At 37.0% G+C, this 115,343-nt stretch carries 104 protein-coding genes and 1 pseudogene (2 of these 105 cut by a window edge); 66 read left to right on the forward strand and 39 right to left on the reverse strand.

All coding sequences use genetic code 11. The annotated features are described in order from the left end of the window. Both H599_RS0103640 and H599_RS0103645 read right to left on the reverse strand, forming a co-directional pair. Positions 1–277, reverse strand: the 5' portion of a protein-coding gene (locus H599_RS0103640; RefSeq protein WP_245600481.1) for a c-type cytochrome. It extends 146 nt beyond the left edge of the window; the window shows 277 of its 423 coding nt (coding positions 1–277); its start codon is at positions 275–277; its stop codon lies beyond the left edge, outside the window. Between the two features lie 200 nt (positions 278–477). Further along, entirely contained in the window at positions 478–1,602 is a 1,125-nt protein-coding gene (locus tag H599_RS0103645) for a PQQ-dependent sugar dehydrogenase (RefSeq protein ID WP_026712880.1), read from the reverse strand. A gap of 166 nt (positions 1,603–1,768) precedes the next feature. On the opposite strand from H599_RS0103645, the gene H599_RS0103650 reads away from it, so the two are divergent. Then, the gene (locus tag H599_RS0103650; protein WP_026712881.1) at positions 1,769–2,155 is read left to right on the forward strand and encodes a (deoxy)nucleoside triphosphate pyrophosphohydrolase; all 387 of its coding nucleotides are present in this window, start codon (positions 1,769–1,771) and stop codon (positions 2,153–2,155) included. Continuing rightward, positions 2,152–5,304, forward strand: a complete 3,153-nt coding sequence (locus H599_RS0103655) for a DEAD/DEAH box helicase (protein WP_026712882.1) — start codon at positions 2,152–2,154, stop codon at positions 5,302–5,304. The genes H599_RS0103650 and H599_RS0103655 overlap by 4 nt, the downstream gene beginning before the upstream one ends. Positions 5,305–5,593: 289 nt before the next feature. Here the strand turns inward: H599_RS0103655 and H599_RS20235 are convergent, their stop codons facing one another. After that, entirely contained in the window at positions 5,594–7,162 is a 1,569-nt protein-coding gene (locus H599_RS20235) for an ArnT family glycosyltransferase (RefSeq protein WP_026712883.1), read from the reverse strand. Next, the gene (locus H599_RS0103665; RefSeq protein WP_026712884.1) at positions 7,159–7,833 is read right to left on the reverse strand and encodes a phosphatase PAP2 family protein; all 675 of its coding nucleotides are present in this window, start codon (positions 7,831–7,833) and stop codon (positions 7,159–7,161) included. Before H599_RS0103665 ends, H599_RS20235 begins: the two co-directional genes overlap by 4 nt. 321 nt (positions 7,834–8,154) lie before the next feature. Between H599_RS0103665 and H599_RS0103670 the strand changes: the two genes are divergently transcribed. Together H599_RS0103670 and H599_RS0103675 are read left to right on the forward strand one after the other, a co-directional pair. After that, entirely contained in the window at positions 8,155–9,723 is a 1,569-nt protein-coding gene (locus tag H599_RS0103670) for a sodium:solute symporter (protein WP_026712885.1), read from the forward strand. Positions 9,724–9,803: 80 nt separating this feature from the next. Continuing rightward, positions 9,804–10,724, forward strand: coding sequence for a dihydrodipicolinate synthase family protein (locus H599_RS0103675; RefSeq protein ID WP_026712886.1), 921 nt, complete (start codon positions 9,804–9,806; stop codon positions 10,722–10,724). A gap of 827 nt (positions 10,725–11,551) precedes the next feature. On the opposite strand, the gene H599_RS0103680 is transcribed toward H599_RS0103675, so the two are convergent. Next, positions 11,552–12,421, reverse strand: a complete 870-nt coding sequence (locus H599_RS0103680) for an AraC family transcriptional regulator (protein ID WP_026712887.1) — start codon at positions 12,419–12,421, stop codon at positions 11,552–11,554. Positions 12,422–12,682: 261 nt separating this feature from the next. Here H599_RS0103680 and H599_RS0103685 point away from each other — a divergent pair, with 261 nt between their 5' ends. The 8 genes from H599_RS0103685 (at position 12,683) to fucP (ending at position 22,438) form a co-directional block, all read left to right on the forward strand. Next, the gene (locus tag H599_RS0103685) at positions 12,683–14,281 is read left to right on the forward strand and encodes a fucose isomerase (protein ID WP_026712888.1); all 1,599 of its coding nucleotides are present in this window, start codon (positions 12,683–12,685) and stop codon (positions 14,279–14,281) included. A gap of 455 nt (positions 14,282–14,736) precedes the next feature. Further along, the gene (locus H599_RS0103690) at positions 14,737–15,879 is read left to right on the forward strand and encodes an ABC transporter substrate-binding protein (RefSeq protein WP_035141138.1); all 1,143 of its coding nucleotides are present in this window, start codon (positions 14,737–14,739) and stop codon (positions 15,877–15,879) included. 2 nt (positions 15,880–15,881) lie between these two features. Then, the gene (locus H599_RS0103695) at positions 15,882–17,018 is read left to right on the forward strand and encodes a CaiB/BaiF CoA transferase family protein (protein ID WP_026712890.1); all 1,137 of its coding nucleotides are present in this window, start codon (positions 15,882–15,884) and stop codon (positions 17,016–17,018) included. 130 nt (positions 17,019–17,148) lie between these two features. Then, the gene (locus H599_RS0103700) at positions 17,149–18,288 is read left to right on the forward strand and encodes a CaiB/BaiF CoA transferase family protein (protein WP_026712891.1); all 1,140 of its coding nucleotides are present in this window, start codon (positions 17,149–17,151) and stop codon (positions 18,286–18,288) included. Further along, the gene (locus H599_RS0103705) at positions 18,288–19,517 is read left to right on the forward strand and encodes an extracellular solute-binding protein (RefSeq protein WP_026712892.1); all 1,230 of its coding nucleotides are present in this window, start codon (positions 18,288–18,290) and stop codon (positions 19,515–19,517) included. Before H599_RS0103700 ends, H599_RS0103705 begins: the two co-directional genes overlap by 1 nt. Further along, positions 19,517–20,587, forward strand: coding sequence for a Gfo/Idh/MocA family protein (locus H599_RS0103710; protein WP_245600482.1), 1,071 nt, complete (start codon positions 19,517–19,519; stop codon positions 20,585–20,587). Before H599_RS0103705 ends, H599_RS0103710 begins: the two co-directional genes overlap by 1 nt. 84 nt (positions 20,588–20,671) lie before the next feature. Further along, positions 20,672–21,115, forward strand: coding sequence for a MaoC/PaaZ C-terminal domain-containing protein (locus H599_RS0103715; protein WP_026712894.1), 444 nt, complete (start codon positions 20,672–20,674; stop codon positions 21,113–21,115). A 21-nt stretch (positions 21,116–21,136) separates the two neighbouring features. Beyond that, positions 21,137–22,438: an L-fucose:H+ symporter permease gene (gene fucP, locus H599_RS0103720; RefSeq protein ID WP_026712895.1), complete on the forward strand. Its 1,302-nt coding sequence runs from the start codon at positions 21,137–21,139 to the stop codon at positions 22,436–22,438. 57 nt (positions 22,439–22,495) lie between these two features. On the opposite strand, the gene H599_RS0103725 is transcribed toward fucP, so the two are convergent. After that, complete coding sequence (locus H599_RS0103725; RefSeq protein ID WP_026712896.1) at positions 22,496–23,044, reverse strand: hypothetical protein; 549 nt, start codon at positions 23,042–23,044, stop codon at positions 22,496–22,498. 169 nt (positions 23,045–23,213) lie between these two features. On the opposite strand from H599_RS0103725, the gene H599_RS0103730 reads away from it, so the two are divergent. The 15 genes from H599_RS0103730 (at position 23,214) to H599_RS0103810 (ending at position 46,082) form a co-directional block, all read left to right on the forward strand. Further along, positions 23,214–24,896, forward strand: coding sequence for a glycoside hydrolase family 28 protein (locus H599_RS0103730; protein ID WP_026712897.1), 1,683 nt, complete (start codon positions 23,214–23,216; stop codon positions 24,894–24,896). A 122-nt stretch (positions 24,897–25,018) separates the two neighbouring features. Next, the gene (gene pelA, locus H599_RS0103735; protein WP_245600483.1) at positions 25,019–26,209 is read left to right on the forward strand and encodes a pectate lyase; all 1,191 of its coding nucleotides are present in this window, start codon (positions 25,019–25,021) and stop codon (positions 26,207–26,209) included. 150 nt (positions 26,210–26,359) lie between these two features. Continuing rightward, on the forward strand, positions 26,360–28,336 hold the full coding sequence (locus tag H599_RS0103740; RefSeq protein ID WP_081810500.1) for a glycoside hydrolase family 97 protein: 1,977 nt from the start codon (positions 26,360–26,362) through the stop codon (positions 28,334–28,336). Between the two features lie 209 nt (positions 28,337–28,545). After that, the gene (locus H599_RS21150; RefSeq protein ID WP_026712900.1) at positions 28,546–28,779 is read left to right on the forward strand and encodes a cupin domain-containing protein; all 234 of its coding nucleotides are present in this window, start codon (positions 28,546–28,548) and stop codon (positions 28,777–28,779) included. A gap of 195 nt (positions 28,780–28,974) precedes the next feature. After that, entirely contained in the window at positions 28,975–29,148 is a 174-nt protein-coding gene (locus tag H599_RS20715; RefSeq protein ID WP_155960736.1) for a hypothetical protein, read from the forward strand. 341 nt (positions 29,149–29,489) lie between these two features. Next, entirely contained in the window at positions 29,490–31,118 is a 1,629-nt protein-coding gene (locus tag H599_RS0103760) for a S8 family peptidase (protein WP_026712901.1), read from the forward strand. Positions 31,119–31,180: 62 nt separating this feature from the next. Continuing rightward, the gene (locus tag H599_RS0103765) at positions 31,181–33,055 is read left to right on the forward strand and encodes a M1 family metallopeptidase (RefSeq protein WP_026712902.1); all 1,875 of its coding nucleotides are present in this window, start codon (positions 31,181–31,183) and stop codon (positions 33,053–33,055) included. A 734-nt stretch (positions 33,056–33,789) separates the two neighbouring features. After that, entirely contained in the window at positions 33,790–34,635 is an 846-nt protein-coding gene (locus tag H599_RS0103770) for an RteC domain-containing protein (RefSeq protein WP_026712903.1), read from the forward strand. 249 nt (positions 34,636–34,884) lie between these two features. Beyond that, a complete protein-coding gene (locus H599_RS0103780) occupies positions 34,885–35,238 on the forward strand; it encodes a helix-turn-helix domain-containing protein (RefSeq protein ID WP_026712904.1) in 354 nt (117 codons plus the stop codon). A 12-nt stretch (positions 35,239–35,250) separates the two neighbouring features. Beyond that, entirely contained in the window at positions 35,251–35,559 is a 309-nt protein-coding gene (locus tag H599_RS20500; RefSeq protein WP_002978404.1) for a helix-turn-helix domain-containing protein, read from the forward strand. 85 nt (positions 35,560–35,644) lie between these two features. Continuing rightward, positions 35,645–37,105 carry a DUF3945 domain-containing protein gene (locus tag H599_RS0103790; RefSeq protein WP_026712905.1) on the forward strand — a complete coding sequence of 487 codons (1,461 nt, stop codon included), beginning with the start codon at positions 35,645–35,647 and terminating at the stop codon, positions 37,103–37,105. Positions 37,106–37,111: 6 nt separating this feature from the next. Next, positions 37,112–39,205: a type IA DNA topoisomerase gene (locus H599_RS0103795; RefSeq protein ID WP_026712906.1), complete on the forward strand. Its 2,094-nt coding sequence runs from the start codon at positions 37,112–37,114 to the stop codon at positions 39,203–39,205. Next, complete coding sequence (locus H599_RS0103800) at positions 39,195–40,076, forward strand: ORF6N domain-containing protein (RefSeq protein ID WP_026712907.1); 882 nt, start codon at positions 39,195–39,197, stop codon at positions 40,074–40,076. Before H599_RS0103795 ends, H599_RS0103800 begins: the two co-directional genes overlap by 11 nt. A gap of 146 nt (positions 40,077–40,222) precedes the next feature. Further along, complete coding sequence (locus H599_RS0103805; RefSeq protein WP_026712908.1) at positions 40,223–40,660, forward strand: DUF1896 domain-containing protein; 438 nt, start codon at positions 40,223–40,225, stop codon at positions 40,658–40,660. Beyond that, complete coding sequence (locus tag H599_RS0103810; RefSeq protein WP_026712909.1) at positions 40,647–46,082, forward strand: N-6 DNA methylase; 5,436 nt, start codon at positions 40,647–40,649, stop codon at positions 46,080–46,082. Before H599_RS0103805 ends, H599_RS0103810 begins: the two co-directional genes overlap by 14 nt. Positions 46,083–46,088: 6 nt before the next feature. On the opposite strand, the gene H599_RS0103815 is transcribed toward H599_RS0103810, so the two are convergent. From H599_RS0103815 to mobA, 9 genes are all read right to left on the reverse strand, one after another. Beyond that, positions 46,089–46,910, reverse strand: a complete 822-nt coding sequence (locus H599_RS0103815) for an RteC domain-containing protein (protein ID WP_026712910.1) — start codon at positions 46,908–46,910, stop codon at positions 46,089–46,091. Positions 46,911–47,077: 167 nt separating this feature from the next. Then, positions 47,078–47,581, reverse strand: coding sequence for a hypothetical protein (locus H599_RS0103820; RefSeq protein WP_026712911.1), 504 nt, complete (start codon positions 47,579–47,581; stop codon positions 47,078–47,080). Positions 47,582–47,591: 10 nt separating this feature from the next. Then, on the reverse strand, positions 47,592–48,059 hold the full coding sequence (locus H599_RS0103825) for a MarR family winged helix-turn-helix transcriptional regulator (RefSeq protein ID WP_026712912.1): 468 nt from the start codon (positions 48,057–48,059) through the stop codon (positions 47,592–47,594). Between the two features lie 67 nt (positions 48,060–48,126). After that, positions 48,127–50,127: a conjugal transfer protein MobC gene (gene mobC / locus H599_RS0103830; protein WP_026712913.1), complete on the reverse strand. Its 2,001-nt coding sequence runs from the start codon at positions 50,125–50,127 to the stop codon at positions 48,127–48,129. Positions 50,128–50,552: 425 nt separating this feature from the next. Continuing rightward, positions 50,553–51,416 carry a nuclear transport factor 2 family protein gene (locus tag H599_RS0103835; protein WP_245600484.1) on the reverse strand — a complete coding sequence of 288 codons (864 nt, stop codon included), beginning with the start codon at positions 51,414–51,416 and terminating at the stop codon, positions 50,553–50,555. 83 nt (positions 51,417–51,499) lie between these two features. Next, positions 51,500–52,372, reverse strand: a complete 873-nt coding sequence (locus tag H599_RS0103840; RefSeq protein ID WP_035141140.1) for a helix-turn-helix domain-containing protein — start codon at positions 52,370–52,372, stop codon at positions 51,500–51,502. Between the two features lie 113 nt (positions 52,373–52,485). Beyond that, the gene (locus H599_RS0103845) at positions 52,486–53,028 is read right to left on the reverse strand and encodes a sugar O-acetyltransferase (RefSeq protein ID WP_026712916.1); all 543 of its coding nucleotides are present in this window, start codon (positions 53,026–53,028) and stop codon (positions 52,486–52,488) included. Positions 53,029–53,075: 47 nt separating this feature from the next. Next, positions 53,076–54,356: a conjugal transfer protein MobB gene (mobB, locus tag H599_RS0103850; RefSeq protein ID WP_026712917.1), complete on the reverse strand. Its 1,281-nt coding sequence runs from the start codon at positions 54,354–54,356 to the stop codon at positions 53,076–53,078. Between the two features lie 8 nt (positions 54,357–54,364). Further along, entirely contained in the window at positions 54,365–54,796 is a 432-nt protein-coding gene (mobA, locus tag H599_RS0103855; protein ID WP_026712918.1) for a conjugal transfer protein MobA, read from the reverse strand. 711 nt (positions 54,797–55,507) lie between these two features. Between mobA and H599_RS0103860 the strand changes: the two genes are divergently transcribed. From H599_RS0103860 to H599_RS0104000, 27 genes are all read left to right on the forward strand, one after another. Beyond that, the gene (locus H599_RS0103860; RefSeq protein ID WP_026712919.1) at positions 55,508–56,275 is read left to right on the forward strand and encodes a ParA family protein; all 768 of its coding nucleotides are present in this window, start codon (positions 55,508–55,510) and stop codon (positions 56,273–56,275) included. Positions 56,276–56,279: 4 nt separating this feature from the next. After that, positions 56,280–56,720 (forward strand): DUF3408 domain-containing protein, encoded by a 441-nt coding sequence (locus H599_RS0103865; protein WP_026712920.1) that lies wholly within the window; start codon positions 56,280–56,282, stop codon positions 56,718–56,720. Positions 56,721–56,723: 3 nt separating this feature from the next. Beyond that, positions 56,724–57,359, forward strand: coding sequence for a hypothetical protein (locus H599_RS0103870; RefSeq protein ID WP_026712921.1), 636 nt, complete (start codon positions 56,724–56,726; stop codon positions 57,357–57,359). A gap of 30 nt (positions 57,360–57,389) precedes the next feature. After that, entirely contained in the window at positions 57,390–58,742 is a 1,353-nt protein-coding gene (locus H599_RS20240) for a hypothetical protein (protein WP_051590632.1), read from the forward strand. A gap of 211 nt (positions 58,743–58,953) precedes the next feature. Continuing rightward, positions 58,954–59,154: a helix-turn-helix transcriptional regulator gene (locus H599_RS0103880; protein WP_026712923.1), complete on the forward strand. Its 201-nt coding sequence runs from the start codon at positions 58,954–58,956 to the stop codon at positions 59,152–59,154. Positions 59,155–59,158: 4 nt separating this feature from the next. Beyond that, positions 59,159–61,774, forward strand: a complete 2,616-nt coding sequence (locus tag H599_RS0103885) for an ATP-binding protein (protein ID WP_026712924.1) — start codon at positions 59,159–59,161, stop codon at positions 61,772–61,774. A 3-nt stretch (positions 61,775–61,777) separates the two neighbouring features. After that, positions 61,778–62,446, forward strand: coding sequence for a response regulator (locus H599_RS0103890; protein ID WP_026712925.1), 669 nt, complete (start codon positions 61,778–61,780; stop codon positions 62,444–62,446). Beyond that, positions 62,436–63,002, forward strand: coding sequence for an HNH endonuclease family protein (locus H599_RS0103895; RefSeq protein WP_155960737.1), 567 nt, complete (start codon positions 62,436–62,438; stop codon positions 63,000–63,002). The genes H599_RS0103890 and H599_RS0103895 overlap by 11 nt, the downstream gene beginning before the upstream one ends. A gap of 2 nt (positions 63,003–63,004) precedes the next feature. After that, positions 63,005–64,846, forward strand: coding sequence for an Eco57I restriction-modification methylase domain-containing protein (locus H599_RS0103900; RefSeq protein WP_026712927.1), 1,842 nt, complete (start codon positions 63,005–63,007; stop codon positions 64,844–64,846). Between the two features lie 222 nt (positions 64,847–65,068). After that, a complete protein-coding gene (locus H599_RS0103905; RefSeq protein ID WP_026712928.1) occupies positions 65,069–65,374 on the forward strand; it encodes a DUF4134 domain-containing protein in 306 nt (101 codons plus the stop codon). 11 nt (positions 65,375–65,385) lie between these two features. Next, positions 65,386–65,718, forward strand: coding sequence for a DUF4133 domain-containing protein (locus H599_RS0103910; protein ID WP_026712929.1), 333 nt, complete (start codon positions 65,386–65,388; stop codon positions 65,716–65,718). Then, positions 65,715–68,219 carry a TraG family conjugative transposon ATPase gene (locus H599_RS0103915; protein ID WP_026712930.1) on the forward strand — a complete coding sequence of 835 codons (2,505 nt, stop codon included), beginning with the start codon at positions 65,715–65,717 and terminating at the stop codon, positions 68,217–68,219. The genes H599_RS0103910 and H599_RS0103915 overlap by 4 nt, the downstream gene beginning before the upstream one ends. 26 nt (positions 68,220–68,245) lie before the next feature. Then, positions 68,246–68,878, forward strand: coding sequence for a DUF4141 domain-containing protein (locus tag H599_RS0103920; protein WP_026712931.1), 633 nt, complete (start codon positions 68,246–68,248; stop codon positions 68,876–68,878). 3 nt (positions 68,879–68,881) lie between these two features. Then, on the forward strand, positions 68,882–69,877 hold the full coding sequence (traJ, locus tag H599_RS0103925) for a conjugative transposon protein TraJ (RefSeq protein WP_026712932.1): 996 nt from the start codon (positions 68,882–68,884) through the stop codon (positions 69,875–69,877). A gap of 20 nt (positions 69,878–69,897) precedes the next feature. After that, positions 69,898–70,521, forward strand: a complete 624-nt coding sequence (gene traK, locus H599_RS0103930) for a conjugative transposon protein TraK (RefSeq protein ID WP_026712933.1) — start codon at positions 69,898–69,900, stop codon at positions 70,519–70,521. 10 nt (positions 70,522–70,531) lie between these two features. Further along, a complete protein-coding gene (locus H599_RS0103935) occupies positions 70,532–70,960 on the forward strand; it encodes a hypothetical protein (RefSeq protein ID WP_026712934.1) in 429 nt (142 codons plus the stop codon). A gap of 18 nt (positions 70,961–70,978) precedes the next feature. Beyond that, positions 70,979–71,266: a hypothetical protein gene (locus H599_RS0103940; protein WP_026712935.1), complete on the forward strand. Its 288-nt coding sequence runs from the start codon at positions 70,979–70,981 to the stop codon at positions 71,264–71,266. Beyond that, complete coding sequence (traM, locus tag H599_RS0103945; protein WP_026712936.1) at positions 71,253–72,587, forward strand: conjugative transposon protein TraM; 1,335 nt, start codon at positions 71,253–71,255, stop codon at positions 72,585–72,587. Before H599_RS0103940 ends, traM begins: the two co-directional genes overlap by 14 nt. 24 nt (positions 72,588–72,611) lie before the next feature. Beyond that, the gene (gene traN / locus H599_RS0103950; protein ID WP_026712937.1) at positions 72,612–73,511 is read left to right on the forward strand and encodes a conjugative transposon protein TraN; all 900 of its coding nucleotides are present in this window, start codon (positions 72,612–72,614) and stop codon (positions 73,509–73,511) included. A gap of 24 nt (positions 73,512–73,535) precedes the next feature. Continuing rightward, positions 73,536–74,096, forward strand: a complete 561-nt coding sequence (locus H599_RS0103955; protein WP_026712938.1) for a conjugal transfer protein TraO — start codon at positions 73,536–73,538, stop codon at positions 74,094–74,096. Between the two features lie 12 nt (positions 74,097–74,108). After that, positions 74,109–74,558 carry a DUF3872 domain-containing protein gene (locus tag H599_RS0103960; RefSeq protein WP_026712939.1) on the forward strand — a complete coding sequence of 150 codons (450 nt, stop codon included), beginning with the start codon at positions 74,109–74,111 and terminating at the stop codon, positions 74,556–74,558. Between the two features lie 563 nt (positions 74,559–75,121). Continuing rightward, entirely contained in the window at positions 75,122–75,589 is a 468-nt protein-coding gene (locus H599_RS0103970) for a MarR family winged helix-turn-helix transcriptional regulator (protein WP_026712941.1), read from the forward strand. Positions 75,590–75,599: 10 nt separating this feature from the next. Next, complete coding sequence (locus tag H599_RS0103975; RefSeq protein ID WP_035141169.1) at positions 75,600–76,103, forward strand: hypothetical protein; 504 nt, start codon at positions 75,600–75,602, stop codon at positions 76,101–76,103. Positions 76,104–76,365: 262 nt separating this feature from the next. Then, positions 76,366–76,890, forward strand: coding sequence for a GNAT family N-acetyltransferase (locus H599_RS0103985; RefSeq protein ID WP_026712944.1), 525 nt, complete (start codon positions 76,366–76,368; stop codon positions 76,888–76,890). A gap of 31 nt (positions 76,891–76,921) precedes the next feature. Continuing rightward, positions 76,922–77,296: a VOC family protein gene (locus tag H599_RS0103990; protein WP_026712945.1), complete on the forward strand. Its 375-nt coding sequence runs from the start codon at positions 76,922–76,924 to the stop codon at positions 77,294–77,296. 209 nt (positions 77,297–77,505) lie between these two features. Further along, entirely contained in the window at positions 77,506–77,817 is a 312-nt protein-coding gene (locus H599_RS0103995; RefSeq protein ID WP_026712946.1) for a helix-turn-helix domain-containing protein, read from the forward strand. Then, on the forward strand, positions 77,798–78,103 hold the full coding sequence (locus H599_RS0104000) for a helix-turn-helix domain-containing protein (protein ID WP_035141143.1): 306 nt from the start codon (positions 77,798–77,800) through the stop codon (positions 78,101–78,103). Before H599_RS0103995 ends, H599_RS0104000 begins: the two co-directional genes overlap by 20 nt. Here the strand turns inward: H599_RS0104000 and H599_RS0104005 are convergent. Next, a complete protein-coding gene (locus tag H599_RS0104005; RefSeq protein ID WP_026712948.1) occupies positions 78,087–78,824 on the reverse strand; it encodes a YoaK family protein in 738 nt (245 codons plus the stop codon). The genes H599_RS0104000 and H599_RS0104005 overlap by 17 nt on opposite strands. 434 nt (positions 78,825–79,258) lie before the next feature. On the opposite strand from H599_RS0104005, the gene H599_RS0104010 reads away from it, so the two are divergent. Both H599_RS0104010 and H599_RS0104015 read left to right on the forward strand, forming a co-directional pair. Further along, complete coding sequence (locus H599_RS0104010; protein WP_026712949.1) at positions 79,259–79,510, forward strand: hypothetical protein; 252 nt, start codon at positions 79,259–79,261, stop codon at positions 79,508–79,510. Positions 79,511–79,534: 24 nt separating this feature from the next. Next, complete coding sequence (locus H599_RS0104015) at positions 79,535–79,978, forward strand: response regulator (RefSeq protein WP_026712950.1); 444 nt, start codon at positions 79,535–79,537, stop codon at positions 79,976–79,978. A gap of 102 nt (positions 79,979–80,080) precedes the next feature. On the opposite strand, the gene rsgA is transcribed toward H599_RS0104015, so the two are convergent. The 10 genes from rsgA to H599_RS0104065 all read right to left on the reverse strand — a co-directional run bounded on the left by rsgA (position 80,081) and on the right by H599_RS0104065 (position 89,315). Then, positions 80,081–81,133 (reverse strand): ribosome small subunit-dependent GTPase A, encoded by a 1,053-nt coding sequence (gene rsgA / locus H599_RS0104020; RefSeq protein ID WP_026712951.1) that lies wholly within the window; start codon positions 81,131–81,133, stop codon positions 80,081–80,083. Positions 81,134–81,597: 464 nt separating this feature from the next. Further along, entirely contained in the window at positions 81,598–81,975 is a 378-nt protein-coding gene (locus H599_RS0104025; protein ID WP_155960738.1) for a hypothetical protein, read from the reverse strand. A 301-nt stretch (positions 81,976–82,276) separates the two neighbouring features. Further along, a complete protein-coding gene (locus H599_RS0104030; protein ID WP_026712953.1) occupies positions 82,277–83,074 on the reverse strand; it encodes a PRTRC system ThiF family protein in 798 nt (265 codons plus the stop codon). Continuing rightward, positions 83,074–83,799 (reverse strand): PRTRC system protein B, encoded by a 726-nt coding sequence (locus H599_RS0104035; protein ID WP_026712954.1) that lies wholly within the window; start codon positions 83,797–83,799, stop codon positions 83,074–83,076. Before H599_RS0104035 ends, H599_RS0104030 begins: the two co-directional genes overlap by 1 nt. A gap of 11 nt (positions 83,800–83,810) precedes the next feature. After that, a complete protein-coding gene (locus H599_RS0104040; RefSeq protein ID WP_026712955.1) occupies positions 83,811–84,965 on the reverse strand; it encodes a hypothetical protein in 1,155 nt (384 codons plus the stop codon). 17 nt (positions 84,966–84,982) lie between these two features. Then, on the reverse strand, positions 84,983–85,201 hold the full coding sequence (locus H599_RS0104045) for a PRTRC system protein C (protein WP_026712956.1): 219 nt from the start codon (positions 85,199–85,201) through the stop codon (positions 84,983–84,985). A gap of 18 nt (positions 85,202–85,219) precedes the next feature. Continuing rightward, on the reverse strand, positions 85,220–85,831 hold the full coding sequence (locus H599_RS0104050) for a PRTRC system protein E (protein WP_026712957.1): 612 nt from the start codon (positions 85,829–85,831) through the stop codon (positions 85,220–85,222). Positions 85,832–85,885: 54 nt separating this feature from the next. After that, positions 85,886–86,959, reverse strand: a complete 1,074-nt coding sequence (locus tag H599_RS0104055) for a DUF932 domain-containing protein (RefSeq protein ID WP_026712958.1) — start codon at positions 86,957–86,959, stop codon at positions 85,886–85,888. Positions 86,960–87,002: 43 nt separating this feature from the next. After that, positions 87,003–87,380: a single-stranded DNA-binding protein gene (locus H599_RS0104060; protein ID WP_026712959.1), complete on the reverse strand. Its 378-nt coding sequence runs from the start codon at positions 87,378–87,380 to the stop codon at positions 87,003–87,005. A gap of 669 nt (positions 87,381–88,049) precedes the next feature. Then, on the reverse strand, positions 88,050–89,315 hold the full coding sequence (locus tag H599_RS0104065) for a site-specific integrase (RefSeq protein ID WP_026712960.1): 1,266 nt from the start codon (positions 89,313–89,315) through the stop codon (positions 88,050–88,052). Between the two features lie 390 nt (positions 89,316–89,705). On the opposite strand from H599_RS0104065, the gene H599_RS19165 reads away from it, so the two are divergent. Together H599_RS19165 and mfd are read left to right on the forward strand one after the other, a co-directional pair. Beyond that, positions 89,706–90,359: a hypothetical protein gene (locus tag H599_RS19165; protein WP_051590642.1), complete on the forward strand. Its 654-nt coding sequence runs from the start codon at positions 89,706–89,708 to the stop codon at positions 90,357–90,359. After that, complete coding sequence (mfd, locus tag H599_RS0104075; protein WP_026712961.1) at positions 90,352–93,735, forward strand: transcription-repair coupling factor; 3,384 nt, start codon at positions 90,352–90,354, stop codon at positions 93,733–93,735. The genes H599_RS19165 and mfd overlap by 8 nt, the downstream gene beginning before the upstream one ends. Here mfd and H599_RS19170 read toward each other — a convergent pair. From H599_RS19170 to H599_RS19175, 5 genes are all read right to left on the reverse strand, one after another. After that, positions 93,732–94,160, reverse strand: coding sequence for a hypothetical protein (locus H599_RS19170; protein WP_051590633.1), 429 nt, complete (start codon positions 94,158–94,160; stop codon positions 93,732–93,734). The two genes, mfd and H599_RS19170, sit on opposite strands and share 4 nt — an antisense overlap. A gap of 128 nt (positions 94,161–94,288) precedes the next feature. Beyond that, positions 94,289–96,475, reverse strand: coding sequence for a peptidase domain-containing ABC transporter (locus H599_RS0104085; protein WP_035141145.1), 2,187 nt, complete (start codon positions 96,473–96,475; stop codon positions 94,289–94,291). Between the two features lie 29 nt (positions 96,476–96,504). Beyond that, positions 96,505–97,737: a radical SAM protein gene (locus tag H599_RS0104090; protein WP_081810502.1), complete on the reverse strand. Its 1,233-nt coding sequence runs from the start codon at positions 97,735–97,737 to the stop codon at positions 96,505–96,507. A 59-nt stretch (positions 97,738–97,796) separates the two neighbouring features. Then, on the reverse strand, positions 97,797–97,973 hold the full coding sequence (locus H599_RS20720) for a hypothetical protein (protein ID WP_155960739.1): 177 nt from the start codon (positions 97,971–97,973) through the stop codon (positions 97,797–97,799). A 135-nt stretch (positions 97,974–98,108) separates the two neighbouring features. Beyond that, complete coding sequence (locus tag H599_RS19175; protein WP_051590634.1) at positions 98,109–100,493, reverse strand: TonB-dependent receptor; 2,385 nt, start codon at positions 100,491–100,493, stop codon at positions 98,109–98,111. Between the two features lie 161 nt (positions 100,494–100,654). On the opposite strand from H599_RS19175, the gene H599_RS0104105 reads away from it, so the two are divergent. From H599_RS0104105 to H599_RS0104120, 3 genes are all read left to right on the forward strand, one after another. Continuing rightward, positions 100,655–100,996 carry a helix-turn-helix domain-containing protein gene (locus H599_RS0104105; protein WP_026712964.1) on the forward strand — a complete coding sequence of 114 codons (342 nt, stop codon included), beginning with the start codon at positions 100,655–100,657 and terminating at the stop codon, positions 100,994–100,996. A gap of 246 nt (positions 100,997–101,242) precedes the next feature. After that, positions 101,243–103,327 carry an ATP-binding protein gene (locus H599_RS20245; RefSeq protein ID WP_051590635.1) on the forward strand — a complete coding sequence of 695 codons (2,085 nt, stop codon included), beginning with the start codon at positions 101,243–101,245 and terminating at the stop codon, positions 103,325–103,327. A 5-nt stretch (positions 103,328–103,332) separates the two neighbouring features. Next, positions 103,333–104,175 (forward strand): TorF family putative porin, encoded by an 843-nt coding sequence (locus H599_RS0104120; protein WP_026712965.1) that lies wholly within the window; start codon positions 103,333–103,335, stop codon positions 104,173–104,175. Positions 104,176–104,265: 90 nt separating this feature from the next. On the opposite strand, the gene H599_RS0104125 is transcribed toward H599_RS0104120, so the two are convergent. From H599_RS0104125 to H599_RS0104135, 3 genes are all read right to left on the reverse strand, one after another. Continuing rightward, positions 104,266–104,922, reverse strand: a complete 657-nt coding sequence (locus tag H599_RS0104125; RefSeq protein WP_026712966.1) for an aspartate kinase — start codon at positions 104,920–104,922, stop codon at positions 104,266–104,268. Between the two features lie 118 nt (positions 104,923–105,040). Continuing rightward, positions 105,041–105,400 carry a YraN family protein gene (locus H599_RS0104130; protein WP_026712967.1) on the reverse strand — a complete coding sequence of 120 codons (360 nt, stop codon included), beginning with the start codon at positions 105,398–105,400 and terminating at the stop codon, positions 105,041–105,043. A gap of 64 nt (positions 105,401–105,464) precedes the next feature. Further along, positions 105,465–106,364, reverse strand: coding sequence for a S66 peptidase family protein (locus H599_RS0104135; RefSeq protein ID WP_081810503.1), 900 nt, complete (start codon positions 106,362–106,364; stop codon positions 105,465–105,467). 237 nt (positions 106,365–106,601) lie between these two features. Here H599_RS0104135 and H599_RS19185 point away from each other — a divergent pair. The 3 genes and pseudogenes from H599_RS19185 to amaB all read left to right on the forward strand — a co-directional run bounded on the left by H599_RS19185 (position 106,602) and on the right by amaB (position 109,959). Then, positions 106,602–107,692: pseudogene (locus tag H599_RS19185) on the forward strand (endonuclease/exonuclease/phosphatase family protein). A gap of 35 nt (positions 107,693–107,727) precedes the next feature. Further along, on the forward strand, positions 107,728–108,267 hold the full coding sequence (locus tag H599_RS0104145) for a 3-hydroxyanthranilate 3,4-dioxygenase (protein WP_026712969.1): 540 nt from the start codon (positions 107,728–107,730) through the stop codon (positions 108,265–108,267). Between the two features lie 135 nt (positions 108,268–108,402). Next, on the forward strand, positions 108,403–109,959 hold the full coding sequence (gene amaB / locus H599_RS0104150; protein WP_026712970.1) for an L-piperidine-6-carboxylate dehydrogenase: 1,557 nt from the start codon (positions 108,403–108,405) through the stop codon (positions 109,957–109,959). A 181-nt stretch (positions 109,960–110,140) separates the two neighbouring features. Here amaB and H599_RS0104155 read toward each other — a convergent pair whose 3' ends face one another. From H599_RS0104155 to H599_RS0104170, 4 genes are all read right to left on the reverse strand, one after another. Beyond that, entirely contained in the window at positions 110,141–110,659 is a 519-nt protein-coding gene (locus H599_RS0104155; protein WP_026712971.1) for a hypothetical protein, read from the reverse strand. A gap of 85 nt (positions 110,660–110,744) precedes the next feature. Beyond that, positions 110,745–111,242, reverse strand: a complete 498-nt coding sequence (locus tag H599_RS0104160) for a DUF6646 family protein (RefSeq protein ID WP_026712972.1) — start codon at positions 111,240–111,242, stop codon at positions 110,745–110,747. 27 nt (positions 111,243–111,269) lie between these two features. Further along, complete coding sequence (locus tag H599_RS0104165) at positions 111,270–111,995, reverse strand: metallophosphoesterase (RefSeq protein WP_026712973.1); 726 nt, start codon at positions 111,993–111,995, stop codon at positions 111,270–111,272. Between the two features lie 101 nt (positions 111,996–112,096). Further along, positions 112,097–113,236, reverse strand: a complete 1,140-nt coding sequence (locus H599_RS0104170; protein WP_026712974.1) for an ATP-binding protein — start codon at positions 113,234–113,236, stop codon at positions 112,097–112,099. A 110-nt stretch (positions 113,237–113,346) separates the two neighbouring features. Here H599_RS0104170 and H599_RS0104175 point away from each other — a divergent pair, with 110 nt between their 5' ends. Further along, entirely contained in the window at positions 113,347–114,159 is an 813-nt protein-coding gene (locus tag H599_RS0104175; RefSeq protein WP_026712975.1) for a DUF4382 domain-containing protein, read from the forward strand. A 51-nt stretch (positions 114,160–114,210) separates the two neighbouring features. On the opposite strand, the gene H599_RS0104180 is transcribed toward H599_RS0104175, so the two are convergent. Next, entirely contained in the window at positions 114,211–114,966 is a 756-nt protein-coding gene (locus tag H599_RS0104180; RefSeq protein ID WP_026712976.1) for an SDR family NAD(P)-dependent oxidoreductase, read from the reverse strand. A 358-nt stretch (positions 114,967–115,324) separates the two neighbouring features. On the opposite strand from H599_RS0104180, the gene H599_RS0104185 reads away from it, so the two are divergent. Continuing rightward, positions 115,325–115,343: the beginning of an AAA family ATPase gene (locus tag H599_RS0104185; protein WP_026712977.1), read on the forward strand. Its footprint extends 986 nt past the window's final position; 19 of the gene's 1,005 nt are visible here — the first part of the coding sequence; the start codon lies at positions 115,325–115,327; the stop codon falls past the right edge of the window.

Below are 115,343 nucleotides of genomic sequence, written 5' to 3' on the forward strand. Positions count from 1 at the left end.
TAACCACAATTTCTCCTTTCTGTCCGTATTTAACCGCATGAATACTCTCGGTTCTTTTCTTTTTCAGCCAGTCGGAACCGTCCAAAGGCGGAAAAGTCGTTCCGTTTCCTTTTCCGTTGGCCATGTGGCATTGAATGCACAATTCGGTATACAGTTCTTTTCCGTTGGCGATGCTTTTTTGTAAAGGCGTTGGCTGTTGCGGTTCGGTTATAGCAATGTAATTTGTTTTTGTATTTGAAGTGATAGTTGTTGAGTTTGAAAAGTAGTAACTACTCAAAAGGATTAGGCTTAGACCAATATTTATTTTAGTAAATAGCATTTTAATTTGATTAGGTTTAATTTATTGAAGCGCTGTTTTCTTTTTTTACCGCAGATTGCTATGCCTGTTCGCTTACGCTCGAGTCACAGATTTTTTATACTAATCTGCGAATCTGCGGTTATTTTTTAAATAGCTGGTAAACGCTAAGCTACGGTAATTTAGTTGGGTATAATTTTTAAAATTCCTTTGCCTTCCACACCAATGTAAATATAGCCATCAGGCCCCTGAACCACATTGCGCAAACGCCCCATTCCGGAGGCTAATTTTTGTCTTTCAGTGACTTTATTTCCGTCCAGTTTTACCAATTCTAAATACTGAAATTTGAGTGAACCTACCAATAAATCGCCTTTCCAATCCGGATATTTGTCACTGCTTACAAAAGCCATTCCGCTGGGAGCAATAGAAGGCGCCCAGTAATAAACCGGTTGTTCCATGCCCGGACGCTGCGTTTCATTGGTAATGATACTGTTGTCATAATTGATGCCGTAAGTGATGATGGGCCAGCCGTAATTAGCGCCTTTTTTAATAATGTTAATTTCGTCACCACCCTGAGGCCCGTGTTCGTGTTCCCAAATAGCTCCTGTAAATGGGTTTTTAATCAGTCCCTGCGGATTGCGGTGTCCGTAGCTGTATACCGCTTCTTTGGCATTAGCCTGACCCACAAACGGATTGTCTTTTGGCACCGTTCCGTCATCATTCAGGCGGTAAATCTTACCTCCGTCACGACTAAGATCCTGCGGATTTTCATCTTCAAAACCGCGACTGCCAATAGAGAAAAATAAATAGCCCTCCTTGTCAAAAGTAATTCGGGAACCAAAATGGATGGATCTTTTCGAGTTAGGTGTCGCTTTGTAAATCTTTTCAATGTGCGTTAAGCTTTCCTTTTCCAGTTTGGCTCTTATAATTTCGGTGTTGGCACCGCCGGCTTCTCCTTCGCCTTCCAGTGAAGCATAGGAAATATAAATCCAGCCGTTTTTAGCATAATCCGGATGCAGTTGAATATCCATCAAACCAGCCTGACCACGGGTATAAACTGCCGGAACATTTTGCACTTCGGTTTTTACACCATTGCTAACATGATATAAAATCCCTGATTTCTCTGTAACCAGCATCGAACCATCGGTTAAAAAAGTCATACCCCAGGGATTGTTAATCCCATCGACAACGGTTTCTAAAGTATAGTTTTTGGCATCCTCCTGAAGTGGAATCGCATCATTAGGTTTCAATTGCGCCTGACAACTCAGGATAATTAAAGAGAATAAGAATAACAAATAGCTTTTCATAATCAAATAATTAAACTTTTTTAAAGGTAGGGAAAAAGTTTGAGAAGTGTGTCGTTAAGATTATGAAGCCTTTTTATGACGAAAATTAAAAAAGCTTAAAATTTATTTTTAACAAGTAATCGTTTATTTTAAAATTAAATTTTAAGTTTATAGAAAAAATGAATTTATGATTAATGTTACTTGTGCTATAATTTTTATAGAAGAAAAAATCCTAGTAACTCAAAGAAGTGAAGATATGAAATTGCCTTTAAAATGGGAATTTCCAGGAGGAAAAGTTGAGGGAAATGAAAATGAAATAAAATGTATTAAAAGAGAAATAAAAGAAGAAATAAATATTGAAATTGATGTTTTTAAAAGACTTTCAAATAGTATTTATGACTATGGAACTTTAAAAATAAATTTAATTCCCTTTTTAGCAAATTATATTTCAGGAGACATAGTTTTATCAGAACACAAAGATTTTAAGTTATTAGATAAATCGGAATTATTGAATTTAGATTGGGCAGAGGCTGATTTACCAATTGTTGAAGAATTTTTAAAACTTGAATTATGAATCAAGGACTGTATGAAGAATTAGTAACTAAGCTAATCAATTATAAAATAAATGAACTTGATAAGGATACATTTCAAATTAAGAAAACTACAATTGATAAAGCGGAAGCATCTCAATTATTGTCTCAGCATATTGGTAAAGTAATTAAATATGCTTTAGAGAATTTGCCAAAAGGAAAAGAAATTGATCTTATAGATAATCAAATAAAAGTTTCAAATAAAATTATTCAATTTTTAAAAGATGAACTGAATAATGAAGATTTTGAAGATGATTTAATTGATTCAGAAGGGAGAATCTTAAAAGCTGTTTTTACAAAAATTGACTCACATTTTAACGATTTAGATTTACACTTAAAAGAGATTACGCCTTATACAAGATTAATTCATAGTGAACTTTTTACAGGTGGAAACTCAGGTACAACTTTAGAAAGTGAATTACGAAAAGAAATATTGTCATCAGATAAAATTGATTTATTGGTTTCTTTCATAAAATGGAAAGGAATTAGAATTCTTGAACGCGAATTGAGAGAATTCACAGAAAGAGGAGGGAAATTAAGAGTAATTACGACTACATATATTGGTGCAACAGATTCAAAAGCAGTTGAGTTTTTAGCTTCTTTAAAAAACACCGAAGTAAAAGTTTCGTATAATACTGGTAATGAAAGATTGCATGCAAAAGCTTATTTATTTCAAAGAAATACTGGTTTTCATACAGGTTATATTGGCTCTTCTAATTTTTCTCGTTCAGCATTAACAGATGGATTAGAGTGGAATTTAAAAATAACAACTAAAGAAGTTGGACATATTATTGATAAATTCAAGAAAACATTTGAATCGTATTGGCAAAATCCAGAGTTTGAATTATATGATAGAAATATTCATTCTGTTAAATTGGTAGATGCCCTTAAACAAGGAAAATTTTCAAAAGAATATATTTTTATAACATCTTATTTTGATATAAAACCTTTTCATTATCAAAGTGAAATACTTGAAAAATTAGAAGTTGAAAGATCAGTTCACGATAGATTTAAAAACCTTTTAGTTGCCGCTACAGGAACAGGAAAAACAGTTATTTCAGCATTTGATTATAAAAACTTTAAGAACAATAATCCATCTTCTAAGTTGCTTTTTGTATCTCATAGAAAAGAAATTTTAGAACAAGCAAGAGCAACTTTTCGAGGTATTTTAAAAGATAATAACTTTGGGGATTTATGGGTTGATGGTATTGAACCAAATTCTAATGAATATGTTTTTGCTTCGGTTCAAACTTTAAATAATAGACTTAAAGGAATTAAACTTTCTTCTGAATATTATGACTTTATTATTATTGATGAAGTGCATCATATTGAAGCTAAAACTTATAGACCAATCATAGATTATTTCAATCCTAAAATATTATTAGGATTAACTGCCACGCCAGAAAGAATGGACGGTGCTGATATATTAAAAGATTTTTGTAATCGTATTGCTGCTGAAATTAGGCTCCCAGAGGCATTAAACAAGAAATTATTAAGTCCTTTTCAGTATTTTGGAATAACAGATAGCATTGATTTAACCAATGTAAAATGGGAGAAAGGTAAATATGTGGCAAGTGAATTGACAAGTTTGTATACCAAAAATAATATTCGTGTAGGACAAATAATCGACAATCTTAAAAAGTACACAAATGATATAAACGATGTTCAAGCTATTGGTTTTTGTGTGACTGTTGAACATGCTGTTTTTATGACTGAAAAATTCAATTTAGCTGGTTTAAAAGCAGAATATTTAACTGCAAAAAATTCTAGTGAACGAAATAGAATTAGAGAGCAATTCAAGAAAAAATCATTCAATTATTTATTTGTAGTTGATATTTTTAATGAAGGAGTAGATATTCCAGAAATTGATACAGTTTTGTTTTTGAGACCAACAGAAAGTTTAACAGTTTTTCTTCAACAATTAGGGCGCGGCCTGCGTTTGGCTGAAGGAAAAGATTGCTTAACAGTTTTGGATTTTGTTGCAAATGCAAGGCCTGAATATGATTTTGAAAATAAGTTTAGAGCTTTAATTGGAAAAACAACTACTTCAGTTCGAAAAGAAATCGAAGATGATTTTCCTCATTTACCATTAGGCTGTTCTATTGTTTTAGAGAAAAAAGCAAAAGAAACCATACTTGAAAACATCAAAAAAGCTACATCGTTAAATGTGAATCAGTTAATTAACAAGATTAGAAATTTTCAACATCAAACTACATTATCATTAAGCTTAGAAAATTTTATGGCGCTAAATCATATTTCAATTGAAATGATTTATTCAAAAAAAGAAACTTGGTCAAGATTGTGTCAAAAAGCAGGAGTGATAGGAGATTTTGATAATACTAACGAAAAACAAATTTACTCTGCAATAAGTAATAAATGGTTATCTACCAATTCTACCAGTTATTTTCAATTCATTTTAAAGATTGCAAAACAAGGTTTCAATATAAGCATTAATGATTTTAACGAAAATCAAAAAACTATGTTGCTGATGTTGCATTATGATGTATGGCAAAACGCAGGTGGATTTGAAAATTTAGAAGAAAGTATTAGACAATTAGGTAAAAACAAAGTTCTTGTTAATGAGATTATTGAGGTTTTGGAAATATTAATTGATAAAATTGACTTCAAAGAAATAGAAATAGAATTGCCATATAATCAGCCTTTAAAGTTGCATGCTAGATATACAAGAGACCAAATCTTATCAGCTTTTAGATTAAGTACATTTGATAGAAAGTCACCAAGTAGAGAAGGTGTTGCAGAGAATATAGATTTAAATACAGAATTGCTTTTTATCAATTTGATTAAATCAGAAGAAAATTTTTCTCCAACTACAATGTATGATGATTATGCAATTAGCGAAACTTTATTCCATTGGCAAAGTCAAAATTCATCAAGACCAAATATTGGCAAAGGATTATCTTATGTTAAACATCAAGAAAATAACAAGAAGATTTTGCTTTTTATCAGAGAAAAAGCAAAAGATGAAAATGGAAATACAATGGGTTATGTTTTTATTGGAGAAGGAAATTTTAAAGAAAATGAAGGTGAAAAACCAATGAACATTAAATGGGAACTAAATGAGCCACTGCCAAATTATCTTTGGAAAGAATCTGCAAAAATGTCAATAGATTAAAGAAAATAAAATTTCATTTTTTAGTTATAGCCCTGACCGCAGTGGAACTCCTGATGCGGCAGGCTTGTCATTTTTTCCTGTGCCAAAAGAGCGACTGCAATAAGCTCCTTTTTGGCGCATTGGAAAAAAACAAGACTACAAATCAGAGTGTAGCGAAGGATGGGAAGAGCTTCTTATAGAAATAGTTCTCGATACTCCCGAAGCTTCGGGATCAGAAAAAGCTATTTGCATTTTCTAAAAATTCACTCGAACTGACGTTTTTAAAAATTACAGCAAATGGATTGCAGTTTTATTTTCTTTTATACACCTTCGTAACATGATACTCAAAAGGCGATTTTTTCTGTAAAACCAATTGGAGTGTTGTTACGCTGTCGAGTTCTTTGGGATTTCGGATGTTAGACAGCACATAAGAATCGGGGTGTTTTTTGAGGTAGGCGTTGAGTTCGGCAAGGTTTTGTACCACCGGGAAAATGCGTTGAAAATTGAAAGGAAAAGCCGAATCCATGCGTTTGTAAACCACGATTTCGGCCTCTTTTCCAATCTGCTTACTTACCGTATTTACCGGATTAATTTCGTTTAAGGAAGGATAAATTTTGCCAAACAAAACCAAAGCCAGCAATAGAAAACTCGCTCCGGTGAAGCGAAACCAATAGACAAATTTTCCTTTGAACAATAAAATTCCGCCAATCAGGCTGCCGATGGTGCTAGGAATCAACCAGAGTCCCAGCTTGTTTTGAGATGCCAGATTCGGGTCTAAGGGCAATCCGAAATAAGCACCAAAAGGAAGCAAAACAGCCAGAATTACGATGCCAAAAACACTGATTTTGTTGGCACCTTTGGTCAATGTAAACCAATTGTTTTCGAGATAATGTGCCAGCAAAATAGCCAAAAACGGATAGCAGGGCATGGTGTAATTGGGCAATTTGGTTGCCGAAAGACTGAAAAACAAAATGAAAACCGCTCCAATTATCAGCGAAAACAGCAATAACGGATTTTCTTTTTGCTTAAAAGCGTTTTTTAGCGCCTGAGGCAGAAAAAAGGAAAACGGAAAAAGTCCCAAAAGCACATAGCCCCAGGTGATAATAAAAGGCCCGCCGTGTCCCTGCATGGCTCCGGAAAAGCGCTCCAGATTGTTGACTACAAAAAAACCTTCGGTCCAGGCACCATTGGTGAGTTCGTGAACGCACCAATACCAAGGCCCGGCAACTACCAGAATTCCTAATAAACCGAGTAGGGGATAATAAGAGAAAACGTTTTTGAGTTCTTTGTTGAAAATTAAAAACAAACCGATGCTTAATCCCGGCAGGGCAATGGCAACCGGACCTTTGGTCAACACGCCTAAGCCGAGTAAAAAATAGCAATATAAGAGTTGTCGCGGATTTCTTTTTACATAAAAGCGGTAAAAAGCAAACAGGGCTGCCGAGCAAAAAAAGATGAGATAAGGATCAGGAACGGCGAGTTGGAATTGTTGTAAAAAGAAAAACGAACTAATCAGGATGAACAGCGTTTTTCCGGCGATGCGGCTGCCTGAAAATTCTTTTACAAATAAGTAGGTGCTCATTACTGTGAGTACGCCAAAAATTCCGGAAAAGAATCGGGCGCCAAATTCGTTAACTCCAAATAAATAAAATCCTAAAATGCTGAAATAGTTTTGCAAAGGCGGCTTATCGACAAACAATTCGCCATTGAAATAAGGTACCCAGAAGTTTTTGGAAACAAACATTTCGCGGGAGGCTTCGGTAAATTTGGCTTCGTCCAAAATATAAATAGGCGAGGCATTTAAAAAAGCGATAAACGGAATAAAAAGTAAAATAGTCAGCCAAAGGCTGTGGTGTTTTTTTGAAAAAAGCAGTTTCATAATGAATTGTTGAGAACCAGAACAGTTTTTGGATTTTTTCTTTTGTTTAAAATTAAAGCGGTGATTTTATCGGCAGTAACAACCGAAAAGAGTCCGATGTACAAACCGATGAAAACGTCTAAGGCAAAATGCTGGAAGAGAAACATTCGGGAAAAACCCACAAACAGGATTCCGATGAAAAGCAGCCGGAGGTAAAAGGTTTTTTTGATAAAACGCATCAGGAAAAAGCCGATGCAGGCAAAAGTTGCGGTGTGTCCGGACGGAAAGGAATGTAAGCGGTTAAAATGAATGTTAAATTGTGTGGTGTCCCAATGGGCGTTTTGAAGCGAAAGACAGGCTATCGGGCGGAGTTCGTTATGAAAAATAATGTTTTTCAACAGGCAGACTGTCAAACTCATTAGCGCTGCAGCAAAAATGAAGGAATAGAGTTCTTTGAGTTTTTTTCGGTTGGTGTAAAAATGCAAACGCACCAGAATAAATACCAGTACTGCCAGCAACATCCATCCGTCACCTAAAAGTGTGCTGTATCGGAATAGGCTGAAAAGTTCCGGATATTCAAAAAGATTGTATCTGGTTTCGATAAATCCTTTGGGTAAAAGTGTCAGAGGAGCCAGAAAAAGCAGGGCTATTGCAAAATGTTGGTAGCGTTTGTTTCGTTTTTTGGAATTCATGAATCAACGTTTTTTACTTCTTTTTTAAAAAGAAATCTTTGTTTTTTACTTTTCTTTTCAAAAAAACTAAAGTAGTCCCGATTTCAGGAATGCCTATTATTGGAATCTTAAGTTATTGCTATTTAATTATTAAGGGTTTTTGGAGTTTGTTAGCTTAAAATGGGTTTGCAAACTTCATCTGTGATAATATCCTATAATAGTTAGAGAAAATATTATATGAAATCGTTGTAGTTTTCGGATAATTTTGTGAAATCATCAATATGTTGTACGATATGATTATTTGATGAGCGAAAATTCAGTTAAAAATCCCATCTTTAATAAATGAAAAATTTACCTTTATTAGATATTGCCATTATTGTGATCTACTTGGTCGCTATGGTGGGTGTTGGGATTTATTTCTCCAGAAAAAACAAGAGTTCAGAACAATATACAAAAGCTTCGGGAGCTATTCCGGGCTGGGCAATTGGTTTGTCGTTGTACGCTACTTTCTTAAGTAGTAATACTTTTATAGGAGTTCCGGGAAAAGCCTTTGGAAGCAATTGGAATTCTTTTGTGTTTAGTTTATCGATGCCGTTTGCGGCGATTGTGGCTTACAAATTGTTTATTCCGTTTTACCGTAGTGTACAGGAAGTTTCGGCTTATTCGCATTTGGAAAAACGTTTCGGATTGTGGGCGAGAACCTATGCCGTGGTTTGTTTTATTTTAACCCAACTCGCCAGAATGGGTTCAATATTTTTTGGAATTGCACTGAGTTTACAAGCACTTACAGGTTACGATATGCAATCGATTATGCTTGTAGTGGGGATTTGTATTGTGATTTATACGGTTTTAGGCGGAATCGAAGCGGTAATCTGGACCGAGGTGATTCAGGCCATTTTGCTGACTTTTGGAGCCTTGCTTATTTTGTTTACGATTATTGGTAAAGTGCCGGGCGGCGTGAGCGAAATTGTACAGATAGGTCAGGATAACGGCAAATTTAGTTTGGGATCTTTCTCTTTAGATTTTACATCAGCTACTTTCTGGGTGATTTTGTTGTACGGATTTTTTATTAATCTGAACAACTTTGGTATTGATCAAAATTATGTACAACGTTACCATGCGGCAGCCACTCCTCAGGCGGCGGCTAAGTCGTTATGGATTTGCGTGTTGATGTATGTGCCAATTTCCTTGCTGTTTTTTGTAATAGGTTCCTGCTTGTTTGCCTATTATCATTTGCATCCGGAGTTAATTGAAGGTGTGAAATTGAAAGCAGCTGCCGAAGGGCTTCCGCTAAGAAGCACCGCAGCGCAAATAAAACTGGCGGCTCAAAATTTAAAACCGTCGGATTATGGCGATAAAGTGATGCCAATGTTTATGGTAAAAGAAATTCCAACCGGTTTGGTAGGTTTGATTATTTCGGCCATCATGTCGGCGGCGATGAGTACCATCAGTTCGGGAATGAACGCTACGGCAACGGTTTTTTGCATTGATATTTACAAAAGATATTTCAATCCAAATTTAGGAGAAAAACAATTTTTGAAAATGCTTTATATCGCAACTGCCATTTTTGGTATTGCCGGAATGGGTGTGGGAATTATGCTGATAGGAACGAAGAGTGTGTTAGACATTTGGTGGGAACTTAGCGGAATTTTCTCCGGAGGAATGCTGGGCTTATTCCTGTTGGGTATTTTGAGCAAACAGTCTAAAAATCTGGAAGCGATGATTGCTACCACCATCGGGATTGTGATTATTTTATGGATGTCACTTTCTGATAAAATTGCCGCGACTTATCCGCATTTAAAAAGTCCGTTTGACAGTAATATGATTATTGTAATTGGTACACTGAGTATCTTTTTGACAGGGGTTATTATTACTAGAATTAGAGGGAAAAAGTTGGAAAGCAGTATTTGAGAAGTTAGAAGAAAGAATAAAGAGGTAGTTTGACTAATTATTTTATTAGTCATTAATCTCTAAAGATTAAAGAAAGAACGATGAATAAGTTAAAAAAGGGATTTATTCCAGTGATGCTGACACCATTTCATAATGATGGAAGTATTGATTATAAAACATTGACGGCTTTAACGGAAATGTATTTAAAATCGGGTGTTACGGGATTATTTGCCAATTGTTTGTCCAGCGAAATGTTCGAATTGTCGGATGCCGAGCGCATTCAGTTAACGAAACATGTGGTGGATATTGTGGACGGACAGGTGCCTATTGTGGCCACCGGAACTTTTGAAGGAACGATTGCAGAGCAGGCTGATTTTAGTAAAAAAATCTACGGAACCGGGATTGATGCCGTGATTTTAATTTCGGGATTGTTAGCGAAAGAAAATGATTCGGATGCGGTATTTGAAAGCAATGTGCATCAGTTTTTAGATTTAACACCAGGAATCCCAACGGGTTTTTACGAATGTCCCGTACCTTATAAAAGAGTGCTTTCGGCGGCTCAGTTAGAAGATTTTGTCAATACCGGAAGAGTGATTTATCACAAAGATACCTGTTTGGATATCAATCAGATTAAAGCCAAACTGAGTGTGATTAAAAACCCTGATTTTGGTTTGTATGATGCTTATATGGTGCATGCTATCGAATCTTTGAAAGCCGGTTCGGCAGGATTGTCCTGTATTCAGGGGAATTTCTTTCCGGAACTGATTGTTTGGATTTGTGATAATTACAATGACCCGACAAAAGCTGATGAATTAGCCGCGGTACAACAATTTTTAGAGTCGAATATGGGAGTGATGCACGAGGTGTACCCTATTGTGGCTAAATATACTTTGCAAAAAAGAGGCTTGCCTATTTCAAATTTCACACGTAGAGAGGTAGGTGATTTTACTCCAATTGTAAAAAATGCAGTGGACAAACTGCAACAGGATTATGATATTCTCCAGAATGAATTGTCATTCTAGTTTATATATTTTTGGTTAGTGTTAGTGATTATTAAGTCGTCTGTTCGATTGTTTTTATAGAATGACCCTCCTCCCAATTTTTGGTCGTCGTATAAAAATGTAGAGTGCCTTTTTTGACCATAATTTTGGTGCTCCGTACGATTTCCGATGGAAGTTTTTTAAACAGACGGCTTGATAATTTTTTCTACCCCTTTGCCACGAATGCACTAATTATTTTTAAAATCTTTGTGTTTAAATTTTTGCCACAGATTTAATAGATTTTCATTTATGAAAATAAACTTATCTGAACTTCTTTATCGCTTTAGAAAGACAACAAAACTTATATAACTTATAGGATTAAAAATTTTTTAGCCACAGATTAACACAGATTAAACAGATTTCTATATAAATCTTTGCGAAAGCCTTCTTTACTTTGCGGATAATTATTGACCACAAATTGCTCTGCCAGTTCGCTATCGCTTGGGTCGCGGATTGTTTTTTAAAAATCTTTGTGTTTAAATTTTTGCCACAGATTTAATAGATTTTCATTTATGAAAATAAACTTATCTAAACTTCTTTATCGCTTTAGAAAGACAACAAAACTTATATAACTTATAGGGTTAAAATTTTTTAGCCACAGATTAACACAGATTGAACAGATTTCTATATAAATCTTTGCGAAAGCCTTCTTTACTTTGCGGATAATTATTGACCACAAATTGCTCTGCCAGTTCGCTATCGCTCGGGTCGCGGATTGTTTTTTAAAAATCTTTGAAGTGAATTGAGTGCAGATAAAATCTATTTTCTTTATTCTTTTCTCTTGCCTCTTTCTTCTTGCCACTTTTCTCTCAATTCGATAAATACCTTTTCTTATATTCCATAGGCGTAATTCCGGCAACTTTTTTAAAATGGCGGTAAAAATTGGAAACATTATTAAAACCACATTCAAAACAAATCATTTCAGTAGGAATCTTATTCTCAATCAGTAATCTGCAGGCGTGACTGATACGGATTTCGATTAAAAAATCATAATAGGTTTTCTTGGTCATCAGCTTAAAATAGCGACAAAAAGAGGTCACACTCAGATTGCTAAAGGCAGCAATTTCGGTTAAAGTAATTTCTTTTTTATAATTCGAAAGCGTGTAACTGCATATTTTGTTCAAACGAATGGAATCGGATTCGTTAGACTGGTAAAAAGCGTGCGAAGCGGTAATTTCGGTATATTCTTCTGTTTCCGATAGATGTTTTAAGATATTTAATAAAATAATCAGTTTGTCAATATGATTGGCATTTGGGGCTTTCAACATTTGTTCCATGACTTTTTCGCGGGTTTCCCCATGGATAATCATGCCTTTTTTAGCCTTTTCAAAGAGTTTCGGAATCAGGAAAGATTCGGGTAAGTGTATGAAATCTTTTCCTAAACAATCCGGTAAAAACTGAATCACGATGGCTTCTACGTCTAAATCCTTATTATTTTGGTAATATTCTTCGTGACAACGCCAGGTGTGTGGCAAATTTTCTCCTAATAAAATCAACTCTCCTGAGCTGAAATTACTGATGTTATCGCCAATAAAGCGCACACCTTCGCCTTTGATAACATAATGCAATTCCAGTTCCGGATGGTAATGCCAAATCTTCCCAAAATTAGGTTCCCTGTTGTGTCGTACTTCAAACGAACTTTGGATGCTGGTAGGTACTTTGTGAAATAAAGGCTTCATAAACAATAAGTTTGGTTTGGTTTGCTAAATTAGTGTAAATTTTACAATTACAACATTTTTTATGATAATATCCTATAAAAACATGCAAATAAATAACAAGGGGCTGAGCTTATTTTTTAGCAAATTTGAAAAGAGACCAAGCCTGTAAAGAATTTATGTTTTCTTAGGTGGTTTTTAAAAATAATCATCAATAGCAATCACAAAAACGATTTGGAAAAACAAATGGTCTTTGTGTTATATTGCGTATAAATAATTTAAAAAATGGACATTTATTTAGTAGCAAGCGGCGATTTGCGTTTATCGGCCAATCAGGTATGTTGGGAAGCACAAGCCCAAATGGAGCAATTATTAACTGCAGCTGTTGCCGAGGCAGGCGGAAAAATCATCAGAGCGCACGCTTATGATGCTGAAAAAAAGCACGGTTTTATTGATAGCCAAAAAATGGGAATGCAGGTTTTTAAAAGTATTGACCCAACAGCCCCACTAATTGTTGCCGAAAGTGTATGGCAATATTCGCACCATGTTTTGGCGGGTTTGATTACGCATCAGGGACCTATTTTAACGGTAGCCAACTGGAGTGGCGAATGGCCTGGACTGGTAGGGATGCTGAATTTGAATGGTTCATTAACTAAGGCAGGTGTAGAATACAGCACGTTGTGGAGTGTGGATTTTAGTGATGATTTTTTCAAAACGAATCTGAAAAACTGGATGCAAACGGCTACAATTCAACCGGATTTAAGTCATGTAAAAGCTTTTGATAAGGCGCTTATTCCTGCAGAAGAATTGGCTAAAGGAGTCGCTTTTGCGAAAGCTTTCCGAAAAGAAAAAGCCATTATGGGGGTTTTTGACGAAGGCTGTATGGGAATGTTTAATGCTATCGTGCCGGATCATTTGTTGCATCCTACCGGAATTTACAAAGAAAGATTGTCGCAGTCTTCGCTATACGCTAAAATGCTGACGGTGAAAGACGAAGAAGCCGAAGCCGTTTTACAATGGTTATTAAATAAAGGAATGCAATTTGACTGGGGAACGGATGAAGCAACTGAATTAACCAGAAACCAAACGTTGTTACAATGCAAAATGTACATTGCTGCAGTACGCATTGCAGCTGAATTTGGTTGTGATACCATCGGAATTCAATACCAGCAAGGTTTGAAGGATTTAGTTCCTGCCAGTGATTTGGTTGAAGGTTTGTTAAACAATCAAAACCGTCCTCCGGTTTATGACGAAGCCGGAAAGGAATTGTTTGCCGGGGAAGCCTTACCTCATTTTAACGAAGTGGATGAATGTGCCGGAATTGACGCTTTGGTGACCTACAATTTATGGCGTTCTATGGGATTGAAAGGCGAAAATACCCTGCATGATTTGCGTTATGGTGAATATTTTAAAAATGAAACTATTGATGGATTTGTTTGGGTATTCTTAATCAGTGGAGCCGCTCCTCCGGAACATTTTGTAGGCGGTTATGAGGGAACTTCCAGCCAGAGACAGCCGGAAATGTATTTCAGATTAGGTGGTGGAAGTGTCAAAGGGGTGAGTAAACCGGGATCTATTGTCTGGAGTCGTATTTATGTGATGGATGATGCTTTGCATTGCGATTTAGGAATTGGAGAATCGGTGGATTTACCAAAAGAAGAACTTGATCGCCGATGGAACATGACCACACCGCAATGGCCAATTATGAATGCGGTTTTAAAAGGGGTAAATCGCGACCAAATGATGGGACGTCATAAAGCCAATCACATTCATGTGGTTTATGCCGAAAATGAGGCCGAAGCTAACAAATTGTGCCGAATCAAAGCGGCTGCTTTGCAGGAATTAGGAATTCAGGTGCATTTTTGTGGTGATGTAGCGTTTTAAAAAGAACGATTTGTCGCGCGTCAGTTCGAGTGAATTTTCAGAAAATGCGAACAGCTTTTTCTTAAAATTTTTATCGAGAACACTTATCTAAACAAAACTTCCCGTCCCGATAGCTATCGGGACGTTTTTGGCTAATTTATAATTGTTTTCCATTCAACTTTCCATAGCCAAAAACACTCGAAGTGACGAATTAAGAATTTTGAAATTAAAAAAAGATATTTCACAAAAACGTCTGATTTAGAAACAGGCGTTTTTTGGTTTTAGATATTCAAAATATTGATAAATAGGAGAATGAACTAGCAACATATACTCAATTGAAGTGTTAAATTTACAATTCTTATCGTTTTGTAAATGAAAAAAATAGATTGAACATAGATAAAAACGAATTAATTAGTTTTCTTAATTTTAAAGCTTGGAAATTTATGTTCTAAATAAAAAAATTGAAAATTCGAAAAATGAAGAAATTGAAAGGGATTACATGGAATCATACAAGAGGGCTTTTGCCGATGGTTGCCACTGCTCAACGATTCACGGAGCTGTATCCGGATGTAGAAATTAGTTGGGAAAAAAGAAGTTTGCAGGAATTTGCAGATGCTTCGATTGAAGATTTGGCCAAAAGATTTGATTTGTTGGTAATCGATCATCCGTGGACCGGTTTTGGTGCGGCCACCAATACGATTGTGCCATTGTCGGATCATTTTTCAGAAGAATATATTAAAGATCAGGAAGTAAATACAGTAGGGAAATCATACGAAAGTTATGTTTTTCACAATAAACTTTGGGCTTTGCCTATCGATGCGGCAACTCCGGTAGCAGCTGCCCGATTGGATATTTTGGAAAAAAATGGCTTGAAAGTACCGGAAACCTACGAAGATTTATTGGCTTTGGCCAAAAAAGGATTGGTGGCTTTTGCCGGAATTCCGGTAGATTCTTTGATGACTTTCTATTCGTATTGCTGTAGTTTGGGTGAAGCTCCTTTTCAGTCACAGGAAAAAGTAATTTCCGAAGAAATTGGTATTAAAGCTTTGCAAATGCACCGCGAACTGGCGCAATTGATGGATCCGGCTAATTTTAACCGAAATCCAATTCAGGTGTATGAAGCTATGGTTAATACCGACGAAATTGCTTATTGCCCGTTTGCCTATGGCTATTCTAATTATTCCAGAATTGGTTACAGCAAACATTTATTACACTTTTATGATTTGGTAAAATTGAATGACCAACCGATGATTAGTTCCTTAGGAGGTACCGGATTAGCGGTTTCTTCTTTTAGTGAAAACCTTCCGGAGGCCTTGAGATATGCTGAATTTACAGGTTCTTCTCAGGTACAACAAAATGTTTTTGCCGATAATGGCGGCCAACCGGGACATTTACAAGCCTGGAAAAGTGAGCGAATTAACGGAATTACCCACGATTATTTCAAGAATACTTTGCCGGCTTTAGAAAGAGCTTTCCTGCGTCCAAGATATGCCGGACACATGTATTTCCAGGATCATGCAGGTGATGTAGTGCGTGATTATTTAATGAACGGCGGAGACGAAAAAGCTGTTTTGGCAGCGATGGACACTTTGTATATCAAATCATTAAAAAACGAATAGCTATGAGACCTTTAGAAGGTATAGTGGTATTGGAGTTTTGCCAATTTTTGGCGGGACCTTCGGCAGGATTAAAACTGGCCGATTTAGGGGCTCGCGTCATTAAAATTGAAAGACCGGTAAAAGGAGAAGCCTGTCGTCAGCTGAGTATTAAAGATTTATTTGTGGACGAAAGCAGTTTGTTGTTTCATACCATTAATCGAAATAAAGATTCTTTTGCAGCGGACTTAAAAAATCCTGACGATTTAGAGCTGGTCAAACGTTTGATCACTAAGGCTGATGTGATGACGCATAATTTCCGACCGGGGGTGATGGATAAAATTGGTTTGGCTTTCGCCGATGCCATTGCCATCAATCCGAAAATTATTTACGGCGTGGTTTCAGGCTATGGAGAAGAAGGACCCTGGGCTAAAAAACCCGGACAGGATTTATTGGTGCAGTCTTTATCGGGCTTAGCCTGGTTAAGCGGACGCGAAAGTCAGGGTCCCGTTCCTTTTGGATTATCCACAGCCGACATTATGTGCGGCAATCATTTGACTCAGGGAATTTTAGCGGCTTTGTTAAAAAGAGCGAAAACGAATAAAGGTGTTTTGGTTGAAGTTTCTTTGATGGAATCAATCTTGGATGTACAATTTGAAGCGATAACTTCTTATTTGAATGACGGTGGAAAATTGCAGGAAAGAGGCGATGTGGCCGGAAGTGCCCATGCTTTTCTAAGTGCACCTTACGGTGTGTACAAAACTCAGGATGGCTATCTTTCATTGGCTATGGGCGATCTGATGTATATTAGCGAATTGCTTGAAGTGAATTTGGAAAAATACCGTGAAAAACATTTGTGGTTTGAATTCCGTGATGAAATCAGAACGTTTTTAAGCGAAAGAATCATTCAGGAGAAAACGGATCATTGGTTACAAATTTTACAGGAAAAAGGCATATGGTGCGGAAAAGTAATGAATTATCAGGAATTGGACGCGATTGATTTTGGAATGCCAATGAAACAAACCATTGAAAATGCCGAGCATAGAAAGATAGTCACTACCCGAAGCCCGATTCAGTTAGATGGCCAAATTTTGACCAGTCGAAAAGCAGCTCCAAAAGTAGGAGAGCATAATGTGGATATACAAAAAGAGTTTATTCGCTAGATTGTTAAATCGTTTATTTGTTGAATCGTTTAATGTATTAAAATGTTTAACAAATAATCACGCTTCAACAGTTAGGGATGAAACAATAAACGATTCAACGAATAAACTATAAAAACGGTTAAACAAAAAAATGAAACCTTTAGAAGATTATTTAATAATAGATTTCAGTCAGTTTCTTTCGGGACCTTCTGCCAGTTTGCGTCTGGCCGATTTGGGTGCCCGTGTGATTAAAATTGAAAAACCCGGAACGGGTGATATTTGCCGAACCTTATATACTTCGGATTTAATTATGAACGGAGAATCCTCGGTTTTTCATACCATCAACCGAAACAAAGAATCCTTTGCCATCGATTTCAAACAGCCGGAGGAATTAGCCAAACTGAAGAAATTATTGGCCAAAACCGATGTAGTGATGCATAATTTCAGACCGGGAGTCATGGAACGCATCGGGCTAAGTTATGAAGAAGTACAAAAGATAAATCCAAATGTGGTTTATGCTTCGATAAGTGGTTATGGCTCAAAAGGGCCTTTTAAAGATTTACCGGGACAGGATTTGTTATTGCAATCCTTAACGGCGTTGACCTGGTTAACCGGAAATGAAGGCGATGGTCCGGTTCCAATGGGATTGTCTATTGTGGATATGTTGGCAGGAGCGCATTTGGCTCAGGGAATTTTGGCTGCGTTGTATCGAAAAGTGACTCAAAATGTGGGTGCTTTGGTGGAAGTAAGTATGCTGGAATCGGCATTTGACTTTCAGTTTGAAACCATTACGACCTTCTTTAACGATGGTGGCGAATTACCGGGAAGAACCAAAACTAATAATGCCAATGCGTATTTAGGAGCCCCTTACGGAATTTATCAAACAAAAAATGGTTACATAAGTCTGGCAATGGGATCAATTCCGGTGCTGGCAGAACTTTTGTCTTGTGAAGCATTGAAACAATTTCCGGAAAACAAATTCATTTTGAGAGACGAAATCAAATCGATTTTGGCAGAACATTTACGTACGCAGGATTCGGAATATTGGTTAAATATTTTAGAGCCGGCTGATATTTGGTGTGCCAATGTGTTAAACTACGAACAACTTTTTGCTCAGGAAGGTTTTCAGGTTTTGGATTTTGTTCAGGAAGTTGAAATGACCGATGGGTATCGCTATAAAACTACGCGATGTCCTATTCGTATTGACGGAGAATTATTTACATTTGGTAAAGCCTCTCCGAAATTAGGTCAGGATAACGAAAAAATTATTAAAGAATTTAATCTTTGCTAATGGAAAATTCAACATTTAGAATTGCAGTTCGAAAATTTGGGCCTTTTGAAACGGCCATGCAAAAACTATGGGATGCCTTTTGTCTAAAAAACGATATTAGTATCGCGGTAGAAATGGTGCCTATGGAATTACATGATTTGTATGAACAAACCATCAGTGAAAATGGTTTGAAAAAAGGCGATTGGGATATTGCTCACATCAATACCGACTGGATTTTTGATGCCACTCATGCAAGAGCTGTTGAGGATTTAACACCTTATATAGCTCAAAAAGCGCCTCAGGATTTCCCTCAGGGGTGGCATAATTCGTTGTTGCATTTACAGGAAATTGACGGTGGAATTTATGGATTGCCTTTTCACGATGGTCCTGAATGTTTGATTTATCGAAAAGATTTATTCGAAAATTCAATTGAAAAAGAAAATTTCAAAAAGCAATTTGGTTACGAATTAGCACCGCCTAAAACCTGGTTGGAATTTGAACAAATAGCGACTTTCTTTAACCGTCCAGGTGAAAATTTATACGGTTGCGTTTTTGCCAATTATCCTGACGGACACAATATGGTTTTTGATTTTTGTCTGCATTTATGGACGCGCGGCGGTTCGTTATTAAATAGTAAAAAAAATGTAAACGTTAACACTCAGGCTGCAATTGATACATTGGATTATTACCGTTATATCGTTAAGAAAACCGATGCAGTTCATCCGGGTTCTATTGATTTTGGTTCTGTAGAAGCCGGAATGGCTTTCGCCAATGCAGAAGCTGCGATGACCATCAACTGGTTTGGATTTGCTTCGATGTCCGAGGTAATTGCCGAATCTAAAGTGAAAGGAAAAGTAGATGTTACGACTTTACCTTTTGCCGAAGGTGGAAAAACAGCTTCGCTAAATGTGTATTGGTTGTACACCATTGGAACCGGAAGCAAAAACAAACAACTGGCTTACGATTTTCTACGCTTTGCCACCACTGCCGAAAGTGATAAATTATTAACCAATGAAGGAGGAATTGGCTGTAGAAAATCGACCTGGAAAGATCCGGAAATCAACGCTACAATTCCTTATTATCATAAATTGGAAAGTTTGCACGAAAATGCACATACTTTACCTCAAATAGCGGTTTGGCCGGATATCGCCATTTTGATTGACCAAATGGTTTTGACCGCTTTAAAAACAGAGATCCCTTCTGCGGATTTATTAAAAAACACACAAATTGAAATTGAAAAAATACTATAATGATGCATATTCCCTATAAACCTGAATTACCCAAAACCAAACAACCCATAGTAATTATTGGTGCCAGCGGAATTGTAAAAGATGCCCATTTACCAGCCTATAAAATGGCAGGATTTGAGGTTTTTGGAATTACAAACCGAACTTTTTCCAAAGCACAGGCTATGGCAGAAGAATTTGGTATTTCGCATGCTTTTGAAACGGTTGCAGATGCTGTTAAAAATGCGCCTTTAAATGCTGTTTATGACATTACGGTGATGCCGGAACAATACATCGAAATTTTAGAACAATTGCCTGATGGTGCTGCTGTTTTGATTCAAAAACCAATGGGGAATGATTTGGCTGAGGCCAAAGAAATCCTTGCTGTTTGTGAAAGAAAAAAATTAGTTGGAGCCATTAATTTCCAATTGCGTTTTGCGCCATTTGTAGCCGCTGCACGTCATTTAATCAATGAAGGAATCATTGGTGAATTGTATGACTTGGAATTCAAAGTAACGGTAAATACGCCTTGGGAAATGTTTCCTGTGGTTAAGGTGCACCCACGATTGGAAATTTTATTCCACAGTGTGCATTATATTGATTGCATTCGCTCTTTTATTGGCGACCCAAAAACTGTTTTGGCTAAAACCTGGAAGCATCCGTTGAAGGATTTGTCTTCATCACGTTCCACCATTATTCTGGATTATGGCGATACAATGCGTGCCGTAATTAATACGAATCACGATCATCATTTTGGGCCACAGCATGAAGAAAGTTACATTAAATGGGAAGGAACCAAAGGCGCTGTCAAAGCTAAAATGGGCTTGTTGATGAATTATCCTGCGGGACTGGAAGATGTTTTTGAATATGCGGTGCAAAATGAAAATGGAAATTATGAATGGACTAAAGTTCAGTTGGAAGGTTCCTGGTTTCCGGAAGCTTTTGTGGGTACTATGGCCAATTTGATGCGTTTCAAAGAAGGTTCGGATACCGAATTGCATGCCAGTGTAGAAAATGTACTGGGAACTATGAAAGTGGTGGAAGCCTGCTATATCAGTAATAAAAATGGTGGAATTCCACTAAACGAATTATAAAACAAAATATAGTTCTTAGTCCTTAGTTTTTGATGATATACAAATTACTAAGGACTAATTACTAGGTACTAAAAAACTAAAAATATGTATTTCAAATCAACTTTTTTTGAAGATTATCAGTTAAATGAAAAGCGTGTGACACTGGGAAGAACCATTACCGAAACGGATTTTGTGGTTCACGCCGGACATACAGGCGACTTTTTTCCGCATCATATGGATGAAGAATGGTGTAAAACACAACCTTTCGGGCAGCGAATTGCTCATGGAACGATGGTTTTTGCTATCGGTATTGGATTGACAGCATCCGAGATTAATCCGGAAGCTTTTTCTAAAGGTTATGACCGCATGCGTTTTGTAAAACCGGTTCACATTGGCGACACCATCCACTCGGAAATTACGATTTCGGAAAAAGGAGAAGCCAAAAGACCGGAAATGGGAACGGTAACCGAACACGTGGAAATCATTAACCAAAAAGGTGAAGTGGTGATGGTATGTGATCATTTGTTACTGGTAAAAAAGAAAAATTAACCAAACCTATAATTCTAAATTATGCAAATAACAAATCAGATGGGTGACCAGCACAATGTGCCGACTGAGGGCGGAAAAGGCCCTAATTATGTGTTGCCTTTTATTTTAATTACGAGTTTGTTTTTCCTTTGGGGAATGGCTCATAATTTGGATTCAATTTTGATTCCGCATCTTAAAAAAGCCTGTCAGCTGAATAACCGACAATCAACATTAATTGATACTTCAGTGTTTTTGGCTTATTTTTTAATGGCAATTCCTGCGGGAATGATTATTAAAAAAGTAGGTTATAAAAACAGTATTATCATTGGTCTTTTGGTATTTGCATCAGGGGCATTTTTGTTTGTTCCGGCAGCAAATACAAGAGCTTATGAATTGTTTCTGTTAGCCTTATTTATCATTGGTTGCGGACTGACTATTTTGGAAACCAGTGCCAATCCTTATGCAGCCATTTTAGGACCTCCTGAATCTTCTTCCAAACGATTGAATCTGGCCGCTTCTTTTAACGGTTTAGCGGCCATGGTTGCTCCAATAATAGGATCAATGTTTATTCTTTCCGGTAAAAGTTTTACTCCGGAACAAATGGCGGCGATGCCTGAAGCGGAAAGATTATCCTATTTAGCGGGTGAAGCTGCTGCTGTAAAAATGCCTTATATTGTTTTAGGAACAATTTTAGTTTTGGTAGCTATTTTATTTTATTTCATGCACCTGCCATCAATGAAACCAGCACATACAGAGGTGGAAGTAAAACCCGGTTTTTTCTCGGTTTTAAAACACCGTCATTTAAGCTGGGCAGTTGTAGCACAATTTTTCTATGTGGGTGCTCAGGTTTGTGTGACCAGTTTCTTTATCCGAATGGCAGAGCAGGGTGCAAATATGGATGAAAAAACAGCAGCTTATTATTTAGGACTTTACGGAGTACTGTTTATGGGCGGTCGTTTTATTGGAACTTTATTTTTAAGATATGTAAAAGATTATGTATTGCTTTCTATTTATGCTGTTTTGAGTGCGATTCTTTGTGCAGTGGCTATTTATGGTAGTGGTATTGTAGTAATTTATGCTTTAGGAGCTATTGGATTTTTCATGTCTATTATGTTCCCAACGATTTTCTCTTTAGGACTAGTAGGCTTAAAAAGCAATACCGAAACGGGTTCTTCCTGGTTGGTCATGTCTATCGTAGGAGGAGCGATTTTGCCATACGGAATGGGAACTTTGATTGATATGAATCACGATGATATTCAGTCGGGTTATATCATTCCTTTAGTATGTTTCTTGATCATTCTCTACTTTGGTGTTTTTGGACACAAAGTGAAAAAAGCGGCTTAATTTTTCTTTAAATAAATCGAAATCCCCTCTTTTCAGATTATTGGAAGGAGGGGATTTTTATTGTTTTTTTATTGACAATGGCGGCGGTGGTGGAAGTACATATTTTGCTGTAAGGAAAAATAATTTTTTATTTGTTTCTATTAATTTCGCCTTTGATTTAAATTGATACAACCAAGCAGCTAAACTATCTAATTCATGAGGTACATTATTATGGCTATGGACTTTAATTAATTTTTTGATTGAATCTTTATCTATAAATATGGAATATGTTCTCCCATCAACATAATTTTCATAATAAATGGAATCACATTTTCTTAGTTGAATTTTCGAAATTAAGGCGTCCAGTTCTTTTCGCTGTTTTTGATTAATTATTATTACATAATTTGTTTTTTCTTTCGGTGAAGTAGTACTATCCCAAATAGTTTTTCCGTTCCAGTGTTCTCTAATATAAATACTATCATTAGGTTTAAATTTTAAAGAAAAACACGTTTCAAAAGTATTGTCATATGAAAATTCAAAATACTTATAAGTGGTTTTTTCTTCTTTTTTACAACCAAAACAAAAAAGAGAAAATGCAATGAGTGACAACAATTTTATATTTTTCATTTTAATACTTTTAATTCAAATCTAAAATAAGAATTTTCTTTTATGTTTTTGAATTGAAACAATTATAATTGTTTTTCAAATTAATTAAAGACTTTAATAAAATTTTAAATAAATTTACAGGACAATCGATTACATTTGTAATTATGACCTAAAAACCAATACAATAAAAATGAAAAAAAAACCATTTTATCCTCTGTTTGTGGCCTTGACTTTTTTGATGGCAAGTCACACAACTACTATGGAAGCTCAAAGTGCGATGGCAACGAAAGATTTGTCGGAAATTAGTGCGTTGAAAAACCTTCAGATTAAAGAACCGGTGATTCCTAATCATTCCGTTAAACTGACTGACTTTGGAGCCGTGAGCGGCGGTCAGGTTTTGAATACCAAAGCCTTTGCCGATGCGATTGAGGCGCTGACTCAAAAAGGAGGAGGAAAGTTAATTATTCCGGCGGGAATTTGGCTAACGGGACCTATTATCCTGAAAAGTAATTTGGAACTGCATGCCGAAACCGGAGCTTTGATTAAGTTTTCGACTGATAAGGATTTGTATCCGATTATCAAAACCGATTTTGAAGGTTTGAATACCTACCGTTGTATTTCGCCTGTTTATGGAAAAAATTTAGAGAATGTGGCTTTTACCGGAAAAGGAGTCTGGGACGGTTCGGGAGAAGTTTGGCGATTGGTAAAAAAGAGTAAATTGACCGAAGGACAGTGGAAAGATTTAGTGGCTTCAGGAGGAATTTTAAATGAAAAGAAAGACGTTTGGTATCCTTCTGAACAATATAAGATGGCAACGGAAAGTGCCGATCAAAATGTGCGTTCAGATTTAAAAACAAAAGAAGATTTCCAATCCATTCGTGATTTTTTGCGTCCGGTGATGGTAAGTATTCAAAATTCTAAAAATGTTCTTTTTGACGGACCGGTGTTTCAAAATTCGCCAGCCTGGAACATTCATCCTTTGTTGATTGAGAATTTGATTGTTCGAAATGTTACGGTTCGCAATCCTTGGTTTTCTCAAAATGGCGACGGACTGGACGTGGAATCCTGTAAAAATGTATTGGTAGAAAATTCCAGTTTTGACGTAGGTGATGATGCCATTTGTATCAAATCAGGAAAGGACAAAGACGGTCGCGATCGTGGTATTCCTTGTGAAAATGTTATTGTAAGAAATAATGTGGTTTATCACGGTCACGGAGGAGTTACAGTAGGTAGCGAAATGTCCGGCGGAGTGAAAAACCTGTATGTTACTAATTGTACGTTTATGGGAACCGATGTGGGATTGCGTTTTAAAAGTACGCGTGGTCGCGGAGGTGTGGTAGAAAACATCTACATTTCGGATATTAATATGATCGATATTCCTTCGCAGGCTATTTCTTTCGATTTGTATTACGGAGGAAAATCTATTGCTGAAACTTTGGCCGAAGGCGGAAATACAATTAGTAGCAAAGCGATGCCGGTTAACGAAGAAACGCCGCAGTTCAAAAATATCGTGATGAAAAACATCACGATTGCCGGAGCTGCTCAGGCAGTATTTTTACAGGGATTGCCGGAAATGAATCTTGAAAACATTTCTATTTCTAATTTACTGGTAAAAGCGGATAAAGGGGTTACAATCATTGACGGAAACGGAATCAAAATCAGCGATGCAAAATTTGATATTAAAGAAAGTAATGTATTTACGATTTATAATGTTAAAAACAGCGCTTTGAAAAATGTTGAGATCAATTCGACTTCTCCTAAAGCAATAACGATTGATGGAGCAGCCTGCCAAAATATTGATTTAACTTCTTCCAATTTATCTAAGAAAACATTCATTGGGGAAACAGTTCCTAAAAAAGCAGTGAAATTTTAAATAAGTTCAATCTCCGGTTTCCAGTTGCGATTCCGGAGATTTTTTTTCAAAATCAAAAGCGAGTTTTAAACTAAATTCCTTTTTGCTATTCTAAACCAAAAACCAACCCTGAAAAATTATAAATGATGACCCTCAAAAACAAAAAAAATTATCTTTTCCTGACCGCACTTCTTTGTTCGGGCGTTTTTGTAAACGCACAATCAGATAAGAAAGAAGATAGGATTACAACTAAGCCTTTTGGCGACAGCGAAAGACATTGGTACGGTATTAAAGACGAAACGAATTTAGTTAATCCGGTAGCCAATCAGCCTCGATATGAAGAATCCGATTATACCAAAATTGCCGATAATATGATTCTTTTTCAGCGTGCCAATGGCGGCTGGCCAAAGAATTACGATATGCGTGCAATTTTAACTCCGGAACAGCTGGAAAAAGTAGCTTCGACCAAAAGTATTTTGCATACCACTTTTGACAACGAGACCACTTATACACATATTTATTATCTGGCGCAGGTTTATACCGCTACCAAAATTGAAAAATATAAAGAGGCCTGCATCAAAGGATTTCAGTTTGTTTTGGATGCCCAATATGCCAATGGTGGCTGGCCACAGTATTTCCCATTAGAGAAAAAATACAGTCGTCACATTACTTTTAATGATGGCGCTTACATGGGAATTATGAATTTGTTGGACAATATGATTAACGGAAATGCTAATTTTTCTTTTTTGAATGAAAATTTGAAAGCCAAAGCCAAAACAGCTTATGATAAGGGTTTGGATTGTGTTTTAAAGATGCAAATTAAAGACAACGGACAGTTGACCGCCTGGTGTCAGCAACATGACGAAGAAACTCTGGCGCCGGCCTGGGCACGTAAATTTGAACCGCCAAGTATTTGCAATGGCGAAAGTGTGGATATTGTTTTGTTTTTAATGAAAATAAAAAATCCCGACGAACGTATTATTCAATCCATTCAGAGTGCCGTAAAATGGTTTGCCGATTCCAAAATTCTCAACACCAGAGTGGAATCTTTTGCAATTGAACCAACAGAATCCAAGTATAAAAAAATCAAACGCGATGTTCGTGTGGTGGTCGATTCGGCTGCGGCACCTATCTGGACTCGTTATTACGAGTTAGGAACCCACCGACCGTTGTTTTGCGACCGCAACAGTGAGTTTTTATACTCCTTGGCCGAGGTGAGTTTAGAACGCCGCAGCGGTTATGCCTGGTACACCGGAAGTCCGCAAAAAGTGTTGGATAAATATCCGGCCTGGCAAAAGAAATATGTACCGGCTAATGATGTTTTGAAATCTTAAATAATATAATTTTTGGAATATTTAGAAGGACAGTGAAAGCTGTCTTTTTTTATGCGGTAATTTTTTAGTGTTAAAATAACACTTGATAATTCGTTTTTTGTATTTATTCGGTATTTTTGAGAGCTACTAACTAAAAAAATAAAAAATTAAATGATTTTTCAAAATCCAAAACAACTTCGTTTTCTGAGTATTAAAGTGACTTTGTGCTGTTTTTTTCTTTATTCATTTGCCGTAAAAGCACAATCCATTGTAACAAGTCCGGATGGAAAACTACTGGTAAAAATTGCTGAAAATAATGGTAAACCAACTTATAATGTAAGCTATAATGGGAAGCTTTTTTTAGAATCGTCACCTTTAGGATTAAAAACCAATGTGGGTGATTTTAGTTCAGGATTAGTATTAGGCAATAAAGTAATCCAAAATAAAATTGATGAAACCTATGAATTGGCCAATATTAAACAAAGTAAGGTGCATTATGTGGCTAATGAGGCTGTATTTTCATTGACTAAAGACAATAATGTAGCAATTGATATTATTTTTAGAGTAAGTAACCATGATGTTGCTTTTAAATACATGGTGTATCCGCAAAAAGAAGCGCTTACCACTGTTGTAAAAGAGGAAGCTTCCGGGTTTTTATTTCCTGAAGGAACCACCAGTTTTCTATCGGCTCAAAGCAAAGCTATGGCAGGTTGGAAAAGAACGATGCCTAGTTATGAAATTCCCTATGTTGTTGATGCTGCTTTAGGTAAAAATGGTGATGGAGAAGGTTATACTTTTCCTTGTCTTTTCAAAGTTAAAAATGATGGCTGGGTTTTAATTTCAGAAACCGGGGTGGACAGTCAGTATTGTGCCAGCAGATTAATTGGTCATGATAAAGGTTTATACACAATTGGTTTTCCAATGGAAGGCGAAAATAATGGCAACGGAACATCCGCTCCGGCAATTGCACTTCCTGGTGAAACACCGTGGCGTACCATTACATTAGGAGCAACTTTGGCTCCCATTGTAGAAACGACTGTTCCTTTTGATTTAGTAAAACCAAAATATGAGGCTTCTCAAAAATACCAATATACTAAGGGAACCTGGAGTTGGATCATTGGTATGGAAAAAAGTATGAACTACGATGAGCAAAAAAGATATATTGACTTTAGTAACGATTTGGGTTATAAAACGCTTTTAGTTGATGCGCTTTGGGATACTCAGGTGGGGCGTGATAAAATTGAAGAACTGGCTAAATATGCTGCTAAAAAAGGAGTTAGTTTCTACTTGTGGTATAATTCTAATGGACACTGGAATGATGCACCGCAAACTCCAAGAGGAATTATGAATAATTCTATTCTTCGTCGTAAAGAAATGGCCTGGATGAAAAGCATTGGTATTACAGGAGTTAAAGTCGATTTCTTTGGTGGAGACAAACAGGAAACCATGAAGTTGTATGAAGATATTTTATTTGATGCCAATGATTACGGAATTGCAGTTATTTTCCATGGAACGACCTTGCCTCGTGGTTGGGAAAGAATGTATCCTAATTATGTTTCCAGCGAAGCAGTGTTAGCGAGTGAGAATCTTTATTTTGGTCAAAAATATTGTGATGCAGAAGCTTTTAGCGCTACTTTACACACTTTTATCCGAAATACGGTGGGAAGTATGGATTTTGGCGGAAGTGCTTTGAATAAATTTTATAATGAAAACAATACGCCAAACAAAGGTTCAAAACGTATGACTTCTGACGTTTATGCTTTGGCAACAGCCGTTTTGTTTCAAAGTGGCGTACAGCATTTTGCTTTGGCACCAAATAATTTAACCGATGCGCCAAAATGGGCTATCGATTTTATGAAAGAAGTGCCTACTACCTGGGATGAGGTTCGTTTTATTGATGGCTATCCGGGTAAATACGCTGTATTAGCCCGTCGTCATGGAGATAAATGGTATGTAGCCGGAATAAATGCTCAAAAAGAAACACTGAAAATTAAAGTAAAACTCCCAATGATTAAGGCTGGAACTGAATTGAAACAATACAGTGATGATGCACAATTGAACGGAAAAGTAACAACCATAAAATTGAAAAAGAATCAGGAAATGGAAGTGACAATTCCTTGTAACGGAGCTTTTTTATTAGTGAATTAATCGAAAAACATAAAACATTAAGCCGTTTCAGAACTAAATTTGAAACGGCTTTTTTGTGAGTATTAATTGGAATGATTGCTTTAGAATTGGAAAACTTTGTTGAAATTTGCAAGAGCACTTTTCGCAATTCCTATGGAACCCTCAGCGCATAAAGTCGATAAATATTATATTATCAATGTAGAGAGAGTATCTATTGCCATCACGATTTGATGGGCGAATTATTTATCCCTACACACAAACATCAAAAAGCGCAATTGCTTTATGCCGAAGGCGATGTGGTTTTTGTGACCACCGAAACCAAGACTTATTTTTTACCGGCACGTCATTTTATTTGGATTCCTTATATTTTTCAGGGTATCGGGGTAGGGCTTTTGTTTGTGCCTTTAATTTTGTTTACTACTTCATCCGTTCCTGTAAAATGGCGGTTTCTTCGGGAATTGTAGGTGTAGCCGGAAGGTTTTGGGCAAGTACGGTTGGTTTTTTGTGTGATGCAAAATGCGTGGTTTTTTTTGCAGAAAAAACACTTCTTAAAGTTCAGTCAGTTTGTAATGGCCAATAGTCCCTAAGCTCAGGAAACAATCGGTAATTATACTCAAAGTTTTGTTTCCAAAGGTTACTCGGCGGATAATGCCCACAGTTTGGCTTTAAAAAAGGTTTTAAGTTCTGTTTCTAAAGAAGCTACATTGTTGACCAATATGGGAATTTATACCACTGTGGGTTATGGTTTGTTGGTTTTGATTGCTTTTATTGGTTTCAATCAGCATTTAAAACAGTGTTTTAATTTGTTTAAAAGCAAACTTTGGATTAGTTGATTAAAATAATTTACTAGAACAGGTTTTTTAATGATTGAATTGGAATTGATGCTCAAGCAAAGCAATTAATTAAGGACAAATACCTGAATTAATTTAGAAAGATTTAGGTCTTTGTTTTTTTATTTTTTTGAGGAAGGCTGTTTCATTTTAGAGACAGTCTTTTTTTGTTGGGGTTAATTTTGATTTTTTTAGTATATTCATAATTCGCCAATGAGAAGATTGAAATAGATGAAATTTTCAAATGCGAAGAATTCATAATTTAATGTTAACCGAAAGTTATTTGGTTAACAAAAAAACATACTTTTGGTATATTTGTAAAATATATAATAATAGAGTAATCAATGAATAATATAAAAATTAGTGGTCTTTCACTTATTTCTGCGTTGGTATTGGCAGGATGTGGTGCACAAAAAAATCTGCCCAATTATAGCGCTTTCAATGCAATAACAGCTCCTGTAGATGTTACTAAAAATAAGGAATTAACAGAAACGCAATTAAAACGTTGGAGTCATTTAGATATCGTAAAAGATACCATTCCCGGAATGAGTGTTGACAGAGCTTATACTGAATTGTTGAAAAACAGAAAAGGACAAAAAGTTATTGTTGGAATTGTTGATTCGGGAGTAGATATTGAGCATGAAGATTTGAAATCAGTGGTATGGTCTAATCCAAAAGAAATTCCAAACAATGGTATTGATGATGATAAAAACGGTTTTGTAGATGATGTTCACGGATGGAATTTTCTGGGTGATATCGTTAAAGAGCATTTGGAATACGAAAGAATTCTAAAAGACAAAAGTTTAGTTGATGAGGTGACTTATCAGGAGGCTAAAAAAGTATACGATAAAAAAATATCAGATGCCGAAAATCAACAAAAATATTATTCTAAATTGATTGTTAGTCTTGATAACGCAGATAATGTAATTAAAAAGCAGTTAGGGAAAGATGTTTATTCAGCAGAAGAAATGAAAGCACTGGAATCGAAAGATACTTTGGTCCAAAAAAGTAAAACTATTTTACAAAGAATGTTTTCATACGGAATACCAATTGCCGATTTGAAAGCAGAAATTCAAAAACAAATCGATGCTCAAAACGAATTGTTGAATGACAAAGAGAGTCTTGATATTGATTACAGAAAGATTCTGGGTGATAAACCAAATGATATTACGGATACGCATTATGGAAACAATAACGTGATGGGTCCTGATAAAGAAGAAGCACTTCATGGAACTCACGTAGCCGGAATTGTTGCTCAAATGAGAAATAACAACATTGGTGGTGACGGAATTGCTGATAATGTTGCAATTCTTACCGTTCGTGCCGTGCCTGATGGCGATGAGTATGATAAAGATATCGCTTTAGCTATTCGATATGCGGTAGACAATGGAGCTAAAGTTATTAATGGAAGTTTTGGGAAAGCATTTTCTCCACATAAAAACTGGGTTTTTGATGCTATTAAATACGCTGCTAAAAAAGATGTTTTAATTGTACATGCAGCAGGGAATGATGCTAAAAATATAGATTTTTATGATAATTTTCCTAATGATTCCGAAGATAAAAAAACGGAGATTTCAGATAATCTAATTACAGTTGGAGCATTAAATTTTGAATACGATGAAAATCTTCCGGCTCGTTTTTCAAATATTGGAAAAATCAACGTGGACGTATTTGCTCCTGGTGTGAAAATTTATGCTACGGTTCCAAATAATAAATATAGATTTTTACAGGGAACTTCGATGGCAGCGCCGAATGTGGCCGGAGTTGCTGCTTTAATCCGTTCGTATTATCCAAAACTGACAGCTTCCCAGGTAAAACATATTTTGATGGATTCCGGAGTTGCTATAAACAAAGATGTGGTTGTAGGAGGGAATCCAAATGATGTTCGTCCGTTTAAAGAATTGTCAAAAACAGGAAGAATAGTAAATGCTTACAATGCGATTTTAATGGCTAATGAAATGTCAAAAAAATAACGCTATAATATAGTAACCAAATGGAAGGACACATCATCCTTCCATTTTTTATTTATAATCAAATGAAACAAATCTTTTTTTTAGCACTACTTTTTTCGAATGCATTTGCTGTAATGGGGCAAAACACTCCTTACTGGCAACAGGCTGTTGATTATAAGATGGAAGTAGCCATGGATGCAGAACATTTTCAATACAAAGGAAAACAGGAATTGGTATATACCAATAATTCCTCAGATACTTTAAAAAAAGTGTATTATCATTTGTATCCCAATGCTTTTCAGCCGGGAAGTGAAATGGCCGAAAGAGCCGATTACATTCCAGATCCCGATGCCCGAATGGTCAGAAAAACCAAAGTAGATGGAGTTGAAATTAAAGAAAACCGCATTCAGCAATTAAAACCTAATGAAATTGGGTATTTGAAAATAGCTAATTTCAAACAAGATGGCGTTGCTGCAATAACCAAAACGGTAGGGACTATTTTGGAAGTGATTTTGGCAAAACCCATTTTACCTCATACCCAAACTACTTTTACGCTGAATTTTGACGGACAGGTTCCGGTGCAAATTCGTCGTTCGGGTAGAAATAATGCCGAAGGAATTGCATTTTCCATGTCGCAATGGTATCCTAAAATTGCCGAATTTGATTTTGAAGGATGGCATGCTGATCCCTATATCGCAAGAGAATTTCATGGCGTTTGGGGAAATTTTGATGTGAAAATTACCATTGATAAAGATTATGTTTTAGGAGGTTCCGGCTATTTGCAAAATCCAAACGAAATAGGTCATGGCTATCAGGATGCCGGTGTTGAGGTGAAATACCCAAAGAAAACCAAAAAACTGACCTGGCATTTCGTTGCACCAATGGTACATGATTTTACCTGGGCTGCCGATAAAGAATACCTGCACGATGTGGTAAAAGGACCAAATAATGTGGACTTGCATTTCTTGTACAAAAACAATCCTAAAATCATCGACAACTGGAAAAATTTACAGCCTTTAATGGTTAAGGTGATGGATTTTTACAATAAAACGATAGGTGATTATCCTTACAAACAATACTCTTTTATTCAGGGAGGCGATGGCGGAATGGAATACGCTATGTGTACTTTGATTTTAGGAAATGGGACTTTGGAAGGTATTTTTGGAACCGCTACTCATGAATTAGGGCATAATTGGTTCCAACATGTTTTGGCTTCTAATGAATCCAAACATCCCTGGATGGACGAAGGTTTTACGACTTATGTAGAAGATTTGGCGGTAAATGAAATCACCGGAAAAAAAGTAGCAAACCCATTTGAAGGGAATTATAAAGTGTATTATTCACTGGTAAATTCCGGTAAAGAACAGCCGCTAACCACGCATGGTGACCGTTATGATTTTAACCGTTCTTATAGTATTGCTTCTTATGTCAAAGGAAGTATATTTTTGTCGCAATTAGGTTATTTAATTGGTCAGGACAAACTGGCTGAAACCATTAAAAGATATTACCATGATTTCAAATTCAAGCATCCCACTCCCAATGATATCAAACGCACCGCCGAACGGGTTTCGGGAGCGGAACTCGATTGGTATCTGACCGATTGGACACAAACCACAAACACCATTGATTACGGAATTAGTGCTGTTACTGAAAATGGATCAAATACAACAGTAAGTTTAGAGCGAATGGGTCGCATGCCAATGCCTGTCGATTTGCAGGTGGAATATACTGATGGGACTGTTGAGAGTTTTTATATTCCGTTGCGAATGCTATTTTTTGAAAAAGTCAATCCTAATCCGGCTATTAAAAGAACAGTCTTGAATGACTGGCCTTGGGCGAATCCAAAATACGAATTGACTATTTCAAAACCTAAAAGCATCATCAAAAAAATTACCATTGACCCAAGCGGTTTAATGGCGGATGTAAAAGCACAAAATAATGTTTATGAACTGAAGTAATTTTACTTCTTCTCTTAATTACAAAACCCGACAGCTTTTTGAAAGTTGTCGGGTTTTGTTTTTTTATTTATGATGTCATAAAAATAAAATCAATAATTTAAATATGATATAACTTAAGCCACCAATAAAACCAAATGTGAGTATGAAAATAGTATTCCTTTTTTTATTATTTTTTATGAATTCTTCAGTATATTTTTCCCTGTCTCGTCCTAAAAAAAGTTTACATATTTATACTTAATCCTAAAATAGATTTACAGCTCATTTTTAGTCCTGTTATTGGTTTACAATAATAGGACTTTTTACATAATAATTCTTCCATAATTTTTCTACTTTTATATTGTTTTGTCAGTTCGCTTTGGTAGGGATTGCAGTAGAAATCCTTTTATTTTTTTAAAGAAAAAAGATTAATATAGCCCAAAGTAGCTAATAAAGAGTAGTTTACAAGAACCGAAAGTGCTATCGGTAACGATTTAGTAATGGTGCTTACTGCACTCGCTTTCATCTGATTACCTTGTAAATCATTACTGCAAATTTAATAAAAAAAGGGTTAAGTCGTAGCGTACTTAACCCTTTTTCTGTTTTTTCTAATCCTTTCAGAAACAGTAATTAAAAATAAATCTTTCCCAATATGGGGGCAACCTGTGATATTGGTTCCAAGATTATTTCCAAGTTTTGACAAATCAACAAAGATGTAATTCCGAAACAAGTAGTGCTAATCTCTAAACGTCTAAGCTATGGAAATCGTGTTGAACAAAATATTATCGGAAATTCAGCATAAGGAAGACAAGTTATCTTCTCAAATGATGCAAACTGCGGATGAGGCTTACCAAATGACCTTATTCCTGAAGGAAATGCTGTTTACTATAAAGATGAAAGTCTTACAGACAGGATTTAAGGATGAACAGCAGGAAATCAATTTTTTCAAGAACATTAAACCACAGATTTTAGGAAAACTCATTTATTACAATAAAGTATTCCGTATTGAAACCACCTGCCCTGTAAGTACCGGGAAAATACACCAAAGTTACTTTGAAAACCAACTTAAAATCCTAAAATGCGAATATAAGGAAAGCATATCCAATGAAGATTTTTACAGGTACTACCGTGCAGGAAGAACTGACCGTGACCATAGTTATTTCAGGCTCGGAAAAATCAATTACCACGATGGTTTAAAAAGTGGTGTATTTGAAATTGACCTTAGCTTTTCTACTTATTACGATAACAAAGTTGCCCATATTATAGCCAATGAATTACTTTATACTTTTTTGCTTACCAAAATAAATCCCGAAAAAAATCCCGATACCATTTTAATAAACGGAGATACACACAAAGACATTTCGTGGACTAATTCACAAAATGCACTTATTGAATTGATTTACGCCCTGTATGCTTCCAACTCTATTGCATACGGCAAATTAGGCATCAGAAAATTAGCATTGATTTTTCAAATCTTATTCCAAACGCCCTTAAACGACATACATCATTCTTTCCATCGAATGAAAACAAGAGCAGGCTCCCGGACAGCGTTTTTAGACCAACTCAAAATTTCCCTCGAAGAATATATGGATAAAGACCTTTAGCCGTAGCAGCAAAGATGTTTCAAAGCAGTACATTTTGTGTACTGCTTTTTCTTTGCCAACATTTGCCAATTGGCAAATGTTGGCAAAAGGTTACAACCAAATAACCTAAAACTACTAAAACCCTTATTCAATAAGGGTTTTTCTCATTGCAAAAATTTTCAAAAAAGTGCCAAACCAATGGGTAAGCATTGGCAGACAAATACTGCCACACTTCTGAATTTTGCCCTGTGAACATTAAACAACAGTGCAATGAATATTATAACAGTTGACGAAGAAGTGTGGAAGCACCTCAATGAACGGTTGAAAGCCATTAGCGAATATATCCTTAAACTGGAAGATACAAGCTACGATAGTTTGTGGCTCAACAATCACGAAGTCTGTCAGTATCTCCACATCAGCGAAAAAACATTGTGGCGTATGCGCACTAACGGGCAGATTGCTTTTTCAAAAATATACGGGCAGTATTTCTATACGATTGGTGCTATCAAGGAAATGCTCAACGCTAACGCCGTGCAGACCACCGATGAATATGTGGAGCAGCTTATGACGAAAGGCAAAAGCTATATCGAAAAAGGCAGAAAGCTGAAATCAGGTAATCATTAAAAGCGTACCCGTATGAATATCGACAAAATGGAATTTGTGGCGTGGATGGAACGCATAATGGACAGGCTTGACATTCTCGGCAACCACATAGACGATTTACAAAAGAAGCGCAACAGCATAGACGGTGAAGAATTACTCGACAATCAGGATTTATTGCAAATGCTGAAAATCAGTAACCGTTCCCTGCAACGCTATCGCTCCATAGGTAAGCTCCCTTATTATACCATTAGCGGAAAATTGTATTACAAGCTGTCCGATGTGCATCAGTTCATCAGGGAAAGTTTTAACCCGCCCTTGCCCAAACTGGATGCCAATAAGTGACAAACACTGCCTTTGAGTACCACATAGTGCAAATCAGTGAAGGCTTCCTTTACATTCGACCGTGAAATTTTAAAATTTTCAGACTATGAGCGAAGAAACAATAAATAAACAGGAAATGCCCGAACAGCTTTCGGACATATTACTCGTACTGGATAAAGAGAAAATGAAAATCCAGGCGGTAAAGAGTATTGACGAAAACGGGAAAATGGAAACCGTTGACCCCACCAAGAAGAACCAAAACCAGTTTATGCGTGTGGACAAAAGCGGCGATTTCTTTTCCAACTTCTTTTCCAATTTTTTCAGTCAGTTAAAGAACCCTACAAACTTTACTTTCTTCAAAGTGCCTGCCCCGGTTGCTGCTGAAAAAGCGCAGGAACTCCAAAAGCACGTAGATAAGCCCACTCCACAAGGCGAAAAGGTGCTGAAAGAACACGAAGTGAAAGCAGAACCCCAACCGGATAAAAAACAAGAAAATCAAAATAATATGGCAACAGCACAAACAACAACGGAAGCAAGCGAATACCGCTACAAACCGGAGCAGATTGATTGGGACACAATGAAAAACCTCGGATTAAGCAAGGAATATCTTGAAAAAAGAAACCTGCTTGACCCTTTGTTACGAGGTTACAAAACCAATGAACTTTTACCGATAGGCATTAACCTCGGTGGTTCTATCCTCCGCACGGATGCCCGCCTGTCTTTACAGCAAGCGGAAGATGGCAATGTTATCGTGGCAATACACGGTATCAAAAGAGAACCTAACCTGCACTTTGAGTTTTTCGGTCACAAGTTTACGGACGAAGACAAGAAAAACCTGCTCGAAACGGGCAATATGGGGCGTGTGGTCAATCTCGTAAATTCCAAAACAGGCGAACTGATGCCGTCCATTATCAGCATTGACAGGCTGACCAATGATGTGATTGCACTGCGCACGGAGTTTGTCAAAATCCCCGATGAAATTAAGGGCGTAAAGCTGAATGAGGAACAAAAGCAAACTTTAATGGAGGGAAAACCACTCTATTTAGAGGGTATGATTTCCACGAAAGGAACGGAGTTTTCGGCAACGGTACAATTCAATGCGGACAAACGATACGTTGAGTTCCTGTTTGACAGAAGCAACAACAATCAGCAGGCGCAAACGAACCAACAGAACACCCAACAAAACAATCAGCAAAGCCAACCGCAGGAAGCTCCAAGAACTTTCAGGGGCAAAGAACTGGATGATGAGCAGTACAATAAGTTCAAAGCCGGACAAACCATATACGTTGAACTGAAAGATAAAAAAGACCAACCATATAAAGGTTACATCACTTTTGACAAAGATACCGGAAAGACCAATTTTGAGTTTCCCGGTCAATATAAAACACGAGTAGAACCTGCCGAAACTCATAAAACGCAGACTGCCGTCAATTCGGAGGGTAAAACCAATGAAGCGACCAAGAACGTCCAAGAGCCTTTGAAATCCGGGCAGCAAAGTCCAAAAAACGAGAAACAGCAGGAGCAACAGGACAACAAGCCTGCAAAATCAAAAGGCAGAAAAATGTAGTATAATATGAAAACAATTATTGCAGAAAAACCAAGCGTAGCAAGGGAAATAGCCGGACTTGTGGGAGCATCCGATAAAAAGGACGGCTACCTGACAGGTAACGGCTATTTTGTTACGTGGGCATTCGGTCATTTAATAGGACTGGGAATGCCCGAAGATTATGGCATTTCGGGATTTGATAAAGCATCCCTGCCGATATTGCCCAACCCGTTTTTATTGACCGTCCGCAAGGTCAAAAAAGATAAAGGGTACACCGCCGATACTGGCGCATTAAAGCAACTGAAAGTCATTGAGCAGCTTTTTACGAAAAGCAACAACATCATCGTTGCTACCGATGCAGGTCGTGAGGGCGAACTCATTTTCAGGTACATCTATGAATACCTGAAATGCAATAAGCCTTTTGAACGCCTTTGGATAAGTTCACTTACCGAAAAGGCAATAAAGCAAGGCTTTGACAACCTGAAAGACGGGGCAGCATTTGACGGACTGTATCAGGCAGCACAAGGCAGAAGCCGTGCCGATTGGCTTGTAGGCATCAATGCTACGCAGGCATTGAGCATTGCCGCAGGTAACGGTATCTATTCGCTCGGAAGAGTACAAACGCCCACACTGGCTTTGATATGCAAACGCTACCTCGACAATAAGAATTTCACGGTAAAGAAATACTGGCAGATACAATTAACGCACCATAAAGCCCAGGTTGATTTCAAAAGTATTTCCGCAACCAAATGGGACGAAAAGCATCTTGCTGATGATACCCTTAAAGCCATTCAGCGTGGCGCAACGGCAACCGTTACATCAGCAGAAACCAAAAGTGTTACCGAACAACCGCCCTTGCTTTTCGACCTGACAGGCTTACAAAAGGAAGCCAACAAACGGCTGAAATTATCTGCTGAAGCAACCCTTAATATCGCACAAAGCCTGTACGAAAAGAAGTTTATCACTTACCCACGTACTGGAAGCAAATACATCCCTGAAGATATGTGGGCAGAAATTCCAAACCTTGTGCGGGCTTTGCAGAACCGGGAAGATTGCAAGCAAGCCCTTACCAAAATCAAATGGGGACGGTTCAACAAACGTATCGTGAATGACCTCCGTGTAACGGACCATCACGGTTTGTTGATTACGGATAAAGTGCCGTCGGTACTCAATGCAGACGAAAACAAGATTTACAATATGATTGCGCTTCGGTTGCTCGAAGCCATATCACAAGCCTGTGTCAAAGAAATAACCGATGTATCATTACAGGTATTGCATTACGACTTTACGGCAAAAGGCTGTAAAATTCAGGAAGCAGGTTGGCGTTCTATTAAAGGGAGTTTTACAGATGATGGCGAAGAGCCAGTGCAGGAACTACCCGAACTGAATAAAGGTGAGGAACTCAAAATAAAGGAAGCCACCGTTTTGGAAAAGCAGACCAAACCTCCAGTGCTTTATACCGAAGCCGGGCTTTTGTCCGCTATGGAAACCGCAGGGAAAGAAATCGAGAATGAGGAAGAGCGCAAAGCTCTCAAAAATATCGGTATCGGTACTCCGGCTACAAGAGCCGCTATTATCGAAACCCTGTTTACCCGCAATTATATCCAAAGGGATAAACGTTCTTTAATCCCTACGGAAAAAGGATTGCAGGTGTACGGACTTGTCAAAGACCGAAAAATTGCGGATGTAGCAATGACCGCCGAATGGGAATTGGCATTGCAGAAAATCGAGAACAATGAAGCGAATGCAGGAACATTCCAAAAGGAAATGGAAACCTATGCCAAATCCATTACCGATGAATTGCTACAAACCTCTATTGCAAGCACCAATCAGCCGAAACTGACCTGTCCGAAATGCAAAAGTCAGCAACTCATTATCCGTGACAAAATTGTGAAATGCCCTGATGAGGCTTGTAACTGGGTGCAGTTCCGTATCGTCTGCGGTGTGCAAATCAGTATCGAAAATGTAACAAGCCTTGTCAATAAAGGCAAAACCTCTTTAATTAAAGGGATGACAAGCAAAGCCGGAAAGAAATTCGATGCTTACATCATTCTGAAAGAAAACGCTGAAAGTTCCTTTGAGTTTGAAAAAAACAAAAGCAGTAAACGCAATGGAAAATAAACCGTCAATCGTACCCAAAGAAATTAGAAACCTGATTTATACTATCCGGGGCAAACAGGTAATGTTGGATAGCGACCTCGCTGCCTTATATCAGGTAGAAACAAAGAACCTGAACAAAGCCGTTAAAAGAAACATTGAGCGTTTTCCTGTATCATTCTGCTTTCAACTGACCGAAGAGGAAGTTGAAAACTTGAGGTTCCAATTTGGAACCTCAAGTTTAAACTACGGCGGCAGACGTTATTTGCCCTATGTTTTTACCGAACAAGGCGTTGCAATGGCATCTGCGATACTCCGTTCGGATATAGCCGTTAAAATGAGTGTGGAAATAATGGAAGCCTTTGTAGAAATGCGGCGTATGCTTATCAGCAATGCTTCTTTGTTTCATCGTTTGGATAATATCGAGTTAAAGCAACTGGAAGCAGACCAAAAATTTGAAGAGATTTTTAAGGCTTTGGAAAGCGACAAGCTCCACAGCGAAAAAGGCATTTTCTACAACGGGCAGATTTTTGATGCCTACGCCTTTGTTTCCGATATTATCCGAAGTGCCAAAAGCTCTATTATCCTGCTTGATAATTATGTGGATGATACGGTGCTTACTTTGTTGGGTAAGCGTAAGGTTAATGTAACCGCTACAATCCTTACCAAAAGTATCAGCAATCAGCTACGGTTAGATTTGCAACGTTACAATAGCCAATATCCTCCAATAGACATTGAATTGTTTTCCGATGCCCACGACCGTTTTTTGATTATTGATTATACAGAACTCTACCACATTGGGGCATCGCTCAAAGACCTGGGCAAAAAATGGTTTGCCTTTTCGAGAATGGATATAGAAGTCGGCAGGATGCTTCAAATCTTGAACAAGCCATAAAAAATGAACCTCTGAATTATCGGAGGTTTTTTGTTGCCATATTACGCCAAATCCTGCCTTTCAAAGCCAAACCCTACAACATTATCAGAGGCATTTGCTCCTGCTTATAATTTTAGGATTTAAGTAAAATTCTAAACAAAATAAGTATGGATGTACAGCAAAAAGACCTGTCGTATTTCAGATTACGACTGCAAGAATTATTAAACAGTAGCTTTCCCGAAAAGGCACACGACCAAAAATTTATTGACCAACGGTCTTCGTGGGCTGCCAATGCTTATGAGGGTGCTTTCCGTTCGGGAAACGCCATTGAGCAATGCAACGAAATAGCCAACTACATACTTTTTGAGGGCTTGCACTTCTCCAAGTTCGACACGGTTTTCAAAGTGGTATGCAATGAATTTGATACCATAATGGCAGACGAGGAACTGCGACCGTTCGCCCTTAAAATGTTCCCCGTCTGTGAGCCTGTTTTCGCAGGATATGAATTAACTGATGATTTCGCCAACGGAAACGAGTTTGATTTACTCTATACCGAACTGACCGGAACCATCGAAATATGGATTGAGGAAAATGGGCTTCAGTAAGCGGTTCCATCTCCAACAGAATATTGATGCCCTGCGAATTGTTTTTAAACTGGAAAAGGAGAAACGGCAAGCCACCGTAGGCGAAAGACTGCTAATGATGCGATACAGCGGATTTGGCGGTCTTAAATTCGTTCTCAACCCCGTAGAAAACGAAATAGACATCAATCATTGGAGAAAAACAGAACACGACCTTTTTCCACTCACGCAGGAACTCCACCAACTACTCAAAGAAAATTCCCAAGACGATAAGCAATACCGCAGGTATGTGGACAGTATGAAAAGTTCCGTACTGACGGCTTTTTATACCCCGCCAAAGGTTATAGATGCCATTTCATCCGCCTTGAGGGATAATGGTCTGCAAATTGATAAATTCCTTGAACCCTCCGCAGGTATTGGTTCATTCATTCAATCCTTTTCGGAACATCAGAAAGCCAGTGTTACCGCTTATGAAAAAGACTTACTAACAGGCAAGATTTTAAAGCAGCTTTACCCCGAAAGCAATATCCGTATAAACGGCTTTGAAGAAATCCCCGAAAGGGAACAAAACAGCTATGATGTAATCGCCAGTAACATACCGTTCGGCGATACCTCCGTATTTGACCTTTCTTATTCCCGCAGCAGGGACGATGCCAAAGTACAGGCTGCCCGAAGCATACACAATTATTTTTTTCTGAAAGGTGCTGAAATGCTCCGTGAGGGCGGTTTGTTGGCTTATATTACTTCACAGGGTATTCTGAACAGCCCTAAGAACGAAGCCATACGCAGGGCGTTAATGCAGGATAATAATTTGGTTTCGGTTGTAAGATTGCCTAACAACCTGTTTAGCCAATATGCAGGTACGGAAGTAGGCAGCGACCTGATTATCCTGCAAAAAAATACGGCAAAAGAAAATCTGACCGACAGGGAAGATCTGTTTTGCCAAAGCAAGCCAACCGAATACAATACGCCGGGCAATGCGCTCTTTCAGGACAGTACAAGAATTATCCATACCGACCAAAAATTAGATACCGACCCATACGGTCAACCTGCCTTAATCTATACGCATAAAGACGGTGTTGAAGGGATTGCCAAAGATTTAAAACAAATGCTTTCCGAAGATTTTGGAAACCATCTGAATTTGAATTTATACAGAGGCGAACGCAACGATGAGCCTTTTATACAAATTCCTATTGAACCAAAGGTTACACCTCCGGTTATCAAGCCTGTAATCATTCATCAAAAACCGCAACCTGTAGCCACTCCGGTAGTACGTCAGGAAAGTCCGCAGGAATTAAAGCAACTAAGCATTTTTGACCTGTTTGAAAGTGCGGGCGAACCTGTAATGGTTCTTGCTCCGCCTAAAAGAATTCCCCAAACTAAAAGGCAAAGCACTAATAAAAGAAGGGATACATTAAGTCATCAGCCCGACCTATTTAGCAGTGCAAGACAACCTTATACGTCGTCAAAATCCAATAGTGCTACTAATGGAACCAACCCAATAAATGGCAAAAAACAGGAAGCTATCGGCGACCTGTTTTTACAAATAAATGGGAATGGCCAATCTGATAAGACAGCCGTTCCCGTCATCAATATTACTACCATTCCTGAACCTGCTCCGTACACTGGCGAACTGCAATCATTCCACCGTAACGATTGCCTTGTGGTAGATAATGGTTGGGTAGGTTATCTGCAAGAGGTAGAAAAGGAAGACAAAAAAGCAATCTTTCATCCATTGCAATTGCCGTTGGCACAGAAAGCAAGAGCCGAAGCCTATATTGCCGTAAGAGACAGTTATATCAATCTATACGAAAAAGAAGCTGAAAAGCAGACCGAACACCAAGAAGAACGGGAAACGCTGAACCTCCTGTACGATGGCTTTGTCAAAAAATATGGCAATCTCAATGTTGCCGAAAATGCCAAGCTAATAAAGACGGACAGCGCAGGTAAAGAAATTCCTTATCTGGAGCGTATCATTGGGGGCATAATCCACAAAGCGGATATTTTCAGCCGTCCCGTTAGCTTTTCTACCACCACGTTAGCAACCGATAATCCCGAAGAGGCTTTAGCCGCCTCACTGAACAAATACGGAAATGTGGATTTGGACTTTATGTCCGAAATCAGCAGCCTGCCTGCCGATACCCTGAAAGAAGCCCTGCACGGGCGGTTGTTCTATAATCCATTACAACAGGAATACGAAATAGCCGAACGTTGGATTGCAGGCAACGTGGTTGATAAAGCCGATGAAGTAAGAGCCTATCTCGAAAACAATCCTGATGATACCGAAGCGAAAGAAAGCCTTACCGCTTTAGAGGAAGCACGACCAAAACGTATTGAATTTGAGGAACTGGATTTTAACCTCGGCGAACGGTGGATACCTACCGGGATTTATGCCCGTTTCGCTTCGCACTTGTTCGATGCGGATGTACTGGTACATTATTCCGAAAGCTCCGACGACTTTTCCGTAAAGTGTCATCAGGGCAATATGCACATTTGGGAAAAATATGCCGTCAAAGCGGAAAGCCGCACGTTTGACGGTATTGCCCTGCTCAAACACGCCCTTGTCAATACCACGCCTGATATTACCAAAAAGGTAATGGTTGGCGACCAAGAGGTCAAAGTACGGGATATGGAAGCCATACAAATGGCGAACACCAAGATTGATGAAATCCGTACCGCCTTTACCGACTGGCTACACGCACAGAACGATGAGTTTAAAAATCGCCTAACAGACCAGTACAACGATACCTTTAACTGTTTCGTTCGCCCGAACTATGACGGAAGCCATCAGGAATTTCCGGGATTAGACCGCAAGGGTGCAGGCATTGAAGACCTGTATTCAAGCCAAAAGGACACCGTTTGGATGATAAAGCTGAACAACGGTGCTATCTGCGACCACGAAGTAGGTGCAGGAAAAACGCTCATAATGTGTACCGCAGCGCAGGAAATGAAGCGTTTGGGATTAGCTCATAAACCGATGATAATCGGGCTGAAAGCGAATATACCTGCCATTGCAGAAGATTACCGTAAAGCCTATCCACACGCTAAAATACTTTATCCAGGTATTGATGATTTTACGCCGCAAAAACGCCTGCGCATTTTCGGGGATATTAAAAATAATGATTGGGATTGTGTGATACTCACACACGACCAGTTCGGAATGATACCGCAATCGCCCGAAATACAAAAGGAAATTCTCGAAATAGAATTAGACAGCGTTGAACGTAACCTCGATGCGCTGAAATCGCAAGGTAAGGAAGTTACAAGGGGAATGCTTGCCGGGGTAATCAAGCGGAAAGAAAATCTTGAAGTAAAGCTTAAAACGCTGCAACACGATATTGAAAACCGCAAAGATGATATTGTGGACTTTAAGATGATGGGCATAGACCATTTGTTTGTGGACGAAAGCCACCAGTTCAAAAACCTGATGTTCAACACCCGTCATACATGGGTTGCCGGACTGGGTAACGTGGACGGCAGCCAAAAGGCACTGAACCTGCTTTTTGCCATTCGCACCATTCAGGAGCGTACCAATGCGGATATGGGCGCAACCTTTCTTTCGGGTACAACTATCAGCAATTCATTAACGGAGCTGTACCTGCTGTTCAAATACCTGCGCCCCCGTGCATTGGAAAAGCAAGGCATTCATTCTTTTGATGCGTGGGCAGCTATCTATGCAAGGAAAACGACCGATTATGAATTTTCGGTAGCCAACAATATTGTAGCAAAAGAGCGTTTCCGCTACTTTATCAAAGTGCCGGAACTGGCGCAATTCTATTCTGAAATCACGGATTACAGAACGGCAAAGGATATTGGTATTGACCGCCCAAACAAAAACGAAATTCTTTACAATATACCACCAACGCCTGACCAAGAAGCCTTTATACAAAGTCTGATGCAGTTTGCCAAAACGGGCGATGCTACTTTGCTCGGAAGAGAACCTTTGTCGCAAAGGGAAGAAAAAGCAAAGATGCTTATTGCTACGGACTACGCCCGTAAGATGTCGCTCGATATGCGTATGGTAAGCGGTATCTACGACGACCACCCGGACAACAAGGCTTCGCATTGTGCCGCAAACATTGCCAAGTATTACAACCAGTTCAACGCACAGAAAGGAACGCAGTTCGTTTTCTCGGATTTGGGAACCTACAAGCTGGGCGAATGGAATGTGTACTCCGAAATAAAACGCAAGCTCGTGGAAGACCACGGCATACCTGCCCACGAAGTAAGGTTTATTCAGGAAGCCAAAAATGATAAGCAACGTAAGGAACTTATCAACGGAATGAACGAGGGCAAAATCCGTGTGTTGTTCGGTTCTACGAGTATGCTCGGAACTGGTGTAAACGCACAGAAAAAAGCCATTGCCGTTCATCATTTAGATACGCCTTGGCGACCGTCAGACCTTGCCCAAAGGGACGGGCGGGCAATCCGTAAAGGCAATGAGATTGCCAAATTCTTTGCCGATAATAAAGTGGCTGTGATTATCTATGCCGTTGAAAAATCTTTGGATAGTTACAAATTCAACCTGCTGTACAATAAGCAACTTTTCATCGACCAGTTAAAGACCAACAACCTTACTAAAAGAACGATTGACGAGGGAAGTATGGACGAAAAATCGGGAATGAACTTTTCGGAATATGTGGCAATCCTGTCAGGAAATACAGACCTGTTGGATAAAGCCAAACTGGAAAAACAGATTGCCGGACTGGAAAGCGAAAAGCAGGCGTTCAACCGTTCTAAATCCGGTGCTAAATTTAAGGTACAGGATTATACGGAAATGCTGCAAAGCACTCAATCACGTTTGAACCGGATGAGTACAGACTGGGAAAACTTACAGCGACGCCTGCAAAAGCGTTCCGACGATACAATCGAAAACCCTGTGCTGTTGGATGGCTTGCCGTCCAATGCAAATCCGAAACAAATCGGTGCGAAGCTGAACGAGATTGCGGATAAAGCCCGCACCACAGGTCAGTATGAAGAGATAGGCAGCTTGTATGGTTTTACACTGTTGGTCAAAACCGAAATGTCCGAAAAAGAGGGCGTAGATATTCGTGTAAACCGATTTTTAGTGCAGGGCGAAGGCAATATCAAATACACCTACAATAACGGTCTGATGGCAAAAGACCCCGAAACTGCTGCAATGAATTTTTTGAGGGCTTTGGAAAAACTGCCGGGCTTTGTGAAGCAGGAACAGGAGAAAATTGCTGAAATACAAAAAGACCTGCCTATACTTCAGGAAGTGGTTAACGGTACTTGGTCTAAGGAAAGCCGATTGAGTGAGCTTAAAACGGAACTGGCTGCCGTAGAAAGAAAGATACAGCTATCCATTACACCCGAAACCAAACAAGATGTTCCAGAGCAGGCAGAAAGGCAGAATGAAGCTCCAAAGGTTCAGGAAAGCATTATACGAACAAAAGGCGTTCATTTGCCTCGTGGGGTATTGTAAGGGTTGTTACTTTTCGTCTTGTTCGTCCATTTTTTTAATCAGTGCTTCACATAGATTGTCAAGGAATTTCGTTCGGTTCATCTTACGGGCTTTCAGTTCCATAAACGTGTGGTAAAAGTCGCCTAATTCAATATTAAAGGCATCTTCAAAAGTTTTAGCAATCAATTTTATGTCTGTATTCCCATTGTTAAATACACCGTGGGAGTACAGTGCATAAATGAGTTCCGTGAGTGCAGTTTTGCTTGCTGTCCATTTCAACGAATTGTCTGAAACCTTTTTAATATTGACGTTGTTTAACCTGTCTTCCAAATATACTTGTATCAGGTCATTGGCAATTATCTTGGCAACCTTGTAATCGTGCGAAGTAGAAAAGCGATGGTCTGCCTCGAAATAAAAAGTGTCTAACCATAGTCTTATATCGTGCTTCCCACGTACAAAAAACTTCTCGTCAACGAAAGAATTATTGCTCCGGTAATATTTGTAAAAATCAAGGTTATTGTCAAAGAACCTTTTTAGTTTTTTCAGTTCTTTAGTAAAATATTTCCTGATGCGTTTGTTTCCATACGGTCTTCTCGTTTCGATTTTATATATGGTATTGTAGTAGATGAGCTTTGAAACAATAACAGGTTTCTGATACTTGAAAAAATGGATTTCTTCTTCCACATTCTTAAAGTCGTTTTTCAGTACAAACTCCTTTAAGTCGGCAAGGCTTTGAATGATAAGCTGTATAACCGCTTCTATTCTTTTTATGGGGCAGTCGGTTTCAATCTCCAGTTCCTGGATTGCGGTTTCCAATTTAAGATATGTTTCATTGTAAAATTTATCCATTCGCTTCATTTTGAAATTCCTGATTTGGGGTTATGCTAAAAGTGCCTAAATCTGCGTATTTAGGCACTCCTTAGCACATCATTTACTTAATTCTATTTTTTTATCATACACCTAATTTTTATAAACCATCAATTTATTGAATAGAGAATATAAAGTTTTTCATTGTATTAATGACGAAGGCTAAACAACCTTATACATAGCGGTATAAGCCCAAGGGACACAACTATGAAAATGGCTACTCTTATATAGTTTAGGGTCTGCCATATCGAGGTTCGATTTATCAGGTCTTTTGCCAATGATGGCGTTTCAGCCATTTTTTGAAAGTCAATAATGTTTGGTGCAAAAAATGAAAGTGTCCAAACCCTTACGGCAAAATGGACGGCAAATAAAATCAGTAACCAATTTCTCACTGGGTCTATTTTCCAACAAAAAACAATGGCAAGAATGAAAGTAATTTCGTGTATGGAGTGGAAGACAATCCAAAAGTTTTTAAGGCTTGCTCCTTTTCCGTCCAGTAAAAGGTTGAAATTGTCAGGTGGCGAAGCTGTCCATTTAGGAACAAATACAAGTGTTTCAAAAATTTGCGCTCCATTCATTAAGAAATAAATGAGCGTAGTAATGCAAAGCCATAGTTCGGCTCTCATTAAGTAGGATGCTGTTATATTTTCCATTTTAACCATTTTATTTACTATTTAGATTGTTAGTTGTTTCATTCATTATTATAGCTGCTTCATTAAAATATCGCTCGATAACTTTAATTTCCCTTTCAGAAAATGTAGCCAGTAGGTCAGTTGTTTTTTGTTGTAGCCCACTAAAAATAGGCTGTAATAGTTTCATACTATTTTCCATATTCGGAACGATGATTACTTTCCGTCTGTCATCTTTAGAAGACTGTCTTTTTAGAAGTTTCTTTTTTCCCAAACGGTCAATTAAACCTGTGACAGCCCCTCCTGTCAATCCTGTAAGTTTTGAAATGTCGCCTGCCGTGAGTTGCTCGTGTTGCAGGATAAGCCCCAAATATTTATGGTCTGAACCTGTAAGCCCTGCTTTACGGGCAATTGCTTCGTGCATAAAAATCGAGGCATCCGAATACTTTCGGCTTGCCATCCTAAATTGCTGAATGATATTATCAGATTTATTATTGTTCATTGACTAAATATTTCAGTGGCTAAAGTATATAATTTATCTATACAATCCAAATAATCATCTTCGCTTTCTATTCCTGCTGCACCAAATGTTGCAAGTTCGGGTCATTCTTAATGCGCTCCAATTCTGTTTCGATAATATGTACAATATCCTGTTTTATCTGACGGTAATTGCTTTCAATTTCCTGTTTCATTTTATCCTCGCCCTGCTCATTTACAAAAGATAAAATTTGCGGTATTTGCTGATAGGCTTTAGTTTCGGCGGCTACCTTTTCATTATCCACTACTATTTCAGCGTGAAATATTTTTTGCTCAATACGTTCATCGAAATTATCTGATACAGAGCCGACAAACATACCCTGTGTAAGTGTTGAAATTTTGGAAGCCGGAATAAGGCTGTCTAACTGTGTGGAGATAGAGGTTGATTTATCGTTGCGGTTAATGGTCATACTCTGGCGTTTCTGTAATACTTTACCGAAACGTTCCGAAAGGCTTTTTGCTGTTTCGCCAACCACCTGACCACTGAATATATTACCGACAGTATTCTGTATTACCTTGCTTTCCTTGTCGCCGTAATCCCTTGTTAATTGCGAAAAATCCTGAAAGCCCAAACATACCGCTACCTTATTACTTCTCGCCGTTGCGATAAGATTGTCCAGTCCCCTGAAATAAATTGTGGGCAACTCATCTATGATAACGGAACTCTTTAGCTGTCCCTTTTTATTTATCAGCTTTACAATCCTCGAATTGTATAAACCCAAAGCTGCGGAATAAATATTTTGACGGTCGGGATTGTTACCCACGCACAAAATTTTAGGTTCTTTCGGGTTGTTGATGTCAAGCGTAAAATCATCGCCCGTCATTACCCAGTAAAGTTGTGGGCTAATCATCCTTGATAGAGGAATTTTTGCAGATGCAATCTGTCCCTGTAATTGATCTTGTGCGCCTCCCTGCCATGCATCCATAAAAGGCGACAAATAGTTTTCTAAATCGGGATATGAGGTTAAAATGGTAAATACGTCAGAATATTTTTTATTCAGGAGTTCAATAGCGTGTGGGAATGTACAATACTTACCGTCATCATAGATTTTCAGATACCATATTATAGCTGCCAAAAGGATTATCGGGCTCTCGACGAAGAAATCGCCTTGCTTCTGTATCCACGACCTGTTGAGGTTCAGCATTATGGTATATGCCGCTTCGTAAGCATCTGATATGTCCGTCATAAAGTCGGGATTGAGTGGGTTGCAACGGTGGCTCTTGCGTGGGTCGTCGAAATTTATCACGTAAAACTTCGGCTGTACCTTGTACTTATCTCTGTGCTTCACCAAATGATTGTAGGCAATTGTCGATAGGTCGTCAAACTTGAAATCGTAGATGTACATACTAAAGCCTTTCTCTATCTGCTGCTTGATGTAGTTGTTTACGATGGCATAAGATTTACCGGAACCCGGAGTACCCAACACGATTGATGCCCTGAAAGGATTGACAATGTTTATCCAACCGTTGTTCCATTTGCCTTTGTAGTAAAATTTGGTGGGTAGATTGACGGAATACTCGTTTTCCATCAGCTTAGTTTCCTGCTGAAAGCTCTCGTTCTCGTTATTGAAAACATCGTCCATAAGATTGGTACGGAGCAAGCGGCTCATCCATACACCCGCCATCAGCAAAGCGATATAGCCTAAAGAAATAGTAAGGACATACAGGAATGTGCCCGTTGCCGGAGATAGCTTTAGCAATGGCGTGTTCAGAAAGAACAGAGCAAAACCAACGCACAAAGCCACGTAGATTTTAGACCAGGTTATCTTCTCATTCTTTACGCCCTTTGTGCCTAAGCAGCTTAAAGCCAGTAAAACCAAAGCGAATGCTTTGGTGTAAAGGGTATGTGAGAACAAACCTGCCGTCCGGTCGAAATTGCCTAATATCTTGTTGATTAGTTCCAACGTCCAGCCACGTTCTAAAAAGAAACCGTAGCAGAACCAATAAAGGTGCATCAGTACCAAAAGAATACTGACTGCTCGCATAAAAGCCATTATCTTGGCAAGCCCTCTTAAATCGTCTTCTCCCTGCATTATTTTTTAGTTTTAATGTTCGGGCGTGAATTTAAAGGCTGTACTTAGTGGCTATAAGAATGTGGTAGTCATTGGCGGTGGATGGCAGTGTTTGGCTGAATATTACTACTGACCTCTTTTCTTCTTCTTATTACAAAGTCCTGTTCCTCGTAATCCTCGACCTTGCTTCAGGCAATAAGCCACTCTATGCTTCAATCAAACAGGACTCGTATTTTTCGGTATTGAAAAAGTTAATTTAATGATGTCCTTCTTTCCTCAAACAAGCACACTTCATTAATATAGATATCATCAGTCATTGTTCGACAGCCCTTTGTTCTCCGGCTTGATGTGTTGCTCCTGGGGTGTATTTTTCGCTGGGATTAGGTTGCATAAAAAAGCTGATGCAAAAGCATCAGCCTACAAAAATGTTATAGCACAGAAGGTACTTAGAATTTCCCGTTGCTGTTTTTCCAGTTTTCTTTCGGGGTAATCGGTTCAATTACATCCCAATGTTCTGCTATTTTTCCATTCTCTACTCTAAATAAATCGTAAAAAGAATTGTGGTCTTTTCCGAAATGTCCCTCACTTACGACAAGGACAAAGTTGCCTTCCCCTAATACTTTATGGATTTTGTCATATTTCATAAAGACACCTTGCTTGGCTAGTGCTTCAAGTGTTGCTCCTAAACCTGAAAGCTGGTCTGGAATATTTGGATTGTGTTGAATGTAGTTGTCACCATCAAAATAATCCGCTAATTTTTCCATTTTACCGTTTACTAAAATATCTTCAACAAAATTTCTTACAAGCTTTTTGTTGGTTTCCGTTTTGTCAATGTCCTTGATTTCTATAGCACCATCAATCATTGTGTGTCCGCTGGGGTTTGGTTTTGAGGGGGTTTCTTGCAGATTGTCCCAATGCTCTACAATTTTACCATCCTCAAACCTAAAAATATCAAACCCGATTTTGGGGCCGAAGAAATTGTATTCTGTATGTGCAAATACAAAATCACCATCCTGAAAAGCACGTACCGTATTCACTTTCGCTGAATTAGGAGGCAAGGTTTGTAATACTGCTCCAAACCCCGCAAGCCCGTCGGCAATACCCAGATTGTGTTGAATGTATTGGTTTGGATTAATGTACCCAACAGGTTCCGTAGCCCCTGTTTCAATCGCCTTTAATAAGCTTACTACTTTTTGTTTGTTTTCCATTTTTACTGATTTTTTTGTTTTAACAGTCATTTTATTCTGGGCGTTAGAGATGGATAATCCAAGTCCTAAAAATATCATCGCCCCTAAAATTATTTTGTTCATTTTATTGTATTTATTATTACAATACAAAAGTGCGACGAACAGTAAAAATGGAAAAGGTAGGAATGTGCCTTTGAATGATACTTTTACGCCATTGTGTTCTTTTCCCTGAACTCAATTGGCGTAACTGCCAAGTGTTTTTTGAAATATTTGATAAAATTAGTGGGTTCTTCAAATCCTAAATAGTAGGCAATTTCTTTAACACTTTCGGTGGTATGGGCTAATATTCTTTTGGCTTCTAAAAGTATGCGTTCGTCGATAAGTTCTTTGGGCGATTTGCCCAAAACTTTTGTAGTGGCTATGTTCAAACGCTTTTCAGTGATAATGATTTGCCTTGCGTAATAATTGACTTGCTTTTGGTCTTTGTACTCTACTTCTAAGAGGTCTTTAAATAATAGCACATAATCAAGGTTGGCATCTTTTTTTATCTCTGAGAAGTTTTGTTTGCGTCTTTCTCTTTCAGCATGAAGCAAGAAGTTATGAAGCAAATTCTGTAGTATGTCTGTTTGGGAATTGTCTTTTGTGTTTTGTAGCTCGTCCGTCATTTGCTGTAATATATTAGCAAATAAATCCAGATACTTCGTTATCTCAATTCGAGAAATAGAAAACAAATCATTAAACAAAATACTATTGCGCAAAAACTTAGTATCGGCTTCCGTCTGACAGAAAAAACTATCAGTAAATAAAATAGCCTTTCCACTAAATTTTGTTGTTTTGTCAAACTGCTGAACTGTGTCCTTGTTCAAAAAAAGTAAAGTATTAGGCTTTATCTCAATAGGGTTGAAGTCTACTAAATGTAACGGGCATCCGTGTTGGAACCAAATGATATGATAAAATCCTGTTCTATGTGTGGTCGTTAAAGTGTCTTTAAATTCTTTGTAGAGTTCCTCCAAATCCACTATCTCAAATTCTTGAGGCAGACCATTTTTAAAACCGTAGTAAATAATGTCTTTACGCATTATCGCTGTGTATTTCTTATAATTATCATCTACAAATCAATAATTGATTGCAACAATTCAATATAGCTAAATTCAGTAAAACAAGATAACATTGAGCAAGATGATTTGACAATTTAATAATTATCAATGTCCTTTATTTTTCTCGCCGGATTTCCTCCAAAAATACAGTTGGCAGGTATATCTTTATTAACCATAGAAGCGGCAGCTACAATAGAATTATCACCAATTGTTACCCCTGCCAATATAACCGAGTGACCTCCAATCCAAACGTTATTTCCAATAGTTATAGGATAAGCATAACCTGATTTGTGTCTGTCAGCAGGATTAATATTGTGTCCTGCGGTATAAATTCCGACATTGGGTGCAATAAGGCAATTGTCTCCAATCCTTACTTCAGCCATATCTAAAATAGTACAGTTATACCCAGCATAAAAATTTCTACCAACGTGAATATTATATCCTAAATCACAATGAAAATTATGTTCTATGAAAATTCCTTCACCGCTCGAACCTAACAATTCTATTAGTATATCTCTTTTAAGCAGGTCATCGCTATAATCTGCCTGATTAAATTTTTGAACCAACATACCCGCTCTTTCAAAATCATGTAATAAAGCTTTATCACCTCTAATATAATTAACTTTTTCCTTGCTCATTTACTCTAAAATTATTTTACAAATGTAAAAAATGTAATCTTCAACAACTATTTTTGTGTGCGCTTTTTCTTTTTTCTCATCTTATTGGCAAAGTCCTGTTCTTCGTAATCTTCGCCCTGGGCTTCGGGTGATAAACCTCCTAATGCTTCAATCAAACCGTCTTCGTGTTTTTCCGTAGTTAAGAAGTCGAACAAATGGTGTGGTTCTTCCGCAGGAAGATCTGCATCATTTGATGTGGATAGTTTGGGTTCTAAAACGGCAGGTTCTTTAATATCCGGTTTGATATTATTGTTCCAATAGTCACTAAAGGTGTTGGCAGAAAGTTCTGTTGCTAAACGTGAACCATTCCAAACAGCTTTGGAATTGTGGTCAATAAATGTGATACCATAAATACGACCTGTATCATTCCGACGCACGACTACGTTAATGCCCTGTTCTGCTAACTGCTTTTTAAATTCCTGTTCATCGCTCGTGGCTTTCAGGGCTATGGTAACGGCAGATTTTAGGGTCTGTTTGCTCGGGCTGTCTTTCAAAGCGGTTTTGCATTTCGCAAAATGCAATTCCAAAGCCGGAAGCCCTGCGCTCTTTCCGAACAACGAAGCCTTGAACGGATGCCCGGCTCTTTCGCCTTTTTCATTTAACGGAATATATAATAAGCCCTGCTTCATTTTTCCCTGCAATTCGCCCTCGATTTTCTCGGCGGTAATATTGAATAGGGAAAGCAAAGCATTGTATTCGCCTAAAGTTTGGTACTGGTAGTAGTTCGGCAGGTGACGAACTACCGAAGCGATTTGGCTCTTTACATCGCCTGCCCGATAATCTACCGGACGGAAAACCTTATCAGTCTGGTTGCGCTCTTTGTCTGTTGCGGGTATCAACCCGTGTTTTCTTTCCAGTTCACGGCACACATTCATAGACCGCATTTTCTCAAATTTATCGGAAATCTTTACGCCCTGTTCGTCCACGCAAACCGATACAATGTGTATATGGCGGCGGTCAATATCCGTGTGTTTGAACACGACAAAAGGTTGTTCGCCGTAACCCATTTCCCGCATATACTGTTCTGCCATTTCCCTAAACTTATCATCGCTAACATTATCTTTGGGGTCGGGATTAAGTGAAATATGCAACGTATGTTTCTCGGTATTGCGGTTGGCGATGAGGTAAGGAGCAAAAGATTGGGCTAATTGTGCAACGGAATAATGACCGTTGGCGGTTTCAATTATCTTATTGGCGAACAAAATCTTTCCGTTTTCATTCTCAACTTTAAGCTGATTGTACGCCAATGCCCCATATAAATTTGCGCTTCTTCCAATTTTTGCTATCATTTCTACCGTTATTTTTTCAGGTATTTGGCTTCAAATTCCTCACTTATTTGGATGATTTTCTGACACAGCATTGCCATTTCAGCCGTCTGTTTTTCCAGTTTGTACAGGAACGTTGCGGCTTTTTTCTCGGAAAAATTCTTGTACAGCAGCTTTACAATTTGATTATAGTTTACACCTATGGAACGGAACTGGCTGTGAAAAGAGGTCAGTCGCATATAAAAATCAACCGTTCCTTTGTCAATCTGAATGGTCTTTATGGTCTTGTCAAAGATGCAGGACGTTATGAAATGTGCCTTTACCTGCATACCTGATTTATCAAAAAGGGCAAGAAAACGGGCGTGTTCCTGCTCGTTAAAGGAAATGGTGTACCGTATTGTCGCCGGGTCTTCTTTGGGGCGGCGTCCGGTTTTTTTCAATTGCTTTTTGTCGTTATCGTTCATCACTAATCCATTTTAAAATCCATACAAAACCCTGACTTCGGAAGGTGTTTTCTGCCCCCTGCAAAGGGCAAGTTGTTTTGAGCATCGGAAATCATTCCGAGATGCTCAAAACACAACTTGCCGTGTTCTGATGAACACAAAAATCCGCCCTGCGGGACGGATTAAATGTAACAGGGAAAAATGGCTGGATGCCGTTCCCGTTACCCTCTGATTTGTCAAAAGTCTTTTGCATAAATCGGTTAATAAAAATCATTTTACAAAGTAAAGCCCTGCCCGTAAGAGTATTGCAATGCAATACCCGGACAAACGCTGCCTTTGAACGCCAAACACTGCCACGGTAATAGATGCACCTATATATCTACATTTCTTTGTGCCTACAAACAGATAGATATAGGGGCATAGATAAGTATGCAGGTAACAACATAAGTACTCAATCAGCTATGTAAAAAAGTACCTATTGAGATACGTGATTGTGTAGTTAGGTACTGACATATTCAGGTACATAAATAAACAGGTCTGCTGGTACTAACATACTTGCCTGCATACAGCTATAAGCATGTATTCAAGTACATAGCTTGGTGCATCATTACCTGCATAACTACATAAGTATGCACACAGCGACAAGCCTATATACAGTGGTACAGAGGTAGGTAATTGCGGATATATGGATATAGGTAAATGGATATATAAATAATTAAAAACAGCAGCAATATGAATGCAAAACACAAAACAGTATTTATCGCCTTTTCATCTCAAAAAGGCGGTGTAGGCAAAAGCACCTTTACAACGCTTGTTGCAAGTACGATGCACTATCGATTGGGTTACAACGTCGCCGTATTTGATGCGGATTTTCCACAGCACAGTCTTATGAAAATGAAGACGAGAGACTTAGCAATGGTAATGGAAAATGAGGTTTTGAAAAAGCTGGCATACAAACAATTTACGACCATCAACAAAAAAGCCTATCCCATTATGCAGTACAAAGCGGATAGCGTATTGGAAGCGGCTCACGAATTTGTAAACACTTCTACCGTTCCGGTTGATGTGGTATTCTTTGATCTACCTGGAACTGTGAATACGCCCGGCATTTTGAAAGCATTGGCAGGAATGCACCACATTTTTACGCCCATCACGGCAGACCGTGTGGTAATGGAAAGTACGCTCATCTTCACACAGCTTTTACAAGACGTGATTATGAAAAAAGGGGAAACGTCAATAGAAACCATTAACCTGTTTTGGAACCAGGTTGATGGCAGGGAAAGCACACCCTTATATAGTGTGTATAACCAGCTTATTGCGCAATTAGGGTTAAGCCTGATGCAAAGCCAAATCAAGAACAGCACCCGCTTCCGCAAAGAAAGCGAAACGGACAGCAAAACCGTTTTCCGTTCTACCGTAATGCCTCCCGATGAACGTTTGATGAAAGCCAGTCAGTTAGACCTGTTCATAGACGAATTTTTAAAAATCATTCAATTATAGCCGTATGGAGAAAGATAATAAAAAGAAAGTCACGCCTGATATTAACGAGGAACTTATGATGAACCTGATGGTAGATGGCGTAAAAAAAGAGGGCTTGCAGCTTCCACCTGAATCGACTGCTCAAGAACTCGAAAAAGAAGAGATTAAGCCTAAAGAACTGGCACAGGAAAAACCTACGGTTAAAGAAAAGAGCAAAACCAAAAGGACAAACGAAGCAGACTACGAAAGTATCTTTTTCAAAAAACCTGATACCAATGCCCGTGACGGGAAAACAGTTTATATCCGACCGGATTTTCACGAAAAGATGTCACGCATTGTACAGGTTATAGGCGAAGACAAGATCACCATATACGGCTATTTGGACAATTTGCTGGATTACCATTTTCAGGAATTTGGCGAGCAGATTACGAAGAGTTTCAATGATAAGTACAAACCTATTTTATAAGCTATGGAAACAATAATTGTGATATGCCTGCTGATAGTCATTGCCCTTCTTTTACAGGACAAGATTGTCATTAAAAAAAGTTCGGAACAAAAACCAAAACAGGAAAAAGTCAATCCGAACCTGCCCGATATTATGGGACAGCCGAAGCCAGTAAGAAGCCACTCCCTGCCAAACACTGCCAATGAAAGCCAAATTGAGGAACAGGAGATAAACCCTGATAATTTAGACATAGAATACGACGAGAATGAAAACGTCGGAATTCAAATTCCGCAGGAAGAACTGGACGAAGTTTTCATAAATATACCTGATTTGGAGGAAGAGGAAGAAGAATGGAAAAGGTACGGAATATCCGGTGGCGATAACAGTCTTGCCCAGGGGGTTACCTTTGAAGAACTAAGCTCCGTCGGTGCATTGCTCCAAAAAGAGAATTTGGAACAATCACAAAAGGAAACAGCGGTAGATATAGTTCAAAGATTACAGGGAACTGAATTATTCAGCCTGCTGGAAAATTCCATTGAGGGTGCATCCCGAAAAATTGCCGAGCTTTTGGATAGCACACTCTCATCTGAAACGGAAACCGGTTCTTCCACTTTGCGGAAAAGTGATTTAAGTGATTTTGACATTGGGGAGTTTGTATAGACTTCCCTTTGTCTTTTAAAATAAGAAAATATGGAAAATGGATTGCCTAATACCAATATAGAACCGGGCAGTTTGCTTGATCTGCGTTTGAATAAAGGCATGCTACCAACTCTGGATATTGCAGGTCATACATTCTATGTGGATTTACGAATGGACAAACTACGGCCAAAGGACGACTTTATATCCAAAGGCATAAACTTTACTGAAATAAAAGACTACTACGACCGTGACAGAAGGGCATTTGTTATTCCCTATAATCCAACAAAACGCGAATTTCAACAGGACGATGTTTCTAAAATGACCGAACTGCCTACGGATATTATAATAGTGCAGTTTCCAAATCAGTATGAATTGGATATAGTGGGATGGAATAGAAAGCATGGCAATAGCATTACTGATCAAGATGTGAAGCAAATGCACTTTGAAGCCCGTACCCTACCGTGGGTAGATACCAATGTGATTGAGCATATAAAACGTAATGTTGCCGAACAACTACAGCCAAAAGAAGAATATATTGTTAGCGAGCCAAAGGACAATCTGTACAGGATACCCACAGATACCCAAAGGGCACTTCCGACATATAAAGTATTCGGAACAGAATTTATAGTGGATGTAAATCAATTGGAACTCCGTGAAAAAGCCAATCCGAAAAATGTAATTTCTCTATCCGATATGGAAGAAAAAGCAGTACAGGGCTACAGATTTTGGTACAGCCCAAGCACAAAGGGCTTGACGACATACGCCGAACCAGGAGCAAAATTAGCAGAGATACCCGATTTCGTAAAACTCGACCCAACCGGTATGTCAAAGAAACATAACATTTCAGAAGATATTATGGCGGGAATGGACGATTTCAAGCTGATGGTTGATCAGGATGCGTTCGATAAAATTGCTTACAAAGGTATTATCCCAACGATAGATATTGCAGGGCACACTTTCTATATTGACTTATTTAATGACAAATTGCATCCTAAAGATGATATCTGGTCACGGGGCATCATCTTTTCCGAACTCAAACATTATTATTCGCACAAAGACGACACCTATACCATTCCTTACAATCAAAAGACGCATACCTTTCAGGAAGTGAGCCTAAATGTTAAGGAGATTCCCAAAGACCTCATTGTTGTACAAATTCCTGGAAAGCGTACCCTTGACCCAATTGGCCAAAACAAAGCAGGTGACTTGAATAGTTCGGACTATCTAAAAAAACATGGAGTGCAACTGCATTTTGAAGCCAAAGTAATACCGTGGCATCAGACACGTTTCGCGGAAACCGTGAAGCGTAACAATGGACAAGAGATGAAGGCATTGCAAAAAACATCCATTAGTCCTAAGCCAGAGGAAAGTGCTGTAAGTAAAAGAAAAGGTCGCAGAATGTAAATCCGCTATATAAAAGAACAACTAAACTATTCCCAATAGATTTTCCACAAAAGCTAGAGATAGATTTTCCACTTTGCGAATAAGTGATTTGAGAGATTTTTATATTAGTGACTTTGTGTGAGCAAACTCACTTTTTTCTGTGTTGAAATAAAATTTGATGTATGTTAGAAAGACTAAAAAAATCAATATCTTTACACAATATGCAATTTTTATGAGCAAAAAAGCAATTAATAGGTTGAAAGTTGTGCTTGCAGAGAAGAATGTAAGTAGTAAATGGTTAGCAGAAAAATTAGGTAAAAATGAAGCAACTATTTCAAGATGGTGTACTAATGAAGTGCAACCACCTATTAAAACTTTTGTCAAAATAGCAGATAGCTTAGACGTTAAACTAACCAACCTTTTCAATGATTAAATAAATGGGAGAAGAAAACAATAATAATATTATCCCATTTAAAGTATCTGCAAGAACAGCAAGATTAATCGGACGGGAGAATGTAGCAAGCTCTAAAGGAGCTATCATCGAACTTGTAAAAAACGCTTATGATGCGGATAGTAAAGTCTGTATTGTTTACTTTGATAATAAATTTTCAACTCTGCTACCTGAAATAGACGAAACACATTTCAGTGGTTTACTTAAACTAGGATTATCGACAGAATCTTTAAATGAAATCTATTTAAAAAATGAAGATGTATATACAATAAAAGCAGAATTATCAGAAGAAAAAAAATCTTCTTTCAGAAATTCTATTTCAAAATTGTCAGCACTTTATATTATTGATTTTGGCGAAGGAATGACTCAAAATATCATTCGTGATCACTGGATGACAATTGGTACAGATAATAAAGCAAATGAAGTCTTTACAAAAAATGGAAGAGTAAAATCAGGTGCAAAAGGAATTGGAAGATTTGCATTAGATAAATTAGGTAGTAAATGTGAAATGACTACTATATTTAATCCAGCACCTGAAATTCATAAACCAGATACTGATATTGATGGTAAGGTAACTAATAACAAAGGATATAACTGGGTTGTAAATTGGGAAGACTTCGAAGGTGATTTTAAAACCATCGATAAAGTTGGTGCAATATTAACAGGCTTAGAAACGGATTCAATTAAAGAGGAAGTTTTAAAAAAGATTCCTGAAACTGATTTAAATAAAATAGAATCTGAAAAAGATTTTAAATATGGTACAATTTTAAAGATTACAGAATTACGTGATAACTGGGAAGATTTTTTTGTAGAACAAGTTTTTTCTGACTTAGAAGTATTAGTTCCGCCAAAAGAAGCAGGCGGTTTTGAAATTTTTGTTTTCAGTTCTTTAACACCTCACAAATATGGAGAAGTTTTAGGTTCAGTTTGTGATGATTTTGATTATAAACTTGTCGCTACAGCTGATGAAAATCAAAATGTAAAGATTAAAATTTTTAGAAATGAATATAACGTTGAGTTAATTCCTAATGCATTCTTTGAGAGAGAAGCTATGCAAAAGCAAAACTACAAAAGGGCTGATTTTCTAAGAGGTTATTGGGAAAAGGAAACTTCATTTAACCAGTTGCTTAAGGGTTTTGGAGCAGTGGATGAGGACAATATTTTTGAGAGTATTGGCATATTTAATTTTACGTTCTACTTTTTAAAAAGACAATCTAATTCAATTGATGCTAAAAAGTTTTTCAACAAGAACTTTATGTCAAACAGTAGAAAAGACTGGCTTAATAAATTTGGAGGTATTAAGTTAGTTAGAGATAATTTTAGAGTTAGACCATATGGAGAAGTAAAAAACGTTGCTTTTGATTGGCTTGGTCTAGGTAGTCGAAAAACCCAAAGTCCTGCAAGTGTTGCAAAAAAAGAAGGAGGATACAGAGTAGAACCTGATAATGTTGCAGGAGCTATAAATATATCAAGATTGACCAATCTCAATTTTGAAGATAAATCTAGCCGTGAAGGACTACAGGAAAACAAAATATTTCAGATATTCTCACTGTTAATAACAGAGATAATCGCAGAATTTGAAAAAGATCGAGCTTACATTGCTAGGGAAATGTCAGAGTATGACGATTTTATTTATGGCCCAGAAAGAGACCGTCAAAAAGCTGAAAAATTAAAAAATGATATCTTAGCAAAGAGCAGAGCAAAAAAAGAACAAAAGACCAATGATTCTAATAATGCAAACCCTCAAGGAGAACAAGCACAGGAAGAAGAATCCGAATCCGACAAAGAAAAAGAAATTTTAGCTGGTGAGTTAGACAGAAAAGATGAAGAAATTGAAAAGCTGAAAGAAGAACAGAAGATGTTACGAGCTCTAGCAAGTAGTGGGATTGTCCTAGCATCCTTCAGCCATGACTTAAGCAAGTTAAATGATGTTTTAGCTTCAAGAACAGATAAGCTGAAAGACTTGATGCTTGAAAAAATAACAGAAGAAGAATATGCGAATTTAAGAGATAGTAAAAATCCCTTCAAACAATTGGAGCGGATAAAAAAACAAGATACTAAACTTCAAAATTGGCTAAATTTTTCGTTAGGTGCTACTAGAAAAGATAAAAGAAAAAGAAAACAATTATTCTTAAAACCCTACTTTGAAAATCTAAAAAATGACTGGAGTACAGTTTTTGATGATAGAGGAATACTGTTAGATACTTCTGAAATTGAAGAATTAGACATGAGGGTATTTGAGATAGATATCGATAGCATTTTTAACAATATATTAGTTAATTCTATTGATGCTTTTATTATTTCAAAAGATGAAAGAGAAAGAAATATTAAAATAAAAGTTTTCAGCAATTCTAAAGAGATAGTTATTGATTATCATGATAATGGCCCTGGGTTATCTCCAGACATTTCTGATCCTGAAAAAATTTTCGAACCACTTTTTACAACAAGAAGAAATAAACAAACTGGGGAAGAAGAAGGAACCGGATTAGGTATGTGGTTGGTCAAATCTATTGTAGATGAAAATGACGGAAAGGTAGCCCTGTTATATCCCGAAATAGGTTTTGGATTAAAAATCACTTTTCCGATTAAATATAAAAGATAAAATATGTACAAAATATTGTTTATCGACGAAGAAAAAGATACACTGGAAGACTTCGAAGAGTTTGTTGAAAAATCTCCTTTAAAAGCTAAACTGGAACCTATAACAATGTTCCCTTTAGCTGATTTAGAGGAAATGATTGAGAATATAATTAAAATTGCCCCAGACGCCATAATTTCAGACTACAGGCTTAATGAACTTAAAACAGATATTAAATATAATGTGCCTTATAATGGCGTTGATTTAGTTGAAGAATTTCAAAGCGTTCGCAATTACTTTCCAAGCTTTGTTTTGACAGCCTTAGATGACGAAGCAGTTAACAATAGTAATGACGTAAATATTGTTTATGTCAAAAATATACTTTACAATAAAGAAGAAGGTAATGCAAAAGCAAAATTTCTTGATAGAGTTATAAGTCAAATTGAACATTACAGAAATCGAATTGAAAGTTACAAGAGGGAATTATCTGAACTAATAGAAGTTAGAAAAAAAGGTGATGCAGATATTACAATTGAAAGTAGAATCATAGAACTCGATGACTTTTTAGAAAAGTCGATTGACGGGAGAAGTGTAATACCCTCTGAATTTAAAACTCTTTCAAATTCTAATAGGCTTGATAATATTTTGAATAAGGTTGACCAACTATTAAAAAAGTTAGATGAAGATGGCAAGTAATTTTAGACAGCTCAGTCCTAAAAGAACTTGTACAAAAACTTATGCAAGTTACAGAAGCTTTAAATCCTATTTGGCCATTGATTTTAATTCAAGATGTGGTTATACAGATTGCCCAGATTTTTGGTTTGGTGGTAAGAATACATTTCATATTGATCACTTTAAGCCATTTTCAAAAAATCCTGCATTAGCAACAGATTACTCGAACTTAGTTTACTGCTGTTCTTACGTAAACATTCTCAAATCAGATGATGAAGGAGACTACATTGATCCATGTGATATAGATTTTAATGATCACTTCGAAAGAGATTTTGACGGTTCGATTATACCAAAAGACAGTTCCAAGGAAGCAAAATATATGTTTTCAAAGTTACAGTTGAATTTGTCTAGGTATAAGTTAATTTGGAAATTGGATGAAATTTGGGAAAGGCTATTGAAACTACAAGAACAAATTAAGGATCCAAAGAATATCAAAATAAAAAACGATTTAAGAATTATTCACAGTGAATTAGCAGAAGAATTTACTATCTACTTAAAATATTTAAAATCTGCCCAATAGTATTGAAAACGCAAATATTTAAATATCTAAAATCATACTCCACCCTACCGTTTGATGTGGATAGGCTTATCATTTCTGCATACTTAAGTATTAATAATATTCGAGTTTTAAATAATCTTTTCATTAAGAATTATATTATAAATGATGATAGTGAAAATGAATTCAAAAATCTAAATGAATTCATAATTGTACTGAAAAAAGAAATTCAAAAATTTGATACCGAAGCATTAATAGAACTTTTTGAATTTGTTATTTCCCCTTCTGACAGAGTAATCAACGGGGCAATATATACACCTTCAGAAATCAGAGAATATATTATTGCTCAATCTTTCCGTAGAGAAGGTAATAGAATTGAGGATGCTAAAATAGCAGATATTGCCTGTGGCTGTTCTGGATTTTTATATACAGCTGCAAGAGAACTAAAAAGACGAACAGGCAATAGCTATCAATATATTTTTCAAAATCAAATTTTTGGCTTAGATATACAAGAATATTCAGTTACTCGAAGTAAACTACTATTAAGTTTATTGGCTTTGTCAGATGGTGAAGATGTGGGAGAATTTCATTTTAATATACATACTGGAGATGCTCTAGTTTTTAATTGGAACAACATATATGAAGATTTTCAGGGATTTGAAATTATTGTTGGAAATCCTCCGTATGTGTCAGCACGAAACTTAGATATAGAAGCTAAAGAGAATATTAAAAATTGGACAGTTAGTACTTCGGGTAATCCCGATTTATATATTCCTTTCTTTCAAATTGGTTATGAAAACCTTGCAGAAAACGGTATTCTTGGTTATATCACAATGAACACTTTTTTCAAAAGTTTAAATGGTAGAGCTTTAAGGAACTATTTTGAAGAAAACAGAGCTACAATAAGAATTATAGACTTTGGAACCCAACAAATATTTAAATCTAAAAGTACTTATACTTGTGTTTGCTTTTTGGAAAAAGCAGAACAGAATTACATCGAATATTATAAATCTGCTAACAAAGAATTACCAACTAATAGAAATCAATATAGTAGGATAAACTACGGAAATCTTGATGCAAAAAAGGGTTGGAATCTCAATGACAATGAATTAATATCTCGCATTGAAGCAATTGGAACTCCGTTTGGAGAAAAATATAAAACAAGACATGGAATTGCTACGCTAAAAAACGATATTTTCATTTTCAAACCAGTAGCCGAAGATGATGATTTTTTTTATCTTCAAAATGGAAGTCTTTATCCTATAGAAAAAGGTATCTGCAAAGATATTTTAAACTCAAATAAATTGAGTAGAGATATCAATTTTGATGCAGTAAGAGAAAAAGTTTTGTTCCCGTATAATAATGAAGTTAAGCCAAAAGCAATTGAAGAAGATTTATTAAGAGAACAATTTCCTAGAGCTTTTGAATATTTACAGGTAAAAAAGAAGATTTTAGCTGAAAGAGATAAAGGAAAAGGAAAATATGAGAAATGGTTTGCTTTTGGAAGAACGCAATCTTTAGAAAAAGTTGGAAATAAATTATTTTTTCCTAAATTTTCAGACAGAATACCAAGCTACTTAATTAGTAATGATGACGACTTAATGTTTTACAATGGTCAAGCAATCATAGGACATTCAGAGGAAGAAATGCAATTTGTTAAGAAAATTTTAGAATCACGTTTGTTTTGGTATTATATAAAGACCACAAGCAAACCGTATTCCTCTGAATATTATTCTTTAAATGGAACTTACATTAAAAATTTTGGAATCCCAGATTTCAGAGAAAATGAGATAGATTTTTTAATGAATGAATCAAATCAGGAAAATATTGATGAGTTTTTGGAAGATTATTACGATATCAGATTGTAAATAGATTTACAGAATAATACTCAATATAATTTTAAAATATTTAAACGTCAAACAATAAAATGTTTGGCGTTTTTTTATGTCTATACACTCTCGACAGAGCCACTCACCGCCAAACAATTCCTCTGACTGCCACTTTGTTATAACGCCTTGATTTCTGAAACACCTTTGTCCCGAAAGCCCGTAAGGTGCGGGAAAACAGTAACAAATTAATGTGTTTCAATTATGGAAAAACAAAGAAAAAAAGTTTTGCTGGCAGCCGTGGCAGTGCTGTCAGGAATTGGTGCATTCGCACAGGGAAACGGTTCTGCAGGTATCAACGAGGCTACTCAAATGGTAACAAGCTATTTCGACCCCGCAACCCAGCTCATTTACGCCATCGGGGCTGTAGTAGGGCTAATCGGAGGCGTTAAGGTGTACAACAAATTCAGTTCGGGCGATCCTGATACAAGCAAGACTGCGGCAAGCTGGTTCGGTGCGTGTATTTTCCTGATCGTAGCAGCTACTATCCTGCGTTCATTCTTCCTTTAATCTTTTGCCTTATGAACAGTTACAACATCAACAAAGGCATTGGGAGGACAGTAGAATTTAAGGGGCTGAAAGCGCAATACTTGTTCATCTTCGCAGGTGGATTGCTTGGAACGCTTATCCTGGTCATGATCTTATACATGGCCGGGGTTAATTCCTATATCTGCCTTTTTCTCGGTGCGGGCGGTGCTTCGCTCATTGTGTGGCAGACTTTTTCGCTAAACAGAAAGTATGGCGAACACGGATTGATGAAGATAGCCGCCAATAAACGGCATCCCAGATACATCATCTGCCGCAAGCCTGTACACCGCTATTTAAAATTCACTCCTAAACAGAATGCCGTATGAGAAATGTATCAAAGACTACCACACTGGAAAGTAAGTTTCCTTTACTGGCAGTAGAAAACAACTGCATTCTTTCCAAAGATGCAGACATTACCGCCTGTTTTGAAGTGCGTTTGCCGGAACTATTCACGGTGGCTTCAGCAGAATATGAAGCCATTCATTCAGCCTGGCACAAGGCTATCAAGACCTTGCCTGATTTTACGGTCATCCACAAACAGGATTGGTACATCAAAGAAAGTTATGCTCCTGATCTGGCAAAGGAAGACCAGAGTTTTTTGGCTAAATCCTACCAACGCCATTTCAATGAGCGACCTTTCTTAAACCACTACTGTTACCTGTTCCTAACCAAGACGAGTAAAGAGCGTATGCGTATGCAAAGCAACTTCAGTTCGCTTTGCAAAGGTTCGCTTATCCCAAAGGAAATCAGGGACAAGGAAGCGATACACCACTTTATGGAAGCCGTGGCACAGTTTGAGCGTATCGTAAATGATAGTGGTTTCATAACGCTACAACGCCTTACTGAAGAAGGCATAATTGGTACGGACGAAAAGCAGGGATTGTTGGAGCAATACCTTACGCTTTCCAGAGAAGCAGGAACACCAATGCAGGACATTGGATTGGGTTCTGAAGAAGTGCGTATCGGAAACAAAAGGTTGTCGTTGCACACCTTGTCCGATACGGATGACCTGCCAGCAACGGTATCAGCAGACACCCGTTTTGAAAAATTGTCTACCGACCGTAGCGACTGCCATTTGTCATTTGCTGCACCCGTGGGATTGTTGCTGAGCTGTAACCACATCTACAACCAATACTTGTTTTTGGATAACAGCGAAGCCAATCTCCAGAAGTTTGAGAAGTCCGCAAGGAATATGCACTCACTGGCTCGTTACAGCCGTGCCAATCAAATCAACAAAGAGTGGATAGAAAAGTATCTGAACGAAGCCCACAGCTTCGGGCTGTCTTCTATCCGGGCGCACTTCAACATTATGGCGTGGTCGGAAGACCCTACGGAACTAAAACAGTTAAAGAATGATTGCGGTAGTGCCTTGGCATTAATGGAATGTAAGCCTCGGCACAACACGACGGACGTGGCTACTTTGTATTGGGCAGGAATGCCCGGTAATGCAGGTGATTTTCCGAGTGAAGAAAGTTTTTACACCTTCATTGAACCTGCCTTGTGCTTTTTTACGGAAGAAACCAATTACCACAATTCGCCTTCGCCATTCGGTATCAAGATGGCTGACAGGCTCACAGGAAAACCAATTCATCTGGATATTTCCGATCTGCCGATGAAGCGTGGGATTATCACGAACCGGAACAAGTTTATACTTGGTCCATCGGGTTCAGGCAAATCATTCTTTACAAATCATATGGTAAGGCAATACTACGAACAAGGCGCTCACGTCTTACTCGTAGATACAGGTAATTCCTATCAGGGTTTATGTGAACTCATCAAAGGAAAAACTAAAGGCGAAGACGGTGTTTACTTCACTTATACAGAAGACAACCCAATTGCTTTCAACCCTTTTTATACTGATGACGGTGTGTTCGATATCGAGAAACGGGAAAGTGTCAAGACTTTGATATTGACACTTTGGAAGCGTGATGATGAACCGCCGACCCGTTCTGAAGAAGTGGCATTATCGAATGCCGTAAGTGGTTATATCGAACGTATTAAACAGGATGATGCATATCCCTCTTTCAATGGGTTCTATGAATACGTGCAAGGTGATTACCGCAAAGTACTGGAGGAAAAACAGGTCAGGGAAAAAGACTTTGACATTGCCAATTTTCTGAACGTGCTCGAACCTTATTACAAAGGTGGTGAGTATGACTACCTGCTAAACTCCGACAAGCAGTTAGACCTGCTTTCCAAACGCTTCATTGTGTTTGAAATTGATGCCATAAAGGATCACAAAATCCTTTTCCCCATAGTCACGATCATCATTATGGAGGTGTTTATCAATAAGATGCGGAGACTAAAAGGTATCAGAAAGCTCATTTTGATTGAAGAAGCCTGGAAAGCGATTGCCAAAGAAGGGATGGCGGAATATATAAAATATTTGTTTAAAACAGTCAGAAAATTCTTCGGAGAAGCAATCGTCGTAACGCAGGAAGTGGACGACATCATCCAGTCGCCCATTGTGAAAGAAAGTATCATCAATAACTCTGACTGCAAGATCCTATTAGACCAGCGCAAGTATATGAACAAGTTCGATGATATACAGGCAATGCTCGGATTGACAGACAAAGAGAAAGGACAGGTACTTTCCATCAATATGAATAACGATCCAAGCCGATTGTACAAAGAGGTTTGGATCGGCTTAGGTGGTACGCACTCGGCAGTCTATGCCACCGAAGTTAGTTTGGAGGAGTATCTCGCATACACCACGGAAGAAGCCGAAAAGATGGAAGTGATGCAGCTCGCTTCCGAACTGGACGGAAACGTCGAACTCGCCATCAAGCATATCGCTATGCAAAGGCGTGATAAAGCAAATCAATAGTCATTAACATTTTAAAATTAGAAACAATGAAAAAAGTATTGTATCTGGTGTGTACGGCGCTGATGCTTGCCGTAGCACCGTCAGCAAAAGCCCAGTGGGTTGTAACCGATCCTGCAAACCTGGCTTCAGGGATTATCAACTCTGCGAACGAAATCATACAGACTTCTTCGACTGTGAGTAATGTCGTAAAGAACTTCAATGAAGTAAAGAAAGTGTATGATCAGGGCAAGGAGTATTACGACAAGCTGAAAGCGATCAACAACCTTGTGAAAGATGCCCGCAAAGTACAGCAAACAGTTTTGCTGGCAGGTAATGTATCGGAAATGTACGTTCAGAATTTTGGCAAGATGATGAACGACCCAAATTTCACACCGCAGGAATTGGTCGCCATCGGCAATGGATATTCGGCACTGCTCAATGAGAGCACCGAACTGCTGAAAGAATTGAAGCAGATCATAACCTCTTCAAGCCTTTCGCTGAACGACAAGGAGCGTATGGATATTATTGACCGTGTGTACAAAGAGGTTAAGGATTACCACAGCCTTGTACGCTACTACACCAACAAAAACATATCTGTGAGCTACCTAAGAGCGAAAAAGAAAAACGATACCCAAAGAGTGCTTGACCTCTACGGAACTGCTAACCAAAAATACTGGTAAACTATGGAATGGGATAATCTTCACGAACTCCTGCGTTCGCTTTATGACGATATGATGCCGCTTGCAGGCGATATGGCGGCAGTGGCTAAGGGATTGGCGGGATTGGGAGCGTTGTTCTATGTGGCATTAAAGGTTTGGCAGGCTTTAAGCCGTGCCGAACCTATTGATATGTTCCCATTGCTGCGCCCGTTCGCTTTGGGGCTTTGCATTATGTTCTTTCCGACCATCGTTTTGGGAACAATCAATGCGGTATTAAGCCCGGTAGTGACCGGAACCCACCAAATACTCGAAGACCAGGTGCTTGACCTGAACAAGCTCCAACAGCAGAAAGACCAATTGGAATACGAGGCAATGGTACGAAATCCTGAAACCGCCTATATGGTATCGGACGAAGAGTTCGATAAGAAGCTGGACGAATTGGGCTGGTCGCCATCCGACATTGGTACAATGGCAGGGATGTATATGGACAGGCAAGCCTATAAGATAGAAAAAGCCATAAAGGATTGGTTTCGCAATTTGCTGGAAATACTTTTTCAGGCGGCTGCTTTGGTCATTGATACCATACGAACCTTTTTTCTAATCGTCTTGTCCATACTCGGGCCAATAGCCTTTGCGATAAGCGTGTGGGACGGTTTTCAGTCCACGCTCACGCAATGGCTCACGAGGTATGTCAGTGTATATCTGTGGCTTCCTGTTTCGGATTTATTCAGTTCGATGCTGGCAAGAATACAATCCCTGATTATTGAAAGGGACATCCAAAAGCTGTCTGACCCAACCTTTATCCCCGACACTTCCAATACCGTGTATATCATTTTTATGATTATCGGCATTATCGGATATTTCACAATACCGACAGTGACGGGCTGGGTAATCCAAGCCGGGGGCGCAGGGAACTTTACCCGCAACGTAAACCAAGCGGCAATGAAAACAGGAAACATTGCCGGAGCCGGGGCTGGTTCAACCGTTGGAAACATCGGTGGCAGGCTCATGAATAAATAAACAATTAATCATTCAAAAAAATGGAATTTAAAACGCTAAGAAATATTGAAAACAGCTTTAGGCAGATAAGATTATATGCCATTGTGTTTGCGGTTCTCTGCATTGGCGTGGTAGGATATGCTGTATGGCGTTCCTACCGCTTTGCAGAAGAACAACGCCAAAAGATCTACGTACTGGATAATGGCAAATCCCTGATGCTTGCCTTGTCGCAGGATGCGAGCATCAACCGTCCCGTGGAAGCGAGGGAACACGTCCGACGATTTCACGAACTGTTCTTCACGCTTGCACCTGACAAGAACGCTATCGAAAGCAATATGAGCAGGGCATTCAACCTTGCCGATAAAAGTGCTTTCGACTATTACAAAGACTTGTCGGAAAAGGGTTATTACAGCCGTATCATTTCAGGGAACGTACAGCAGCGTATAGAGGTAGACAGTGTAGTTTGCAACTTCGACAACTATCCTTATGCGGTGCGTACCTATGCCAAACAATTCATCATCCGTTCGAGCAACGTGACCAGGCGTAACCTGATCACTTCCTGCTATCTCGTCAACTCTGTTCGCTCTGACAACAATCCGCAAGGATTTAACATCGAAAAGTTCGCAGTGTTGGAAAACAAGGATATCGAAGTTATCGAACGCTAAAAACAATTTTATGGAAGCATTATCAGATTTAAACACGTTCGCAAAAATCCTTACCGATAAAGGATATAACGGTTATTTCCATACGCAGGGTGCGTATGCCGGAAAGTTGAAAGACAGCATCAGTGACTATCTCGAAAGCTGTCAAAAAGGTGCAGACAGTTTGCCTAAGCAAGATTTGCTGGTGACAGGCTACCTGCAATGGTCGGGCGATGACAAGCCCCGTGTAGAATGTAGTATGTGGGTAAAATACCTTAATGGTAAATTTTCCCTGGACAGAATGGAGGTAGCCAGAAAAGACGGCTTCGGGCAATTGCTCAAAAAATCGGAACTGACGGGTCTGTCCATAATATCCGCACCCAAAGCGGCGGAGGCAATTGCAATGGTCAATGAAGAACAGAAGCAAAAGCCTGAGAAAAGTCCTAAGCGTTTCAAGCTATAACAACACAACTGTAAGGCTATGAAAAAATTAAGAGCAAATATGGACAGGTATTTTGACAAGCTGGATGAGCGTTGGCGAGCGTTGCCCTTGCGCAAACAGCACAAATATACGCTATACTTCTTTGTGGGGTATCTGCTGCTTACCGTGGCGGTCATTGGCAAAGTGATGTACGACACCTCAAAGTCCGGTAACGATATGGTCATTGAGCATATCGAGAACCCTGTCCTCAAAAAAAAGGAAAGCCCTGCAAGATTGCAGGACACATTATCAACAATTCTAAAAGATCAGATTTATGAAAGGAAATGAGAACAAAAAAACGGTTGTTCGGGTGACGGAGGGGAACCCGGCAGAAACCGCTGATGTGCTGCAAGACAGTACACAGAACAAAGCTGAAAAACTCAAAAAGCCACTCATTTTTGGCTTGATGGGAATTGTCTTCGTGGGCTGTATGTACCTCATATTTAAACCGGCTGAAGATAAAAAGGCAGTTGAGAACATCGGGCTGAATGATGCCGTGCCACAGGCTACCGAAGCAGAAATGCCCGCCGACAAGGGCAAGGCTTACGAGCAGGAAATGCTCGAACGCAAAGACGAGGAAAAACGCAATGCCCTTACAACACTATCAGACTATTGGAATACCGACACCAAGGAAGAGCCGACCGGTGAGCAGCTTCCTGAAGATGAGGAAAACAATAGCTATGGTGACAGAAACACAGGAAGAGACGGTAATCAGGCATTGAACAGCTACCGTAATGCGCAAAGCACATTGGGTTCATTTTATCAGGACAACAATTCGGAAACAATGGAATTGCGTAAGCAAGTGGACGAACTAAAAGCAAAGTTGTCGGAAAAAGATGTGCCACCTGTGGCCACCGTTGACGACCAACTCAAATTAATGGAGAAATCCTATGAAATGGCTGCAAAGTATCTTCCGCAAAATGCCAATACCGGAAATGCTGCTCCTGCCAACGGCGCAACTACTGGTGCTGCGGGTGCTAACCAAAAAGAGCAATTTGTATCGTTCACACCAACAAGAAAAAACATCGTATCAGCCTTGTACCGTGAGCCGTCGGACAGTGCCTTTGCAGCCGATTGGAGCCAAACAAAAAACCGTGGGTTTTATACCGCAGGTTCTACGGAGCAGGCAGTACAGCCTAAAAACAGTATCAAAGCATGTGTACACGAAGCCCAAACAGTAGTTGGCGAAACGGGTGTACGTTTACGATTACTGGAGACTGCCCAAACCCCTCAACGTACCATTCCCAAAGGAACAATTGTAACGGCTAATGCGAAATTCCAGAATGGCAGGCTACAATTAAAAGTTACCTCTGTAGAACTGGAGGGCAACATCATTCCGGTGGATATAACGATTTACGATTTGGACGGACAACAAGGCTTGTACGTTCCGTATTCGCCCGAAATGAATGCCCTTACTGAAATGGCTGGTAATATGAGCCAGACAGGGGGAACAAGTGTGATGCTCACGCAGAATGCCGGACAGCAGGTTGCCGCAGACCTTAGCCGTGGTGTGGTACAAGGTATTTCGGGCTATTTCGCCAAAAAAGTAAGAACACCGAAAGTTACCCTAAAAGCAGGACATCAGGTCTTCCTTGTATCTAAAAAATAATGTTGAACTCAAATAAATAAAACAATGAAAAATCATTTAAAAACTTTTTGGGCTCTTGCCCTGATACTCGTCTTTGCCGTAACAACTTATGCACAGGATAGTGCAACTGCGAAAACACCGCTTGCATTGGGCAAGATAGAACCGTACCGTATGGAAGTTACCTACGATAAAACGTCGCACCTGATTTTCCCGACCGCTATACGCTATGTGGATTTGGGTAGCGAATACCTGATTGCAGGGAAAGCGGAAGATGCGGAAAATGTGTTGCGTGTAAAAGCATCGGTAAGGGATTTTGAACCCGAAACCAATTTTTCAGTCATTACCAATGACGGACGTTTTTACAGCTTCAATGTGTATTACAGTTCCTACCCGGAGGCATTGAGCTACGACCTACTCACAATGCAAAAAGCGGTCGATAAAGCCAACGGTAACGATGTGCTTTTCGAGGAACTGGGCAACAATTCGCCTTCACTGGCAGGCTTGTTACTGGAAACCATTTACAAGAAAGACAAGCGCATTGTAAAGCATATCGGGGCTAAGAGTTTCGGCATACAATTTATGCTCAAAGGCATTTACATACACAACGGCAAATACTATTTCCATACGGAACTGAGAAACCGTACCAACGTGCCTTTCCAGATTGATTTTGTAAACTTCAAAGTAGTAGATAAGAAAGTTGCCAAACGTACCGTCGTACAAGAACGCCCGATGATACCGCTTCGTACCTATAAGCCACTTACGGAAATTTCAGGACAAACTACCGAACAGAATGTGTTCCTATTAGATCAGTTTACCATTGCCGATGACAAGGTATTGCTGATCGAGATTTTCGAGAAAAACGGTGGCAGACACCAAACACTTCAGGTAGAAAACTCGGATTTGATTAAAGCCCGATTGATTAGCGATATGCACCTGAAATTTTAAATAACAACTAAAAAGAGAATAGAAATGAAAAAGTATATCTATACCGTGATGCTACTTTTAGTAGGTATCACAGTGGTACAGGCACAACGAATGCTGCCCAAACAGAAAGGATTGGAAATAAGTGCAGGCGTATTATCCAATGACAAAATCGGCAATGATTACTACATCAGTGCCGCAATGACCGTAAACGGTAAGAATGGTAACTATCAGCTTTGGGCGTTGGAATATACCCACCAATACCACGACTATAAAGACCTCCGCATACCGCAGGAAACCTATTCCGCAGAAGGCGGTTACAGCTTCTTCTTGTTGGGCGATGCCCGAAAGAACATCACGCTGAATTTCGCCGTAACAGGTGTGGTCGGTTACGAAAGCATCAACCGTGGCGAAGCGATGTTGTACGATGGTGTGAAGATATTGAGCGAAGATAATTTTATCTACGGAGCAGGCGGTCGCCTCACTTTTGAAACGTACCTGTCCGACCGTTTTGTATTAGTCCTGCAAGGGCGTACAAAAGTCCTTTGGGGTACGGATTTACAACAGTTCCGACCATCGGCAGGTGTGGGATTAAGGTTTAACTTTTAAAACGTAAAAACGATGATAGCAATATTCAATAAATTCAGGACAGGGCTACTGCCATTATATGTACTCCTGACAATCCTCACAGCTTCGGTTATGTTGGTATCTTGCAGCAAAGACTATGACCTCGAAATACAGAACAATTTTCCTTTCGAGGTTAAGGTAATGCCAGTGCCGAAAGATGTTGCCAACGGGCAGACCGTTGAAATACGCATTACCATACAGCGTACAGGCAATTACAGCAACACGCAGTATTTTCTCCGTTACTTCCAGTTTGACGGACAGGGAACGTTGCAATACTACAATGAACCGCCATATCAGCCCAATGACCTGTACCAATTACCAACGGAGCAGTTCCGGTTGTATTACACTTCAACATCTGCCGTATCGCAGTCCTTTGATGTTTGGATTTCGGACAGCTTCGGGAATGAAAAGCAGATAACTTTTCAGTTTAACAGTAGCGATTAAGAGCAGTATTTCATTTTATAAAAAACGGCTTATCTGATGGGTAAGCCGTTTTCGCATTTAGTACACATCGTTTACAGGCTGAAACAAATATTTTTCGTAAATTCAAACATTGGAAATAAAGTGTTTTTGTTATGGTATCATCATTGGTAATAGGAATAATATTTGTGGTTGTAGGCTTGGGTTTGCGTTACTGGATTAACCGCAGAAAATTTTACAGGCGTAGTCCTATGGGGACAGAGGGCTTTTCCTCTTACGAAAGTTCGGTCTTCATTAAATTTATTGAACGGGTTGGTAAATGGATAGCTTATGCCTTGATTATATTCGGTCTGTTATCGCTGTGGGTTTATTCCCGTGAGAAAAAGGAGAAACAGCAGCCTGAAGTAACAACCGAGCAACCTACCCAACGCAGATAATTATTTCAGCATACATTTTACAAGCAAATCGGATAGCCCAAAAGGTTATCCGATTTTTTGTTTGAGATAAGACAGATTTTTCAATTATTTCTTAGACTATCGTATTTATAGGAAAATTTTATTTATTTTAGCAACTGAAATATTTAGCAAATGAATGAAAATAATCCCAATGATATTATCCAGCAATTTAGGGTAGCAAGCCGAAAATATTCGGATGCCTCGATTTTTATGCACGAAGCAATTGCACGCAAAGCAGGGCTTACAGGTTCAGATCATAAATATTTGGGGCTTATTCTGCAACACGACCAACTTACGGCAGGCGACATTTCAAAACTTACAGGATTGACAGGAGGTGCTGTTACTGGTTTAATTGATCGTTTGGAAAAAAAGAAACTTCTAAAAAGACAGTTCACTAAAGATGATAGGCGGAAAGTAATCATCATTCCCAATATGGAAAATAGTATGAAACTATTACAACCGATTTTTAGTGAGTTGCAGCGAAAAACTACTGACTTACTCGCCACATTTTCGGAAAAGGAAATCCAAATTATCAAGCGATATTTTACTGAAGCGACCGTAATAATGAATGAAACAACCAATAATCTAAATAATAAATAAAATGGTTAAAATGGAAAATCTAACAGTAGCATACTTAACAAGAGCCGAACTATGGCTTTGCATTACCACGCTCGTTTATTTCTTAATGAATGGAGCACAAATTTTTGAAACACTTGTGTTTGTTCCTAAATGGACAGCATCACCACCTGACAACTTCAATCTCTTATTGGACGGGAAGGGAGCAAGCCTGAAAAACTTTTGGATTATCTGTCACTCAATACACGAAGTTACTTTCATCCTTGCCATTATTTTCAGCTGGAAAATAGACCCTATTAGAAATTGGTTGCTTATCTTATTTGCTGTTCATTTTGCTGTAAGAGTGTGGACGCTTTCCTATTTTGCTCCAAACATTATTGATTTTCAAAAGGTAGCCGAAACGCCATCATTGGCAAAAGACCTGATAAACCGAACCTCGCTTTGGCAGACATTAAACTATGTACGAGTTGCCATTTTTGTAGCGGTGTCTATTGGGCTTATTCCATTGTGCATAAAGCTGTTTCAATTTCGGCACTGAAACGGCTTGGCAATAAACATTAACAATTATATCAACTAAATTAACTTTGACAACCAAAAACATGAGCAAAATCATATTTGGCTGAGGAATATCGCTTAGCGGCTTTTTTTGCAGACGATAACAGAAATTCTAAAACAATCCAAAGGGCAATATTTCTCCCAAAATTTATTATTCAATGGATGTTTAAACAAAACAGTATTTTGGACACTTGTCAGAAAAACAATGACCATTCCAAAACAAAATCTACAAAAAACAATTTAAAATGAACATTAGAAAAGAAGAAAGTAAAGATTACAAAGAAGTTTTTAACCTGATTAAAAACGCTTTCGAAAACGAAGTCTATACCGACCATAAAGAACAATTCTTGGTAGAGCGGTTAAGGAACTCTGAGGCATTTGTCCCCGAATTATCGCTAGTTGCTGAAGTTGATGGAGAGATTGCAGGCTATGTTCTGCTAACAAAGATTAAAATCATAAACAATGATTTGCAAAAAACATCGTTGGCATTAGCACCAATAGCCGTACTGAAAAAGTACCGGGGAAAAGGAATTGGAGGAAAACTAATTCTGGAGGCTCATCAAAGAGCAAAGGAATTGGGGTTTGGTTCCATTATTCTATTGGGGCATGAAAAATATTATCCAAAATTTGGATATAAAATGACAAAAAATTACGGAATCAAATTACCTTTTGAAGTTCCCGACGAAAACTGCATGTTAATTGAATTAACTGAAAATGCTTTAAAAGATGTTTCGGGGATAGTAGAATATCCGAAAGAATTTTACGAATAAAGAAGAGCAATAAAACATAAACTGGATAAATATGAAAGCAAAATTTGAAGCAGGAATTAACATCGCAATAAAGATTCCCAAAAGTAAATATGAGAAAACCGTTGCATTTTATAGGGACATTCTGAAGTTGAAGGTCGAAGAAAAGCCAATTGAAAATCCTACCGTTTCGAGAACACACGAAGTAAAGTTCGGAAACAATATCATCTGGTTGGACTGCGTGGACAACTATACACATTCAGAAACTTGGTTACAGCTTACGGTCCCTGACGTAGAAGAAGCGACAAACTATCTGCTATCAAACGGTGTGGAAACATGTGATGAAATTGAAGAACTTCCTGAAAACATGCATTGGATTCAAGACCCATCAGGAACAGTATTTAACTTGCAAAAGAGAGAAACCAAATAATAAAAAAAAACTCCTGACAACAGTATATAGGTACTATGCGTAAAAATCAATATTTGAACAAAATCGGATACCACGTTGGGGCATCCGATTTTCTGTTTTATAGGACTAGTATCCTGCCAAACACTACCTTTCAAAGCCAAACCCTACAACCTTTCCCAATCCTGCAATAAGCCTTTCTAAATTCGACTTCCACAGAAAAAGAGTAAACTATGGAAGTTATTGCAATACAAAAGTCCGCATTGGACGGTATGACGAATGAGCTAAGACAGCTTTTGGAAATGACCGAGAATGTCACCCAAAAATATATTCCGGTTTTCAAAGAGGAAAAATGGCTCGATAACCAGGAAGTTTGTTTGATGATGAACATTACCAAGCGGACTTTACAGACCTATAAGGAAAAAGGGTTATTACCTTATTCCAAGCTTAACCGCAAAAATTATTATAAACTCACGGACGTACGGGCTTTGCTGGAAGCCGGACATCCGTACAATACAAATGGTAATGGATCTACTGACGAATGAGGCCGAAGAAATCATCGAACAACAGGAGATGATAACGCAGTTACGAAGCTATATCGAACAAATACTGAAAAACTACCGTCCTGTAATGAACGGGGAAATATACCTGTCAGGCGAAGACGTTTGTAAGCTGTTACATATCAGCAAACGTACTTTACAACAATACCGTGATGATAATATCCTGCCGTATATTCAGATAGGTGGTAAGATAATTTTCAAACAATCAGATCTGTTGAGAATACTGGAAGAGAATTATACCGGACAAAATGGCGTCAGTGATATTTTCTGAATTTTCTTTTCAGAAAGTAGTACCGGAACAACAAGCGATCATACCACAGAGCGAAAAGTAGTAACCCTACCGGAAGTAAAAGTGTGCGTAATTCAAAATACGCATAAGTAAAGCCGCCTATAATACACCCCAGAAAGAAACAGCAAATGATAGCCAGCTTTAAAAAGATACTTTTATTCAATTGTATCCGTGCTGGACGATCTTTATAAAAAAACAGTTGTGACAGTTCTATTCCAAGGTCAGTAAACAAACCTGTTAGGTGTGTAGTTCTTACTACCGACAGGGATACCCTTGTTACTAATGCGTTCTGTAATCCCATAGCAAAAAGCAGAGCAGACGATAAAATAATTGAAAATCCAGGATATTCGTTCGGAACTAAAAATGTTGAAATGCTAATCGCCGAGAATATGAATATTTCAATGAATATGGGTATAACATAAGAAGTTTGCGGTTTATATTTTGAAATCCATTCTATAATAAGACTTGAAATGAATGCTCCAAACAGAAAAAACAAAATATAAAATAAGTAAGCGAAAGCCATTTTGTAATTTCTTAAAACAAGTTCTTCAGAAAAAAACGCAAAATGTCCTGTTACATTAGTAGTTAATGTTTGTAATTCTAAAACACCAGTAATATTCACTATACCTGCTACACCGGATAATATTGAAGCTAATTTGAGGTTGTGTGTATAAGTTCGACCTTTGCCTTTATGTCTAAACATTTATAGATTTCTTTTATGACAAATTTACAAAACTGTTTTTCCTAATTGATCTAATTAATTGTATTTAAACAATATGCCTACCTGAAAAATAATCCATAAGAAAACGGGTACTCTGAGTTTATTACAGCAGAATTGCATCTCTCATAAAAAATAGTTTGATTGTAACCTTTTTTTGCTCATATCTCTTCCCATAGAAATGAGTTTAGTATCTTTGCTGTACATATAGAAAATACTTAAAGTGTTTTTGCTTTAGGTCTCGATATTAGAAACTGGTAATTTTTAAATCCCCGAGACAAATAAGTAAGAACGCTCATGCTATGGCGTGGGCGCTCGCTTATTCGGGGAAGGGCGTACCAGTGCCTTAATATCGATAAGTGTGGTTGCCTGCGCCTCTTTTTTTGCAACGCTCCACATCTGTTAAAATTATCGAGATTATGGAAAAGGAGCTTATATTTTACCCCGATTTTGACCATCCTGCGTCACAACTATCAGCGTTTTCCCTCTGCATCGATGCTTTTATCATATCCCTTAAAACTGGTGAAATCGTAAAGTTTAAGCCTACTGAAATAGCTCATTTTAAGGAATGGCTAAATCTTGTCAATGTTAGGGATATTGAGGTTAATGATGGTCTATCCTCTGGTAGTGAAATGCGTAACTTATCCAAAACCTCGCCACGGATTTTTTAAACTAATTAAACCCAAAAAAAGAAAATGGACAATAAAGAAGAAATAATTAGGGTTGCTATTATTGATGACCACGATTTGCTTAGAAATGGTATATGCCAGTTTCTCAACAGTTTCGGTTTTGCAACGATATTTGAAGTAGAAAATGGACTAGCAGCTTTGGAAAAAATAGAGAGAAACCACCTTATACCGGATGTTTGCATAGTAGATATAAATATGCCTGTGATGGACGGATTTGAATTAACTAAAATATTGCGTAAAAAATACCCTGCCGTAAAGGTTATAGCATTCAGTGTTAACGATGATGAAAAGAACGTAATAAAAATGCTCAAATTGGGTGCTAGTGGTTACGTTCTAAAAGGAGCAGATCCAAAAGAATTGGAAGAAGCTGTCAAGGTTATACACAATGGCGGTAGATATTTTAGTGTGGGAGTAGCAAAAATCGCACAGGAATATTTCAATATACAATAATCAACGAAACTATTACTGTCATATTTAATCTATTTGAAATAACGATATATAATACAGATGTTCCACCTAATAATGAAACATCTGTAGTGACTAATAGGAACGTTAACGTCTTTTTATTCTCTTAGCCTCATCTGAAATTCTGGAAAAAGACTTATCTCTTTTGCGTTTTTCATGCTCGGAGGTAGAAAAATACCAGGATTCTTTTTGCAATTTGAGGTAACTATTGTACGCTTCCAGCTCTAAAAGACCGGTGTTTACAGCTTCGACAACTGCACAGCCAGGTTCATCGACATGCATACAATTCTCAAAACGACAGGATTCTGCAAAATCAGAAACATCGAATATCTCTGATAATGTCTCAGAATTGTCTGAGGCTAAACCAAACTCTCTAACGCCGGGCGTATCTATTAATATCCCACTATCCTCCATCAACACCATTTCTCTTCTTGTTGAGGTATGCCGACCTTTGCCTGAGGATTTGCTTATTTCAGATGTAGAAAATACTGTTCGTTCACATAATGCATTGATTAGGGAACTTTTTCCAACCCCAGATGATCCTACAAATACAATTGATTCTTCCTGTTGGATAAATTTTCGCACAGGAAGTATTGTTTCGGGAGAAAGAATACTTGTGAAAAATATAGGCATTTGACGGGCAATATGTTTCAACGATTTATCTACCTCGTGACGATTAAACTCCAAATCAGATTTAGTGAGTATCAATATCGGTTGAATATTTTCTTCTAATACCTGAACCATAAAACGTTCTGTTCGGCGAACACTGAAATTGATATCAAGGCTTTGTACGATAAATGCCTTGTCAACATGGGATGCTATAGCTTGCCGGTCGGACAGTGTGCCACTTTTTCTTCTGTATAATGTATGCTTACGTGGTAAAATATCAACGATTATTCCTTTATTATCGTCAAAAGGTTGAAAGATAATCCAGTCACCTGTACACGGAAGTTCAAATGATGACCGTCCATAAAGTACATTACCTGCCAGTTCGCACAACAGCCGGCCACTCTGGGCAATGACCTCATAATTGGTTTTGTTTACTGCAGCAACACGACCATGATAAAGATGTTTATATTGTGAGGCTTGTTTGAGTTGGAACAGAGTATCGTTCCAACCATATAATGATAAGTTATTCACTGCTTAATAATAATTTAAAATGATTAAATAAAACTGCTTAATTCTTTATCATCCGAATATTTGTTCCATACCAATCACCTTTGGTAATACGTGAACTACCAAACCGATGATTTTAGAAACAAAACACCCGGAATTAGGCAATCATTCCAATCGTCAAACTATAATATGTGAATAGTTGTCTTTTCATAAGGAACAAAGATAAAAAAAACTATTCTAATAATGTCGAATGAGATATTTAACACAGCCTTAGATATTACTTATCGTAAGCACTTGAAAAAAATGCTAAACAACAAAAGGGGATAGTGAATATCCCATGCAATAATCTCGCAACCTGTTTGATGAAATGTAAGAAGTGGAATTTGTGTAACGATAGATTTTAGAAAAGTGGTTGTACCGATTGAATGCAAAATTGCGTTTCCGAACGCAGGAAGGAATAGAATTTTCGTAACAACTATTAACATGTATTACTTACTCTTATTTTTTAATGATATCACACTTGCAGTATTGAGTTCGAAAAACACAAGTAATAAAATCACCAGTATTTCTATTGATAAATAAGTTATACCAAAAGTTGTCAGTTCTGACGAGTGATAGATTAAAACTCCAATGGTTAAAGCACAATAAACAATATTGATTACAGAAATTGAAATGAGAAATGACATCCAACGATGTTTTACTCCAATAGAACAGATTGTTGAATAAAAAGCCATTAACAATGCAATCAACGAAAGTTTAACCCAAACAACTTCTGAAACACCAAAATTCAAACTGAACTTTTTTGCAATCAAAAAAAGAATAAGAGACGATAGTAGCGCTCCCATTGCATCTACTACGAAAAGCATTTTAGGATTTCTTGAACACTGAATTATGATTTTATTTATTATCCCTATCACTTTTATATTTTTGAGCATTATTACTTATCTACCTCTAATTTGATACCTCAATATAGTATTCAATAAAAGTAGTATAATTTTAGGGATGATGAATATCCCGCGCAATAAACTCTCAACCTGTTTGATAAAATGTATAGAGTGGAAATTGTGGAGCGGTACATTTTGGCAAAGGGGTTACACCTATTTTAAATGCGAAAAGGCGGTTCCGACCAACGGAAGGATGCGTCTTTTCGCCGCCCGATTTTGGCTGTCAGGCGACTTTTAGAGGTTGGGCTTGGAAGTTCTTCAAATTAAGGAAAAAAACCCTGTTTTCGGTCATTCCATAGCGGAGCATAGACCACAATAGAGAACAACCCATTTGAGCCAATGTCGCATTGATATACAAATCCTGTTTTTCCAATGCTTCTGCTAAACTACAACTTGGCGTATCGTCCGACTGCTCGGACTGTTTCAGCAGTTCGCCATATTCATCCGTAACCATTGGCAGGCTTGCCACCGTTTCGTATTTCTCGGAGTTGGGTTGTTTAATCTCTCCGATAGTAGATAGTATCACTTGCCCTGTATGTTGGCTGTTACCAAAATCCAACCAATACTTTGGTTCGTCACGGTTGGCTCTCCGTTTGCTCATAGCTTTAAGCATTTCAGCAATATCAAATCGTGTCTGTACATTGTCCACACAAGTAATATAAATGGTTGCTTTTGCATTTTCGGGAAGTCCACCGAAATTATTACGTTCAAACTTTTGGGCTTCCGCTTTCCAATTTGTACCCATAAACCGATTGACACGGTTTATCAGAGCTACGGATTTGTACAATACTGTTTCACTCGGTGCAAATCGCTGTCTGCCCAGATTGGCTTCCGTGATAATGTCATCGTCCCACAAACGTACCTGCAATCCTGGGTGTTGCAATTCTGTTAGGCTGTGGCTCATTTCCATTAAGGCTGTCAGTACCTTTGAACCTGTGCCACCTGCTCCAATCAAATTAATTTCAATGGGGTTGGTCGGGCTTATCAGATAGTTGTCCGTAAAATGAACTTTTGTTTTCATTATAATAGGTTTTTAAGGGTTTGGTTATTCGGTCTCAATACTTCTTTTGGAAAGGGGGTCTCCGTGTTCACAAGGTCTTTCCAAAGGTTTACGCAATTGCCTTTTATAGGATTATGATTGCCCAATAAATGGCTGAAATAGGAATTGAAAAAGTAATACTCCCAAGACTGTATAAATTCTTCCACCGAAGCGGATTTTTTAATATCAACGCTTACCGTTCCCATACATACTTTACCATCTTCATAGATGTTGAAATATGGCGTATGATACAATTTTGTCTTTTCTGTTGGTCTTCTGTCGCTTGCAAGGGCAAACACACTCAAACCGTTTTTACTTGCTTTCCAAAGCATTGGCGGTACTTGTGCTATTCCGTTTGGAATTTGCAGACTATCTACAAAATACATCTGCCGTTGCTGTGCTTTGGTGTACCAAATTACTGCACCTTTATCCGCATTGGGATTGATGTGCAAAATGTTGGTTGGCAAAATTCCGTTTGATTTCAGAAAGGCTTTGTTCTTTTCCTGTTCGGTATTGAGTGCCTTTGCCAAAACATTCGCTTCCTTTACCGTTAAAGGGTGGGCGTTGATAGGATTGCCGTTCTTGTCCATATCAAAATGTTCTACATATACATCGGTATTGCTTCCTTTAGTTTCATAGAATACCAAAGCCGATTTTGGGTGGTACAATGTACCGAAGTCCTGTGTTATATCGTTAATCGTTTCCATAGTTCCAATTTTTAGAATGTATGTAAAATGTCGCTTAGACTGTGCAGTAGTCCAAATAGTCTGTTTTCAAAGCAAAGGTTGTTGGCGGTTATATCCCTGCCGTCAAACATTTTTTGGATAATGGGTTCTTCCATTTGTCCGTATTCTTGCATTTCGGTGTTGACCGATTCTATTAGTGTTTCATTCAGCCAACCTTTGTGGTCAGCATAGAATGAAATATACTTTTCCATACCGATAATGTTCTCCATATCTTCCTCCGATGCTTCTCCGTTTGGTTTGGCATTGCGGAATACGCTTTCATTCGGATAGGTCTGATAAAGGGCAAAGGCTTTTTTTGCTACGGTTAAACACTCTCTATCAAAATCATCTTTAGCTTTAAAACTGTTGATACGCTGTTCAAATACGGTCAGATTAATGCGGTTGTAAATCCGTTGTTCCATATAATCCCCGATGTATTCCGCTTGTTTGATTTCGGCAAGATAAACGGCTGTTTGCTCGGTTTGGTCATCCATTTCAACCCAATCGTTCATCATTTCGTACATCCAATACAGATAACTTGCTTCCTGTCTGTAATACGGTATGTCGGCTATGTGATACAGATAAGCACATACGGACAATAACAAATGGGCGTTTCTTTTCCGATTACGGTCGTGCAACATTCGGTACAACGACGCAACGGGAATGTAAAAAAGTGTTGCCCCTGTATTGTAGCGTTCCTCACTTACAAAATACGTTTTCTTACTATCCTGTACTAAACGTATTTCTTCCCAATCCAAAACCTTTTGCTTTAGTTTTTCTTCCATATCCGACATTGCCAAAGCCATATTGTATGGATATGGAAATTGTTTACTCTGCATCGGTTCAATTTGATAATGCTCGGCAAGTTTGGAAAGGGACTGAAAAAAATCCCTTTCCGTCTTATCCGATTTCCTGTAAGCCTGTCCGGTTTTGGTTTCTTTCAGTTTGGGCAGAAACGTACACTTTAGAAAACCATTGGCAACATCGCTGTCGGTACTGATTTGCGTTTGTCTTTCCGCACTTCGTTTGCATCCTTTGGCTTTTGCATCCAATTGGCGAACTCGTTCAATTGGCGGTGCAACTGCCGTTGTCTTTGCTGTTCGGGTATTGTGATAGTTCCCGATAGGATATGTTTGTGCATAGTTCATCACTTTAAATATTTGGTTTAACCTTTCGTTCCCATTACGCTTTCAAATTTGTACTCTACTACATCATCTTTAATTTGTGGTGCAGATGCTTTTGCGGTTGTAAGTATCGGGTACATATTGGCGTAAAAATTCATTACGGCTTCCACGCTCCAACGTGGTTCGGGGTCGGTCAGTCTGATGTCCTGTCCTTTATCTTTGAGTATAAACACTCGTTCTAATTGCGTTGCTAATAACATAATGTTCGTTTTAAATCGTTAATACTCTGATTCTTCCTCGTCCGTTTCGTCTATCGGATAATCGGCTGTGGTTTCTTCCTCTTGGCTCGGTTCGGGTTGCGGTTCTTCCGCTTCTCCGAAAAGGCTTGGTGTAGCGAATTTTGCAGACAATGCCGTTTTGCGTTTGCGTATCTCATCCGCTTTTTCGGGAAACTCGGTTACATCGGGTACTTTCATCCACGCTTCACGGAATTTGCCCTCTTTTTCGAGTTCATCAGCCTTTGTCATTCCGTCTTTAAACTTCTTGTCTTTGGCTTCTTTTTCTTTTTTGGCTTTCTCGGTCTTTTCTTTCTCCATTGCCGATTGCTGTTTGACAATTTCCATTTGTTTTAGGAATTTCTCCATATCAACCATTACGCCCGAAACCGTTTTGATAGGTGCTTTTATCTGCTCAAAAAATCCCTCGTCATACTCCTGTGGCGTTGCGTTAAATGTCAACGGAGGAATTAGGTTTTTGGCATTATCTCCGCATTGTTCGTTGTTGAGCAGAACCGATACGATAAGGTTGTTTTCCGCTCCTTTTGAAATGTTCAGTTGCAATACTCCTGTAAAGTCCAACTGCTGTATCTGATTGAAAAAATTGGTATTCATCTTTTTGAAATTTTAAGTAGGCTACCACCGATTAAAGCGGTAGCCTTTGGTTATTTAGTTAAGGTTTAGGATTTCCGCACCGTCCAAAGCAAATGAGGTACATAATTCAAAAGCCTTTTGAGTTTTGAGTTGGGCAGTACCACCCAATACAATGCTCTGCAATTTGGCTTCATCATTCTTGTAATTTCTTACGTTCTGATAGTAGCCTGTAACTGCATTGTACGCCCCGAACAATGTGCCTTTCGTGGTTTCCATCTGCTGTGTATCGCTGATCATAGCGTAGGCAAAGGCATCTTCTACGGTGTTTTTAAACACGGTTGAAATTTCATCTTCCGCACCTTTTTTGATAAGGTCAAGCGTTTCCTTGTTCGGGCAAAGTGCCAATTGGATTAACTTTTTGATTTCTCGGTCTGATACTTTTACTTTTGCCCACTCGTTGAAAATGCCCTCTAATTGGTTGCTCAATGTGTTGGCAAGTCCCATAATCTTGTGAGCATTCTCAATACGCTGTTTTGCTCCCGAAGTGTGTTTGATACGAACTACATTAGTCATACTGCGTAACGAAGCGTTTAAGGTGTTTTGACAAACAATTCTGATAGGTGTAAATGCGGCTGTGATACTTCCGCTACCATCGTGCGAAGTGGTTAGGAAAATGTACTTTTCCGTAACATCATCGCCATTACCGACACGGATATAGTCAGGCAATTTGGCTGTGATGAAAATACGTTCTCCGTTTCCTAATGCTCCTACTGTTTCATAGAGAATGCCCTCACCACCGCCTACAATAGCATCAAAGAAATTAAATGCTTCACGGTTTTGTACTATGTGGTAATCCTTGCCGACTACTCCCAATACTGCATTGTTATCGCTACGGATATTGGCAAAATAGTTAGGTACTTCTAATTCGCTACTGCCTATCTCTATGCCGTTAGCTGTTTCGATGATGTCCAAACCTTTTGTAAATAGTGGGGATTTTACGACTTCGTAATCTAACCCTGCGTGTTTGATAGCTTCCTCACTCGTTGGGTACTGTTCCACAATTTGCCCCAAACCGTGCCACGCTTTTTGCTGAACGCTAAAAAATGAATAACGTCCTGTTCTCTCGTTGAAATTGATATTATGTGCCATAATGCTTAAAAATTTGATGTTAAAAAATGATTAATACTTGTTGTTAAAATGGGAGGTCGTCTTCTGTCTTGGTATTGTTTGCACCTGTAGTAGCTTGTGCCGTTTCCGATTTTTTGCTACCTCCGTGTAATTTTATGTTTGATGTATGGAAATTTAGTCCTGCTCTTGGCTCTCCGTCATTGCCTGTCCACGCTCTTGTACTTACTCTTCCCGATAGTTCCACCAATGTGCCTTTTGTAAGTAGCTTAGCTACATTCGGAGTTATCCAATAGGAGCAGTCGAAATAGGTTGTTTGCTCAATGCGTTCACCTTGTTTGTTACGGTAGCTGTCGTTGGTCGCTACTGAAAAATTTACTACTTGTTTGTCCTGTGACGTTGTGCGTACTTCCGCATCTCTTGTCAGTCTTCCTGTAATATTCATGATTTCTACTTTTTTGCGTTATTAATTTTGTTCTGATTTTTCCCTTGATTTATTCGGCAATGAGAGGAGGTGCTGAAGTTTCGTTTCACTCTTTTGCCATTTCCAATGCTGTATTTTTTCATTTCTGACATTTTTTTTATTCGTCTAAAGAGCCGGAGTATGCTTTGTTTCGTTTCACGAGCATAAAAAGGTTAGTGTTTAGCAGGAACAAGGTTTTGTCAAAAAAATACGACCCGAATGGGTGGAGATTTTTTTGCAAACCAGGAGGGCATGACCTTGTTCCTGCGTTAAGAACACGGAAATACCTTTGCTCTTGAAATGGAACAAAATAGCATACCGGTTTTTGAATAAAAACTTATGTGGAAGCACGTGAAAAAGGCATTGAGGAAATGGCCTTGTGATTACAAAACCTGCAATTACATTTTGCAGAATTTATAAATGTGGATTTTAGTATCTTAAAGTATTGTGGCTTTGGAAGCCACGTAAACGGTACTGAAAAATATTTGTTGAGGATAGATTAGGAGTTTTTCAGTATGGTTTATTAAGTCATCCTGCTAAAGCTCTTTTATGGCGTTGGATGTGCGCTGGAGGAATAAATGTGCTTTAAGGATTAAGTATGTACATAAAAAAAGCAGGACATAATCCTGCTTCGCTTTGTAAATAAAAATTCTAAATGATAACCTCTTTCTCCATTTTAGAAAATGCGGCTTCCATTCCTGCAAATTTATGCGATACCAAATCCATATCCTTGCTAATTTTCTGACTGGTAATCTTGGCATAAATCTGCGTAGTTGAAATGTTTTTATGTCCCATCATTTTACTGAGGCTTTCAAGTGGGACCCCTTCAGTTAAGAACATCGTAGCAAATGTGTGGCGCGCTGTATGAAAGGTTACCTTTTGTTCTGTAATAATTTCTGCTTCACTCATTAATTTCTTAATATGAGTGTTACAGGTAGGATTGGTTGGTATTTCGAAAACATAATCATTACCAGTAATTCCTCTGTACTTTTCAATGATATGCTTCGGAATTTCCAATAAACGAACGTTGGAAGCAACATCAGATTTCTTTCTTCTGCTGATTATCCATTGATGACCATCAAAGAAAGACTGTATATTGCCCCATTTCAATTTTTGGATGTCTATATAAGAAAGACCGGTAAAGCAACTAAAAATAAAAAGGTCTTTTACAAGTTCATATTGCGGTTTAGATGGTTTCAGAAGCATTACTTTTTCTACATCATCTTTTAAAAGATAGCTACGATCAGTTTCTTCCATACTGATTTCATAATCTTCAAAAGGGCTTTTGCGTATCAGTCCCTTTTTGATAGCGAGTTCAGCTAAAGCGATAATTGGCATTGTGTAAACCCAAACCGTATTGTGGGTACATTCCTTATCTATTCGCAGAAAGAAATCAAACTCCCGAATAAAGTCGGAAGTGAGTTCACGAAATGCCATGTCTTCTCTGTAATAGCGCTCCCTAATAAATTCACACAGATGATTATAAACGGTTTTGTACTTATTATAAGTGTTTTGAGAACGTTTTCCTTTACTGACCATTCTTTCAAAATCATCATTCTGCTCCTTAAATACTTTTAGGATGGCATCATCCATAACGCCGACCCCTAAAAAAGAGAGCTTTACTTTTTGTGAAGTAGCAAAGCCATCTTCCTTATGCATATCATCATAAATCTTGTTGATACGTACACGTATGTTATCTAATATAAGATTAAGGCTCAAAGCTTGGGTACTTTTACCCAAAACTCTTCCGTGCTTTAAATCCCAATTATCAGAATTGATTTCTAATTTTGTTGCGAATGTTTTTGGGATTCCGTCAATGGTAATCCTCCCCATAATTGGTACATTCCCGTTCTTCTTTGGTTCGTTTTTCTTCAAGTAGAACAATAACTTGAACGTGGATCTTTTTGATCGTTCCATAACTCAAAAATTTAATGTTTAAAATTAATTTTAATTGAGTTACAAGGGAATATGAAAAATACCGCAAATGACTGAAATATAAACTCTTATATTCAAAATAGTCAGATTGTAATCAGTAATGATTTAGTAACCTAACCTTTTCATTCTAAGACCAAAACCTATCGGACACCTACCTCCAATTTTAGACTAACCTTTTATAAACGACTGTATAATAACAGTTTTAATCGTTTTGCTTACTTTTGCTTTTTTCTAATCTTTTTAAAGAAAAAATAAAAGATTGAAATGAAAAGCCCGACCCTTAGGGTAACGCCCAAAACAAAATTTGAATAGCAATTTTGCCTCTTTTAATATTAATTTACTTTGTAACTTTGCGCTTCAATGAAAAATCCGATGAAAACGAAACTATTATATATTTTTGGGCTGCTGATTTTGCTGGTTTCCTGTAACCAGGAAAACAATCGAAAACGATTGGCAGAAAATGCCAAAGACGCTAAAAAGAAAAAAGTCATTTTTGAAAACATTCGAAAAGGCTGGGATTTTTATGATGAACCTATCAATGAGGCTACCGAAGAAACCATTAAAACCTGGAATGAATTGCGTTTATTCATGCAGGAATTGCATCAAAAACCTAAAAAGACTATTGGAGCTTTCCAGCAAAAATCGGATGCGATTTCCAAAAAAGCCATGGCTTTGAATAATGCAATTCCCGAAATGTTTAATAAACCGCAAATCAAAAGCCGTATTCAGGTTTTGATTACTAAGGTGCGATTGATGGATATGTACATCCATTTGGATAATATTCCCGATAAAAAAGTGGTGCAATTAGTGGGTGAAATCAATAAAGAATTGGCCACTTTGCAACGTCAGATTGATATTTTGACCGAAAAAAGTAAAATTCCGGTTGAGGAAGGTGAAGACGAAATGAGACGTATGTTATTGGATTCGGCGAGAGCCATTCCTAATACACCGGTGATGCCTAATCCGTCTGTTCTTCCGTCCGGCTCGAGAGCAATTATTAACCCTAATGATGCCCGAGTTGAGTAAGAAAGCCTTATACACTATTTACGATTCTTCGCCTAAAATTCAACAAATTTCGGCTGCTTTACAGCAAAAAAACCAAGCCAAATTACAGCTTAGCGGTTTACTGGGCTCGGCGGTTTCTTTTGTCATCCGTTCGCTTTTTAAGAAAGCCGAACTTCCTTTTTTATTGATTTTGAATGATAAGGAAGAAGCGGCTTATTACCTAAACGATTTGGAACAAATGTTGGGTGAGGAAGATGTGTTATTCTATCCAAGTTCGTATCGACGTCCGTACCATCCCGAAATTTCGGGAGAAGAGACTGATAATGCCAATGTGTTGCTTCGTGCTGAGGTTTTAAACCGTATCAATTCCCGCAAAAAACCGGCGGTAATTGTGAGTTATCCCGAAGCACTTTTTGAAAAAGTGGTTACTCGTAGAGATTTAGATAAAAACACCTTAAAAGTACATGTTGGCGATAAAATTTCGATTGATTTTATCAACGAAGTTTTATTTGAATACGAATTCAAAAGAGTGGATTTTATTACCGAACCGGGAGAATTTTCGGTTCGTGGTGGAATTGTCGATGTTTTTTCGTTTTCCAATGACAATCCGTATCGAATTGAGTTTTTTGGCAACGAAGTCGATAGTATTCGAACTTTTGATGTGGCAACGCAGTTGTCGATAGAGCAACAAAAGAAAATTACGATTATTCCCAATGTAGAAAACAAATTGTTTCAGGAAAACCGGGAGAGTTTCTTGGATTATATTTCGGAACAAACGGTTATCTGTATTCAAAATACCGAGAATTTATTGGCACAATTAGATAAGCAATTTGCCCGTGCCGAAGAAGCTTTCGGGAAGTTATCTAAAGATATTAAACATGCTACTCCGGAACAATTGTTTTTGAATCAAAAGGCCTTTATAAAACGTGCTTTGGATTTTTCAATTGTCGAATTGAGTTCTAAAGCCATTTTTAAAACTACCAAAAAATTCGAATTTCACATTCAGCCACAGCCTTCATTCAACAAGCAATTTGATTTGCTATTGAATAATCTGAGCGAGAATCATTTTAACGGCTATAAAAATTATTTATTCTGTTCCAATGAGTCGCAGTCCAAGCGTTTTCACGATATTTTTGAGAGTTTGGATGAAGCCAATTCAGAGAATATCCGCAAGCAATACAACACCATCGTTTTGCCTTTGTACCAAGGTTTTGTGGACGAAGAAAATCAGATTTGCTGTTATACCGACCATCAGATTTTTGAGCGATACCATAAATTCAGTATCAAAAACGGTTATTCGAAGAAACAGAATATCACTTTAAAAGAGCTGACTTCGCTTTCTGTAGGTGATTATGTGACGCATATTGACCACGGAATTGGGAAATTTGGAGGCTTGCAAAAAATTCAGGTTGAGGGGAAAACTCAGGAAACAATTAAGTTAGTTTATGCCGATAATGATATTGTGTATGTGAGTATTCATTCGCTTCACAAAATTTCCAAATACAACGGCAAGGACGGAACGCCTCCTAAAATTTATAAATTAGGTTCGAATGCCTGGAAAGCCTTAAAGCAAAAAACCAAAGCCAGAGTCAAAAATATTGCTTTCAATCTGATTCAGCTGTATGCCAAAAGACGATTGGAAAAAGGGTTTCAATATGCTCCGGACAGTTATTTGCAAAACGAATTAGAAAGTTCCTTTATTTACGAAGATACGCCGGACCAAATTAAATCAACTGCCGAAGTCAAAGCCGATATGGAAAGCGACCGCCCAATGGATCGTTTGGTTTGTGGTGACGTAGGTTTTGGAAAAACTGAGGTCGCTATTCGTGCCGCATTTAAAGCAGTTGATAATAGCAAACAAGTTGCGATTTTGGTGCCAACAACTATTTTGGCGTACCAGCATTTTAGAACTTTTTCGGAACGTTTAAAAAATATGCCGGTAAAAATTGGTTATCTGAACCGTTTCAGAACGGCTAAACAAAAGGCAGAAACCTTAAAAAATTTGGCCGAAGGCAAATTGGATATTGTTATTGGAACCCATCAGTTGGTCAACAAAAATGTAGTTTTTAAAGATTTAGGTTTGCTGATTGTAGATGAAGAGCAAAAATTTGGTGTAAACGTAAAAGATAAATTAAAAACCATTGCTGCAAATGTAGATACGCTCACTTTAACAGCAACACCTATCCCGAGAACCTTGCAGTTTTCGTTAATGGCAGCGCGTGATTTGTCTGTAATTACTACGCCTCCGCCTAACAGATATCCTATTGAAACTAATGTGGTTGGTTTTAACGAAGAGGTGATTCGCGATGCGATTTCGTATGAAATTCAAAGAAATGGGCAGGTTTATTTTATCAATAACCGCATTGAAAACATCAAGGAAGTAGCAGGAATGATTCAGCGATTGGTTCCAAATGCCAAAGTAGGAATCGGTCACGGACAAATGGACGGCAAGAAACTCGAAGAATTGATGTTGGCTTTTATGAATGGAGAATTTGATGTGTTGGTCGCAACAACCATTATCGAGAGTGGATTGGACGTGCCCAATGCCAATACCATTTTTATCAATAATGCCAACAATTTTGGTCTGTCTGATTTGCATCAAATGCGTGGTCGTGTGGGTCGAAGTAACAAGAAAGCATTTTGTTATTTCATCTGTCCGCCATATTCGTCAATGACCGAAGAAGCCCGAAAACGTATTCAGGCTTTGGAACAATTTAGTGAACTGGGAAGCGGATTCAATATTGCGATGAAAGATTTGGAAATTCGTGGTGCAGGAGATTTATTGGGTGGTGAACAATCCGGTTTTATCAATGAAATAGGATTTGATACCTATCAAAAAATCATGAATGAGGCCATCGAAGAACTGAAGGAAAACGAATTTAAAGATTTGTATCCGGTCGAGAATGATATTGAAACCAAGGAATATGTAAAAGACCTGCAAATTGACACCGATTTTGAATTGTTGTTTTCAGATGAATATATTAATAATATTTCGGAACGTTTGAATTTGTACAATGAGTTGAGTGCGATTAAAAACGAAGAAGAATTAGTCGTTTTCCAAAACAAACTTGTGGATCGTTTTGGTCCATTGCCTCCGCGAGCCAATGCATTGATGAACAGTATCCGGATTAAATGGGTGGCTACAAGAGTTGGAATCGAAAAACTGGTGATGAAACAAGGCAAGATGATTGGTTATTTTGTGTCGGACCAACAATCGGATTTTTATCAGTCGAATCGCTTTCATAAGGTGTTGCAGTTTGTGCAAAAACATCCTTCACTTTGTAAAATGAAAGAAAAACAAACTGCTAACGGCTTACGCCTATTACTGACTTTTGACAATGTAAAATCAACCCGAAGAGCTTTGGAATTGATGGAGCTATTGGGGAATGGAAATTAGTTTTGTATATCACTTAATTTTAGATCAAATGATTCTTGGGTGTAATTTTTAATAGAATCTAATTGTCCTTCTTGATTATAAAACCGCCATTTTCCAGAATAAAACCAGTGACTTAAGGAATCTTCTACAACCAGTTTAGTATAACCTTGTTTTTGCTTTTTCCCATTGGGAAAATAAAATGTGGTTTTACAAAGATTCTTTTTGTACTTTTCTTTCTTTACGAGTTTTCGATTGTTGAATGATTTCCAAGTACCCACTTCGACACCTTTTCTATATTTGCCTTTTACAGTATAGATAAAATCTAAGGTATCAATAGTAATCCATTTTCCCTCAGGAATATTATTGATTGTTTGGTTTATTTTTGATTTACAACTTAGTATGCTTATAGAGATAGTAATAATAAGAATAAGTTTGTGATATTTCATAAAGTTTTGATTTATAGGAATAACAATTTTACAACAAAATAAATTGAAATGATGTTGAAAAGTGAAATTAATAGTCCAATAAAAAATATTTTTTTTGGGATTTCACCCAATATTTTAAAATTCATATTTTAATGTTCTAATTCTAATTGGTTTTTTATTAAATTATAATAGTCTCTTTTGTTGTTAATTAGTTGATGATGAGTGCCTTTTTCTGAAATTTTTCCATTGTTTAAAACGATAATTTGATCTGCATTTTTTACTGTACTTAAACGATGAGCAATAATTACAACAGTTTTTCCTTTAAAAAATTGTTGTAAATTATCATGAATTATTTTTTCATTTTCTGTATCGAGGGCACTTGTGGCTTCGTCTAAAAAAATATAGTGCGGATTTTTGTATATTGCTCTGGCAATAAGAATTCTTTGTTTTTGTCCTTGGCTAATGCCAATTCCTTGCTGTCCAATAATTGTATTGTAATTCATTGGAAGTTTTTCAATAAATTTTTTAATATTAGCATATTCAACAGCATTTATTAATTTTTTCATATCATATTCTTCTTCCATTGTGACATTAAAGGCAATGGAATTTGAGAATATGAAACTGTCCTGAAGAACCACACCACATTGACTTCTCCATATTTTATCATCTAAATTATTTAAATTTTCATTATCAATAGTAATAACCCCTTTTTCAGGATAATAAAATTTTAGAAGAAGTTTTACTAATGTTGATTTACCACTACCACTTATACCAACAATTGCCGTAGTTGTGCCTTTTTTAATTTTAAGATTTATATTATTTAATACATTATAATCACCATTATATGCAAATGATATGTTTTTAAGATGTATAGATCCTTTTTCGAAATTATCTAGTTTTTTTTCTGAGTTTGAACTTTCTTGAATATCATGTATTTCATTTAACCTCAATATACTTACCATTACTAGTTGAAAATTTAAAATTAAATTTATCAATTGAGTAACAGGTACATTTACGGCACCTACTATAAAAACAATTGCCACCATAGAACCTAAAGACAATCTACCATTTATAACTGAATATGCAGAAGTAAAAGTTATTAAAATTGACGTTAAAAAAGAAAAAAACCTATAACTTTCGAATTTTTGATTTGTTAGGAGGTTTTCAATATTGTTATTAAATAATTCCAATTGAATATTTTCCCATTCTTTTCTTTTGTATGCTTCTAGGTTATTAATTTTAATTTCTTGCATACCTGTAATAAGTTCTACATTTTTATTTTTTTCTTTGCTGACGAGCTCAAATTTCTTTATGTCTAGTTTTTTAATACTATCAAAAAAATGAAAAATCCAAATAAGCTCCAAAATACTACCAGTAATAAATATTAAAAACACATTGAAATTATAATATAATAAAAGTGTAGAAAAAACTATTATACTAAAAAAAGAAAAAATACTTTTAAGTGAATCATTTACTAAAAAATTTTCAACTCTTTTATGATCTTCTATTCTTTCCAATAAATCTCCTATACTTTTAGAATAGAAAAATTTTATGGGTAATCTCATTAGTTTAATTAAAAAATCAGAAACAAGATGTAAGCTTATTCGAGAACTTATATGGATAAACAACCATGATCTATAAAATTCATTTAGTATTTTGCTTACAAATAATATGAACTCTCCAATTAAAATCAGGTGTAGAAATGAAATGTTTTTGAATTTAACCCCATTATCAACAATTTTTTGAGTAAAAAAGGGGAAAATAAATTCTATAATTGTTGATAATAACAGTGTAAAAGCCAATAAATAGAGATGTTTTTTATAATCAAGTAAATATTTTAATATGTTAATAAAACTCTTTCTTTTTTCGTTGTCCGTTTCATTGTTTGTATCTTTTTTTTTGTAAAGTTTCTCAGTTGGTTTTAAGACCAAAAGAATACCTTTTTCACTATTAGCTTTCCAACCGTTAAAAAAATCTTTTTTGTTATAAATTATTCTGCCCATTCCGGGATCACTTACGAATATTTTATTTTTTGTTAACTTATAAACAACAATAAAGTGATTTTGATTCCAAAAAAATATTGCGGGCAAGGTTACATTTTCTTTAACTTCATTAAAATCAAGTTTAACAAATAGACATTCATAACCTAATTTTGTGGAAATATCTTTTAATTCAGCAAATGATAATCCTTGTTGACTTATATTGCTTTTTGTAATAGCAGGATTTTTATTTGTAATTGTAACCCCGTAGAAATTGCTTATCATTCTAATACAAGCAATTCCGCAATCTGAACTGTCAAGTTGTTGAATAAAAGGGAATTTGTTAAATGTTATCATTTTATGAAGCATTGATAAAATGAGATTTTTTAATTTTTTTTGAAAGATTCTAGTTTTAGAGTGTATTCAGGTTTTGGTATAGTCAGTATGTTTCTTTCTATAATTTTCAAAGCATCTTCATAAGTTAGTTTTGAAATTCCTGTTTGTGAAACTAGTTCTGGGGGCATTGATTCTATAACCGTATTTTGAATATGAGTTATTATTTTTAATAAATCGTTACAATATATTGATGGATTATTAAAACCATTCTCGGAACTGTATCTGTGTGGTAAATAGCCACCTCCACAAATATCTTGAATGGGGCACGCTAAACATTTTTTAGGTAAATATTTTCCCGAATTATAATATATTTCGATAAGTTCGGATTTTTTTATTTCCTCAATTTCATGAGTATAAATGTTAATACCGTTTTTTGTAAATGAATCTCCACAAAGTTTTAATACATCTACAGCTTCTAAATCGCCATTTGTTTCTAAAACTAATATATTGTTTTCGTTTATACCTAAAGAATCTAAACCTTGTTTTTGTCCCAAAATTTCTTTAATGATCATTTCAAAAAAACGAACATTATATGTTAGTTCTGAATCATGAAACCATTTGTCAAAAATTTTAATATACCATTCTGATGGACTTAAGTCCTGACCAAAAATATTTTGTTTAGTGTCATGATTTGCATCTAATAATAAAATATCTACAGATTTTAAATTTAGACTTTTAAAATGGTCATAATATTTAACAGGATCTGTTTTGGTATTCATAACGGATAAAATTCCAATTTTGATATTATTATTATTTAAAACATTTAATCCTTTTATTACATTATGATAAGTGCCATCTCCTTTTTTGTCAATTCTAAAAGTATCATTGTCCTGTTTTGATCCATCTAAACTCACACCAATGTTTATATTGTTTTTTTTAAACAATTGGCACCATTCATTATCAATAAGTATTCCATTTGTTTGTAATGAAAAAATTACTTCAATTCCTTTTTCTTTTATAAGATTAAAACGGTTAATAAAATTAACGAAATCATTTTTTTTAATTAGTAAAGGTTCTCCTCCATGAATAATGATATGGACTGTTTGTAGTTTCTTTTTTTGTAAATGGAGTAATAATTTTTTCACAAATTCTTCTGTTGTTCTATCTTCGATAAATTTGGGTTGAATTTTGTAAGATAAATCTCCTAGATTATACATATAGCAATATGAACAATTTATATTACAACGACTAGCTATTTTTACAACGATTTTATCTATTTTCATGATTTTTTTTGAATAAAAAGGCTCCTAAAATATTTTAAGAGCCTTAAATTGAAGTTACATTAGTTAGTGTCAGGTAATGTTTTAATAATTTTTGCAAAATCTACTTTTGCAAAACGACCAGTCAAACAACTATTTGTTACTTCAAAGGAAGCATTTTTTAAAACTGGATTACTCATTAAACTTGTAGTATTCTCCAATGAGATAGCATCTTTTTTTGTTAATTTAAATTTTTTCATTGTTTTTTAATTTTTAAAATTATGGTTCACATTTGGCATATTACCGTACCAATCCGGTTTGCTTGCAAGCGATTTATTTAGATGCCTATATTCTTCAAATCGTCACCTGAAAAATAAAAGCATTAAAATCATGTATTACTTAACCCTTCCTTTTTCTTCTTCATTACTATTACTTCTCACCTCTCTTTCAAATGATTTTCCAAAATAATAGGACAATGAGAACCGTATATTTTGAGGATTTGAATAATCTAATGCAGTTATTTGTATGTTGTTAACCTTTTGAGAATACCTCAATTTATTTGTCCTAAAAATATCTACAATACTAATTGCCATTTTTATCTTTTTTTCAAAGAATGACATTCGTATTCCTGCATCAAAAAAATAGTAGCTTTCTAATTTATAACTTCCAAGAACTGATGGTGATGTATAAACAAAATCCAATGAAGCTTTAATGCTCTTTTTTTTATTTAATACAAAACTATTATAGGAATTAAAGGAGGCAGTCCAATTGCTTATTTCTGGAACGATTGTTGTCGTTTTAGGAGTAGTAATAGCATATAAGAGGTTGAAACCTATATAATTTTCATATCCTTTCCATTTAGAAAAAGCATAATTTTCACTTAAAACAATACTGTTTTGTTTATAAAAATTATTTGGTTTTGCAATTTGAATACCTGAATCGGGTGAAACTAAAGTTATATAATCTATTCCGTTTGTTAAATTTTTATAGGATAAGGAACTATTCAAATTTTTATAATTATGAGATATTTCTATGTTATTTGTTGAATAAGGTTGTAAAAAGGGATTTCCTTCCATATAATTAAATGCAGTAGAATAGAGGCGGAATGGGTTTAAATCTGCATAAGAAGGTCTGTCTATTCGTCTATTATAATTTAAAGAGATAGTACTGTTTTCGTTTGCTGTATAGGTAAGATAAATTGTGGGAAATAATCGAATGTAAGTATTTACATTTGTTTGTTCAATTGTTGCTGAAACACCTTTTGTTTGAGTATTTTCGGTTCTTAATCCTAACTGAAGTTCCCATTTTTTTGCTAAACTTTTACTTCCAGAAATGTATAATGCTTGGGTATTTTCAGAGTAGTTAAATAGGTTGCTTTTTGCTAAATCTAATATAGGTTCAAGATTATAAGTATTGTAATACGCAAGATAATTATTGGTTTTTATAAAAGAAATTTTTGCTCCAAAAGAAATTTTTGCCCATTCCAAGGGCAAGTCCATATCTATTTTTGAAGAATAAATTTTAATTTTTTGGTTACTTATGTTATTCGCTTTTAAATCCCTATTAGGAATTTCAGAGCCATTACCATAGTAGTAATTAGAACTAAATTTATTATCTAAATTAGAGTTGTACTCAAAGTAACCCACATCAAAAAAAAATTGTTTACCTACACTATCGAGTTTCTTTAAACTATAAAAATTTAAAGAGTGTGAAGTTTTTTTTGAGTTTACATAAGATGGAGTAACTATCAGAGAATCTATCTGACTTGAAACTTTATTTGTTATTACAGAATTACTAAAACCTATATCCAAAGGTTTGTTTTTAGAACCAATATATTGTAAGCCTAGTACTGTTTTTGGACTCATTTGATAGTCAAAATTTAATTGAGTGCTTAAATCGTTTTGAAAAGTTTTTTTTTCGTTTGTTTCAAACCAAGTAGCTTTTTGATAGTAAACGTAGTTTTCTTGATAAGGTGCTGTACTACCATTAGTATAGTTAATAACCGAATTAATTGTTATTTTGTTTTTTTGATAATTCAGAACACTCCCTATACTTCCTAAATCAAATTTTGCTTTTGTGTAAGAATTATTAAAAGCCCCGCCCCAGCTATCCTTCTTTGCCTTTTTTAATTTAATATTTACAATACCGCTGTTGCCTTCAGCGTCGTATTTTGCAGGTGGTGTTGTGATTACTTCGATGCTTTTAATATTGTCAGAAGCAATTGTTTTTAGAAAATTAATTAAATTATCTCCAGAGAGTTGTATCAATTTTTCATCAATCATAACGCTCATTTTGTTTTTGCCTACCATGGTTATTTGGTCATTCTGCACCCGAATATTTGGTGTCATTTTCAGCACATCTATAGCATCACCACCAATCGCTTGAATACTGTTTTCGACATTAAAAACTAGTCTATCAATTTTTCGTTCTATCAGTTTTTTCTTAGTAGTTATAATTACTTCTTGTAATTCATGATTGTTTTCAGTAACTATTATTTTTCCTAAATTTTTATTTTGATCTAGTTTAATATTTTGAGTATAAAGTTTTTTTCCTGTTTGAATAATTTTTATTACATAATCACCCTTATCTACCACCATAGTAAATATTCCTTCTTCATTTGTAAATTCCTTTTTTACGGTAATGGAATCTTTATTAGATAATAAAATTTCAGCAAAACTTACAGGTGCGTTATTTTGGTTAATAATTTTCCCTGTTATATGAACTTGTGAAAGTAATGTGCTAGAATACACAAGAAAAATTAACAGTTTTATTCGTGTCATTATATTTTATGTAAGATTTTGTTTAAAACAAAATAACATCGAATATTTTAAAAAAAAAATGTGAATACAGCATTATGTAGGTAAATACAACAATATTTTTTATTATTGCAGAAGAAAATCAATGAAAATCAATGAAAATCAATGAAAATCAATGAAAATCAATGAAAATCAATGAAACTATTAAAGCTATTAGAAGGATTAAGTATTTGTCACAGAGTTACATAGCTAATGAATTGAATTTAGATCAATCGCAATATTGCAGAAGAGAGAAAGGAGAAATTCAGTTTACTCCAAGTGAGATTGTGAAATTGTCCAAATTGTTAGAAGTTTCTATAGCTGAATTGTTCGGTGAGAAAATTATTGAATCACAAAGAATAAAAGAAATTAATGAGGAACTATCTGTTGCTGAAAAATTAATTGAGCAATATGAGTGTAGAATTAAAGAGAAAGACGAAATGATTTTCATCTTAAAACAAATGAATGAAAGAAAAACAAACCGCTAACGGTTTGCGTTTATTACTAACGTTTGATAACGTAAAATCAACCAGAAGAGCTTTGGAACTGATGGAGCTATTGGGTGAAAAAGAAGGCTAAGTAAGTTTTTTTGTCAAAATAATTGTAGTTCATCGGTTTTCTTAGTGTTTTTTGATTTTTTATGGCATTTTTATATACTTTAGTGTAAAAAAAGAATAATTTGTAAAAAAGCCGTAAGGCTTTTTTATGATTTTAGCCGATTTGTACTAAGATTTATGACAATTAAAAAAACGTCCCCAAAAATATTTTTTTTAATCGTTTCCTCCAGTGTGGTTTTCTTAATGCTCTATGCTGTTTTGTTGTATTATATCAATAAAACGGAGAAAGATGCTTATCGAAATTCAGTCGAATTGTTCGAAAGTAAAATCAATCAGCTGCTATTATTAGAGTCTAAACCTATTTTAACCGCGCTGAAAAATGATACCAATTGGGATGAGTTTGTCGATTTTACCATTACAAAAAATCAATCCTGGTATGATGAAACCATTAGTAATGAATTGGAAATTTACGGTGCCGATTATTTAGGGGTTTACGATAAAAACAAGAAATTTATAACCCGAACGCCTACAGTCGTTATTAAAACGCTTGATTTTATTCCTAAGGCTGCGATGACGGTTTTGGATATAAAAGGAGCAGCAAAATTCTATGTAAAAATTCCGGAAGGCATTGTCGAAGTGACCGGTGCAACAATTCATCCTTCGGATGATCCTTTCAAAAAGAAAACCAACGCTTCCGGTTATTTTTTTGCGGTCCGTTTAATCAATTCGAAATTCCTTAAAAATTTAGAGAAAATTACGTCTTCAAAAATTACTTTTCTGAATGTTGAGGAGCGTAATTTGGAAAAAAGACATGTGGTAAGTGCCATATATCCTTTGGAAAATTCCAGAGGGAAACTGATAGGAAGATTGCTTTTCGAAAAAAAATTTGATGTTTACTTTGAAAACACCACCCGGATTTTATATGTAATTATTGCGGTGTTTTTATTGTATTTGGGTGTCAGTATTTACTACACCCGAAAATTGGTTTACCGCCCGTTGTTTTTGGTTCGGAAAGCATTGCAAAAAGGAAGTAAAAGTGCGATAGCCGAATTGAAAAAATCCAGCGGAGAGTTCAGTTATATTGGTAATTTGTTTGAAGAAAATAACAATCAGAAAATAGATTTGATAAAAGCCAAGATAAAAGCCGAAGAAGGCGATTTGCTGAAAGCTTCGTTTTTGGCTAATTTATCCCATGAGATTCGAACTCCAATGAATGCCATTAACGGTTTTACCGAATTGATTTTGAATACGGAACTCAATGAAAAAGAGCGAATCGAATATTTGAATGTCATTCAGCAAAACGGAAAAAATCTGGTTTCTATTATTGATGATTTGATTGAAATGTCTAAGATTGATGCCAATCAGATTGCGCCTAATTTTACCGAAATTAATCTGGAATCCTGTATTGACGAACTTTATAAAACCATTAAAGTTACCATTCCGCCAAGCAAACCTTTGAAATTTAAACTGATTAAGAGCAGCGTTCCGACTGCTAATAATATCGTGACGGACGAAATTAAGTTAAAACAGGTCATCATCAATTTGCTTACTAATGCCATTAAATATACTGATGAGGGAATGGTGCGGTTTAAATATGAAATTGATGAGTTACAAAATCTGATTCATTTTGCCATTCAGGATACAGGTGCGGGAATTGAAGAAGGGCAGCATCAGCATGTTTTTGACCGTTTTAAACGGGTCGAAAACGACAAATCAATAATGGTGGGAGGTTTAGGTTTGGGACTTTCTATTTCAAAAGCCTATATCGAAATTTTAGGCGGAAGCATTCGACTAGAGTCAAAAATAGGTGAAGGTTCCAGTTTTTATTTTTCAATTCCGTTGAAATATGCCAAGGATGAGCCTGTTGAGGTGAAATCTATCAGGGAAAAAGAATTGACCAAATCAGAAAATAAAGTGATTTTGATTGCCGAAGACGATAATATCAATTTTTTACTTTTTCAAAAAATGATGAAAGACAAGGCTTATCAAATTATCCGTGCGGTCAACGGACAGGAAGCGGTAGATATTTGTTCTCATAATGCTGCGATTGATTTGGTTTTGATGGATATCAAAATGCCGGTTTTGAATGGTTTTGAAGCCATAGAACAGATTAGGGTTTTCCGGCCACAACTGCCTATTATTGCTCAAACGGCTTATTCTTCTTCCGAAGATAAGGTTAAAATAGAGCAGGCAGGATTTGATGATTATATTACCAAACCTTTGAACAGAGAGCGTTTGTTTGAATTAATGGATAAGTATTGATTTGGATGAAAATAGTAGAAACAGGTTTTTTAGGTTTATTGCTGATAGTTTCGGTTGTTGGTTTTTCGCAAAAGGAGCAAGTGACAGATACCCTTTTAAAAGAGAAAAAGCTGAGTTTGAATGTGGATATTGTGAGTCGGTATTTGTGGCGCGGCCAATGTTGGGGCGGAAATTATATGGCTGTGCAACCTTCGGCGGAATATGCAATCACCTCAGGATTGTCCATCGGAAGTTGGGCTACGACTAATTTTAAAAAGGATTATTTTTATCCGGATAATGAAAACTACTATAAAGGTTATCGCGAAATAGATTTTTACGCCAGTTATCAGCTTACTGATTTTTTACAAGTTCAGATTTGGGATTATTACTGGCCTTCGGTTTCGAGGGTCGAGGGGGTGAGTAATCGGTTTTTTAATTACGGACCTACGAGTTCGCAAACAGTTGATGCGATTTTGTATTTTGATTTTTCTGAAGGCTATCGTTTTCCTTTCAATGCGACGATTAGTACATTAGTTGGTGGAAATGATTATCGTTATGGCAAAAATATAAATCCGAAGCGCAATTATACTACCTATATGGAATTAGGTTATACTTTTAATTTGTTTCAAAATATCGAATTATTGGCTTCTTCGGGTGTTGTTTTAAATAATCAGGCGGAGTATTATAATTTTGCCAATTATGATAAACCGTCATTTGTTAATTTGTCATTAAAAGCAATTAAAGAGATAAGTTTGAGCGATAATGTGATGATGCCTATTTCGCTGAATTATGTCCATAACGGAGCAACAAAAAATACTGATTTTTTTGGAAAAAATTTTCTGGTGGCCGGAGTGAGTTTTGGTTATTAATAAATTTTTTTCGGGTTTTTAATTTCGAAAAAAAGCATAAAAAGCAGGAATTTAGATAAAAACCTGCTTTTTAAAAGTGTTATGTTAGTTTTAGTTTTTCAAATCTTTGATTACTTTGAAAGCAACATCAACCTGATCTTCACCTACTAAAATGGTAAATTCGTTAGAAGTCGAAATTACCTCGTTGATGATGATTCCTTCCCAGGCCAAACGTTGGAAAATGAAATAATAAATTCCCGGAACCACAATGTTTTCTTTTGGTAATTTTACTGTAATGGAAGCTAAATTGTCTAATTTCTGAATTAATTTTTCGTTCGAAAAATGTTTGTCAACCAGTTTGTTTACGGTATTGCTTACTACAATGTTGATTTCATTTACGCCTCTTGAAGAAGTATAAAATACATCCGGAAAACCATTGATGTCCGAAATTAATTCGGCCTGTTTGTTTAAAACAGTTTCCGAAACCGCAAAAGTGTAATCAGTCAGCGCAGAACGAACAGTAATTTCACCTATATTTTTAATTACTTTGTTGATTTTGTGGTTGAGTCTGAAATCCAATTCTTCGGTTAGTCGTTTTAAAGACATTACCACGGCACCCTGTTTTACTTCTTTACCAAATTCGCTTTCTAATTCGGCCATGATGTTCCTGGATAATGAAGTTAAATTAATGATTCCCAGTGATAAAGCATTTAATAAAAAGGGTTTTGTTTTGATGTAATTTTCGACTATTGAGGAAACAGTTTTCATAATTGTATAGGTGTTTTTACTTAGTTTTTATATCGATTTACTTAGTTAAATCGTTAAAAATATGGGCAAATATAATTAAAAAAACAATTTGTTACAAAAATAACATGAAAAATTAACGTTAAAAGTGATAAAATGCATCTGTAAGGTGTTCAATTACAAAAGATTTGTTGGTTTTTTGGATGGCAATTATATCAAAGCGAACGTTGCAGTCGAGATCTTTTTCAACTACGTAGTTGTCTACGGCTTTCGTAAGTAGTTTTATTTTTTTCTGGTTTACAAAGTCCTGAGGAAGACCAAATTCAATCGAAGAACGGGTTTTTACTTCTATAATTGCCAGAGTGTCATTTATTTGGGCAATGATGTCTATTTCGGCTTTTTGAAAAGTCCAATTGGTTTCTAAAATCGAATAGCCGTTATTTTGTAAAAACTCAACAGCTAATTCTTCTCCCAGTTTTCCTAATTCGTTGTGCTCAGCCATTAGAAATAGTTTTCAGTGTTTAATAATCAGTTGAAATTTTATTTAAGATTGAAATTGCCATTGATTAATCTTCAAATTTCAACGTACTTTTCTCCAGTGTGACTTCTATTGAAACCTGATTTCCCAAAATCAATGCTCTGTTGTCCAGGATGTGTCCTGCCGGGAAATTATAAATCACCGGGATTTTGTAATTTTTAATCACATCCTGAATAATTTCAACGGCATTTTTTCCCCAGGGAATTTCGTTGTCTTTCATTTTGGTCATGGATCCCACTACAATTCCTTTGATGCTTTCAAGACAACCATTGCGTTTTAAATTCATCATCATACGATCAATATGGTATAAATACTCATCTAAATCTTCGATAAATAATATTTTTTCATGACAATCAATAGCCGATGGGGAACCAAATAAACTATATAAAATAGAAAGATTTCCGCCTACTAATTCTCCTTTAGCTGCTCCGGTGCGGTTCATCGGGTCAGAAGGAATTTCGTAGCTTAGAGATTCGTTAAACAAGGCTTCTCTCAAAGTTTCTTTGGCTTCAGCCGTTGCTCTGGGAATACTCACCGGCATAATGCCGTGAATGGTTTTATAACCCAAAGTGTTTAGGTGATTGTGTAAAACGGTAATATCGCTAAAACCTACAATCCATTTTGGGTTTTCTTTGAATTTGGTAAAATCTAAGGCATCAATAATTCTCACGGTTCCGTAACCGCCTTTTACACACCAAATCGCTTTGATATTTGGGTTGTCCAGCTGGGTTTGAAAATCGGCAGTTCTTTCTTCATCAGTTCCTGCCAGTTGATTGTTGTCTAAGCCAATGCTTTTTCCAATAACGACTTCCAGTCCCCAACTGTGTAATAAATCAATCGCAGGTTGTAGTTGGTTGTCGGTATATTTTCGGGCGGTGGCAACAATGGCAACGGTGTCTCCTTTTTGTAAAGCGGCTGGTGTAATCATCTGTTTTTGGGCTTGACTATTATTGAAAAATTGAAAAAATAAAATCAGGGAAAAGCAAAATTGTAGATTAAATGTTGAAAATTGAGAAGTAAACATAGGGCTTTTTTTCCTGAATAAATAAAGTTGCAATGCCTTGGTGAAGCATCCAAACAAAGATAAAGAAATTCAAAAAATAAATGATTGCAAATTGTATGAAATGGTTTAAATTTACTAAAAACGCTTTAAATTGAATTAGTTATGCAAATGCAAAAAGGGATTGTTATTGTTTTGCTGTTTTGGTTTCAAATGTTTTTCTCACAACCCAAAAGCTATCGGATTCACACCGTGGCTTTTTATAATTTTGAAAATCTCTTCGACACAATCAATGATCCGGATACGCATGATGACGAATGGACGCCGCGGGGAAGTCAGCATTGGATTGCTGAAAAATACCATCAGAAACTGCAAAATTTAGCCCGGGTTTTAGCCGAAATTGGCAAGCCGGAAAATACTAATTCGCCTACTTTGATTGGCTGTTCAGAAATTGAAAATCGGGACGTGCTGGAAGATTTGGTGCAACAGCCTAATATAGTCATGCAGGATTATGGTATTATTCATTTTAATTCGCCGGACAAAAGAGGAATTGATGTGGCTTTGTTGTTTCAAAAGAAATTTTTCATGCCTACTTCTTACACGAATATTCCCTTGTATATTTATAGCAAAGGAAAACCGGAAACTGTAGCAGTGGAAGACAGCGATGATGACTTATCTGAAAATAATTATCAAAACCGGATTTTTACCCGGGACCAACTTTTAGTAAGCGGTTTTTTGGATGGAGAGGAAATAAACATCATTGTTAATCACTGGCCGTCGCGTTCGGGAGGAGAGAAAAAATCCAGTCCGTACCGGGAAGCGGCCGGAATGTTAAACCGTAAAATCATTGATTCTTTGCAAAAGATAAATCCGAATGCCAAAGTAATTACCCTCGGCGATTTGAACGACGGACCTTTTAATAACAGCATTAAAAAAGCTTTGGGAGCCAAAGCAAACCAACAGGAAGTTCCCGATTGGGGATTTATAATCCATTCGAAGAAATGGCTAAAAAAGGTTTGGGAACTATTGCTTTTAGAGATTCCTGGGATATTTTCGACCAGATTATGGTTTCGCAAACTCTGATAAAAAAGGAATTCTCAGGCTATCAATATTGGAAAGCCGGCATTTTTAATAAAAGTTATCTGATTCAAAATTCCGGCAACTACAAAGGTTACCCCAAGCGACATTCGGCAACCGAAGTAGGTTTTAGCGACCATTTTCCGGTTTATATTTATTTGATAAAGGAAGCCAAATAGATTTTGTAACTTAGCTGTTATTAAAATAAGCTGCCATGGCAATTTCAAGACCTTTTAATCTGACCAAATGGATTGACGAAAACCGTCAATTGTTAAAACCACCTGTTGGCAATAAAAATCTTTATGTGGATTCCGGTGATTATATCGTGATGATTGTGGCCGGACCTAACGCCCGAAAGGATTTTCATTACAATGAAACCGAAGAATTATTTTATCAGTTAGAAGGAACAATTGAAGTCCACATTCAGGAAGAGGGCGAGCGAAAAATTATGCAGCTTAATGCCGGCGATATGTACCTGCATCCGGCTAAAGTACCGCATTCGCCCGTTCGTTCCGAAGGTTCTATCGGTTTGGTTATTGAGCGTAAAAGAGCCAAACAGGGTTTTACAGATGGTTTGCTGTGGTATTGTGACAACTGCAATCGCAAGTTGCACGAAGTTTATTTTGAATTGAACAATATCGAAAAAGATTTCCTGCCTCATTTTGAGCATTTTTACAATTCGGAAAGTCTTCGCACTTGTGAAAATTGTGGGACAGTTATGGAAACCGACCCAAGATTTACAGCCAAAAAATAATTTTTTCAGGAGCTTCCCGATAGCTATCGGGACCCGTTATCCGCTCTATCTTTTCCTGCTTAAAGAAAGCAGGAAAAGGATGCTTCCCGAAATTTTGGGACTACCGGGGCTAAAACACGAAACCTATTAAATATCATGTCAACAATCGCAACACAATTTAGAATCAAAGAAGCATTAACACAATTAGGAATTTTGGATATAAACAAGGGGACATCAACTGGTGTCAATTGTTTTTCAACTGGGGAAATTCTGGAAAGTTATTCTCCCGTTGATGGTGCTTTAATTGCTAAAGTAATAACGACCTCGGCAGCCGATTACGAAAAAGTAATGCAGGCTGCCACCGAAGCTTTTAAAATATTCCGGTTGATTCCGGCTCCAAAACGAGGCGAAATCGTGCGTCAGTTTGGGGAAAAACTGCGTCAAAATAAAGCCGCTTTAGGAAAATTAGTTTCATATGAAATGGGGAAATCCCTTCAGGAAGGTTACGGCGAAGTTCAGGAAATGATTGATATTTGTGATTTTGCAGTTGGACTTTCCCGTCAATTGCACGGTTTGACCATGCATTCCGAAAGACCCAATCACCGCATGTATGAGCAGTACCATCCTTTAGGAATTGTTGGAATCATTTCCGCTTTCAATTTTCCGGTGGCGGTTTGGTCATGGAATGCGGCATTGGCATTGGTTTGTGGTGATGTTTGCGTGTGGAAACCTTCCGAAAAAACACCACTTTGCGGGATAGCCTGTCAAAATATTTTAGCACAGGTTTTACAGGAAAATAAGTTGCCGGAAGGCATTTCTAATTTAATAATTGGCGATTTTAAAACGGGTGAGTTGTTAACCAAAGACAGCCGAATTCCTTTAATTTCAGCAACCGGTTCTACCCGAATGGGGAAAATTGTAGCTCAAACTGTGGCTGCCCGATTAGGTAAATCTTTGTTGGAATTAGGAGGAAACAATGCCATAATTGTGACTCCGGATGCTGATATTAAAATGACGGTCATCGGGGCTGTTTTTGGCGCTGTGGGAACAGCCGGACAGCGTTGCACTTCAACACGAAGATTGATTATTCACGAAAATATTTATGATAAAGTCGCGGCAGCTTTGGTGGGGGCTTATCAGCAATTACGCATTGGAAATCCATTGGATGAAAAAAATCATGTGGGACCGTTAATTGATACCGATGCGGTTGAAAAATACAATAAAGCATTAGAAAAATCGGTTGCCGAAGGCGGAAAAATTCTTGTGAACGGAGACGTGTTTTCGGGAGAAGGTTACGAAAGTGGTTGTTATGTGAAACCGGCGATTGTAGAAGCTGAAAATAGTTTTGAAATTGTACAATGCGAGACTTTTGCACCGATTTTGTATTTGTTAAAGTATAGCGGAACTGTTGAAAATGCGGTTGCGATTCAGAATAATGTGGCGCAGGGGTTATCTTCGGCCATTATGACGAACAATTTGCGCGAAGCCGAATTATTCCTGTCAACCGCAGGTTCGGATTGCGGAATAGCGAATGTAAATATTGGAACCTCAGGTGCTGAAATCGGAGGTGCTTTTGGCGGAGAAAAAGAAACTGGCGGCGGTCGGGAATCGGGTTCTGATGCATGGAAAGTATATATGAGAAGACAAACCAATACCATCAATTATGGCAGTACTTTGCCTTTGGCTCAGGGAATAAAATTTGATTTAGATTGAAATAAAAAAAGCTTGTGATAAACACAAGCTTTTATATGTTAAATAAGAATCTTTAAAATTCCAAAGGTATTAACCTAAAATAATATCATTTTTCATAACTTGAAATTTATAAATTAGACAAATGTTGAATAATTATTAAACAAATGTAATGCCAAACAATCTAATAACCAAATACTTTTTGTTAATTAACAGATAAATCATTACCTGATAGAAATCGTTTGTTAGTAATACATTCTTTGTTTAAATAATCTTTTACAAATACTTTATTAAATCCAGAAATTGAATGTTTTGCAATTATAGAAAGTCTAATAAATGATCCATCATTTTGCCACATAGCTGATAAATCATCTATTGTTCGTATTCTGACTGCATGTAAATTATGAGGATCAGTATTTGAATTACAAGGCATATAAGATAAAAAATTATCTTTTAATGATATGTCTTTTCCTTGTAAGTTTCCGCCATTATAGTCTCCAATAGGTTTGTAGAATGTTAATTCAATATGAATGTCAAATATTTCGGAATCAGTCATATTTACGAATTTAAATAAATAACTATTTTCATTATTTACTTCTTGTTTACTAATGAAATCAGATATAGCAATAACTGGACGTTTCTTTTTTAAGAAAAACATTAGAAAGAAATATGAAGCAGCAACACCTGAAACTATACCAGTTATTAAGCTAGTTATGAAATCCATGATTTTTTAGTTTTAAAGATTATCAAAAATAAAATATTTAATTTATTTTCAATAATTTACTTTGCTAATTTTGTAGTGTTTTTATTTACAAATTAAAAGAAGCACCAATATTAAAGGTGAACTGATTGTTTAAACGTTCAAATCCGGTAGCTTCGGGTTTGTATTTGGCAATAGGGAAACCAATTTCACTCATGATTCCAAAACCATCTGTAAAGAAATAACGAACCCCCAAATGTGCGCCAAAGTTTCTCAGTCCTAAATCTAATCCCGGATAAATATCGACCTTTTCATCTACATTAAAAACATTGCCCAGATTTGCATTAAAACGAACTTTAAGATCTGCTCTGTCACCAAAATCAGGTTTGTTGCCTAATCCGTCTTTGTCAACAGATAGTAAATAAGAGGCTGTTGCGCCCACGGAAATATTTTCGCCCAAACCAAAATCGGTAGAAATTCTTATTCCTGAACCATGTTCCTGAATATTGGCTGCCACATCAAATTTAGTGTCCCCTTTTCCGCTAAAAGCCTGAGCGTTTGCGAAGCTGATAATAAGTAATGTCAGTAGTGTAAAAAATCTTTTCATAATCTTTTCGTTTTAGTGTTACTAAATCTAATTTCTTCCTTTTTCGTCAAAATATAATTGGTGCAAGGGTTCGCTTTGCCAAAATTCTTTAGTGTCAATATCCATGATGGTTAACGGCCCTTTGAAGGCAGCTCCGGTGTCTATATTCCAAATACAGGCTTTGTTTACCGGAACAGTTTTTCCAATTCGGGTAACAGGGGTGTGACCAATGTAAATTTCACTGTATAAGGTTAATCTTTTGGGATAGGATAAGTCGCTTGGTTTTAAATTTTGGTCTAATGCCAGAGCGGTTTCCCATAAAGTTCTGTCCCAATAAAAAAGTTTGGGAAAATATTCAAAGTTAATGCCGTTCATATTGGTAAAACCCGCATGGATAAAAAGACGTTGCTGTTCGTCCAGATAATAATCCTGCAGGGATTGTAAAAACTCAATATGTCTTTGTTTGTTTTCGTGGCTTACTTCTTCATAAGCAATAACGGTTGCTTCACCTCCGTGATTGTACCATAACAGATTGTCTTTACTGTCTTTTAGCCAATGCAAAAGCAGTTCGTCATGATTGCCTCTGATGAAAACACAGTTGTTTTTGGTGTTTAACTCGATTAGAAAATCCAATACCTGTGGCGATTGGCTCCAGCCATCCACATAATCTCCCAGAAAAATGAGTTTGTCTTTTGAGTTAACCTGAGCTCTTTCCAGAATTTGATGCAAGGCGCGTAAACCACCGTGAATATCTCCAATAACTAATGTTCTCATTTTTTTTGAATGCTGTTTTTGTTTTCCCAATTTAATAAAAATTGATTGACAGACAAAAAAGGAATGCTTTTTTCTTTTAGCGAAAAAATGAATTTGTCAAATTATTGGACGTCGTATTTCATTTTTCTTAAAATACGCATGGCTTCCTTGAAAGATAAATAGACTGAAGGAAAGGGTTTTAGGTGTGTTTTGGCATCGATTAGTTTTTGTTTGGCTTCTTCAAAACCGTTGAGGTAACAAATCATAAATGTTGAAGGCAGGTTTTCCAAATCTTTTTGTTCTCCGGAGCTAAGCTGTATGTCTTTTTTTAGTTTGCTTACAATTGCCAGATTGTTGTTGTAAATGTGGAAAAGCATTTTTTTGTTGAAAGCCGGAGGTTCAAAAAGCATTTTGCTCTCAATTTTGTAATAGCCGTTTTCAAAGAAAAAGATGGTTTGTTGTTCTAAAGGATAAAAACTGGTTTTGTCATTTAATCCAAGTGGAACATATTCGATAATGGTAAAACTATTTTCGTCAAAGGAGATAGTGATAACATCCTGAGCAGAATAAAAAAGTTTGATGTGTTCGTTAATTAACTCAATATCCACGCGGGATAAGAAGGTTTTTTCGTGAACTGTTTTGGGAATTCCGGCCCAGCAGATGACAAATAATTCTTTGAAAACCTTGTATTTGGGATCCATATCTTTGTGCCTGTAATTCATAAAATCAAAAAAACCGTCCAAGGTATATTTGATATTATTTCGCGAATTGTTTTCAAGGTCAATAACCGTTGCGGTATTCAGATAGTTTTTTTCGATTTTGTCTTCGGTGGGAGTAGTGTTGCTTCCTATTCTGATAAAAGTACTGTGAGCTGGAATAGTATGAATTCCTTTTTTGAAAGAGGAAATTTTATTCTTAGGTTTTATAGTAACCAGCCCGATTACTTTGTCTTTGGGCAGGTTAGGAAAAGGTACATTTTCGTATTGAATTTTCGGAGGATTATCTAAATAGGCATTAATGAGATTTTGAATGTGGCTGTCGTCAAAAAAGTCGGCGCCAATAATTTCATTGTCCTGATCTTCAACGCCTACTACGATATAGGAGTTGTTTGCCGGATTAGAGTTGGATAAAGCGCATATATGCTTTAAAAATTTGGATTTACCTTCTTTTGTGTGTAAATTTAGTTGGCGTTTTTTATCGTAAAAACTATTTTCATCATTATGAGCCAGCAAATTCTTTATTAAAAGTCGTTTGTTAATCATCTGAAAAAAAGATTTACGATTTGAGTTTTGAATAAAAAACAACAGTTATTTGGCAATATTGTTGTTTTTATTGCGTTGTCAATATACTAATTTTAAATAAATAAGAAAAAATGAAAAAGATTAAATTTCGCCCCCAATTATTTTTTATCATTGTTTTTCTGGCTACTTTTTTTACTGCTTGTAATGATAATGACGACAGTAATCAAACTGCACGAATGATGGTTCGAATGACCGATGCTCCCGGAGATTATGAAGAAGTAAACATTAATGTTCAAGACATTATGATAAAAACTTCAACCGATACCGGAGAGGAAGGTTGGGTAAGTATCGCTAGTGATGCATTTGTTCCCGGTGAACAAAATTTATTGGATTTAACAGGAGGAGTAAGTCTCTTATTGGCGGATAACGTTGTTCCGGCAGGAGAATTGGGACAAATCCGATTAATTTTAGGAGAAGGGAATTATTTTGTTAAAGATGGAGTAGATTATCCATTGGCTACGCCAAGTGCTATGCAATCCGGCTTAAAATTACAGGTAAATCAAACTTTACAGGCAGGAGCCACTTATGAATTTCTTTTAGATTTTGATGTTTCTAAATCGATTGTGACGGCCGGAACTTCCGGAAGCTTTAATTTAAAACCGGTTATTCGTGTTTCGGCAATGGCTACATCGGGAGTGATTAAAGGTAAAATTGACCCAATTCTTGAAGGTTATCAGGTTGAGGTTTCGGTTCCATTAGGAGATACAACTATTGCAGCTTTTGCTGACGAAACAGGAATGTTCCAATTAAATGGTGTACCGGCAGGAACTTATACCCTAACACTTACTCCGGATGCGGCTTCAGGAAAAACACCAATTGTTGTTGAAAATGTGATGGTGGAGAATGGAGAAGTTACCGATGTAGGTTCGGTGGCATTCGAATAAATAATTTAAAAAAGTAAAAAACAGCTCCTTAAAGAGCTGTTTTTTTTATGTTTATTCTTCCCGTTGAATCATAGTTGCCGAACCTTGTGCAGTACACATGACAACCAAATCAGAAATGTTTACGTGATAAGGTCTGGAGATAACAAAATGAATAATGTCGGCAATATCTTCTGGTTTTAACGGGGTGAAACCCTTGTAAACATTGGCTGCTTTTTCGGTATCGCCTTTAAAACGCACCTGGCTGAATTCGGTTTCAACCAGTCCGGGATGGATGGCTCCCACACGGATTCCGAAAGGGTTTAAATCCATTTTCATTGCTTTGTTCAACGCATCTACAGCGTGTTTGGTGGCGCAATACACATTGCCGTTTGGATAAACCTGTTTGGCAGCTGTGGAACCGATGTTGATGATGTGACCTGATTTTTGAGCAATCATTTTTGGAATTATTGCTTTCGAAACATACAAAAGTCCTTTCAGGTTGATGTCAATCATGTTTTCCCAGTCGTCTAAATCGCCGTCCTGAATTGGATCCAGACCGTGTGCATTTCCGGCATTATTAATTAAAATATCAATTTTTGCAAAAGATTCAGGTATTGAATTGATTTTTTCAAATACAGCTTTTTTATCGCTTACATCAAATTCCAGACTGTAAACCTTTGTCAGTTGACTTAATTCTTTTTCCAGCTCTTCCAGTCGGTTTTTGCGTCTTCCGCAAAGAATAAGGTTGTAATTATTTTGTGCCAAAAGTTGAGCCGTTGCTTTTCCAATTCCGCTGGTGGCTCCGGTTATTAATGCTGTTTTATTCATGATTTAATTGAAGTATTTTTTGTCGATTCTAAAAATAAGCTGCTGTTGTTTATTTGCGAAGAAATAAAATATTACAGCAGAATAAATTTCCGGGAAGGAACAAATGTCAGATTTATTCCTAAAGGCTTTAATTTCTGTTGTTTAGATTTGCTTTTTTTTGAAATAAAAGAGATTTTGATTTTTTTCAAAGACTAATTTTTAAAGTTCTTAAAATTATGGAAATTGTATCATAATTCGTCCTTAAAATTGCAGTATTGGCAGAAGTTTTAACCATTTTTTAACATCTTACCTTTAAAAAAAAATTCAATTTGCACTCTCAAAACTAAGGCATTAAATTCAAGGAATTAAAAATAATTTTATGGAAGAGAATACAGCGA

Origin of the sequence: Flavobacterium daejeonense DSM 17708 (genome assembly GCF_000425425.1) — a bacterium.
Classification (GTDB): domain Bacteria; phylum Bacteroidota; class Bacteroidia; order Flavobacteriales; family Flavobacteriaceae; genus Flavobacterium; species Flavobacterium daejeonense.

Excerpts from the sequence above, each read along its gene's own strand:
- H599_RS0103645 (WP_026712880.1), bottom strand. The coding sequence starts at position 1,602 with ATGAAAAGCTATTTGTTATTCTTATTCTCTTTAATTATCCTGAGTTGT.
- H599_RS0103650 (WP_026712881.1), top strand. The coding sequence starts at position 1,769 with ATGATTAATGTTACTTGTGCTATAATTTTTATAGAAGAAAAAATCCTA.
- H599_RS0103655 (WP_026712882.1), top strand. The coding sequence starts at position 2,152 with ATGAATCAAGGACTGTATGAAGAATTAGTAACTAAGCTAATCAATTAT.
- H599_RS20235 (WP_026712883.1), bottom strand. The coding sequence starts at position 7,162 with ATGAAACTGCTTTTTTCAAAAAAACACCACAGCCTTTGGCTGACTATT.
- H599_RS0103665 (WP_026712884.1), bottom strand. The coding sequence starts at position 7,833 with ATGAATTCCAAAAAACGAAACAAACGCTACCAACATTTTGCAATAGCC.
- H599_RS0103670 (WP_026712885.1), top strand. The coding sequence starts at position 8,155 with ATGAAAAATTTACCTTTATTAGATATTGCCATTATTGTGATCTACTTG.
- H599_RS0103675 (WP_026712886.1), top strand. The coding sequence starts at position 9,804 with ATGAATAAGTTAAAAAAGGGATTTATTCCAGTGATGCTGACACCATTT.
- H599_RS0103680 (WP_026712887.1), bottom strand. The coding sequence starts at position 12,421 with ATGAAGCCTTTATTTCACAAAGTACCTACCAGCATCCAAAGTTCGTTT.
- H599_RS0103685 (WP_026712888.1), top strand. The coding sequence starts at position 12,683 with ATGGACATTTATTTAGTAGCAAGCGGCGATTTGCGTTTATCGGCCAAT.
- H599_RS0103690 (WP_035141138.1), top strand. The coding sequence starts at position 14,737 with ATGAAGAAATTGAAAGGGATTACATGGAATCATACAAGAGGGCTTTTG.
- H599_RS0103695 (WP_026712890.1), top strand. The coding sequence starts at position 15,882 with ATGAGACCTTTAGAAGGTATAGTGGTATTGGAGTTTTGCCAATTTTTG.
- H599_RS0103700 (WP_026712891.1), top strand. The coding sequence starts at position 17,149 with ATGAAACCTTTAGAAGATTATTTAATAATAGATTTCAGTCAGTTTCTT.
- H599_RS0103705 (WP_026712892.1), top strand. The coding sequence starts at position 18,288 with ATGGAAAATTCAACATTTAGAATTGCAGTTCGAAAATTTGGGCCTTTT.
- H599_RS0103710 (WP_245600482.1), top strand. The coding sequence starts at position 19,517 with ATGATGCATATTCCCTATAAACCTGAATTACCCAAAACCAAACAACCC.
- H599_RS0103715 (WP_026712894.1), top strand. The coding sequence starts at position 20,672 with ATGTATTTCAAATCAACTTTTTTTGAAGATTATCAGTTAAATGAAAAG.
- fucP (WP_026712895.1), top strand. The coding sequence starts at position 21,137 with ATGCAAATAACAAATCAGATGGGTGACCAGCACAATGTGCCGACTGAG.
- H599_RS0103725 (WP_026712896.1), bottom strand. The coding sequence starts at position 23,044 with ATGAAAAATATAAAATTGTTGTCACTCATTGCATTTTCTCTTTTTTGT.
- H599_RS0103730 (WP_026712897.1), top strand. The coding sequence starts at position 23,214 with ATGAAAAAAAAACCATTTTATCCTCTGTTTGTGGCCTTGACTTTTTTG.
- pelA (WP_245600483.1), top strand. The coding sequence starts at position 25,019 with ATGATGACCCTCAAAAACAAAAAAAATTATCTTTTCCTGACCGCACTT.
- H599_RS0103740 (WP_081810500.1), top strand. The coding sequence starts at position 26,360 with ATGATTTTTCAAAATCCAAAACAACTTCGTTTTCTGAGTATTAAAGTG.
- H599_RS21150 (WP_026712900.1), top strand. The coding sequence starts at position 28,546 with ATGGGCGAATTATTTATCCCTACACACAAACATCAAAAAGCGCAATTG.
- H599_RS0103760 (WP_026712901.1), top strand. The coding sequence starts at position 29,490 with ATGAATAATATAAAAATTAGTGGTCTTTCACTTATTTCTGCGTTGGTA.
- H599_RS0103765 (WP_026712902.1), top strand. The coding sequence starts at position 31,181 with ATGAAACAAATCTTTTTTTTAGCACTACTTTTTTCGAATGCATTTGCT.
- H599_RS0103770 (WP_026712903.1), top strand. The coding sequence starts at position 33,790 with ATGGAAATCGTGTTGAACAAAATATTATCGGAAATTCAGCATAAGGAA.
- H599_RS0103780 (WP_026712904.1), top strand. The coding sequence starts at position 34,885 with ATGAATATTATAACAGTTGACGAAGAAGTGTGGAAGCACCTCAATGAA.
- H599_RS20500 (WP_002978404.1), top strand. The coding sequence starts at position 35,251 with ATGAATATCGACAAAATGGAATTTGTGGCGTGGATGGAACGCATAATG.
- H599_RS0103790 (WP_026712905.1), top strand. The coding sequence starts at position 35,645 with ATGAGCGAAGAAACAATAAATAAACAGGAAATGCCCGAACAGCTTTCG.
- H599_RS0103795 (WP_026712906.1), top strand. The coding sequence starts at position 37,112 with ATGAAAACAATTATTGCAGAAAAACCAAGCGTAGCAAGGGAAATAGCC.
- H599_RS0103800 (WP_026712907.1), top strand. The coding sequence starts at position 39,195 with ATGGAAAATAAACCGTCAATCGTACCCAAAGAAATTAGAAACCTGATT.
- H599_RS0103805 (WP_026712908.1), top strand. The coding sequence starts at position 40,223 with ATGGATGTACAGCAAAAAGACCTGTCGTATTTCAGATTACGACTGCAA.
- H599_RS0103810 (WP_026712909.1), top strand. The coding sequence starts at position 40,647 with ATGGGCTTCAGTAAGCGGTTCCATCTCCAACAGAATATTGATGCCCTG.
- H599_RS0103815 (WP_026712910.1), bottom strand. The coding sequence starts at position 46,910 with ATGGATAAATTTTACAATGAAACATATCTTAAATTGGAAACCGCAATC.
- H599_RS0103820 (WP_026712911.1), bottom strand. The coding sequence starts at position 47,581 with ATGGAAAATATAACAGCATCCTACTTAATGAGAGCCGAACTATGGCTT.
- H599_RS0103825 (WP_026712912.1), bottom strand. The coding sequence starts at position 48,059 with ATGAACAATAATAAATCTGATAATATCATTCAGCAATTTAGGATGGCA.
- mobC (WP_026712913.1), bottom strand. The coding sequence starts at position 50,127 with ATGCAGGGAGAAGACGATTTAAGAGGGCTTGCCAAGATAATGGCTTTT.
- H599_RS0103835 (WP_245600484.1), bottom strand. The coding sequence starts at position 51,416 with ATGAACAAAATAATTTTAGGGGCGATGATATTTTTAGGACTTGGATTA.
- H599_RS0103840 (WP_035141140.1), bottom strand. The coding sequence starts at position 52,372 with ATGCGTAAAGACATTATTTACTACGGTTTTAAAAATGGTCTGCCTCAA.
- H599_RS0103845 (WP_026712916.1), bottom strand. The coding sequence starts at position 53,028 with ATGAGCAAGGAAAAAGTTAATTATATTAGAGGTGATAAAGCTTTATTA.
- mobB (WP_026712917.1), bottom strand. The coding sequence starts at position 54,356 with ATGATAGCAAAAATTGGAAGAAGCGCAAATTTATATGGGGCATTGGCG.
- mobA (WP_026712918.1), bottom strand. The coding sequence starts at position 54,796 with ATGAACGATAACGACAAAAAGCAATTGAAAAAAACCGGACGCCGCCCC.
- H599_RS0103860 (WP_026712919.1), top strand. The coding sequence starts at position 55,508 with ATGAATGCAAAACACAAAACAGTATTTATCGCCTTTTCATCTCAAAAA.
- H599_RS0103865 (WP_026712920.1), top strand. The coding sequence starts at position 56,280 with ATGGAGAAAGATAATAAAAAGAAAGTCACGCCTGATATTAACGAGGAA.
- H599_RS0103870 (WP_026712921.1), top strand. The coding sequence starts at position 56,724 with ATGGAAACAATAATTGTGATATGCCTGCTGATAGTCATTGCCCTTCTT.
- H599_RS20240 (WP_051590632.1), top strand. The coding sequence starts at position 57,390 with ATGGAAAATGGATTGCCTAATACCAATATAGAACCGGGCAGTTTGCTT.
- H599_RS0103880 (WP_026712923.1), top strand. The coding sequence starts at position 58,954 with ATGAGCAAAAAAGCAATTAATAGGTTGAAAGTTGTGCTTGCAGAGAAG.
- H599_RS0103885 (WP_026712924.1), top strand. The coding sequence starts at position 59,159 with ATGGGAGAAGAAAACAATAATAATATTATCCCATTTAAAGTATCTGCA.
- H599_RS0103890 (WP_026712925.1), top strand. The coding sequence starts at position 61,778 with ATGTACAAAATATTGTTTATCGACGAAGAAAAAGATACACTGGAAGAC.
- H599_RS0103895 (WP_155960737.1), top strand. The coding sequence starts at position 62,436 with ATGGCAAGTAATTTTAGACAGCTCAGTCCTAAAAGAACTTGTACAAAA.
- H599_RS0103905 (WP_026712928.1), top strand. The coding sequence starts at position 65,069 with ATGGAAAAACAAAGAAAAAAAGTTTTGCTGGCAGCCGTGGCAGTGCTG.
- H599_RS0103910 (WP_026712929.1), top strand. The coding sequence starts at position 65,386 with ATGAACAGTTACAACATCAACAAAGGCATTGGGAGGACAGTAGAATTT.
- H599_RS0103915 (WP_026712930.1), top strand. The coding sequence starts at position 65,715 with ATGAGAAATGTATCAAAGACTACCACACTGGAAAGTAAGTTTCCTTTA.
- H599_RS0103920 (WP_026712931.1), top strand. The coding sequence starts at position 68,246 with ATGAAAAAAGTATTGTATCTGGTGTGTACGGCGCTGATGCTTGCCGTA.
- traJ (WP_026712932.1), top strand. The coding sequence starts at position 68,882 with ATGGAATGGGATAATCTTCACGAACTCCTGCGTTCGCTTTATGACGAT.
- traK (WP_026712933.1), top strand. The coding sequence starts at position 69,898 with ATGGAATTTAAAACGCTAAGAAATATTGAAAACAGCTTTAGGCAGATA.
- H599_RS0103935 (WP_026712934.1), top strand. The coding sequence starts at position 70,532 with ATGGAAGCATTATCAGATTTAAACACGTTCGCAAAAATCCTTACCGAT.
- H599_RS0103940 (WP_026712935.1), top strand. The coding sequence starts at position 70,979 with ATGAAAAAATTAAGAGCAAATATGGACAGGTATTTTGACAAGCTGGAT.
- traM (WP_026712936.1), top strand. The coding sequence starts at position 71,253 with ATGAAAGGAAATGAGAACAAAAAAACGGTTGTTCGGGTGACGGAGGGG.
- traN (WP_026712937.1), top strand. The coding sequence starts at position 72,612 with ATGAAAAATCATTTAAAAACTTTTTGGGCTCTTGCCCTGATACTCGTC.
- H599_RS0103955 (WP_026712938.1), top strand. The coding sequence starts at position 73,536 with ATGAAAAAGTATATCTATACCGTGATGCTACTTTTAGTAGGTATCACA.
- H599_RS0103960 (WP_026712939.1), top strand. The coding sequence starts at position 74,109 with ATGATAGCAATATTCAATAAATTCAGGACAGGGCTACTGCCATTATAT.
- H599_RS0103970 (WP_026712941.1), top strand. The coding sequence starts at position 75,122 with ATGAATGAAAATAATCCCAATGATATTATCCAGCAATTTAGGGTAGCA.
- H599_RS0103975 (WP_035141169.1), top strand. The coding sequence starts at position 75,600 with ATGGAAAATCTAACAGTAGCATACTTAACAAGAGCCGAACTATGGCTT.
- H599_RS0103985 (WP_026712944.1), top strand. The coding sequence starts at position 76,366 with ATGAACATTAGAAAAGAAGAAAGTAAAGATTACAAAGAAGTTTTTAAC.
- H599_RS0103990 (WP_026712945.1), top strand. The coding sequence starts at position 76,922 with ATGAAAGCAAAATTTGAAGCAGGAATTAACATCGCAATAAAGATTCCC.
- H599_RS0103995 (WP_026712946.1), top strand. The coding sequence starts at position 77,506 with ATGGAAGTTATTGCAATACAAAAGTCCGCATTGGACGGTATGACGAAT.
- H599_RS0104000 (WP_035141143.1), top strand. The coding sequence starts at position 77,798 with ATGGATCTACTGACGAATGAGGCCGAAGAAATCATCGAACAACAGGAG.
- H599_RS0104005 (WP_026712948.1), bottom strand. The coding sequence starts at position 78,824 with ATGTTTAGACATAAAGGCAAAGGTCGAACTTATACACACAACCTCAAA.
- H599_RS0104010 (WP_026712949.1), top strand. The coding sequence starts at position 79,259 with ATGGAAAAGGAGCTTATATTTTACCCCGATTTTGACCATCCTGCGTCA.
- H599_RS0104015 (WP_026712950.1), top strand. The coding sequence starts at position 79,535 with ATGGACAATAAAGAAGAAATAATTAGGGTTGCTATTATTGATGACCAC.
- H599_RS0104025 (WP_155960738.1), bottom strand. The coding sequence starts at position 81,975 with ATGCTTTTCGTAGTAGATGCAATGGGAGCGCTACTATCGTCTCTTATT.
- H599_RS0104030 (WP_026712953.1), bottom strand. The coding sequence starts at position 83,074 with ATGAAAACAAAAGTTCATTTTACGGACAACTATCTGATAAGCCCGACC.
- H599_RS0104035 (WP_026712954.1), bottom strand. The coding sequence starts at position 83,799 with ATGGAAACGATTAACGATATAACACAGGACTTCGGTACATTGTACCAC.
- H599_RS0104040 (WP_026712955.1), bottom strand. The coding sequence starts at position 84,965 with ATGAACTATGCACAAACATATCCTATCGGGAACTATCACAATACCCGA.
- H599_RS0104045 (WP_026712956.1), bottom strand. The coding sequence starts at position 85,201 with ATGTTATTAGCAACGCAATTAGAACGAGTGTTTATACTCAAAGATAAA.
- H599_RS0104050 (WP_026712957.1), bottom strand. The coding sequence starts at position 85,831 with ATGAATACCAATTTTTTCAATCAGATACAGCAGTTGGACTTTACAGGA.
- H599_RS0104055 (WP_026712958.1), bottom strand. The coding sequence starts at position 86,959 with ATGGCACATAATATCAATTTCAACGAGAGAACAGGACGTTATTCATTT.
- H599_RS0104060 (WP_026712959.1), bottom strand. The coding sequence starts at position 87,380 with ATGAATATTACAGGAAGACTGACAAGAGATGCGGAAGTACGCACAACG.
- H599_RS0104065 (WP_026712960.1), bottom strand. The coding sequence starts at position 89,315 with ATGGAACGATCAAAAAGATCCACGTTCAAGTTATTGTTCTACTTGAAG.
- H599_RS19165 (WP_051590642.1), top strand. The coding sequence starts at position 89,706 with ATGAAAACGAAACTATTATATATTTTTGGGCTGCTGATTTTGCTGGTT.
- H599_RS19170 (WP_051590633.1), bottom strand. The coding sequence starts at position 94,160 with ATGAAATATCACAAACTTATTCTTATTATTACTATCTCTATAAGCATA.
- H599_RS0104085 (WP_035141145.1), bottom strand. The coding sequence starts at position 96,475 with ATGATAACATTTAACAAATTCCCTTTTATTCAACAACTTGACAGTTCA.
- H599_RS0104090 (WP_081810502.1), bottom strand. The coding sequence starts at position 97,737 with ATGAAAATAGATAAAATCGTTGTAAAAATAGCTAGTCGTTGTAATATA.
- H599_RS20720 (WP_155960739.1), bottom strand. The coding sequence starts at position 97,973 with ATGAAAAAATTTAAATTAACAAAAAAAGATGCTATCTCATTGGAGAAT.
- H599_RS19175 (WP_051590634.1), bottom strand. The coding sequence starts at position 100,493 with ATGACACGAATAAAACTGTTAATTTTTCTTGTGTATTCTAGCACATTA.
- H599_RS0104105 (WP_026712964.1), top strand. The coding sequence starts at position 100,655 with ATGAAAATCAATGAAACTATTAAAGCTATTAGAAGGATTAAGTATTTG.
- H599_RS20245 (WP_051590635.1), top strand. The coding sequence starts at position 101,243 with ATGACAATTAAAAAAACGTCCCCAAAAATATTTTTTTTAATCGTTTCC.
- H599_RS0104120 (WP_026712965.1), top strand. The coding sequence starts at position 103,333 with ATGAAAATAGTAGAAACAGGTTTTTTAGGTTTATTGCTGATAGTTTCG.
- H599_RS0104125 (WP_026712966.1), bottom strand. The coding sequence starts at position 104,922 with ATGAAAACTGTTTCCTCAATAGTCGAAAATTACATCAAAACAAAACCC.
- H599_RS0104130 (WP_026712967.1), bottom strand. The coding sequence starts at position 105,400 with ATGGCTGAGCACAACGAATTAGGAAAACTGGGAGAAGAATTAGCTGTT.
- H599_RS0104135 (WP_081810503.1), bottom strand. The coding sequence starts at position 106,364 with ATGATTACACCAGCCGCTTTACAAAAAGGAGACACCGTTGCCATTGTT.
- H599_RS0104145 (WP_026712969.1), top strand. The coding sequence starts at position 107,728 with ATGGCAATTTCAAGACCTTTTAATCTGACCAAATGGATTGACGAAAAC.
- amaB (WP_026712970.1), top strand. The coding sequence starts at position 108,403 with ATGTCAACAATCGCAACACAATTTAGAATCAAAGAAGCATTAACACAA.
- H599_RS0104155 (WP_026712971.1), bottom strand. The coding sequence starts at position 110,659 with ATGGATTTCATAACTAGCTTAATAACTGGTATAGTTTCAGGTGTTGCT.
- H599_RS0104160 (WP_026712972.1), bottom strand. The coding sequence starts at position 111,242 with ATGAAAAGATTTTTTACACTACTGACATTACTTATTATCAGCTTCGCA.
- H599_RS0104165 (WP_026712973.1), bottom strand. The coding sequence starts at position 111,995 with ATGAGAACATTAGTTATTGGAGATATTCACGGTGGTTTACGCGCCTTG.
- H599_RS0104170 (WP_026712974.1), bottom strand. The coding sequence starts at position 113,236 with ATGATTAACAAACGACTTTTAATAAAGAATTTGCTGGCTCATAATGAT.
- H599_RS0104175 (WP_026712975.1), top strand. The coding sequence starts at position 113,347 with ATGAAAAAGATTAAATTTCGCCCCCAATTATTTTTTATCATTGTTTTT.
- H599_RS0104180 (WP_026712976.1), bottom strand. The coding sequence starts at position 114,966 with ATGAATAAAACAGCATTAATAACCGGAGCCACCAGCGGAATTGGAAAA.